The following is a 115,343-nucleotide window of genomic DNA, read 5'->3' as shown; positions in this document are numbered from 1 at the left end:
GCCCGCCCAGTCGGTACGGGGGCGGGGGCCGCCGGTCCGCCGCTGCGGCTCGTGGAGGTGGCGGGCCAGGAGCCAGAGCGCCACCGCGCCGAGCGGCAGGTTGATGAGGAAGATCCAGCGCCAGTCGGCGTACGCCGCGAGGACCCCGCCGAGGGCCGGGCCGGCGACCGCCGAGGTCGCCCAGACCGTGGAGATCTTGGCCTGGATCTTCGGGCGCTCCTTCAGCGGGTAGAGGTCGGCGGCGAGCGTCTGCACCGTGCCCTGGAGGGCGCCGCCGCCCAGGCCCTGCACGATGCGGAAGGCGATGAGGGCCGCCATGTTCCAGGCGAGGGCGCAGAGCAGGGAGCCGAGGAGGAAGAGGACCGTTCCCGCGATCAGTACCGGTTTGCGGCCGAAGGTGTCGGAGATCTTGCCGTAGACGGGGAGGGTGACCGTCACGGCCAGCAGGTAGCCCGAGAAGAGCCACGAGAAGACGGAGAAGCCGCCGAGGTCGCCGACGATCTGGGGGACGGCGGTCGACACGATCGTGGAGTCCAGCGCGGCCAGGCCCATGGCGAGCATGAGCGCGGCGACGACGGCCCCGCGTCTGTCGGTTCCGGTGCGCTCGGCGGTGTCGCGTATCGCGGGTCTGGTCTCGCTGGTCTCGCCCACCGGAATCCTTTCCCTGTGCATCTATCTGCCGGTCACAGCTTGCCACTTGAGGCTCACGCAGCGGGAGGGTGCAAGCTGGGTGGACCGGTGGGTGGATCGGTGGGTGGACCGGACCCCGAGATCCGCTCCACCTGTCGGTGGAGATCCCTTAGGGGTACCTCCGTACTACGGACGGGGGCGGGTTCGTACCGCCGGAGGACGAGACGGGGCAGGGGCCTTCCTTAGCCTGGCTTTACGCCGCTGGGGAGCGGTCGGGGCGTACGGGGGTCGTACGGACCGCAGGTTCGGGGGTGGGGTTTTCCTCAGGGCAAGACGGGGTTCGGCCCCAGCGCGCCGGGGGGCGTTCAGGGGCCAGACTCGTCGGCGTACCGCACACCGGAGACGAGCAAGCCGCGCAGCGGCACTTCGCCGGACATCAGCACTGCGCATTCCAGCACCTCGCATTCCAGCACCACTTCGTTTCCAGCAGCACTCGCGTCGCGCTGCTGACCGACATAGGAGACATACCGTGACATCGGCTGTGACCATCACCAGGCACGGGGGCACTGGAGGGACTACGGCCGTTGCCGCGCGGGCGCGGCAGGTCGTGAAGGCGTACGGGTCCGGCGAGACCCGTGTCGTCGCCCTCGATCACGTCGACGTGGACATCGCCCGCGGTCAGTTCACCGCGATCATGGGCCCCTCGGGGTCCGGCAAGTCCACGCTGATGCACTGCCTCGCCGGACTGGACACCGTGACCAGCGGTCAGATCTACCTGGACGAGACCGAGATCACCGGACTCAAGGACAAGAAGCTCACGAAGCTGCGCCGGGACCGGATCGGGTTCATCTTCCAGGCGTTCAACCTGCTGCCCACGCTGAACGCGCTCGAGAACATCACCCTGCCCATGGACATCGCCGGCCGCAAGCCGGACAAGGCGTGGCTGGGCCGGGTCGTCGACACCGTCGGGCTCTCCGACCGGCTCAAGCACCGGCCCACCCAGCTCTCCGGCGGTCAGCAGCAGCGCGTGGCCGTGGCCCGTGCCCTGGCGGCCCGGCCCGAGATCATCTTCGGTGACGAGCCGACCGGGAACCTGGACTCGAGGGCCGGCGCCGAGGTGCTGGGCTTCCTGCGCCGTTCGGTGGACGAGCTCGGCCAGACCATCGTCATGGTCACGCACGACCCGGTGGCCGCCTCGTACGCGGACCGCGTGCTGTACCTCGCCGACGGCCGGATCGTCGACGAGATGTACAAGCCGACCGCCGAGGCCGTGCTCGACCGCATGAAGGACTTCGACGCCCGGGGGCGCACGTCATGACCGTCATGAAGACCTCCATGCGCAACTTCTTCGCGCACAAGGGACGCATGGCGCTCTCCGCCATCGCCGTCCTGCTGTCGGTGGCCTTCGTCACGGGGACCCTGGTCTTCACCGACACCATGTCCACCACCTTCGACAAGCTCTTCGCGGCCACGGCCTCCGACGTCACCGTCAGCCCCAAGGACGCCTCGGACACCGGGGAAACCCAGTCCGACACCGGCAAGCCGCCGGTGATGCCCGCGTCCGTGCTGGGCCAGGTACGCAAGGCCGACGGCGTGAAGTCGGCCGAGGGCACCGTGTTCTCCACCTCGGTGACCGTCGTCGACGCCGACAAGGACAGCCTCTCGCCCACGAGCGGCGCCCCGACCATCGTCGGCAACTGGAACGCCAACGACGCCCGCACCATGAAGATCTCCTCGGGCAACGCGCCGCGCGGGCCGGACCAGATCATGGTCGACGCGGACACCGCCGACAAGCACCACCTGAAGCTCGGCGACGAGATCGGCGTCATCACGGCCGTCGGCACGCACCGGGCGAAGGTCTCCGGCGTCGCCGAGTTCCAGGTCACCAACCCCGGTGCCGCGATCTTCTACCTGGACACGAAGACCGCCCAGGAGACCCTGCTCGGCGAGACCGGCGTCTACACCAACGTCAACGTCACCGCGGCCTCCGGCCTCAGCGACGCCCAGGTGAAGAAGAACGTCGCCACGGCGCTGGACGGCGGCTACCAGGTCAAGACGGCCAAGGAGGTCGCGGACGCCAACGCCAAGGACGTCGGCGACTTCATGGGCGTGATGAAGTACGCCATGCTGGGCTTCGCCGGGATCGCCTTCCTCGTCGGCATCTTCCTGATCATCAACACCTTCTCGATGCTGGTCGCCCAGCGGACCCGCGAGATCGGCCTGATGCGGGCCATCGGCTCCTCCCGCCGGCAGGTCAACCGGTCCGTGCTCGTCGAGGCGCTGCTGCTCGGTGTCTTCGGCTCGGTGCTCGGCGTCGGCGCGGGCGTGGGTCTGGCCATCGGGCTGATGAAGCTCATGGGCGCCACCGGCATGAACCTGTCCACCGACGACCTCACCGTCGCCTGGACCACCCCGGTGGTCGGCCTGCTGCTCGGCATCGTGGTCACCGTGCTCGCCGCGTACCTGCCCGCTCGACGGGCCGGCAAGGTCTCCCCCATGGCGGCCCTGCGTGACGCGGGCGCTCCGGCCGACGCCAAGTCGGGTGTCGTACGGGCCGTGCTGGGGCTGGTGCTGACGGGCGCGGGGGGTTATGGGCTGTACCTCGCTTCCCAGGCGGACAAGGCGAGTGAGGGCTCGATGTGGCTGGGCGGCGGTGTGGTGCTGTCGCTGATCGGCTTCGTCGTCATCGGTCCGGTGCTCGCGAGCGGCGTGGTGCGCGTGCTCGGCGCCCTGGTGCTGCGGATCTTCGGCCCGGTCGGACGGATGGCCGAGCGCAACGCGCTCCGCAACCCGCGCCGTACGGGGGCGACCGGCGCGGCGCTGATGATCGGCCTGGCGCTGGTGGCGTGCCTGTCGGTCGTGGGCTCCTCGATGGTGGCCTCGGCGACGGACCAGCTGGACAAGACCGTCGGTACGGACTTCATCATCCAGTCGGACAGCGGCCAGCTGATCACTCCGCAGGCCGTGAAGGCGGCGAAGTCCGCCAAGGACCTCACGGGTGTCACCGAGTACAAGTGGACCGAGGCCGACTTCACCACGCCCGACGGCAAGACCCTCAAGGACACCGCGATCACGGCCGCCGACCCGTCGTACGCGACCGACCTGCGCACCGAGACGGTCGCCGGGAACCTCAAGGACGCCTACAAGCCGAACTCGATGTCCGTCCACGACAAGTTCGCCAAGGACCACGGCATCAAGCTCGGCTCCACGATCACGGTCGCGTTCAAGGACGGCGGGGCCCCGGCCAAGCTGACGGTCCGCGCGATCACCAGCAGTGACGTGGTGATCGACCAGGGCGCGATGTACACGTCCATCGACACGATGGCCAAGTACGTCCCGGCGGGCAAGATGCCGCTGGACACGCTGCTCTTCGCTTCGGCGAAGGACGGTCAGGAGGCGGCCGCGTACACGTCGCTCAAGACGGCGCTGCACGACTACCCGCAGTACAAGGTCCGCGACCAGACCGACTACAAGGAAGCGCTCAAGGACCAGATCGGTCAGCTGCTGAACATGATCTACGGTCTGCTGGCCCTCGCGATCATCGTCGCGATCCTGGGTGTGGTGAACACCCTGGCTCTCTCGGTGGTCGAGCGGACGAGGGAGATCGGCCTGATGCGCGCGATCGGTCTCTCCCGCCGCCAGCTGCGCCGCATGATCCGTCTGGAGTCGGTGGTGATCGCCCTCTTCGGCGCCCTGCTGGGCCTCGGCCTCGGCATGGGCTGGGGCGCGACCGCCCAGCAGCTCCTCGCCCTGGAGGGCCTGAAGGTCCTGGAGATCCCGTGGCCGACGATCACGGGGGTGTTCCTGGGGTCCGCGTTCGTGGGGCTCTTCGCGGCGCTGATCCCGGCGTTCAGGGCGGGGCGGATGAACGTCCTGAACGCGATCGCTACGGAGTAGCCGTCGCGGGCGGGGAAAACGGGGGAACGGGGGAGGGCCGGGCCCGGTGGATTTTCCGCCGGGCCCGGCCCTTCGTCGGTCGCCCCTACGGGACGCGCCCGATGTGCAGCACGACGACCACGGTGATCGAGTCGTCCTCGATCTGGTACATGAGCCGGTACGGCCCGACGTGCATACGGCGCAGATCAGGCGACCCAAGGGCGGTGGTCCCCGCAGGGCGGGGGTCCTCGGCGAGCAGGTCGACGGCTACGAAGACCTGGCGCAGCCCGTCCGGGTCCTCCTTGAGGAAGCGGACTGCGGCGTTGGTCGCCTGTTCGTGCCAGATGGTCCGGAAGGTCACTCGCCCTCCAGGCCGAGCATCTTGCGGACCTCTTCATGGGGAACACCGACGAACGTCCCGTTCGTCTTCTCTACTCGGTACCGAGCAAGTGCGAGCTGTTCCTCCAGCTCCAGGACGCGCTCCTCCAGCTCGGCCACCTCCCGGGGATTCATGAGCACGACCGCGGGCCGACCGTGATCCGTAATGGTGATGCGCTCGCGATCGTGGGACGCCCGGCGGACCAGGGAGCCAAACTGTGCGCGGGCCTCAGTGATGGGGTACTCGGCGCTCATGGCTTGAAGCGTGACACTCATGTACAGAACTGTAAAGTTCTGTCCTTCTCGAGTCGATCGCTCAGACGGGTGAGCCCGCCTCGCCCGTCGTACCCTGGGAACCCCCCGCCCCGCCCCGCGTGTCGGGCCCTTCGTGTTGCCCTCTCCTCGGATGGAAGCCCTTCATGAGCCTGCACGGTCTGCTCGACGTCGTCGTCAAGGACACGGCCCTCGCGGAAGCGATCACGGCGGCCACCGACGGCAACCGCACGCACGTCGACCTCGTGGGCCCACCCGCGGCCCGCCCGTTCGCCGTTGCCGCCCTGGCGCGGGACGCCGGCAGACCCGTACTCGCCGTGACGGCGACCGGCCGCGAGGCCGAGGACCTCGCGGCCGCGCTCAGGTCCCTGCTGCCACCGGACGGCGTCGTGGAGTACCCGTCCTGGGAGACCCTCCCGCACGAGCGGCTGAGCCCGCGCAGCGACACCGTGGGGCGGCGCCTCGCCGTACTGCGACGGCTCGCGCACCCGAGCCCCGACGACCCCGAGACCGGCCCGGTCTCCGTGGTCGTCGCGCCCGTACGTTCCGTGCTGCAGCCGCAGGTCAAGGGCCTGGGTGACCTGGAGCCCGTTGCGCTGCGGACGGGCCGGACCGCCGACCTGAACGACGTCGTGGACGCGCTCGCGGCAGCCGCGTACTCCCGGGTCGAGCTCGTCGAGAAGCGCGGAGAGTTCGCCGTACGCGGCGGCATCCTCGACGTGTTCCCGCCCACCGAGGAACACCCCCTCCGGGTGGAGTTCTGGGGGGACGACGTCGAGGAGATCCGGTACTTCAAGGTCGCCGACCAGCGGTCCCTGGAGGTCGCCGAGCACGGCCTGTGGGCGCCGCCCTGCCGTGAGCTGCTGCTGACGGACGACGTACGGCAGCGGGCGGCGGCACTCGCCGAGCAGCACCCCGAGCTGGGCGAGCTGCTGGGCAAGATCGCCGAGGGCATCGCCGTGGAGGGCATGGAGTCCCTCGCGCCCGTGCTCGTCGACGACATGGAGCTGCTGCTGGACGTGCTGCCCAAGGGCGCCATGGCCGTGGTGTGCGACCCGGAGCGCGTACGGACGCGGGCCGCCGACCTGGTGGCCACCAGCCAGGAGTTCCTCCAGGCGTCCTGGGCCGCGACCGCGGGCGGCGGCGAGGCCCCCATCGACGTCGGGGCGGCCTCCCTGTGGTCCATCGCCGACGTGCGCGACCGGGCCCGCGAGCTGGACATGATGTGGTGGTCGGTGTCCCCGTTCGCCGCCGACGAGGAGCTCGACGCGGACACGCTGAAGCTCGGCATGCACGCCCCCGAGACGTACCGCGGTGACACCGCGAAGGCGCTGGCCGACACCAAGGGCTGGCTCGCCGACGGCTGGCGCGCGGTCTTCGTGACGGAGGCGCACGGCCCGGCCGCCCGTACGGTCGAGGTGCTGGGCACGGAGGGCATCGCGGCCCGCCTCCAGGCCGACCTCGACGGGATCAGCCCGTCCGTGGTGCACGTGGCCTGCGGTTCGATCGACTACGGCTTTGTCGATACGCGGCTGAAGCTGGCCGTGCTGACGGAGACCGATCTCACCGGCCAGAAGGCCGCCGGCAAGGACGGCGCCCGCATGCCGGCCCGCCGCCGCAAGACCATCGACCCGCTGACCCTGGAGGCAGGCGACTACATCGTGCACGAGCAGCACGGCGTCGGCCGGTACATCGAGATGGTCCAGCGCACCGTGCAGGGCGCGACCCGCGAGTACCTGGTCGTGGAGTACGCGCCCGCCAAGCGCGGTCAGCCCGGCGACCGCCTCTACATCCCCACCGACCAGCTGGAGCAGATCACCAAGTACGTCGGCGGGGAGGCGCCCACGCTGCACCGGCTGGGCGGCGCCGACTGGACGAAGACCAAGGCGCGCGCGAAGAAGGCCGTCAAGGAGATCGCGGCCGACCTGATCAAGCTGTACAGCGCGCGCATGGCGGCCCCCGGGCACGCCTTCGGAGGCGACACGCCCTGGCAGCGCGAGCTGGAGGACGCCTTCCCCTACGCCGAGACCCCCGACCAGCTGACGACGATCGCCGAGGTCAAGGAGGACATGGAGAAGTCGGTCCCCATGGACCGGCTCATCTGCGGCGACGTCGGCTACGGCAAGACCGAGATCGCGGTCCGGGCCGCCTTCAAGGCCGTACAGGACGGCAAGCAGGTCGCGGTCCTCGTACCGACGACCCTGCTGGTGCAGCAGCACTTCGGGACGTTCGGCGAGCGGTACTCGCAGTTCCCCGTGAACGTACGGGCGCTGTCCCGCTTCCAGACGGACACGGAGGCGAAGGCCACCCTGGAGGGCCTGCGGGAGGGCGCGGTCGACATCGTCATCGGCACGCACCGGCTGTTCTCGTCCGAGACCAAGTTCAAGGACCTCGGGCTCGTCATCGTCGACGAGGAGCAGCGGTTCGGCGTCGAGCACAAGGAACAGCTGAAGAAGCTGCGCGCGAACGTGGACGTGCTGACCATGTCCGCGACGCCGATCCCGAGGACGCTGGAGATGGCGGTGACCGGCATCCGCGAGATGTCCACGATCACCACCCCGCCCGAGGAGCGCCACCCGGTCCTGACGTTCGTCGGTCCGTACGAGGAGAAGCAGATCGGCGCGGCCGTGCGCAGGGAACTGCTGCGCGAGGGCCAGGTCTTCTACATCCACAACCGGGTCGAGTCGATCGACCGGGCGGCGGCCAGGCTGCGGGAGATCATCCCGGAGGCGCGCATCGCGACCGCGCACGGCCAGATGTCGGAGCAGGCGCTGGAGCAGGTGGTCGTCGACTTCTGGGAGAAGAAGTTCGACGTGCTCGTCTCCACGACCATCGTCGAGTCGGGCATCGACATCTCGAACGCGAACACGCTGATCGTGGAGCGCGGCGACAACTTCGGCCTCTCGCAGCTGCACCAGCTGCGCGGGCGGGTCGGGCGCGGCCGTGAGCGCGGGTACGCGTACTTCCTCTACCCGCCGGAGAAGCCGCTGACGGAGACGGCCCACGAGCGGCTCGCCACCATCGCCCAGCACACCGAGATGGGCGCCGGCATGTACGTGGCGATGAAGGACCTGGAGATCCGCGGAGCCGGAAACCTCCTGGGCGGCGAACAGTCCGGCCACATCGCGGGCGTCGGCTTCGACCTGTACGTCCGCATGGTCGGCGAGGCGGTGGCGGACTACCGCGCGTCCCTGGAGGGCGGCGTGGAGGAGGAGCCGCCGCTGGAGGTCAAGATCGAGCTCCCGGTCGACGCCCACGTCCCGCACGACTACGCCCCGGGCGAACGGCTGCGCCTCCAGGCGTACCGCGCCATCGCTTCCGTGAACACCGAGGACGACATCAGGGCGGTACGCGAGGAACTCGTCGACCGCTACGGCAAGTTGCCCGAGCCGGTGGAGAACCTGCTGCTCGTCGCGGGCCTGCGGATGCTCTCGCGCGCGTGCGGTGTCGGCGAGATCGTGCTCCAGGGCAACAACATCCGCTTCGCCCCGGTGGAGTTGAGGGAGTCCCAGGAACTACGCGTCAAGCGCCTCTACCCGGGCGTCGTCATCAAGCCCGCCGTCCACCAGGTCCTGGTCCCCCGCCCGAAGACGGCCAAGGTGGGCGGCAAGCCGCTGGTCGGGCGGGAGTTGCTGGGGTGGACGGGGGAGTTCCTGACGTCGATCCTGGGGTCGTAGGGGTCGTAGGGGTCGTAGGGGCCTTAGCGGTCGGGGACCGGGGCGCGGCCGAACGCCCGGATGCTGCTGTCAGGTTGGTGGGAGCAGCATCATCGGCAGCGCCCGGAGCACCTCTTCCGGGTCGTCCTCCTCGCCCAGAAGGTTGTCCAGGTTGTGGCCGAGGAGGAGCGTGGCGAAGCCGTGGGCGAGGGACCAGACGGCCACGCGGGCGAGGCGGGCCTCGGGGGCGCCGTCGTCGGGTATGGGGATGGCGTCGCGGAGGGCGGCTGCGGAGAGGGCGCGGGCCGCGGTGAGCTCCATGTCGTTCTCACGCAGCAGTTCCCGCGTGAACATCACCTGGAAGTGCGCGGGGTGCTCGCGCGCGAAGCGCACGTAGCGCACGCCCGCGTCCCGTAGGTCGGCCGACTCCCGGGTCGCGGCCGCCAGCAGTCCGAATCCCTCCGCCGCGATCGCCGTGAGCAGACCTGTGCGGTCCTTGAAGTGATGGGCCGGCGCGGCGTGCGAGACGCCCGCGCGGCGCGCCAGGTCGCGCAGACTCAGAGCCGAGGGCCCGTCGGCGGCGATGACGTCGAGAGCGGCACGCAGGATGGCGCGGCGGAGGTCACCGTGGTGGTACGCGGCTTTGGTCGTGCTCGTCACGTGATCAGCGTACGCAGTGAATCTAGCCGTTGACAAGTTCGAGAGGTTGAGGCAATCTAGCCGCTGACAAGTTGGTGGACCGTGAACGCGATCAGGGGGATGCGTCATGTCTGAGCACGTCAGCGGGGCCGTGGGTGAGGGGAGCGGGCACGGAGTGGGGCTCGACCTGGTGCGCCGGATGTGGCACCTGCTGGAGGTCCTGCACTCCGTCCTCTTCTACGCACCGGAGACCTTCGACGAGGCGGCCTCGCTCGGGTACGGGACGAAGGAGCGCTGGCCGAGCTACTTCCCGTTCCGCGCGGCCCCGTTGGGCGCCGTCGGGAGCGAGCGCGTGGCCTCCGCCTTCTACAGCTTCAGCCCGCGCATGGTCGCCGAGTACGTCGAACCAGCCTGGGACATCGCGAGTCCGGAGGCCGTCCTGGCGGCACGCGACCGGGTGATGGACCGGGTGTACGGGGCGATTCTGGGCGACCGCACGCACAGCCCGGAACTCGCCGAGGCCGCCGCACTGGCCCGCCGCGCCGCAGAGGCGGCGAACACCGCGGGCCGCCCGCTGGCCGCCGCCAACGCCGAGTTGCCGTGGCCCGACGCCCCGCACCTCCAGCTGTGGCGGGCGGCGGCGATCCTGCGCGAGCACCGTGGCGACGGCCACCTCGCGGCACTCCTCGTCGCAGGCCTCGACCCCGTGGAGTCTCTGGTCTCGTTCGCGGCGATAGGTGCCGCGCCGGTGGAGGTCTTCGAGAGCCGGGGCTGGCGTCCCGAGGAGTGGGCGGCCGCGCGCGACCGGCTCGTGTCCCGCGGTCTGGTGCGCCCGGACGGTACGGCGACGGAGGCGGGCCGAGACCTCCGCCGGCAGGTCGAGCGCCACACGGACGAACTCGCCGCCGGACCTTGGCGATTCCTCGGCCCGGAGGTCACCGCCCGCCTCGCCGACCTGCTCGGCGACTTCTGGGTCGCGGTTCTCGGTACGGGGCTGATGCCGTCGGGGACGACCCTGGGGATCGGCAAGGTGTGAGGTTCGTCGGAGGGTGAGGGAGTTGAGGCTCGTTCCCCAGCGGTGGACACCTCTTTGCCTTGTCCTGGTGTGCCCGGATCTTGGATTTGCCGAAGATGCTTGGGTGAGGTCTTCCTTCCGGAGGAGGCTTGCAACCGGCGATGCGCCCGGCGTGCACCCGTTGCCCACGGGGCGACGGTAGGGCCGTACCTCCGCCGCGGCTACGGTGAGCAGGGGAAACCGGCAGGGCAGGCAACGGGCATGATTCGAAGCAGCCATGCGGAGCACCCTGCAGAACAGGCATACAGAACCTGCGTGCAGAGCACGCGAGTGGAACAGGCAAGGGAGAGTCGTCGCGTGGTGCGTCTGAGGGGTGGGGTCGCGGTTGCCGCGCTGGTGCTGGTGACCGTCAGCGGCTGCAAGAGTGAGACGGCGGGGGCCTCGAACCCCTCGGGGCCGGCGGAGCCGTCGGGCGGGAGCGGTGCCGCGCTCACCGCCGTCGACTCGCTCACCGTCAAGGGCCGGGCGCCCAAGACGGGGTACGAACGGGACAATTTCGGCACTGCTTGGGCCGATACGGACTCGAACCACTGCGACACACGCGACGACATCCTCAAACGCGACCTGAAGGACGTGAAGTTCAAGGAGGCCGACTGTGAGGTGGCTTCCGGGGTGCTGAACTCCGACCCCTACAGCGGCAAGGAGATCACCTTCAAGCGCGGCCACAGCGAGATCGACATAGACCATCTCGTCCCGCTCTCGGACGCCTGGCAAAAGGGCGCCCAGCAGTGGGACGCGAGCAAGCGCATAGCCCTGGCCAACGACCCGCTCAACCTCCTCGCGGTGGACGCCGGGACCAACCGCAGCAAGGGTGACGGCGACACGGCCACCTGGCTCCCGCCCAACAAGTCCTACCGCTGCACATACGTGGCCGCGCAGGTCGCCGTGAAGAAGAAGTACGGCTTGTGGGTGACGACCGCCGAGAAGGCCGCCATGAAGCGCGTCCTGTCCGGCTGCCCCGACCAGTCCCTCCCGTCCGGCGGCAACCCGACGAAGGCTCCGGCGCGGTTCCACGCGGACTGAGGACATTTTTCAGCCCCTCCGGCGTTTGAGGAGCGGGGTCCGGGGCGGAGCCCCGGCGGGGCCGAAGGGGCGGAGCCCCTGGTGATGGGACGGGCAGGGGCGGCGGGGGCGAGAACGCTCGGGCGTACTTCGTACGGCGCACGGGAAAAAACGCCTCGACCGGACCCGGCCCGGCACCTACCGTCACCCACATGGAGCTGAAGGTCTGGTCACTCGTCGAGCGGCCCGAGATGCGGGAGCGGGTACTCGGGATGGCCGACACCTGGCCCGAGTTCACCCGCCAGGACCCGGTGGGCAACGCGCACTACGGGCGGATCGCCCGGGAGTTGCCGGAGCACGTGCTGTTCACCGAGGACGGGCACGGCGAGGTGGTCGCCCACGCCCACAGCGTGCCCCTCGCGCTCGCCGGCGAGGACGGCACCCCGGGTGAACTCCCCGCGCGGGGCTGGGACGAGATGCTCGTGCGGGCCTTCACCGACCTGCGGTACGGCACCGTTCCTAAAGACTGAGCGGTAGTGAGTCCTGTTGCCAGGATTCATGCTCAGCTGGATGCCCCGAACGGTGTTGGGCGTCCTGGTTGCCCGCTTTCGCTCCGCGTCCGGTGCGCAGGGATCGTGTCCGTGGTCCGGGGATGCGGGGGCGGGTTTCCTCACGCCCCGGGACGCCTGGTCGGGCCTGGACGGTCCGATGCCCCTGCTCATCACTCCGGTGAGCAGGGGGCGGTGCCGTCCGTCGCCGGATCGGGTGTCCCAGGGCGCGCCTTCCGATGGCCACGGCGGCCGCGTCGTGGCGGGTGGTCTTCCTGGTCTTGGTGGTGAGGGGTTTGTGCCAGTGCTGGGCGCCCCAGCGGCTGGTGTAGGCGGGGTCGACGGCGACGATGGTGATGCCGAGTTCGGCCGCCATCGACACCAGCCGGGCCCGCAGTCTGGCGACGGGCATGCCGGAGATCAGCTTGCGGAACTTGCTTCGGCGGCCGTGTTTCTCGCGGGTCTTCTCCGCCTGGAAGTCGAGGTCTTCGATCGCGATGGCGAGGTGGTGACGTGTGGCCCAGTGCAGCAGGCGGATCAGGGCGTGCCGGACTTGGGCGTCGCGATGGCTTGTGGTGCCGGACAGGTCGTAGCCGAAGCGGACAGGTGCGCCGACGGGGTTGCCGTGGGCATCCAAGCGCCAGGCGGCCAGGTGATCGGCGTTGGTGTCGACGCCCACCAGACCGTTCGTGCGGGCCGTGGCCAGGGGCACGGTCTTGACCGGCGGGATCGTCCAGGATGCGGTGAGGTACCAGCGGCCGCGTGTGGTGTCTTCGTGGATGCGGTAGGCGACCGCCCGGTTCGCCTGGATGCGGTCGGCCCACTGCTCGCCCCGGTGCGCGAACGCCACCCGGGCGGCGAGCACATACCGGCCGTGCGGGGCGTTCGCCAGATGTACCAGCGGCTTGGGGAGTTTGAGGGAGACCTCGCCGTCGCAGGTGACGCGGATGGTCTCGTTACCGAACCGCTTCCCGCTCTCGCCGTCGGCCTCAAGGAACCGGCGCCCGGCCCGCCACCTGGTGCGCCACCGCTCCTCGGTGAGCCCGGCGGCGTCGAGGTGGTGGCGGGTGTTCAGCAGCCGCTTCCCGCCCCGCACCACACCCACGACCCCGGCCTCCCAGTCCGCGCGCGCCGCCTGGAGCCGGTCTTCGAGCACCTGCAGACGGCGCGTCTTCGCATGCCACTCCTGCCTGCTCGCGTAGCCGCCCGGAGCCCGCTTGGAGCCCTTCTGGCCGACCGGCAGGGACAGCCGGTGCGCGATCGTGCGCACCCCCGCTTCCAGATGCTGGATGTGCGCGAGCTGCCCGCGCCGGGCCAGCGCCCACTGATCGTGGGTGGCCTTCGTGATCGACCCGGCCCAGCGAGAGGACGACTCCTGCGTGAGGGTCCGCTTGCGCTGCGCCCACTGGTCGTTGTCGTGGTCCAGCCCGGCCGTACACCGCGCTCTCAGGTCCCGGGAAGCGAGCGTGCCCAGATGGTCACCGACCAGACGCAGCACCTTCTCGTCCTGCACCGTCAGGTGCTTGAGCCGGTCGCGGACCGCCACACCGGACGGGCCGAGGGCGACGAACGGCGCCGCCACCTCCCGCAGCCCATCCATCCCTCCCACCCCGTCCCCTACGTCGGCCGAACAACCTTTCACCACGCTCAACGACCACCACGGACAAAGGTCACACATTCGACCAAGGAACCTTCGTTCTCCCCCATGGGGTCGCACATGCCCCAGCGCGGACACTCACTCATGCGCGCCAGAACACGCTTGTACGCAGTCAACCGCCAGCAGTTCACAACCCCGCCCGACACGGTCAGCGCGACCTCCATCGTGGTCGCACCGCACGCGCAGGGCACGGGTCTGTCGGGCCGGATGCTCTCCGCGATGCGGGACAACGCGCGGGCGCGCGGCTTCCGTGAGGTCGTCGCCCCGGTCCGGCCCAGCGCCAAGCACCTGGAGCCGCGTACGCCGATCGAGGAGTACGCGTTCCGCGTGCGGGACGACGGGCTGCCGTACGACCCGTGGCTGCGCGTGCACGTCCGGGCGGGCGCCACGATCGAGGCCGTGGCGCCCGCGTCGATGACCGTGTCCGCCTCGCTCGACGACTGGCGGGCGTGGACCGGGCTGCCCTTCGACACCGAGGGACTCGTGGAGGTGCCGGGCGCGCTGGTGCCGGTGCACTGTGAACCGGAGCGCGGTTACGCCGTGTACGTCGAGCCCAATGTGTGGGTGCGGCATGCGCTGTGAGCGCCCGGAGGCTTCGCCGTTCGGCTGACGGTCAGCCACCCATCGCGTCCAGGTCCAGCACCTTGCCCTTGGGGGCCTCGGCCGGCACCGGCTTGTTGTAGTCGCTGAAGGTGACGTCGCCCGGGTCCTTCGCCGACTTGCTGACGACCCGCAGCAGGTACGGCTTGCCCTCGGTGGCGACGTACGCCGTGTAACGGTCCTTGCCGTCCTTCTCCTCGATCGTGATCGCGGGAGTGCTGTTGACCTTGGTGGTGTCGCCGCGCTCGGCGTTCGAGCGCTCGTCGCCGAACTCGGCGAGCACCGAGTCGAGGTCGCAGAAGCCCGCGATGTCCTTGGCGTCGGCGCCGGTCGCGGCCGTCTTGACCCACTTTCCGGCCATCATGTCCACGACCGCCTGGGTCTCGTCCTTGGAGGACCCCTCGGACTGCGCGCGCAGGAACGCCTCGTCGAACTTCATGTAGACGGTGTCGCCGGTCTTGACCATGTCGGCGCCGCCGCCGTCCATGGACATCGTCCCGGCGCAGTCGCCCTTCTTGTTGAGCGCGATGTCCATCTTGATCGTGCTGCCGCTCTCCTCGTCGGGCACCTCGCCCTTCATCCGCAGCGAGGAGGCGCTCTTCGTGGCGTCGATGGCCCTTTCGGCGATCTCGCCGCCCGTCAGTCCGGCGAACGGCTCCTTCGACTTGCCGGCCGTCTTCTCCGCGGTGCCCGGGTTCTCGGTGCCACAGGCGGTGAGCGTGACGGTTGCCGCGGCGGCGATGCAGAGAGCGGCGAGTGTGGTGCGACGCATGGTTGGTCCCCCCAGAGACGCGTGATCGCCCTGCGCGAAGCAGGGGCTTGTTCGATGAGTCAATAAGAGCATGAGCTGTGAACCCAGTCAACACAATTCACGTCTTATGGTCAGTACACGGCCGTGAAGTGAATTGATGACGCATCCATCGGTATGCTCGGCGTCACACGGGGCCAAGGCACCCCAGTCGATGGCGTTCACAGACCAGGCACCAGGCAGAGGGGAGCCGAGCGCGTGCAGGACAACGGGACAGAGGTGACCGCGGCGGGGATCGCACGGCTCGCCGGAGTCGGTCGCGCCGCCGTCAGCAACTGGCGCCGCCGCCACACCGACTTCCCCAGACCGGTCGGCGGCACCGAGACCAGCCCGTCGTTCGCCCTCGCCGAGATCGAGGCGTGGCTCCGCAAACAGGGCAAGCTCGCCGAGGTACCCCTCAACGAGCGGGTCTGGCAGCAGCTCGCCGGCCACCCCGCGGGACCGGTCACCGCCCTGGTGCACGCGGGCTGTGCCCTCCTGCTGGTCCACGACCGCCACCCCGTCTGGCTGGAGGTGAGCGCGGGCTCCGACCAGCGCCTCGCCGAGCTGCTGCCCAACTCCCTCGACCAGGTCCTCACCCCCCGCTTCGGCATGGTCCGCCGGCCCGCCGTCAAGGCTCCGACGGCCGCCGCGCTGCTGCCCTCGGTGCCGTTGCTGCGCGGCACGGCCGAACTCGCGGCCGAGACGGGTGCCCGGCAGACGTTCGAGTTCCTGCTGGCCCGCCACCTCGACGCCAACCCGCGCCAGTACACGCCGACCCCGGCCGACCTCGCCCGTCTGATGGCCGACCTCGCGGGACAGGCGACCACGGTGCACGACCCCGCCTGCGGCACCGGAGCCCTGCTGCTTGCCGTGGAACCCCGTCCGGACCAGGAGCTGTTCGGCCAGGACAGCGCCCCCGAGCACGCCGCTCTCACCGCACTCCGGCTCGCCCTGCACACCCGGTCCAGCGTCCGCACGGCCACGGCCGACAGCCTGCGCGCGGACACCTACGGCACGCTCAGGGCGGACGCGGTCCTGTGCCACCCGCCGTTCAACGAGCGCAACTGGGGCCATGACGAACTCGCCTACGACCCGCGCTGGGAGTACGGCTTCCCGGCCCGCACGGAGTCCGAACTGGCCTGGGTTCAGCACGCGCTGGCCCGCATGCGGGAAGGCGGCACCGCCGTCCTGCTGATGCCGCCGGGCGCGGCCAGCCGCCGCTCAGGGCGCCGTATCCGCGCCGACCTGCTGCGCCGGGGCGCCCTGCGCGCGGTCATCGCCCTGCCCGCGGGCGCGGCACCCCCGCACAACCTCCCCCTGCACCTGTGGGTGCTGCGCAGACCCGACAAGGCGCCCGCGCAGCCCGAGGTCCTGCTCGTCGACACCGGGCAACTCGTCGACGGGGCCGCCTCCGCGTCCCCGGCCGAACGCGGCCGTGACTCAGGAAGCCGTGACTCCGGCGGCCGGGGCGCGCTCGACCGGGAGGACGTGCGCGCCGCAGTCCTGGAGACCTGGCGGGCCTTCGACCGCGACGGCACCGTGCCGGAACAGCCGGGCGTGAGCCGGTCCGTACCCGTCATCGAACTCCTCGACGACGACGTGGACCTCGCCCCGGCCCGCCATCTGCCGCCCCCCGCCTCGCCCGGCGGTGCCGCGGAGCTGTCGTCGGTACGCGAACGCCTCAGCCGGACCCTGCGGCTGACCGCCGATCTGACACCCCCGTCCGTCGACGAGGCACAGCCCGCGCGCTGGCCCGTGACCACGGTCGGCGAACTCGCGCGCGCGGGAGCCCTGTTGCTGCGGACCGGCGGACAGGGGGCTCACGCGCGCGTGCTCACCGACCACGACGTCCTGTCCGGCACGGCACCCTCAGGGACACTGCCCGAGACCGGGGAGCAGCCCGTCCTCGTCGAGACCGGAGACGTCGTCGTGCCCGTACTGGGCGGTGGCTCCGTCGCGCGCGTGGTCGACGAGGCGACCGCCGGCGCCGCCCTCGGGCGCAACCTCACCCTGTTGCGCCCCGACCCGGGCGCCCTCGACGCGTGGTTCCTCGCCGGCTTCCTGCGCGGCACCGCCAACAACCGCCGGGCCAGCAGCTACGCCTCCACCGCCACCCGGCTCGACGTGCGCCGCCTCCAACTGCCCCGCCTCCCGCTCGACCAGCAGCGCCGCTACGGCGAACGCTTCCGCGCCCTCGCCGAGTTCGAGGACACCCTCCGCCTCGCGGGCCGCCTCGGCGAACGGCTCGTACGCGGCATGTACGACGGCCTGACCGACGGAACGGTCGCACCGGACTAGGACTCTGGCGGACGGTGTCCTTCCGCGCTCCCGCTGCGGTCCTTGGCGATCGGTGGCGCAAAACGGTGGTGTGGAACGGTGTGGCAACGGTTGTCCACAACCCTGGACGGCTTGTCCTTGTCGACCTATACGCTCAACCAAGACATCGCACGTCCGCCTTCACCAGGCCACCAGGAGCAGCCATGCACGGCCCCGGCTACGCGCCGCCACCGCCTCAGAGCCCCTCATCGGGCACACTGGTCACGCTGCGCGTGGTCTTCGTGGCGCTGGCCGTCCTGAGCTGCGGCTTCCTCGCGTGGCCGAGCATGCTGAGGGTCGCCCTCGTGACCCGGAAGACGCTCGACTGGGCCCTGCTCGTCCTCGCGATGGTGCACATCTCCATCGTCACCACGCTGATCGTCCTCGACCCGGGCAAGGACGAGTTCACCTCGACCGGCAACACCGGGATGTGGCTGATGCTCAGCGGCATGGTGATCATCGTCGCGTACTACCTGTACGCGGACATACGCCACTTCAGCGCGTCCAGCGCGATGCAGTACACGCAGACCAGGGGCGCCTACGCCCAGCCGCAGTCGGGATACGGCTACCCGGGCCCCCAGCCCTTCCCGCCCGCCGCGCCGGTCCAGCACCAGCAGCCGCCCGCCCAGCCGCAGCCGCCCGTACCCCCGCAACCGCAGCCGCCGCAGCAGCCGGCGCAGCCCCAGCGTCCGGCGCCCGCGCGCATCGACCAGGTGCGCGCCGAGCTCGACGAGCTCAGTGACTACCTGCGCAAGCACGAGGGCGGCAGGTGAGCGGCGGCACAGGACGCGTCGTCGCGGGCCGCTACGAACTGTCCACGCTCATCGGCCAGGGCGGCATGGGCCAGGTCTGGACGGCCTACGACCAGCGCCTCGACCGGCGCGTGGCCGTGAAGCTGCTGCGCCCGGACAAGGTCGCGGGCCAGGAGGCCGACGAGCTGCGCCGCCGCTTCCTGCGCGAGTGCCGGGTCACCGCACAGGTCGACCACCCCGGCCTGGTCACGGTCCACGACGCGGGCAGTGAGGGCGAGGAGCTGTTCCTCGTCATGCAGTACATCGACGGAGCCGACCTCTCCGACCACCTCGCCGAGCACGACCCGTACCCCTGGCAGTGGACCGTGTCGGTCGCCGCCCAGCTGTGCGCCGTGCTGTCCGCCGTGCACGCCGTCCCGATCGTCCACCGCGACCTGAAGCCGCGGAACGTGATGGTCAAGCAGGACGGCACGGTCACCGTGCTCGACCTGGGCGTCGCCTCGGTGATGGACACGGACACGACCCGCCTGACGCACACCGGGTCCCCCATCGGCAGCCCCGCCTACATGGCCCCCGAGCAGGCGATGGGCGGCGCCGTCGGCCCCTACACGGACCTGTACGCGCTGGGCGTGCTCATGCACGAACTGCTCAGTGGGAACGTCCCGTTCGCGGGCTCCACCGCCCTCGGCGTCCTCCACCGCCACCTCTACGAGCCCCCGGTCCCCGTCCGCCGTATGCGCCCCGAGGTGCCCGAGCCCCTGGAGGCGCTCGTGCTGCGCCTGCTGGCCAAGGACCCGCAGCACCGGCCCGAGTCCGCGCAGGAGACGTACGAGCAGCTCCTCCCGCTGCTCCCCGCGCGCGGGATGCCCACCGGCGCTCCTCTCGACCCCACGCGCCCGTTCCTGCGCCCGCACGCGCCCTGGCCGGACCGCGCCGTCATCCCCGCACCACAGCCCCAGGCCGCGCCCGCCGTCGAGAAGCCCGATGTCGCGGGCGCCGTCGACGAGGTCAAGCGGCTGCTCGGCGAGGGCCGCATCACCCAGGCCGTCGACATCCTCGGCCAGATCCTCCCGGCGGCCGCCGCCCAGCACGGCGAGCACTCACCCGTCGTGCGCACCCTGCGCAAGCAGTACGCGGCGACGCTCATGGACGACGGCCAGTACCGCCGCGCCCTGCCCGAGCTGCGCCGTCTCGCCGACGAGCGGGCCAAGGAGGCGGGTCAGGCCGACCCCCAGTCCCTGCGCTTCCGCTACGACGCCGCCCAGTGCCTGGAGCAGCTCGGCGAGGCGGCCGCCTCGCTCGCCGAGTACCGCTCCCTGCTGCCGTACTACGAGAACCAGTACGTCGCCGGGGACCCCGAGCTCTCCCTGGACGTCCGGCGCCGTATCGGCCACCTTCTCCTCGCCCTCGGCGACCGCGCCGCCGCCCACGACACCCTGGCCCGCCTGCTGCACGACGTGGAACGGCTCAGGGGCCCCGGCCACCCCCTGGCCACGGAGGTACGACGGACACTCCAGTGGCTGGGCCAGGTGCGCGGCTGAGCGTTCGCGGCTGAGTTTTTTTGCGTCCTCTTGGCCGAAGCTTGTGGCGATCAAGGTGCGGGGTTTCCCGAAACCGGAGGGTCGCCGGTTACGTTGCGATGCGTTTGTGAACGTTCCACATCAAGCCATCAAGCCATCAAGCCACAGGCCATCAGGCCACAGGCCGTCAGACGTACCAGGGGTGGGGTCTTGTCCAGCCATCGGCAGTCGAAGAAGCGCAGATACACGGCATGGGCCGCGGCCGGGGCCGCCGTGCTCGCCGGCGCCGGTGTCGCCGCGCAGAACTCCCTCGCCACGACCACGAGCTGGCCGGCCGCCAAGGTCTACACGGGCCGTGCCTTCGACACCTGCGCGGCACCCTCCCTGTCCGCGATGAAGGCCTGGCACACCGGTTTCTACGGCGCGGCGGCCGTCTACGTCGGCGGCAAGAACCGCGGCTGCTCCCAGCCCAACCTCACCGCCTCCTGGGTGAAGTCGGTCAGCTCCGTCGGCTGGAAGCTCGTCCCGCTCTACGTCGGCGCCCAGCCGCCCTGCCAGAGCGGCTCCAGCCCCGAGGTGATCAGCGCCTCCACCGCCGCCTCCCAGGGCTCCGCGGACGGGACCGACGCCGTGACCAAGGCCTCCGCGCTCGGCATGAAGCCCGGCAGCGCGCTCTACCTCGACATGGAGTCGTACGACATCACGAACACGGCCTGCAACGACGCGGTGCTCACGTACATCCGCGCCTGGCAGAAGGCCGTCCACGCCAAGCTGTACCGCACCGGGTTCTACGGCTTCAGCAGCTCCAGCGCCAAGGCGGTCGCCACCGCGACCGACCGCACCAACCTGCCGGGCAACCTCTGGTACGCCAAGTGGGACAAGGTCAACACCACGACCACCGACTGGCCGTTCGCCTCGACGCTGTACACCGGGCACCACCGCGCGCACCAGTACATGGTCAACAGCAAGGAGTCGCGCGGCGGCTACACCATCACGGTGGACCGGGACGCCTGGGACGCACCGGTGGCGGTCACGGGCTGACAGCGGGAGCGACGCAGCGACGGAGCGACCCAACGGCGGAGCGGCGGAGCGACACGCGGCGGTGCCCGAAGGCGCGGTGAATCGTTGGTCCTGGGGCATCTCCCGCACGAAGTGCCGGGGGAAGGCTGGTCTGGAGCACAGTCACTGCCTACCATCGATCACCGCAAGACTTTGTGCACCGTCGCACAATCTCCTCGGGAGGCCCACTTGCACCGCCGCCGTCGTACCGCGCTCGTCCTCTCCGCCGTGATCGTCGCCGCGGCGCCCCTCCTCACCGCCTGCGGGAACGACGCGCATCCCGGCGCGGCGGCCGTCGTCGGCGGCCAGCGGATCACCGTCGCGCAACTGGAGAGCCGGGTGAACGAGGTGCGCGCCGCACAGCGGGCCGCCATCACGGACGAGACCCAGTACGAGCAGACCATCGCCCGCACCGGCGGTCTCACCCGCGACACCCTGCACACCATGGTCCTGGACGAGGTCCTGAAGCGCGCGGCCGAGGACGCCGGCGTCGGCGTCAGCCGCAAGGACGTCCAGGACTTCCGCGCCTCCCTGGAGCAGCAGGCGGGCGGGGCGAAGGCCCTGGAGACGGCCTGGCTGCAGCAGTACGGCGTGGCCCCCAAGCGCCTCGAGGACAGCCTCAGCACCGAGATCCAGGCCCAGAAGCTGGCCGCCGCGCTCGGCGCCGACATGAACACCGACGCGGGCAAGGCCACCTTCTGGAAGGCCCTCTCCGACGCCTCGAAGAAACTCGGCGTCGACCTCAACCCGCGCTACGGCGCCTGGGACGTGCAGAAGAGCAGCCGCGTGGACGCGAAGACGCCCTGGGTACGGGAGATCACGGCGGCGGCCCAGCCGCAGTCGGCGTAGCCGCGGAAGCGGGTCCGCTGCCCGGACGGTGGCCAAACGGTTCACCGGGCGGGACCCGCACCCGGCCGCTCGCCCGCCCGCCCGCACAGCCTGTGGATAACTTCCGGTGCCGACGGTGGCGTGGGTTACGTTCGGTCTGTGAACGCAACCAGCCCAGACGGCGCCACCGGCCGCATCGTCCTGCTCACCACCAGCCACCGCGTAGCACCCGGCCTGCTCTCCTGGCCGGCCTGGCAGGTGCTGCACGGAGCGGACCGCGTCCTGTGCGCGGACGGTGCGCACCCCCAGCTGCCCTACCTCCGTGAGACGGGGATAGCGGTGGAGGAGGCGACCCCGAGCGCCGAGGAGCTGGTCGACGCCTGCGCCGGCGGCCGCACGCTGGTCGTCGTGGCGACCGGCGAGGGCGAGCCGCGCCTCACCGACGGTCTGGCCCGGCTCGCCGGCTCGGGCCGCGTGGCGATGCCCGAGCTGGAGCTGCTCCCCGCTTCCTACGACCTCCCGGGAGCCCGCCTCCTGGACCTCGTCCAGGTCATGGACCGCATCCGCACCGAGTGCCCCTGGTCGTCCCAGCAGACCCACAAGGGCCTCGCGAAGTACGGCATCGAGGAGGCGTACGAGCTGGTGGAGGCGATCGAGGAGGGCGACCGCGACGAGCTCCGCGAGGAACTGGGCGACGTCCTCCTCCAGGTCGTCTTCCACGCCCGCATCGCCGAGGAGGGCCGCCCGGAGGACGGGGACGCCCCCTTCTCCATCGACGACGTCGCGGGCGGCATCGTCAGCAAGCTCATCCACCGCCACCCCCACGTCTTCGGCGACGAGACGGCCACGACCCCGGAGGAGGTCAAGGCGCACTGGCTGCGCACGAAGGCCGTGGAGAAGCGGCGCGAGTCGGTGACGGACGGGATACCCCTGGGCCAGCCGGGCCTGGCCCTCGCCGCCAAGCTCGCCTCGCGGGTACGGACGGCGGGACTGGACGTACCGCTGCCGACGGGGGAGGGCATCGGGTACGCACTGCTGGCGACGGCCGTCGAGGCCGAGGCGGCCGGCGTCGACCCGGAGGCGGCCCTGCGCGTGGCGGCACGGGCCTACCGGGACGCGGTGCGGTCCGCCGAGGGACTGGAGGCCTAGGGTCCGTTCCAGGCGGCCGGACGGCGACGTCCCGTACTGCGGATACCGTCAAGGAGTGACCAACCAGCCCCACCACGCCCCGATCGACACCGCTCCCGAGCTCTTCACCTGGGAGTTCGCCACCGATCCCTACCCCGCCTACGCCTGGCTCCGGGAGCACGCCCCCGTGCACCGGACCCGGCTGCCCAGTGGCGTGGAGGCCTGGCTGGTCACCCGGTACGCCGACGCGAAACAGGCGCTGGCGGACGCGCGGCTGTCCAAGAACCCGGCCCACCACGACGAGCCGGCCCACGCCAAGGGCAAGACCGGCATCCCCGGTGAGCGCAAGGCCGAGCTGATGACGCATCTGCTCAACATCGACCCGCCGGACCACACCCGGCTGCGGCGGCTCGTCAGCAAGGCCTTCACCCCCCGGCGCGTCGCCGAGTTCGCGCCGCGCGTCCAGCAGCTCACCGACCACCTCATCGACCAGTTCGCCGGCCGGGGCCAGGCCGACCTCATCCACGAGTTCGCGTTCCCGCTGCCCATCTACGCCATCTGCGACCTGCTCGGCGTCCCCCGGGAGGACCAGGACGACTTCCGGGACTGGGCGGGGATGATGATCCGACACGGAGGAGGACCCCGGGGCGGGGTCGCGCGGTCCGTCAAGAAGATGCGGGGCTACCTCGCCGACCTCATCCACCGCAAGCGCGAGGCTCTCCCCGACACCCCCGCCCCCGGCGAGGACCTCATCTCGGGTCTCATCCGGGCCTCCGACCACGGCGAGCACCTCAGCGAGAACGAGGCCGCCGCGATGGCGTTCATCCTGCTGTTCGCGGGGTTCGAGACGACCGTCAACCTCATCGGGAACGGGACGTACGCGCTCCTCACCCACCCCGAGCAGCGCATACGGCTCCAGAAGTCCCTCGCCGCCCAGGAGCGGGGACTCCTGGAGACCGGTGTCGAGGAACTCCTGCGGTACGACGGACCCGTCGAACTCGCCACCTGGCGTTTCGCCACCCGGCCGCTGACCATCGGAGGGCAGGACATCGCCCAGGGCGACCCCGTCCTCGTCGTGCTCGCCGCGGCCGACCGGGACCCCGAGCGGTTCGCCGACCCCGATGTCCTCGATCTCGGCCGCCGGGACAACCAGCACCTCGGTTACGGCCACGGCATCCACTACTGCCTCGGCGCGCCCCTCGCCCGCCTGGAGGGGCAGAGCGCGCTCGCGACCCTCCTCACCCGCCTCCCCGACCTCCGACTCGCGGTGGATCCGGCCGATTTGCGCTGGCGCGGCGGGCTCATTATGCGGGGATTGCGCACGCTTCCCGTGGAGTTCACACCTGTTCGGCCGACAGATCGGGCATGACGCCCAGGGGGCCAGGGCGGGGCCGTCAAGGGTTCCCGCTCATACGCCGAACCACTCCCTGAAGTGACACTTTCTCAACTCTGTGATCTTCACGTGATCTGCGCTGCATTAACTTGTGACAACAGTTCGAGTGCGGATACGTTCACGCATCAGCGCGGCGACTCGCCACAGGCGTCGCGCCGGCCCCTGCTGTCGCGTGAAAGGCAACCGCATGCTCTCCGGGAACGGTCGTCACCGTCGCCCCCGTCAGGCTCCGGCCCTCCTCGTCGCGGCCGGAGTGACGGGCTCGGCCATCGCCATCCCGCTCCTCGGCGCGACCGGTGCGAGCGCGGCCAGCGGGACGACCTGGGACAAGGTCGCGGACTGCGAGAGCGGCGGCTCCTGGAGCGCCAACACCGGCAACGGGTACTACGGCGGGCTGCAGTTGTCCCAGGACGACTGGGAGAAGTACGGCGGCCTCGACTACGCGCCCAGCGCCGACCAGGCCAGCCGTTCCCAGCAGATCGCCGTCGCCGAGAAGGTCCTCGACGACGAGGGTGTGGGCGCCTGGCCCACCTGCGGGCTCCTCTCCGGACTCAACAAGGACTCCGGTTCCGCCGACGTGGACACCGGCGTGCTGGGCAAGTTGACCGGCTCGTCCGGTTCATCTGATTCATCCGGTTCGTCCGGTTCTTCGTCCTCCGGCACCTCCGAAGGGTCGGCCAAGGCCGACAGCGGACTGAATGGCTCCAGCGAGAGCACCTCCCGGGACTCCGGCAGCCCGCGCACGGATGCGGCGAAGGGTGATGAATCGGCCAAATCCGGGCAAGAGGGCGGATCTTCGGCGAAGGGTGAATCCGGTTCCGGCTCTGGGTCCGGATCCGAGGACGAGACCTCGGGAACCGGGCGTCACCGTGGCGCGACCGCCGATGAGGGTGCCACTGACGGCCGTACGGGCGCGGACGCCGGCTCCACCGGGCGGCACGCCTCGCAGGGCGGCGACTCGGTCAGGGACGCCGATCTGCCGGAGGACCCGTACGCCCCGTACCTCGCCCGGGCCGAGGGTGACCTCCTGGCCGTCGCCGACTCCCCTGGCCTGCTGGGGGGATGAGGCGAGCTGTGCGCCGGGAGCAGGGATGCGGCCGGTGCTGACCCCGGCCTTATATGCCCCGGTCAGAGGCTGAGCTTCGGTGATGAATCGGGCGAAAAGTAGCGAGAGTTAGCGCCATCTTTCGCCGTGAATGCCCGTTTTGATCTCAGTGGGAGATGAGTCACAGAAGCCCTGATCGTCTTTGTAAATCACCGGATCGCGTGTTTACGGTCGTGATCGCTCGCCACAGCGGGCCCCTGCGGTCGGTACGCCGAATCCTGCCAACGGCCGTACGGGAACAGTCGTCGCGTCAAGCGCCGTAGGCAGGAGCGGGGGACCCAAGGTAGGCGCCGGGCCCGGGAGTTGGGAGACGACCGGGAACGGCTTGGGGTGAAGCCGTGCGGAAGCGGCAGCGGACGTCGTCCGCGGCCGACCGTGCGGCCGGGCAACTCAACCGGCCCGAACCCGACAGCTCACCTCGCAGGCGTCGGTGAGGGGATCACTTCATGTTGTCTTCCTGCAAGGGCAAGCACCGTCGTCCGTCCAAGGCCACCCGCATCGTCGCGATGGCCGGCGTCACCGGTGCCGCCATCGCCGCCCCGCTGCTCGCGACCGGCACCGCCTCCGCAGCCACCTCCTCCGAGTGGGACGCGGTCGCCCAGTGCGAGTCCGGCGGCAACTGGTCGATCAACACGGGCAACGGCTACTACGGCGGTCTGCAGTTCTCCGCCTCCACCTGGGCCGCGTACGGCGGCACGCAGTACGCCTCCACCGCCGACCAGGCCAGCAAGGCCCAGCAGATCGCCGTCGCCGAGAAGGTCCTCGCGGCCCAGGGCAAGGGCGCCTGGCCGAACTGCGGCACGGGTCTGTCCGGCGCCGCGTACGACGGTGGGGCGGCCTCCTCGTCCTCCTCGAACTCGGGCTCGTCCGGCTCCTCCGCGAACTCCGGCTCCTCCGAGCAGAGCACCCAGAGCTCCGGTGCCCAGGAGCAGCGCGCCTCGCGTTCCCAGGAGCGGGCCACCGTCAAGACCCCGACCGGCAAGAAGGTCAAGAAGGGCGACGGCGAGTACAAGGTCGTCAAGGGTGACACCCTCAGCAGCATCGCCGAGAAGAAGAAGGTCAAGGGCGGCTGGCACAAGCTCTTCCAGCTGAACAAGGACATCATCGACGACGCCGACTTCATCTTCCCCGGCCAGCAGCTGCACCTGAGCTGACATCAGGGCGGTTCCCGGCTGAACCACAGGGCCCGCACATCCGTGTCCTCCACAGTGGAGGTCTCGTGAGGGCCGCCCCCCGTCCCCACGGGCTCCCCGCCCCGGTGCGTGTTCCCCCGTACGCACCGGGGCGGGGCTTTTTTGTGCCTCTCGCGGCGCTCCTTGGCAGGGGCTTTTTGTTCAGTTCAGGAACAATTTACTCTCGGTTTGGTCCACGGGGTGGGCGGGAGACTGGCCGATCCCCTGGAGACGGTTAGGCTCATCCCGCAGGGCCACGGCCCGCGTAACCGCGTCACATCCCAGAAGGAGATGCTCGTGCCGTCCATCGACGTCGTCGTAGCCCGGGAAATCCTGGACTCCCGAGGCAACCCCACGGTCGAGGTCGAGGTCGGCCTCGACGACGGCAGCACCGGTCGTGCCGCCGTCCCGTCCGGCGCCTCCACGGGCGCCTTCGAGGCCATCGAGCTCCGCGACGGCGACTCGAACCGCTACCTCGGCAAGGGTGTCGAGAAGGCCGTCCTCGCCGTCATCGAGCAGATCGGCCCGGAGCTCGTCGGCTACGACGCCACCGAGCAGCGCCTGATCGACCAGGCGATGTTCGACCTGGACGCCACCGACAACAAGGGCTCCCTCGGCGCCAACGCCATCCTCGGCGTCTCCCTCGCCGTCGCCCACGCCGCCTCCGAGGCGTCCGACCTCCCCCTCTTCCGCTACCTGGGCGGCCCGAACGCGCACCTGCTGCCGGTGCCGATGATGAACATCCTGAACGGCGGCTCGCACGCCGACTCCAACGTGGACATCCAGGAGTTCATGATCGCCCCGATCGGCGCGGAGACCTTCTCCGAGGCCCTGCGCTGGGGCGCCGAGGTGTACCACACCCTGAAGAAGGTCCTGAAGAGCAAGGGCCTGGCCACCGGCCTCGGCGACGAGGGCGGCTTCGCCCCGAACCTCGGCTCCAACCGCGAGGCCCTCGACCTCATCCTCGAGGCGATCAAGGAGGCCGGCTACACCCCCGGCGAGCAGATCGCCCTCGCGCTCGACGTCGCCGCCTCCGAGTTCTACAAGGACGGCTCCTACACCTTCGAGGGCAAGACGCGCTCCGCCACCGAGATGACGGACTACTACGCGGAGCTGGTCGACGCCTACCCGCTGGTCTCCATCGAGGACCCGCTGTTCGAGGACGACTGGGACGGCTGGAAGACCATCACCGACAAGCTCGGTGACAAGGTCCAGCTCGTCGGCGACGACCTGTTCGTCACCAACCCCGAGCGCCTGGCCCGCGGTATCGACGAGGGCGCGGCCAACGCCCTGCTGGTGAAGGTGAACCAGATCGGCTCGCTCACCGAGACCCTGGACGCCGTCGAGCTGGCCCAGCGCAGCGGCTTCAAGTGCATGATGTCCCACCGCTCCGGTGAGACCGAGGACGTCACCATCGCCGACCTCGCCGTCGCCACCAACTGCGGCCAGATCAAGACCGGCGCCCCGGCCCGCTCCGAGCGCGTCGCCAAGTACAACCAGCTGCTGCGCATCGAGGAGATCCTCGACGACGCGGCGGTGTACGCGGGCCGCTCGGCCTTCCCTCGCTTCAAGGGCTGATCCGTACTGGGTTGTACAGGGTCAAGGCCTAGCCAGTCGTACGTACGTCCCCGTCGCGGTCCCGTACCGTGTGCGGGGACGTACGCGCATAGGAGCCTTCCGGGAAGCACTTCGGGAAGCACTTCGGGAAGCACTTCGGGAAGCACTTCGGGAAGCACGCAGGCAAGCGGAGGCGGAGAGCCAGCATGGCCGTCAAGAACCGTGGCAGCCGGAACAACCGGGACAACCGGGACCGTTTCTCCACCTCGACCCGGCTGCGACTGCTCGGCGAACAGACGGCGGCCCGCGTCTACCGCTCCCAGACCAAGCGCCAGGCCCACCGCTCCCGGCTGACCGGGCGGGCCGCCCTGCTCGCGCTCGTACTCTGCACGCTGATCGTGGCGCTGGCGTACCCGATAAGGCAGTACGTCTCCCAGCGCGCCGAGATCGCCGAGCTGGAGCAGCGGCGGGAGGAGGCCCGCGAGCGGGTCGAGCAGCTGCGCGACCTCAAGGCGCGCTGGCAGGACGACGCCTACGCCGAGCAGCGGATCCGGGAGCGGCTGCACTATGTGATGCCCGGCGAGACCGGCTACACCGTGATCGACCCGGACGCGGCGAAGCAGTCGCGCACGACGCAGGGGGCGGCCGACCGCCCCTGGTACACCAATGTCTGGGACGGCGTCGACAAGGCCGACGCCTCCCACCAGTGAGACTTTGACGAGAGAGACGTAAGCAGCAGGTATGGAAACACCCCCGCCTCCCACTGAGCGCTCCGAGCCGACCGACGCGGACGTCGAGGCCTTCAAGCAGCAGCTCGGCCGGCCGCCGCGCGGGTTGCGCGCGATCGCGCACCGTTGCCCGTGCGGGCAGCCCGACGTGGTCGAGACGGCGCCCCGGCTGCCGGACGGTACGCCGTTCCCGACGACCTACTACCTGACGTGTCCGCGGGCCGCCTCGGCGATCGGCACGCTGGAGGCGAACGGGGTGATGAAGGAGATGACCGACCGTCTGGGGACCGATCCCGAGCTGGCCGCCGCGTACCGCTCCGCGCACGAGGACTACCTTCGGCGCCGTGACGAGATCGAGGAGCTGAAGGGGTTCCCGAGCGCCGGGGGGATGCCGGACCGGGTGAAGTGCCTGCACGTGCTGGTCGCCCACTCGCTGGCCGCGGGGCCCGGGGTGAACCCGCTCGGCGACGAGGCGATCGCCATGCTGCCGGAGTGGTGGAGCAAGGGTCCGTGCGTGGTTCCCGCCACCGAGGGATGATCGCCCCCGCCGCCCCTACCCGTCCCATCCCCGGGGGCGCTGCCCCTTCGACCCCGGCCAAGGGGGCTGCGCCCCCTGGCACTCGCCTTTTGCGGGGCTCCGCCCCGGACCCCGTTCGGGGGCCAGCCCCCGGACCCCCGCCCCTCAAACGCCGGAGGGGCTGAATTTTCCCCGGCCGGGCTGATTTTCGGGAGCTCGGGGAACCGCGCGGGTTTTTCAGGAGCGCGGGGAGCTGCACGGCTTTTAGGGGCGCGGGGAACTGCGCGATCAGCCCCCACCCACCCGCACACAACCAACCCACCCCGAACGCCACGACGAACCCCACTCCGAACACCACGACAGGAGACCAGAGGACGCATGACCAGGGTCGCTGCCATCGACTGTGGCACCAACTCCATCCGCCTGCTCGTCGCGGACGCGGACCCGCACACCGGCGAACTCACCGACCTCGACCGCCGGATGACCATCGTCCGCCTCGGCCAGGGGGTCGACCGCACGGGCCGCCTGGCCCCCGAGGCGCTGGAGCGCACCTTCGCGGCCTGCCGCGAGTACGCGGCGGTCATCAAGGAACACGGCGCGGAGCGCACCCGCTTCGTCGCCACCTCCGCCTCCCGCGACGCCGAGAACCGTGACGAGTTCGTCCGCGGGGTACTGGACATCCTCGGCGTCGAACCGGAGGTCATCAGCGGTGACCAGGAGGCCGAGTTCTCCTTCACGGGAGCGACCAAGGAGCTGATGGGGCGGGAGGACCTGCCGACGCCCTATCTCGTCGTCGACATCGGCGGCGGCTCGACGGAGTTCGTCGTCGGTGACGGGCACGTGCGCGGAGCGCTGTCCGTGGACATCGGCTGCGTACGGATGACCGAGCGCCACCTCGTACGGGACGGCGAGGTCGTCGACCCGCCGGAGCGGCAGCAGATCGAGGCCGTCAGGGCCGACGTCGAGGCCGCGCTGGACCGCGTGGAACGGACCGTCCCACTGCGCGAGGCGCACACCCTCGTCGGGCTCGCCGGGTCCGTGACGACCGTGTCGGCGATCGCGCAGGACCTGCCCGAGTACGACTCCGCGGCGATCCACCACTCCCGGATCACGTACGACCGCGTGCGGGAGATCACCGAGTGGCTGCTCGCCTCCACGCACGCCGAGCGGGCCGCCGTCGCCTCCATGCACCCGGGCCGGGTCGACGTCATCGCCTCGGGCGCGCTCGTGCTGCTGGCGATCATGGAACGGATCGACGCGAGCGAGGTCGTGGTGAGCGAACACGACATCCTGGACGGCATCGCCTGGTCCATCGCCTAGGCAGGAGCTGGGGCAGGAGCCCGGGCCGCGGCCCGGGCCGACGCCCGGACAAGAGGCGCTGTGAGCAAGACTTTGCTACCCATCGGTAGTCTCGGCTGAGCGTCTTGGGTAACGTATGAGCGCGTTCCAGGGGGCCTCGCGGGCCCCTCGTTGACGCGCCGCCGAGAAAGTTCGTGAAGTTCTTCACAAGGAAATCGGCCCAGCTGAGGGACGATATGGCCCTCCCGGGGGCCGTGAAGGGTGGCAGGGGCCCCGGCGGGTGCTCTCCAAGGGATTTCAGGAGAGGAGCGGACGTACCGAACGGGTGAGTGGTTCGGCCGGTCCCGAGGGCCGGAAGGGCAGTTCACGCGGCATTGACAACGGCCGGCCCCACGTGGTGGTTCCCCCGCTGCGCCATGACCTGTGTCACGCGGGCCGCGCAGTGTAGCAGAGGGCCTGCCGGAGCTTGTGAAGGGGCGCACGAGCTACCCCCCAATGGCGGGTACATACTCGATGGCATGAGCACCACGGAGCGTCCCAGGATCCTCGTAGTAGGCGGTGGGTACGTAGGCCTGTACGCAGCTCGGCGTATCCAGAAGAAGATGCGCTACGGAGAGGCGACCGTCACGGTCGTCGACCCCCGGTCGTACATGACCTACCAGCCCTTCCTCCCCGAAGCCGCCGCCGGAAGCATTTCGCCTCGCCACGTCGTCGTCCCGCTGCGACGCGTGCTGCCGAAGGCCGAAGTCCTCACCGGCCGGGTCACCACCATCGACCAGGACCGCAAGGTCGCCACGATCGCCCCGCTGGTCGGCGAGGCGTACGAGCTGCCCTTCGACTACCTGATCATCGCGATGGGCGCGGTCTCCCGCACCTTCCCGATCCCCGGCCTCGCCGAGCAGGGCATCGGCATGAAGGGCATCGAGGAGTCCATCGGTCTGCGCAACCACGTCCTCGAGCAGCTCGACAAGGCCGACTCCACGCAGGACGAGGAGATCCGCCGCAAGGCGCTCACCTTCGTCTTCATCGGCGGCGGTTTCGCCGGTGCGGAGACGATCGGCGAGGTCGAGGACATGGCCCGGGACGCGGCCAAGTACTACACCAACGTGTCGCGTGAGGACATGCGGTTCGTCCTCGTCGACGCCGCCGACAAGATCCTCCCCGAGGTCGGCCCCAAGCTCGGCCAGTACGGCAAGGAGCACCTGGAGAGCCGCGGGGTCGAGGTCTACCTCTCCACCTCCATGGACTCCTGCGTCGACGGCCACGTGGTCCTGAAGAACGGACTCGAGGTCGACTCCAACACCATCGTGTGGACGGCGGGCGTCAAGCCGAACCCGGTGCTCTCCCGCTTCGGCCTGCCCCTCGGCCCGCGCGGCCACGTGGACTGCGAGCCCAGCCTCCAGGTCAAGGGCACGGACTACATCTGGGCCGCCGGCGACAACGCCCAGGTTCCGGACGTCGCCGCCCGCAAGGCCGGTGTGGAGAACGCCTGGTGCCCGCCGAACGCCCAGCACGCGCTGCGCCAGGCCAGGGTCCTCGGCGACAACGTGGTCTCCGGCATGCGGGGCTTCCCGCAGAAGGAGTACAGCCACTCCAACAAGGGCGCGGTGGCCGGTCTCGGCCTCCACAAGGGCGTCGCGATGATCGTCATGGGCAAGATGAAGATCAAGCTCAAGGGCCGTCTCGCCTGGTACATGCACCGCGGCTACCACGGTCTGGCGATGCCGACCTGGAACCGCAAGATCCGGGTCTTCGCCGACTGGACGCTCGCCATGTTCCTCAAGCGCGAGGTCGTCTCGCTCGGTGCCATGGAGAACCCGCGCGAGGAGTTCTACGAGGCCGCCAAGCCGGCGCCGGTCGCCGCCGCGCCGAAGGAGAAGGCCGAGCAGAAGACCGAGGAGAAGGCCAAGGCCTCCTGACCAAGGCCTCCTGGCCAAGGCCTCCTGATCAAGGCCTCCTGACCTCAGGTCACCAGCACGCCCCGAAGGGGCCGCCCGCCATCCGTGGTGCGGGCGGCCCCTTCGGCGTTCGCGGAGCCGGTGGCGAGTCGGTGGCGCGCCGTGGCCTGCGTGCCGTGGCCCGGGTGAACGTTTTGCCCAGTTGTAACGCTGATGGCGGACTGTGCCCGAGGCCATCGGGTGTTTACGTGGTACTGGACATTCCGGGATTCCTCGTCACGGAGGTGTGCGCCATGGCCGACGCCGCGTCGCGGCTGATCAGATTCGCCGAGCAGTTGCTGGGTGACCCGCTCCCGGTGCGTATCCGCGCCTGGGACGGCTCGCAGGCAGGGCCTCCCGGTGCGCCGACGCTCGTCGTACGCAACCGCCGTGCCCTGCGCCGACTGCTGTGGAAACCGGGCGAGCTGGGCCTGGCACGGGCCTGGGTCGCCGGAGACCTGGACATCGAGGGAGATCTCTACGTCACGCTCGACCTGATTGCCGGGAGCGTGTGGGAGCGCGGGGAGGGCACCCGGGGGCTCGGGGAGGCCCTTCGCGACCCGGAGGTGCGCTCCGCCGTGCGGGGCCTCGTCAAGCTCGCCGGGCTGCCACTGCCGCCCGCTCCGCCCCGTGAGGAGGTCCGCAGAGGCCGCCACCTGCACACCAGGCGCACCGACAGACGCGCCATCAGCCACCACTACGACGTGGGCAACGACTTCTACGAGATCGTGCTCGGCCCGTCGATGGTCTACTCGTGCGCCTACTGGGACTCCCCGGACGGCACTCTCGAAGCCGCCCAGGACGACAAGCTCGACCTCATCTGCCGCAAGCTCGGCCTGACGTCCGGCCGGCGCCTCCTCGACGTCGGCTGCGGCTGGGGCTCCATGGCCATCCACGCGGCCCGCGAGTACGGCGTCCAGGTCGTCGGCGTCACCCTCTCCCAGGAGCAGGCCGCGTACGCCCGCAAGCGCGTCGCCGACGAGGGGCTCACCGACCGGGTCGAGATCCGTGTGCAGGACTATCGCGACGTCGCGGACGGCCCCTTCGACGCGATCTCCTCCATCGGCATGGCCGAACACGTCGGCGCCGAGCGGTACCTGGAGTACGCGGATCAGCTGTACCGCCTGCTGAAGCCCGGCGGCCGGCTCCTCAACCACCAGATCGCCCGTCGGCCGCAGCGCGACGAATCGACGTACGAGGTGGACGAGTTCATCGACGCGTACGTCTTCCCGGACGGCGAGCTCGCCCCCGTCGGCACCACCGTCACGCAGCTGGAGCGGGCCGGTTTCGAGGTGCGCGACGTCGAGTCGATCCGCGAGCACTACGCCCTCACCCTGCGCCGGTGGGTCGCCAACCTGGAGGCCGACTGGGCCCGCGCGGTCCGGCTCACCAGTCCCGGCCGCGCCCGCGTCTGGCGCCTCTACATGGCGGCCTCCGCCGTGTCCTTCGAGCGCAACCGGATCGGCGTGAACCAGGTCCTGGCGGTCCGCACCCCGGAGCCGGGCGACTCGGGGATGCCGCTGCGGGCCCGTACGTGGGGGCGTGACGGTACGGACGCGTAGGTGCGTGTGAGTACGGACGTGCGGGTGCATGCGAAGGGGCCCCGTTCCGGTGCGGAACGGGGCCCCTCGCGTACGGCTACTCCGTACGGTACTCCGCTTGGCTACTCCGTCTTGATCGCGGTCAGCATGTTCAGCCGGGCCGCGCGGCGGGCGGGCCACAGGGCCGCCAGCACGCCGACCGTGGCCGCGAGGAGCAGGAAGAGGGCCATCCGGGCCCAGGGCAGGACCAGTTCGTACGTCGCCATCCTGGTGCCCAGCAGCTCACCTGCCGCCCAGCCGAAGAACACGCCGAGGCCGATGCCGAGCACGCCGCCGAAGAGCGAGATCACCAGCGACTCCAGACGGACCATCCGCTTGATGCCCTTGCGGTCGAGGCCGATCGCGCGCAGCATGCCGATCTCCTGGGAGCGCTCGAAGACCGACATGGCCAGGGTGTTGATGACGCCGAGGACGGCGACGAGCACCGCCATGGCGAGCAGGCCGTAGACCATGTTCAGCATCAGCGTGAACATCTGCGCGATGTCGTTGGAGATGTCCTTCTTGTCCTGGACCCGGATGGCCGGGTTGCTGCCGAGCGTCTTCTCCAGCCGGTCCTTCGTGGCGGCGGACGCGCCGTCGGACGTCTTCACCATGACCTGCATGTCGGTGGGATCCGACTGGTGCGGGGAGAGCGTGCCGAGGTCGAGCATGATGCCGCGCATCATCTCGTTGCCCTCGTAGACCCCTGCGACCGTCAGCCGCTGCTTCTCGCCGTCCTCGTAGGAGACGGTGAAGTCCGACCCGGCCTTCCAGCCGTGCTGCTTCGCGGTGTCGCCGTCCACGACGACCCGGGTGCCGCCGACCTCGAAGGCACCGTCGTCGACCTTGAGGTCGGTGAGCTGTCCGATCGTCCCGCCCGTGACACCGGTCAGGTACTCGGTCTCGCCGTCGATGCGGGAGGGAGCGTTGCGCAGGGGGCTGGTGGCGGTGACACCCTCGGTCCCGGTGAGCTTCTTCTCGACGTCGGGCGAAAGGAAGCTGCCGTTCGACATCGACACGACGTAGTCCGCCCTGATCGCGGACGAGGCCATCTTGTCGATCGACGTCTGCAGGCTGCCCGCCATCACCGTCATGCCCGTGATGAGGGTGAGCCCGATCATCAGCGCGGAGGCCGTGGCGGCGGTGCGGCGCGGGTTGCGGACCGAGTTCTGGCGGGCCAGCTTGCCGGAGATCCCGAAGACGCGCAGCACGGGGGCGGCGGCCGCGATGAGGGGGCGGGAGAGGAGGGGCGTGAGCACGAAGATCCCGATGATCAGCAGGACGGCGCCCAGACCCATCGGGGCCTGACCGTCCGAGCCGTCCATGGTCGTCGCGGCCAGGACGACCGCGATGCCCGCGCCGGAGAACAGGGCGCCGATCGTGTTGCGCAGCACCAGCGACTTCGTGGTCGCCTTGGCGTGCACGCTGCTCATCGCGGCGACCGGCGGGATCTTCGCGGCGCGGCGGCCGGGCAGCCAGGCGGCCAGCATCGTGATGAGGACGCCGACGGCGAGCGCGGCGCCGACCGTGCCCGGAGTGACGATCAGCGGGCCGTCCGGGACGGGCGCGTCGAACGAGCCCATGAGGGCACGCAGGCCGGCTCCGATACCGACACCGGCGACGAGACCGGTGACGGCGGCGACCGTGCCGACGACGAAGGCCTCGATGAGCACGGAGCGGGTGACCTGCCGTCGGGAGGCGCCGACGGCGCGCAGCAGCGCGAGCTCCTTGGTGCGCTGCGCGACCAGCATGGTGAAGGTGTTGGCGATGATGAACGTGCCGACGAACAGGGCGATCCCGGCGAAGACGAGGAGCCCCTGCTTCAGGCCGCTCATCTGGTCGGCGATCGTCTTGGCCTGGTCGTCCGCGAGTTGGGTGCCGGTGGTGGTCTCGGTCGTGCCCTTGGGGAGCGCCTTGTCGAGCGCGGTCTTGAGCTGCGCCTGGCTGGTGCCGGCCTCCGCCTTCACGTCGATCTCGTCGTACGTGCCCTTCTTGCCGAAGAAATGCTGGGCGGTGGCGGTGTCGAAGAGGGCGAGGCTGCCGCCCGCGGAGACGTTGCCGTCGTCCGTGGTGAAGATGGCGGTGATCTTCGGGGTGAGCACGGGGCCGTCGACGGAGAGGCGGACCGTGTCACCGACCTTGTAGCCGGCCCGGGCCGCGGTCTCGGAGTCGATGGCGACCTGGTCCTTGCCGGACGGGGCGCGGCCGTCGGTGAGGGGGTACCGCGGGTCCTTGTCGCCCCAGTAGTTGCCGCCCCGGGACTGGAAGCCGGTGCCTACGAGCTTGCCGTCCTTGTCGGCGATGGCGGTGAAGCCGTTGACGACGCCCATGGCCGAAGCGGCGCCCGGGGTCTGCTCGGCCTTGTCGAGGAGGCCCTCGGTGAGCTCGGCGGACTTGCCCACCGTGTCGCCCCTGCCCTCCTGGTACTTGGGCGCGACGGCGACGTCGACCTGGTCGAAGCCCTTCGCCGAACTCTTCTGGTACGCCTCCGAGATGGTGTTCGTGAAGACCAGCGTGCCCGACACGAACGCCACGCCGAGCATCACGGCGAGCACGGTCATGAGCAGCCGGGCCTTGTGCGCGAGCACGTTGCGCAGGGCGGTACGGAACATGTGTTCTCTGTCCAGGGGTTGGGGGTGTGTGGGTGGCTTTCCGCGGTGGGTGGCTTGGGCACCAGGGAGGTTGTTCGTGGGTCGGTGGCGCGCCGGGAGGTCTCCGTCCTCGGTCCGGCGGCCCTGTGGGTGCGTCAGGTGCTCGGTGGCGGACGCCGGCCGCTGCGGGCGGACACCTCCCGGCACACCCCCTTGGGCACGTACGCGGCTGCGGGCCGGTGGGGGCGGGCGTCGGGCAGCGGATCATGGTGCCGGGCGAGTGCAGGCTTTTCACGGGCGCGGGGCGATGACATATGCGGCTCCGCCGCGTGGGCGCGACAAGCCACGACGCACCCGCAGCCGCCCACACACAGAACCCGGCAGACGAGACGCAACCGCCCTAACTGGTGCGCGTCGCGCCATCGAACCGCTTCATCCGGTCCAGCACCGACTCCGCCGTCGGCTCGTACATCTCGTCGACGATCCGCCCGTCGGCGAGGAAGACGACACGATCCGCGTACGCGGCGGCGACCGGATCGTGGGTCACCATGACCACGGTCTGGCCGAGTTCGCGGACCGAGTTGCGCAAGAACCCCAGCACCTCCGCCCCGGAGCGGGAGTCGAGGTTGCCGGTGGGTTCGTCGCCGAAGATGATGTCCGGCTTCGAGGCGAGCGCCCGGGCCACGGCGACGCGCTGCTGCTGCCCGCCGGAGAGCTGGGCGGGACGGTGGGTCAGACGGTCGGAGAGGCCGACCATCCGGATGACGGTGTCGAGCCACTGCTTGTCCGGCTTGCGGCCCGCGATGTCCATCGGGAGCGTGATGTTCTCCAGCGCGGTCAGGGTCGGCAGCAGGTTGAACGCCTGGAAGATGAAGCCGATCTTGTCGCGGCGCAACTTGGTGAGCTGCTTGTCCTTCAGGGAGCCCAACTCGGTGTCCCCGATGCGGACGGAGCCGGAGGAGAACGAGTCCAGTCCCGCCACACAGTGCATCAGCGTGGACTTGCCGGAGCCCGACGGCCCCATGATCGCGGTGAACCGGGCCTGCCCGAAGTCGACACTGACCCGGTCGAGGGCGACCACCTGGGTCTCGCCCTGTCCGTAGACCTTGGAGAGGTCCGTGGCACGGGCGGCCACCGCGGTGGTCCGGTCGGCGAGGGGAGTGGTGGTCACGAAAGGAGCTCCTGTCGGACGACGGCATTCGGGGGACGTGTTCCATCGTCCGAGCCGACGCATGCCATGTAGTCAGCCGCTGTTCCCGTTCCGGGGGCAGTCTGAGGGCGGACGGGCCGACGCCGTGTCATACCTGGGGATGACGGGCGGCCCCTAGGGCGACACGAGTCACCGCGTCAGCACGGCGGCGTTGTGGAGGCCCCTCGTTCGGGCGGTGAAATTCCGTCATTCCGCATACGAGGGGTCAGGTGGCCCGAAAGGCTACTGGCAAGTGCGGATGGCGTGTACCGAGTGCTGATGCACCCTCAGACGTCAATAAAATAAGACAACATCGGTCCGCTCTTCCGCTGTTCGGGGGATGGGTCCCGATAGGCTCGGAACCTCGATGCGGAGCCCATGGCCTGCCCGGATGGTGGAATGCAGACACGGCGAGCTTAAACCTCGCTGCCCCTCGCGGGCGTACCGGTTCAAGTCCGGTTCCGGGCACCACCGACCATCACCGAACAAAAATCCCCAAGGCCCCATCGCGGCCCATCCGGGGGTACGGGTGAGATGTCACGGCATCGGAGGCGGGGTGTCGGAGTCGGCGCGACGGATGACGGCCCTTCTGTCCGCTCGTCCGGTTCGTTGATCTCCGGATGGTTCCGGACCTGTACCGGGTTGGTCATGGATGAGGGCCGCCGATGTGGGGAATCACGCTGACGCGTAGCGTGTTTCGCGTCACGACGAGGGAAAGATCCTCCCCAAGCACTAGGGTCAATCCTTTGCCTACCTATTACTCTTGAGCCCAAGGCCACGCAGGGTGGCCATGGAGGAGTGAAATGAGGAGCAGCAACCCGGTCTTCTCGCGACGGGGGTTCAGCCGCGACAACGGCTACGCGGGCTTCAACACCGCGCCGCAGGCCGGGGGAGCAGCTGTCGGCACCCAGGGCAACCCCTACGCCCAGCAGGGCGGCAACCCCTACGCGACGAACCCTTACGCCCAGCAGGACGCGCAGCACGGCGCCCCGCCGCAGGCCCCGGCCCGCACCGGCGCCATGACGATGGACGACGTCGTCGTCCGCTCGGCCATGACGCTCGGCACGGTCGTCGTCGGCGCCATCCTGGCGTGGGCCCTCCTGCCGGTGTCGCCCGGCAGTTACGGCCTGGCCATCGGCGCCGCGCTCGTCGCGATGGTCCTCGCCCTCGTGCAGAGCTTCAAGCGCAAGGCCTCGCCCGCGCTGATCCTGTCGTACGCCGCCTTCGAGGGTGTCTTCCTCGGCGTGCTCAGCGAGATGTTCAACACGCAGTGGTCCGGCGCGCCCTTCCAGGCGGTGCTCGGCACGATGGCGGTCTCCGGCGCCACCCTGCTGGTCTACAAGGCGGGCTGGATCCGCGTCACCGCGCGGTACGCACGCATCGGCATGACCATCGCCATCGCCTTCGTGCTGGTGATGGCGGTCAACCTGCTGCTGGTCGTGTTCGGCGTCGCCGAGGACGGCGGTCTGCGCAGCATGGGTCCGCTCGGCGCGATCGTCGGCATCTTCGCGATCCTGCTGGGTGCCTTCTTCCTGACCCTCGACTTCAAGCAGATCGAGGACGGCATCGCCTACGGTGCCCCGCGTGAGGAGGCCTGGCTGGCCGCGTTCGGCCTGACCATGACCCTCGTGTGGATCTACATCGAGATGCTGCGGCTGGTCGCCATCTTCAGCGGCGACGACTGATCATCCGCCCCGCAGTGCAGTGCAGCGAAGGGCCCCGGGAGTGGTACTCCCGGGGCCCTTCGTCTTGTCCGGTGCCCGGCACGCTGGTGGAGCGCGCTCAGAGCAGTTTCCGCGCGGCCCTCCTCAGGTCGTACTCGTGGATGATCGCCTTGGCGTGGCCGTACGCGAGGTTGTGCTCGTGCCGGAGCCAGCTGACCTTCTCCTCGAAGTTGAAGAGAGCCGGGCCTTCGTCGACGGCGCGAAGCCAGTCGGTGACTTCACGACCGGTGCAGTGGGGGATGCGGGCGAGCAGATTGCGATGGGTCTCCTCGGAGAAGACTTGGGACATCGGCGCCTCCGGACGCTGGGATGTAAGCCGGTCCTTCAGGTCACGGTGCCTGAGCGTCGGCGTGTTGGCAACACTCCTGTGGGGACGCGTAGTCTCGCGGCGTGCTTGATACGACGCCTCTGACCCGTGCGGTGGACCACTTCGCCGATCGTTTGAGGGCTGCTCCCCAGAGCCGGCTGCAGCGGGGCGCTGCCGCTGAGGCATTGGCGCTGGCCAGGGAATTGGCACTGCGTGCCCAGCGGTTGGATGAGCCGGACTCGCCGCCGCGGGAGATGCCGGACGCGGGGATGTTCGCGGCGGCCGATCAGATCATGGTCGCCGGGAACGATCTCGCGGTTGCGCTGCGAAGTGAGGATGAGCTGGTGGAGGCGGTGGGGCTGGTGGAGGAGGCGCAGAAGCGGGCCGGAGTGTGAGTGGCCGGGGCGCCTGTTCGCCGTAGGGCGCCTGCCGTGTTTGCGGGTGCGGGTTGTCTGTGGTTGCTCGCGCCCACGCGGCGGAGCCGCATGATGTCACAGCCCCGCGCCCCTAAAAAGCACGGGCCGTCCCCGCTGCCCTGGGGCGTGCTCTACAGCGACGCGATGACCCTGTCCGCCAGGATGTAGACGTTCTCCTCGCCGCACTGGAACGTCAGCGTGTAGGCGCCCGAGACGCCCGATCCGCCCAGGAGGACGGGGGTGTGGCCGGTGCGCAGGGCCGAGGCCAAACGCTCGGCGGTCTCGCGGTGGCCCGGGGTCATGCACAGGGTCGTGCCGTCGGCGAAGACGTACACGTCGAGGGTGCCCAGCGGGCCCGGGCGGACGTCGGCCAGTTCGGTGCGGGAGGAGGCGAGCTCCTCCAGGCAGGAAACCGTGCGCTCGTGGTCGTTCACGACCGGCGACGGGGTCGGCACGAAGTCGGGGTGGGAGGGGTGACGGCGGCGGGCCGCGGCCAGCTCCGGGGAGTCGCCCGGGAACTCGTCGCCCTCCATGCTCGGCTCGGGCACCGGCTCCAGGTGCTCCAGGCCCGCGAAGTCCGACTGGCGCGGCATGTATGGCTCGCTGTCGTGGAGGCCCAGCAGGGAGGAGGGTGCGTCGGAGGCGTCACGCGCCTCCTGGGCGGCCCAGAACGCCCTGGCCTCGGCCAGCTCCCGCTCCCGCTCCTCCGCGAGCGCCTCGGCCACGGCAGCGCGTATCTCGTCCGTGTCGGAGGCGGGGCGGGCGGCGGGTACGACGGGCCGCGCGCTCGCGGCACGGCTCTCGACGAGCTCGGTGTGCAGGGCCGCGACCTCTCGGCGCAGGCCCCGCAGGCTGCGCAGCACGACGACGCCCACGGCCGTGGCGGCGGCGGTGGTGAGCAGCAGAGCAATCGGCATGGCGCTCACTGATGTACTCCCGGTTCAAAGTCGACCCCCGACTTCCTACATCAGCTTGAAGGGCGGACTAACCCGCTGTCAGTGCGTAACGTCACGAAACGGACAGGGAGCCTGCTCTGATGTTTGCCTACGAAACGGCTCTGACCTGCTGAATCACTCTTCCGAGGGAGATAGGTCACATCCTGGGGGAGATTGGGTTACAAAATGACCCGGAACCTCGGTGGTGCCGAGGTCCCGGGCCAAAGGCTCACGCTGGGTTCAGCGGGGGTGACCGAGGGGTTCGACCAGGGGGGCCGAACGGGCTCGGCGGGGCGGTCTCAGCTGAGGCGCTCGATGACCATCGCCATGCCCTGGCCGCCGCCGACGCACATCGTCTCCAGGCCGAACTGCTTGTCGTGGAACTGGAGCGAATTGATCAGCGTGCCGGTGATGCGGGCGCCGGTCATGCCGAAGGGGTGGCCGACGGCGATGGCGCCGCCGTTCACGTTCAGCTTGTCCAGCGGGATGTCCAGGTCGCGGTAGGACGGGATCACCTGGGCGGCGAAGGCCTCGTTGATCTCGACCAGGTCGATGTCGCCGATGGTGAGGCCCGCGCGGGACAGGGCCTGCCTGCTGGCCTCGACCGGGCCGTAGCCCATGATCTCGGGGGAGAGGCCCGAGACGCCCGTGGAGACGATCCGGGCGAGCGGGGTCAGGCCGAGCTCGCGCGCCTTCGTGTCGGACATGATCACGAGGGCGGCGGCGCCGTCGTTCAGGGGGCAGCAGTTGCCGGCCGTGACCAGTCCGTCCGGGCGGAAGACCGGCTTGAGGCCCTGGACCGCCTCCAGGGTGACGCCCGGGCGGGGGCCGTCGTCCTTGCTCACCACCGTGCCGTCGGGAAGCGTCACCGGGGTGATCTCGCGCTCCCAGAAGCCCTTCTTGATGGCCTCCTCGGCGAGGTTCTGCGAGCGGACGCCGAACTCGTCCATGTCCTGGCGGGTGACGCCCCAGGAGCGGGCCAGGTTCTCGGCGGTCTGGCCCATCGCGATGTACGGGTCGGGGAGCAGGCCGTCCTCGCGCGGGTCGTGCCAGCCGGCGCCCTCGGACTCGGCGACCTGGGCGGTGCGGGCCTCGGCGTCGGCGAAGAGCGGGTTGTGGGTGTCGGGCATGCCGTCGGAGCTGCCCTTCACGCTGCGGGACACCATCTCGACGCCCGCCGAGATGAAGACGTCGCCCTCGCCCGCCTTGATGGCGTGCAGGGCCATGCGGGACGTCTGGAGCGAGGAGGAACAGTAGCGGGTGATGGTGCAGCCCGGGAGGTGGTCCATGCCCATCTGTACGGCGACGATGCGGCCGAGGTTGTGGCCCTGCTCGCCGCCGGGGAGGCCGCAGCCGAGCATCAGGTCGTCGATGTCCCTCGGGTCCAGAGCGGGGACCTTGTCGAGGGCGGCCTGGATGATCGTGGCGGTGATGTCGTCGGGGCGCAGGTCCTTCAGGGAGCCCTTGAAAGCGCGGCCGATGGGGGAGCGGGCGGCTGAGACGATGACGGCTTCGGGCATCACGGCTCCATTGGCATTCGTATGTACGGGGCAGGGCTGTTGGGGAAGTTACCCGTACGTATGGTCGGGGTCACGGGCATCGCCGTGTGACTCCGGCCGCATTTTTCTAAGCGCTTGCTTTCCTCGCCCCCGCCGCCCCTACTCCCGCATTCGGGGGCCAGCCCCCGAACCCCCGCTCCTCGAACGCCGGAGGGGCCGATGTGGGGGCGCAGCCCCCTCGGAGGGGCGCGAGGAACTGCGCGACCAGCCCAAGACGGCCAGCGGCCGCCGTACGACGCCAAGGGGCTATTCGTACGGCAGCCACGCGTGGAGCGCTACGTGGACGGCTCCGCAGTCGGCGCCGGCACCGGATCCGTGGCGGGCACGCGCCGCCGGCGGCGGCGCTTGAGCAGGGCCCACGGACCCCGCGGACCGGTGGGCATCGCCGCCGCGACCTCCGTGCCCGGCTCCGACGCGGCCTCCGCCGCGGCCCGGGCCACGGGCAGGAACCCCTCGCGGCGGAACGCGTCCGGCCGCTCCTCCTCCGACGGCCACAGGCCCAGCGTGGCACACACCGTGGGCAGGACGGCCATCGCCGCCGTCGCGTAGCCCTCGGCGGAGGGGTGGTAGTTGTCGGGGCCGAAGAGCTCGCGCGGGTTCGCCGCGAACTCCGGTCCCAGCAGGTCGCCCAGCGAAACGGTTCGCCCGCCCTGCTCGACCGTGCCGATCGTCTGGGCGGCGGCCAGTTGACGGGAGGCCCTGCGTGCCAGCCAGCGCAACGGCTGCTGGACCGGCTCGATCGTGCCCAGGTCGGGACAGGTGCCCACGACCACCTCCGCGCCCGCCGTGCGCAGGCGCCGGACGGCGCTCGAGAGATGGCGGACCGAGCGGGTCGGCGGCATCCGGTGGGTGACGTCGTTCGCGCCGATCATGATGACGCAGACGTCGGGGACCTGGTCCGACTCCGTCAGGACCAGCGACACCTGGCGGTCCAGGTCGTCCGACTGGGCGCCGGGCAGGGCCACGTTCCGCAACCGCACCGGCCGTTCCGCGACCGCCGCCAGCCCCGAGGCCAGCAGGGCACCCGGAGTCTGACGTGCCCGGTGCACGCCCTGTCCGGCCGCCGTGGAATCACCGAGCATGGTGAGGAGGATCGGCGGATCGTCAGGGGTTTCGTACGCGCGTCCGTACAGCCCCTCCGCGCTGGGCGGGTGCGGACTGTGGCCGTTGCCCACGATCCGCTTGGCCATCTGCGCCTCGGCCACCAGTACCCCCACGGTCGCCGCGCCCAGCAGCCCGATCCCACCGCCGCCGTACGCCGCGCCCGCGGCGATGCGCCGGGCCACTCGCGCCCTCGACATGCTCGTCATGCGTCGACGCCACCTCCTCCTAGCCGTACACCCCCTCCATGCCCCGTACAGGGCGTGGGCCAATCTCAACAGCGCGTTAACGGACGCCTGGGGGGCTTACGCTGGCGGAACCATACAACCTGTCCTTATTTGCAGCTCCGGAGACAACGGTGCAATTTCACGACTCGATGATCAGTCTCGTCGGCAACACCCCGCTGGTGAGGCTCAACAGCGTGACCACGGGCATCCAGGCGACCGTCCTGGCCAAGGTGGAGTACTTCAATCCCGGCGGTTCCGTGAAGGACCGCATCGCCCTGCGCATGATCGAGGCGGCGGAGAAGAGCGGCGAGCTGAAGCCGGGCGGCACGATCGTCGAGCCGACCAGCGGGAACACCGGTGTGGGGCTGGCCATCGTGGCGCAGCAGAAGGGGTACAAGTGCATCTTCGTGTGCCCCGACAAGGTGAGCACCGACAAGATCAACGTGCTGCGGGCCTACGGCGCCGAGGTCGTCGTGTGCCCGACGGCCGTGGACCCCGAGCACCCCGACTCGTACTACAACGTCTCGGACCGGCTGGTGCGCGAGACGCCGGGCGCGTGGAAGCCCGACCAGTACTCCAACCCCCACAACCCGCTCTCCCACTACCACTCCACGGGCCCCGAGCTGTGGGAGCAGACGGAGGGGAGGATCACGCACTTCGTGGCGGGGGTCGGCACCGGCGGGACCATCTCCGGCACCGGGCGGTACCTGAAGGACGTCAGTGACGGCACGGTGCGGGTCGTCGGCGCCGACCCCGAGGGGTCCGTGTACTCCGGCGGGTCCGGGCGGCCGTATCTCGTGGAGGGCGTCGGCGAGGACTTCTGGCCGACCGCGTACGACCGGACCGTCGCCGACGAGATCGTCGCCGTGTCCGACAAGGACTCCTTCCAGATGACCCGGCGGCTCGCCAAGGAGGAGGGCCTGCTGGTGGGTGGTTCGTGCGGCATGGCCGTCGTCGCCGCGCTGCACGTCGCCGAGCGGCTCGGCCCGGACGACGTCGTGGTCGTGCTGCTGCCCGACAGCGGGCGCGGGTACCTCAGCAAGATCTTCAACGACGAGTGGATGGCCGACTACGGGTTCCTGGAGGACGAGGGCCCGAGCGCGCGCGTCGGTGACGTCCTGGACGACAAGGAGGGCGGTTCCATCCCCTCGCTCGTCCACATGCACCCGGACGAGACGGTCGGTCAGGCCATCGACGTGCTCCGGGAGTACGGCGTCTCGCAGATGCCGATCGTGAAGCCGGGAGCCGGTCACCCGGACGTGATGGCCGCGGAGGTCGTGGGGTCCGTGGTCGAGCGGGAACTGCTCGACGCGCTGTTCACCAAGCGGGCGTCACTCGACGACCCGTTGGAGAAGCACATGTCGGCGCCGCTGCCGCAGGTCGGTTCCGGTGAGCCGGTGGCGGACCTGATGTCGGTGCTGGGCGGTGCCGACGCGGCGATCGTCCTCGTCGAGGGCAAGCCGACCGGGGTCGTGAGCCGGCAGGACCTGCTGGCGTTCCTCGCCAAGGGGGGCGTCAAGCCGTAGGGGCCGTGGCTGACGGTTCATCCGGTTCGCCCGGGTGAGGGCTGGTCTGTCCGCGTGTCAAGTGTCTGCCCGCGTAGAACTTCGCGGAAGTGGTACGAGCGCGACACGTTCGCGCAGCACACGCTTAACACGGGTCCGGCACATTAGGGGTGTCGGCAGGGCGGGAGCGGCTCCCCGCCCCGGCCGACGCCCAAACGGCGCCAAGGACCTCCGGAGCGGCTCCCGGACCTCCATGGACGCCACGGACGCGCAAGCCCGGCCCTGACCCGGCCCGCGTCCCTCGCGGGGACCGCCGTCGTCCCGCCCCCCGTCAACGGGGGTGCGGCGGTCCCCGCGCACAGCTACTCCGCCCAGTCCGAGTCCGCCGACTTCTTCCCCCGGCGGCCGAACCCAGGGCTGTTGCGGAAGGCCCAGGCTCCGTTGACGCCGACGATGCCCGCCCAGGCCACCAGCAGGCCCGGCAGGTGAGCCACGCCGCCGCCGATGGCCGACAGCGGGATCGCCAGGACGAGGGAGACGATCCCGAAGCCGAAGCGCTCACCCCAGGAGTCGGTGGACTGCTGCGGTGAACGGGCGCCGCGGGCCACGACCATCTGCTGTTCGGCCAACTGGCGCCGCACCCGGCGCTCCACCACGCCGTCGAGGCGCTGGTCGACCTTCTCGAGGAACGAGTCGACCAGCGCCGAGTCGTACTCCTCACCGAGTTCCCTGCGGGCCTGCAGGGTGGCGTTGAGTTCCTTCTTCAGGTCGGCGTCCCGAGTGTCCATGGTGGTCTCCCATCCCGTCATGGACTCCACGTTAGGGAGCCGGTGGGCCCGCCGCACTGGGGTTAGCCCCCGTGTGGGACGGGAGGGAGCCACCGGGAACCCCGTCAGGAGCCCCACCGGGATCCGTCGGGCTCACTTCGTGAGTCCCTTGTCCTTCGCGTACGCGTTCGCCACGTCCTCCGGGTCCTTCTTGTCCTTGTCCACCTGGCGGTTGAGCTCGGTGAGGTCCTTCGTGGTCAGGACGTTGCCGAGTTCGGCGAGGGCCCTGCGGACCCGGGTGTCGGCCTTGCGGTCGGCGATCAGGGGGACGACGTGCTGGCCGGGGATGAGGTTCTTCGGGTCGGCGAGGACCACCCAGTCGTTGGACTGGATGTCGGTGTCGGTGGTGAAGAGGTTCGCCACGTCCACGTCGCCCTTCTTCAGGGCGCCCTTGACCAGAGGACCGGAGGAGTCGAGCGACTTGAACTCCTTGAACTCCACCCCGTACACCTCCTTGAGGCCGACCACACCGACCTGGCGGGTCTTCACCTCGGCCGCCGCGCCGAGGACCAGCTTGCCGTTCTGCTTGGCGAGGTCGGCGAGCGTCCTCAAGCCGTACTTGTCCGCGGTCTCCTGGGTGACGACGAAGGCGTCGGAGTCCTCCGCCATGCCGTACGGCAGCACCTGGAGGCCGGCGGGGAGCACGATGGTGAGGGCGTTCTGCATCTCGCCCTCCTCCGTGGCCGTCGACTTCGGGTCGAGGTAGTGGAGCAGGGCGCCCTGGTACTCGGGGAGCAGGTCGATGTCGCCGCCCTTGAGCGCGGGGATGAGGATCTCGCGGGTGCCGAGGTTGGGGCGGACGGTGGTCTTCACGCCGGCCGCTTCCAGGACGGCCGCGTAGAGGTAGCCGAGGACCTGGTTCTCGGTGAAGTTGGCGGTGCCGATGGTGACGCCGCCCTTGCTGGAGCCGGAGCCGCCGCCGACGTTGCCCTGGCCTTCGAGGGACGTTATGCCGCTGCTGCACGCGGAGAGGGCGGGCACGGAGGCGGCGGCGAGGAGGCCGCCGAGGAGCGTACGACGATTCATGTCTCGGTTCCCTAGGCAGTGCGGTGGCGGAAGAGGAAGCGCTGGAGGCCGGAGAGGGCCAGGTCGAGGACCACGGCGACCACGGCCACGAGGACCGCGCCGCCGAGCACCTGCACGAGGTCGCGCTGGGCCAGGCCGTCGAAGACGTAGCGGCCCAGGCCGCCGAAGGAGACGTACGCGGCGATCGTGGCCGTGGCCACCACCTGGATCAGGGCCAGGCGCAGGCCCGTCATGATCAGGGGCAGGGCGAGGGGGAGTTCGACCTGGAGGAGGACCTGGTGGGCGCGCATGCCCTGGCCGCGGGCCGCGTCCTTCACGTCCGGGTCGACCGCGGTCATGCCCGCGTAGGTGTTGGTGACGATCGCGGGGACCGCCAGGGCGACCAGGGCGACGTAGACCGGCCACATCGACAGGCCGCTGGCCAGGAACACCAGGACGACCAGGCCGACGGTCGGCAGGGCACGGCCGAACGAGGCGAGGTTGATGGCGAGGAAGGCGCCCTTGCCGGTGTGGCCGATGAGCAGGCCGAGCGGGAGACCGATGGCCGCCGCGATGAGGGTCGCGAGGAGCGAGTACTGGAGGTGTTCGGCCAGGCGATGGGCGATGCCGTCGGGGCCGGACCACTGCGCGCCGCTGGTCAGCCACGTACCGAGGTTCTTGAAGAGTTCGAACACGGTGTCAGGCACCCCGCTTCCGGGTCCACGGAGTGAGGACGTACTGGATGGCGACCAGAGCTGCGTCGGCCACCAGGGCCAGCAGGAGCGTGAGGACCACGCCGGCGATCACCGGGGTCGGGAAGTCGCGCTGGAAGCCGTCGGTGAAGAGCTGGCCGAGTCCGCCGTCGCCGATGTACGTGGCGACCGAGACCAGCGAGATCGACATGACCGTCGCGATCCGTACGCCCGCCATGATCACCGGGAGGGCGAGGGGCAGTTCGACGGTGAGGAGGGTGCGCAGGGGTCGGGTGCCCATGGCCTTCGCGGCCTCCTTCGTCTTCGCGGGCACGGAGTCGAGGCCCTCGACCGTGTTCCGGAGCAGGACGACCAGGGTGTAGATCGTCAGGCCGATGACGGTCGTGGTGCGGGTCAGTCCGCTCACCGGCAGGAGCAGCACGAAGATCGCGATCGACGGGATCGTGAAGAGGACGTTGGACAGGCCGAGGAGCAGTCCGCGCAACGGGCGGATCCGGTGTGCGATCACGGCCAGGGGGAGCGAGATCAGCAGCCCGAAGAGGACGGCGGTCAGGGCGGCCTGGAGGTGGGAGACGGAGAGGGTCGTCAGGTCGTCGGTGTGGTCGCCGATCCACGACCAGTCGATGGTCATGAGGTGAGCTCCGTGGCGGTGGCCGTGACGGTGGCCGCGGCGGGAACAGAGTCGGCGGAACCGGCCGCGGTGTGTGCGGCGCTCGCGCGGGCGTGGATCTCCTCGCGGGCGGTGAGGCCGGTGACCGCGCCGTCCGCGTCGACGCGGACGACGAACCCGCTCGGCGAGGCGATGGTCTCGCCCAGCGCGGACAGGAGCGAGTCGGTGTCGGCCAGGGCCCGGACGGGACGCAGGGGCGCCTCACCGGTGGTGCCGCCGGCGGGCAGGGCGTCCGTGTCGAGCCAGCCCAGCGGCCCGCCCTCGGCCGAGGTGACCAGCCGCCAGCGGCCGTCGGAGCGGGACACGGCGGAGACCGGCTCGTCGGCGCGCAGGGGCGCGGCGGGCGTCTGCGGTACGTCCTCGATCGGGGTCAGCGACAGCAGCTTGAGCTCCCGTTCGGAGCCGAGGAAGTCCCTGACGAAATCGTCCGCCGGGCGGGCGAGGAGCTCGGCCGGGGGTGCGCACTGGACGAGGTGGCCGCCTGTGCGGAAGATCGCGATCCGGTCGCCGAGGCGGACTGCCTCGTCGACGTCGTGGGTGACGAAGACGATGGTCTTGTTCAGCTCCTTCTGCAGCCGCAGGAGTTCGTCCTGGAGCTGGGTGCGGACGACGGGGTCGACGGCGCCGAAGGGTTCGTCCATGAGGAGGACGGGCGGGTCGGCGGCGAGTGCCCGGGCCACGCCGACGCGCTGCTGCTGGCCGCCGGAGAGCTGGTGCGGGTACCGCTTGCCCGTGTCCGCGGCCAGGCCGACGGTTTCGAGGAGCTCGGCCGCGCGCGCCCTGGCCTTGCGGCGGCCCCAGCCCAGCAGCAGCGGCACGGTGGCGATGTTGTCCAGGACCGTGCGGTGCGGGAAGAGGCCCGACTGCTGGATGACGTAACCGATGGAGCGGCGCAGTTCGGCGGCGTCCTGCCGCAGGACGTCCTTGCCGCCGACCCGGACGGTGCCCGAGGTCGGCTCGACCATACGGTTCACCATGCGGAGGGTGGTCGTCTTGCCGCAGCCCGAAGACCCGACGAGGACGGTCACGCCGCCTTCGGGCATCTCCAGGGAGAGGTCGTGGACCGCTGTCGTGCCGTTCGGGAAGCGCTTGTGGACCGCGTCGAACTGGATCATGAGGTGTCCCTTGCCCGGCCTGTATAACGTCATGCAGAGTTCTAGGTGTGTGAATAGGTTGTCAACGCCTCGGCGTTAATCGCTGGTTACATGTGATCGCCAAGTGAGATCATCTGTCCGATTTAAGGGGTGTTTGCGAGTGATGTCGTCTCGAATCGTGGACGCTCCGGGGTCCGTGTCGGCCCGCATCGTGGTCCTGGACGGCAGTCGCGCCGGTGTCGAGGACGTCGTACGGCTCGCCGACGGGGCCGCCCGGCCCGTGCCCGACGCGGAAGCGATGAAGCGCGTGGAGGAGTCCTGGGACGCGGCCCGGCAGATCGCGGCGACCGGCAGGGTGTACGGCCGCTCCACCGGCGTGGGCGCCAACCGGACCGAGGACGTCCCGACCGAGACCGCCGCCGGGCACGGGCTGCGGCTGCTGCGCAGCCACGCGGGGGCGATCGGGGCGGAGCTGCCCGCGCGGGAGGTGCGGAGCATGCTCGCCGTACGGGCCAACCAGCTGCTCGCCGGCGGCGCCGGGCTGCGGCCCAGCGTGGTCACGGCGCTGTGCGAGGCGCTGGAGAGCGGCGCGTACCCCGTGGTCAACGAGTTCGGTTCGGTGGGCACCGGCGACATCGCCGCACTCGCCCAGATGGGGCTCGCCCTGGCGGGGGAGCACCCCTGGCGGGGAGACGACGCCCCCCAACCGCAGCCGCTCGACAACAACGACGCGCTCGCCCTGATCAGCAGCAACGCCCTCACCCTCGGTCAGTCCGCGCTGGCCCTGCACGAGTTGCGCCGGCTGCTCGCCGCCACACAGGTCGTCGCCGCGCTCTCGCTGGTCGCCGTCGACGGCTCGCACGAGGCGTACGCGGCCCCCGTGCACGCCGCCCGTCCACACCCGGGATCACGCGAAGTGGCCCGGCGCATGCGGACGTTGATCGGCGCCGAGGACCGGCCGACACCACCTCTGGGGCGTCTTCAGGACCCGTACGGCTTCCGCTGCCTGCCGCAGATCCACGGGCCGGCGCTCGACGCGGCGGACGCGCTGGAACGCGTGCTGCAGGTGGAGATCAACGCCGCCGCCGAGAACCCCCTGATCTGCCCCGAAGACATGGCCGCGTACCACCACGGCGGCTTCTACCAGGCCCAACTGGCCGTGGAACTGGACCACTTCAGGCTCGCCGTCATGCAGGTGGCGCTGCTGTCGACGTCCCGGCTCTCCACCCTGAACGAGCCCGCCCACACCCGGCTGCGCCCCTTCCTCGCCGATCACGAGCCCGCCTCCTCGGGCGTGATGATCCTGGAGTACGCCGCCGCGGCCGCCCTCGGAGATCTGCGGGCCTTCGCGGCGCCCGCGTCGCTCGGCCACGCTGTACTCTCCCGAGGCGTCGAGGAACAGGCCAGCTTCGCCTCGCTGGCCGCACGGCAGACGCTGCGGTCGTGCGATGCGTACCGTCTCGTCGTCGGCTGCGAACTCGTCGCCGCCGTGCGGGCCCTGCGCCAGCGCGACCTGCGGCCCGATCCCGGGGTGCCGGCCGGGCGGGCGCTGGAGCTGGCCGAGGCGGTGCTCGACGCGGACCAGGCCGACCGGCCGCTCACGGACGACGTGGGCGCGGCGGCCGCACTGCTGGACCGGTTCACGGACATCGGGACGGATGCCGCCGATGCTCGAGGCGTCCGTCGGGACTTTGGGAGGGGAAGCTCGTCATGAGCGTGACCGACAGCCCTGCGGCGCGCCTTCAGGCGCTCTTCGAGGGGCACCGGCTGACGCCGACACAGCGGCGCATCGCGCACAGCATGGTGCGGCGTGCCGTGGACGTGCCGTTCCTGTCCAGCGTGGAGCTGGCCGAGCTGGCCGGGGTCAGCCAGCCGTCCGTCACCCGGTTCGCGGTGGCCCTCGGCTTCGACGGCTACCCGGCGCTGCGGCGGCACCTGCGCGAGGTCACGCCCGCGGAGCCGGCCGCCGACACGGCGTCGTACAACGAGTACCAGCAGGCCGTCGAGGCCGAGATCGAGAACCTGCGGCACCTGGCGGAACTGCTGGCGGACCCGGGGCCGGTGGAGCGGGCGGGGCGGCTGCTGGCGGCCTCGCGCCCGCTGCCGGTGCTCGGGCTGCGGGCCGCCGCGGCCCAGGCGTACGGGTTCTCGTACTTCGCGGCGAAGGTCCATCCGGACGTACGGCTGCTGAACGAGGGCGGCACCATGCTGCACGACCGGATCGACGCCGCCGTGTCGGCCGGGGCGAGCGCGCTGCTGTGCTTCGCGCTGCCGCGGCACCCGCGGGAGGTCGTGGACGGGCTGACGTACGCGAAACAGTCCGGGCTCACGGTGGTGACGGTGGCCGACTCGGCCTTCGCGCCCGTGGCCAAGGTGTCGGACCTGCTGCTGCCCGCCGCCGTGGGAACGGGCCTCGCCTTCGACACCGCGTGCTCGCCGATGCTGCTGGGGCGGGTGTTGCTGGAGGCGATGTGTGACGACCTGCCGGGCGCGCAGGCGCGCTTGGAGGAGTTCGACGCGCGGGCCGCCGCCCGGGGGCTGTTCGTGGAGTGAGCGGTGCCGGCGGTGTGAGCGGTTCTCAGGGAGGTCTCACGTTCGCTGGCTAGCGTGCCCCGCGTAGCCGTACACCTTCACAAGCCGAGGAGGCGGAACGTGACGCGCGGAGGGCAGGGACTGGCACGGGTGGCCGTCGTGGTGCGAGCGGGGGCCACGCCGTTGTGGTGGCTCGGGGTGCTCGCGGCGGGCATCGGCGTGCTCGTGCCGGGACTGACGGGTCGGCGCATCGGGGTCATGGCCGGGGCGGCCCTGTTCCTGGTGGCGGTGGCCGTGGTGTCCGGCGCGCGGCGGAACCGGTACCGGACGCTGGCCCGGGGGGCCTCCCGGGCGGGCAAGCACGACGTGCTCCAGGACCGGTGGGTGGCGGTACGGAACTGGCGGCGCGGGCACCGGTGGTGGCTGGTGCTGAGCTTCCTGGCCGCACTGGGGAGCGCGTTCGTCGTGCCGGCGGCCGGTGGCATGCTGGTCGCCGGTGTGGGGGCGGGGCTGCGGCTGAAGGCGATGTGGATCGGGCGGATCGAGCGGTCCGGGGACGCGCTGCTGTGGGTACGGGTCGACTGGCTGTCGGGGCGCGGCGGGGCGCCTGCGGGCACGCGGGTGAAGGGGTACCGGGCGACCGGGGTGGCCGCGGGGGACGCGGCGCCCGGAGGTGCGCGGCGGGTGGTGGCCGGGCGGGTTTAGGGGGGCGCCCCGGCCCCCAACTCCTCGAACGCCGGAAGGGCTGGGAGGTGCCGGGGAGCCGCGCTGGATGGCGTCTACGGCCTCCTCAGCAGTCCCCTCTCCATGGCCACCACCACCGCCCGCGTCCGGTCGTTCACGTCCAGCTTGGCGAACAGGCGCAGCAGGTGGGTCTTGACCGTGGCCTCGGTGATGACGAGACGTTTTCCGATCTCGGCGTTGGTGAGGCCGTCGGCGACCGCGTTGAGAACGTCGGTCTCGCGGGCGGTCAGCGGGTCCTGGGCCGGGCGCCGCATCCGCGCGATCAGTTTCTCGGCCACCCGGGGCGCGAGGACGGTCTCGCCGCGCGCCGCCGACCGGATCGCGTCGGCGAGCTGCTCGCGGGTGGTGTCCTTGAGCAGATAGCCGATGGCGCCGGCCTCCACCCCGCGCTCGATGTCCTGGTCGGTGTCGTACGTCGTGAGGATCAGGACCCGGGTGCGCGGGTGCCGGGCGACGATCTCGGCGGTCGTCCCCACCCCGTCGAGCACCGGCATCCGCAGGTCGACCAGCGCGACATCGGGGTCGTGGAGTTCGACGATCTCGAGGGCGGCCCTGCCGTCCCCCGCCTCCCCGACGATCTCGATGCCGTCCTCACCGGCGAGCAGGGCGACCACTCCCGCCCGCATCACCGTGTGGTCGTCCACGACGACGACGCGGATCCGTCCGCTGGTCATCTCTCCCTCTCCTTCCCCGTGGGGCCGGGCGTCTCCAGCGGGATCACCGCCAGGACGCGCGTGCCGTCGCCGACCGAGCTGGTGACCGTCAGCCTGCCGCCCAGTTCCGCCAGACGTCTGCGCATCCCTTCGAGGCCGAAGCCCGTCGACTCCTCCGGATCGAAACCGGTGCCGTCGTCGGTGATCTCCAGCTCCACCACCCCGTACGGCCGGAGGGTCAGGATCACCCCGACCGTGGACGCGTGGGCGTGTTTGCGGACGTTGGCCAGCGACTCCTGGGTGCAGCGCAGCAGCGCGATCCGGGTCTGCTGGTCGCACGCCACCTCCGCCAGGTCGGCGTCCACGGTGGACCCCGTGTCCTCCGCGAAGCGGTCGAGGACGCGGCGCAGTGTCCCAGCCACGGACCCGGCCGCCGCGTCGCCCTGCCGCTGTGCCGAGCCCACCAGCTCCCGTGCCTCGGCGAGGTTCTCGCGGGCCGTCGACTCGATCGAGCGCAGCTGTCGTTCGCTGCGTGCCGGATCGGAGGCGAGTCCCGCCCGGGCCGCCTCCGCCAGCACGACGATCGACGCGAACCCCTGCGCGAGGGTGTCGTGGATGTCCCGGGCGATCCGCTCCCGTTCGTCCGCCGCGCCCTGACGCTGGTGCGCCTGGGAAAGCTCGGCCTGGATCCGCTCCAACTCGACGATCAGCCGGGCCCGTTCGGTGCTCTGCGCGACCACCGAGTGCGCCCACAGCCCGATCAGGACCCCCACGGCGACGACGATCAGGGTGGACACCAGCGTCTCGCTGAAGAACTCCCGCGACCAGCCCTGCCGGATCGAGGTCCCCGCCAGGGTCGCCGCCGCCGCAAGGCCCAGGAACCCCATCGACGTCCTGGGGGTGCGCCCGAACATCCAGTAGTGCGGCAGCGTCACCATGAACAGCGCCGCGTAGCTGCTGCCCAGAAGCGCCAGCCCGCCCAGCGCGAGCACCAGGACGCAGAGGTAGACGTGCGGCCGTACGACGGGGTTGTCCGGGAAGCGGTCGAGGAGCGCGTAGCAGAGCACGACGCAGCCGAGCAGCGCGAGCGCCCCGTACCTGCTCCCGTCGGGCTGGTCCATGGCGGCGAGCCCGACGGCCATCGCGGCGAACAGCACCCAGCACACCGCGTTCCAGCGGCGCAGGGACGTGGCCCAGAAGGCGTCGGCGGAGGGCCCGGCGAGAGCGGTCATACCGATCAACGTACGTCGACCACCGGCGAGTTGTGGTCCGCCCGGCCCGGCGCGGCCGGTGCCCGTCGCGTCGCACGTGACGGCCACCAGGTCGCGTCACCGAGCAGGAGCAGGGCCGACGGCAGGATCATGATCCGGACGACGAAGGCGTCGAGCAGGACGGCCGCCGCGAGGACGAAGCCGATCTGCTTCATCTCGATGATGTGCAGGAAGACGAAGCTGACGAAGACGGTCGTCATCACGACCGCGGCACTGGTGACCACGCTCGCCGACGTGCGGATCCCGTCGAGCACCGCCTGCCGTGTGGGGACCCCGTCGAGCACCGCCTCCCTGATCCGGCTGACCACGAACACCTGGTAGTCCATGGACAGCCCGAAGAGGATCACGAAGAGGAAGAGCGGGACACGCGATCCGATCGAGCCGGTGGAGTGGAAGCCCAGCAGCCCCTCCGCCCAGGTCCCCTGGAAGACGAGGACGAGCAGTCCGAGCGCGGCCGCGGCCGACAGCAGGTTCAGTACGACGCCGATCAGGCCGAGCACCACGGAACGGAAGGCGTACACGGTCATCGCGAACGTCACCAGGAGCAACGCCCCGAGGACGAGGGGCAGTTTGCCGTTCTGGTGGGCCGGATAGTCGGCGTAGCGGGCGACGTCGCCGCTGACGCCGTACTCCGCGCCCCGGACCCGGCCGACGGTGGCGGGCAGGTAGTCGTCGCGCAGGTGGTCGAGGGAGTCGTACGCCTGATCGGAGTTGCCGAGGTGCGGGACCTTCAGCCGTAGGACGCTGATCCGGTGGTCGTCGGACGTCCTGATCAGTGAGTAGTCCGTGAACAGCGGGTCGGCGTCGGCGAGTTCAGCGGTCCTGCGCAGTGCCCGGGTGACCTCCTCGGCGCGTGAGGCGTCGGCGCGTACGACGACCTCGTGCTGGACGCGCTGCTCGGGAAACGCCTCGTTGAGGCGGTCGTAGACCCGCATCGCGGGGATCTCGCGGGAGTGCGTGTCCCGGCTCATCTCGGTGATCTTCAGCCCGGCAAGGGGAAGGACGAGGGCGAGGAGGGCGAGGACCGAGACGCAGAGCGTGGCGAGGGGGTGCCGGGCTGCGGGCCGCAGCAGTGCCGTCCAGACGCGGCCGCCACCGCTCTCGCGCCCCTCGCGGAGCCCCTCGCGGAGCCCTTCACGGTGCCCCTCGTGGCGCGTGCGCCGGGTCGGCTTGCCGCGCTCCGCCCGGCGCCGTGCCCTGCGTTCCGCCCGCTTCCCGAGGGCGGCCAGCAGCGCGGGCAGCGCCGTCAGGGAGCTGGCCACGGCGACCAGGACGACCACGATCGTGCCGGTGGCGAGCGAGGAGAAGATCACGTCGGAGGCCAGGTACAGGGTCGCGGTGGAGGCGACGACCGCCAGGCCCGAGACCACGACCGCCCGGCCCGACGTGGCCGCCGCCAGCTCCACCAGCGCCTCGGTGCTCAGCCGGCCGTCGGCGCGGGCCCGCTCCTCGCGCTCCCGTTTCAGGTAGAAGAGCGTGTAGTCGACGCCCACCGCCAGGCCGATCATCAGGATGACGTTCGTACCGACGCCGGCGTCCGGGGAGACGTGCGAGACCACCATCGACAGGCCCACCGCCGCCGCGATCGACGACAGGGCGAGCAGCAGCGGCACCGCGGCCATGACGACCGAACCGAACACGACGAGCAGCGTCACCAGGGTGACCGGCAGCGTGATCATCTCCGACAGCGCCAGATCGTCGCCGCGCTGCTGGTCCACTCCCTTGCTGATGGAGGGCGATCCGGTCTCCTCCAGCAGCAGTCGCGGGTGGGACTTCTGGACGGCGGCGGTCTGGGCGGTCAGCGCGTCGACCTTGTCCTTGGCGTCCCGCTCCTCGCCCTTCAGTGCCACCTCGACCATGAGGATCCGGCCGTCGCCGGACCACAGCGGGGCGGCCACGTCCGCGACCTCGGGCAGGGACCTCATCCGGGCGGTGAGGTCCCCCGCGGCCGCCTCGGCGTCCTGTTCGTGCTTCCTGTTCTGTCTGTTGACGGTGTCCGACCGGGCGGAGATCAGCACCTGCTCGGTGGACCGGCGTTCCAGGTGGTCCTCGGCCGCCATGGCCTCGGCGCGGCCCGCCTCGCCGACGCGGTAGTCCGCCGTTCTGGCGCTGTTGGTGCCGACCGCCCCGCCCACGACCAGGCACAGCACCACGAACACCAGCCAGCCGGCGACCGCGCGCCAGGGGTGCCGCGCGCTCCATCGGGCCACGCGCACAGTGTGTGAGTTCATGCCCAAAAGCCTTGCTGGCCAGGGCAGTTGACGGACAGAGGTGTCAGGTTGAACTTGCCGTCAACCGATCGGCGGACCCGGAGGGTGAGGCAAACCCCCGGGTCGCCGCCGAGGGGGCCTCAGGACTCGCCGCGCGCCTTGAGAACCAGCTTGTTCACCGCCCACAGGCCGATGCCGATGGCCACGAGAACGCCTGCCCGGATGTAGACGTCGGCCGGACGGTCGGCGAGAGGGCTGGCGAGGATCAGGGCCGTGATGGCGCCCAGGACCGGCAGGACCGTGGGAGTGCGGAAGTGCGCGTGGTCCACCCGGTCGCGGCGCAGGACCAGGACCGAGATGTTGACCACCGCGAAGACACAGAGCAGGAGGAAGGCGGTGGTGTCGCCGAGGCCCTCGATCTCTCCCGTGGACACCAGACCGATGGCCAGCAGGGTGACGAAGACGATGCCGACGACCGGCGTGCGGCGATGGGGCAGGACGCGGGCCATGCCACGGGGCAGGATGCGCTCGTTGGCCATGCCGTAGCAGAGACGGGAGGCCATCATGATGTTGATGAGCGCCGAGTTGGTCACCGCGAAGAGCGCGATCAGCGCGAAGAGCTTGTGCGGGAACTCCACGCCGCCCGCCTTCACGACCTCCAGCAGGGGCCCGCTCGAGCCCTCCAGCGTCTTGTAGTCGACGAGGAGGGACGAGACCAGCGCGACCAGGACGTAGATCGTGCCCGTGACCGCCACGCCGATGAAGATGGCCCGCGGGAAGGTCCTGACCGGGTCCTTCGTCTCCTCCGCCATGTTCACCGAGTCCTCGAAGCCCACGAACGCGAAGAAACCGAGGGCCGTGGCGCCCAGAACGCCCGTGATCAGGGCGTACCCCGTGCCGCTCGCCTCGAACTCGGTCAGACGGGACGGCTCCCCGTCGCCCGTGATGACGGCCCACGCGCCGATCGTGAGGATGATCAGCAGGCCGGTGAGCTCGACGAGGGTCAGGACGACGTTCGCCTTGACCGACTCCGCGACGCCCCGCAGGTTCAGGGCGGCGAGGAGGACGATGAAGAGGATCGCGATCAGGGTGGGAGGCAGCGCGTCGTTCGTCAGCTCGCCCAGGTAGTCACCGCTGAACGCGCGAGCCGCGGCGCTCGCGGACGACAGGCCCGAGCACATCACCATGAACGCGACGATGAAGGTGAGGAACGGCAGCTTGAAGGCCTTCTGGGTGTAGAGGGCCGCGCCCGCCGCCTTCGGATACTTGCCGACCAGTTCCACGTACGAGGCCGCCGTCAGGATCGCCACGACGAACCCGATGACGAACGGCAGCCAGAGCGCGCCCCCGACCTTCCCGGCGACCTTGCCGGTGGTCGCGTAGATGCCGGTGCCGAGGATGTCGCCGATCACGAAGAGGATCAGCAGCTTGGGGCCGAGGACGCGCTTGAGGCCCGACTCCTCGGCGGGCGTCGACGCCCCGGTAGTGGTTTCGGTGGTGGACAAGAGAACCTCCCCCGATCGGTGACCCGTCCGGGGATGTTCTGCCCGGCCGTGCGCCATGGAAGCGTGTCCCAGGCATTCTCAGAGCTTCACCGGAGGTTTCCGGCCGGGACACGCCCTGACGTGGCTGGGCGGCGCGTCCCCGGGTGGGGGCGCGCCGCCGCGTCGTCGTGCCTTTCGTGTTCTCGGTCCGCTGGACCTCCGGGTCTGTCAGACCTCCAGGTCGGCCTCGATCCTCTTCAACTGGTGCCGGGCCATCGCCAGGTTGGCCCGCTTGGCGTCGAGCACCAGGTAGAGGAACAGTCCGTTGCCGCCGCGGCCGGTGAGCAGGCGGATCAGGTGGTACTGGTCGCTCAGGCTGATCAGGATGTCCTCGATGTCGCCCTTGAGCCCCAGGTGCTCCATGGTGCGCAGCTTGGCGCGTACGACATCGGTGTTGCCGGCCGCCGCGACGTTCAGGTCGAAGCCCTTGCTGCCGCCGATCGTGCCCAGCGCCATGCCGCTGGTGTAGTCGACGAGGGCGGCTCCGGTCGCGCCCTCGATGGAAGCGAGGGCCTCTTTCAGCGCGGTCTCGGTGTTGGCCATGGTGTGGTGGGTCCTTTCAACTCTCGCTGGTGGTTGCGGTGTTCGGAGTCGGGCGGGCGGTGGCCCGCACGGTCCGGGTGGTGCGCGTCCGGGTGGGGGCCGGGCCCGCGGTGGTCTTGGGTGTGTCCTTGGACGCGGTCTTGGGCGTGGTCTTCAGCGGCGGTTCGGCTGCGCGGGCCGCCGCGGCGTCGACCAGTTCGCCGATACGGGTGCCTGCGCGGCGGCCCTCCAGGTGCAGTCGGCCGACGTTGACCCGGTCCTGGGCCAGCAGCGTCAGCACGGTGGAGGAGCCCGCCGCGTACGTCGCCACGTAGCCGTGCTCGCCGCGGACGAGCAGTTCACGGAAGTCGCCCTGGCCGGTGGCGTCCGTCATCCGTACGGCCACGCCGAGGACGGCCGCGGTGAGCGCGGCCACGCCCTCCGGTTCCACGCCGGGGGTGTCCTGGGCGAGGACCAGGCCGTCGACGCTGGCCGCGAGCGCGCCGGTCAGCTGGGGCACACGGGCCCGCAACCGACGGAGTTCGTCGAGGACTTCGGCCTCCGCCGCCATGAGCAGTCTCCTCTCGGCACGCTGTCGAAGCGCGCGGATCACAGGGCCTCCAGGGCGTCTCGGAGCCGACGCAACAGGGCGACATCGGGGTCCGCCGCGGGGATGGCGAGCAGGGCGGACACGGGGTCGGGAGTGGTGCGGGGAAGGGGTGGTGGCGCGTCGGGGGAGGTGGTGGTCGGGTGGCGCTGGTCCGGGGTGGGGTTCTGTGTGGGCTCTGCGTGGTGCGGGTGGTGCGGGTGCTTCGGGGGTTCCGCTTGGGCGGGGTGTTCTGCGGGGTCTGTGGGGTCTATGGGGTCTGTGGGGTCTGCGTGTTCGGTGTGCTCCGGGGGTGCGCCGGGCTCGTCGGCCGGGTGTGGTGTCAGGTGCGGTGCCGGGTGTGCCGTCGGCACCGGCACCGGCACCGGGGCCGCGGCGTGCCGGCCGGGGAGGAGCGGCGCCGTGGTGACGATTCCGGCGGCGGCGAGTCTGCGCAGGTCGACCAGGGTGTGGAACGCCGGGCGGCCCAAAGTCCGGGCTATGTCCGCGGCCGTGCGTACCCCGTCCACCTTGTCCAGCACGGCCTCCTGGCGGGCCGGGACCGGTGGCTCGGCCTTGCGCCCCGCCCGTATCAGCGGCGCGCTGTCCGTCGCCGGGTCGGGCCAGATGCGGTGCAGCAGCTCGCGGCGGCGCACGGTCTCGCGCTCCAGCGCGGCCACCGGTACGGGGCGCACCTTGCCGAGCCAGTGCGCCGCCCCGTACTGGAAGCGGGCGGGCGCGCTGGACGGGCCGAGCACGAAGTACGCCGCGTCGAACAGCGCCCCCGTGTGGCACAGCTCCAGCGCGCCCTCGGTGACCCGGCCGCTGTCGACCAGATACCGGCCGACCCGCTGCCGCGCCCCCGCCTGAGCGACCGCCTCCCGCCACCCCTCGGCGTCCAGGACACCGCCGGTGGCGAGGAGCACGTCGAGGCCCGGGGTCTCGGGGCTCTCGGCGTGCACGACCTGGCCGTCGCAGAGGTAGAGCGTGCCGCGCTCGCGGAGCAGGACGCCGGTGGCGCGCTCGGCGGCGAGACGGTGGAGCATGGGCGACAGGGCGGGGCCGCCGACAGGCCGCGGGCGTACGGGCAGCGCGGGCGGAGGTGTGTGCGGTGTGCGCGGTGTGCTGACCACGGTCATCCCAGCACCAGCCGTCCGGCCATCTCGCCCAGGCGGATGCGGGCGAGCGCGAGGTTGCCGTCGGCGCGGGCGAGCCAGAGGTGGAGGAAGACGCTGCTGTCGAAGGTCGTCCGGACGAAGCGCAGGACGTGGTAGGTGTCCCGGTTGCTGACGATGAGGTCCTCGACAGGTGGGTCCTCGCCGTCCCAGCCGGCGCCGCCCTCGGGCGCGAACGCGCGGTGTTCGGCGGCGAGCCGGGCCAGCTCCGCCGCTTCGGCCGCGGTCGTCTCGTGGTCACCGCCCGGTGCGTCACCGACCGTGCCCAGCGCCAGGCCGCTGGTCCAGTCGACCACCGCGGCGCCCAGGGCACCGGGCAGCCTCATGGCTTCCACCAGACACTCGTCGATTCCGGGCACCGTGGCTCCCCTCCCGCCTCGGGTACGGCTCAGTGACCACGAAGCTACGCAACGTGTGCGCGAGGAGTGAGTGTTCTGGCATTTTCCAGTGGAACATGCGCCGAGTGACTAAGGTGGGTCAACTGTCCCCGTTTCGGGGGACGTTGGCGCCTGTGCGGGGGTAGGTGCGCTGAACTGCGGTGATGGGGCCGGCTGGCCGTCCCCGTACCCGGTGCGGGAGGTCAAGCCGGCGCCCGCGGGCGCACGTGTTGAAGCACGGGGCGCCGTGTGCGCCCGTGCGGCGTGCGCCGGTGGTGCGTGTGTCAGTGCCGCGTGCGCCCCTGCCGTGCGGCTGGGGCGGCGGTGCCTACAGGGCCAGGAGGGCCTTCGGGTGGTCGCCGCCCGACTCGGCCACGATCTCGGCCGGAGTCTGCGCCTTCCGCACGAGGGCGAAGCGGATCTCTCCCTGCCCGGCCGGCGCGAAGCCGTGGATCGCGGGACGGGGGAGGGAGTTGTAGGCGTAGTGGTGGGCGAAGTAGTACGCGCCCGTGTCCAGGGCGGCCGCGTAGTCGCCCTGGTCGAGCAGCGGCAGGGACTGGCCCTCGGCGAGCAGGTCGCCGGAGAAGCAGGCGGGGCCGGCGATGTCCTGGACGACGGCGGGCCCCTCCTTGGGGCGCCCCTTCGGGTCGTACGCGGCGATGCGCAGGGGCCAGGAGGCCGGCGCGTAGACCGTACGGGTCGCCACCTGGACCCCGGCGTGGGTGACCGCGATGGGGCGGCCGCCCGCGTGCTTGGCGTACTCCACCCGTGCGACCACCGTGCCGTGCTTCGCGAGCAGCGACCGGCCGAACTCGGTGACCAGGCCGTACCGCCCGTCGAACAGTCCCGGCACGGCCTCGGACAGCAGACGGGCGTACTGCGTGAACGTCGGGGTCGTGGCGTCCGAGCCGAAGTTGACCGGCAGACCGCCGCCGATGTCGATCGTGTCGATCTGGCGCCGCCCCAGGCGGTGGTTGATCTCCTCCGCGAGCACGTACGTCTCCTCCAGGCCCCGCGCCATCAGGGAGAGCGGAACGCCCTGGGAGCCGGCGTGCGCGTGCAGCCGGGTGAGCCACGGGCGCTCCGCGTAGGCGCGGACGACCCACTCCCGGGCGCCCTCGTCCTGGAGGGCCACTCCGAACTTCGACGTGGACGTGGCGGTGGACGTCGCGTCGATGGTGCCGCCGCCGACCTGCGGGTTGACCCGGATGCCGATGGGGGAGCGGGTCGGCGCCGAGCGGACCAGGGTGTCGATGCGATCGAGTTCCTGGGGGTTGTCCGCGTTGACCGCGATGCCGAGTGCCAGCGCCTCGCGCAGCTCGGCCGGGGTCTTGGCCGGGGAGTCGAGCACCGTCCGGGCCGGGGTGATGCCCGCCGCCCGCGCGAGCGCCAGCTCTCCCGGGCTGGCCACCTCCGCGCCGATGCCCGCCTCGTGCAGCAGGCGCAGCACGGGCACGAGGGGTGTCGCCTTCACCGCGAACGCGTGCAGGACCGGGGTGCCCGGCGCGGTCACCGCGTCGAACGCCGCCCGCAGCGCCGCCGCCGACGCCCTGATGCCCGCGACGTCGAGGAGCCCGATGACGGGGCTGCCCGGCCCCACCAGCCCCTGCTCCACGGCGGCGCGGACCGCCTCGTCCCGCCGCGCGGAGCGCTCGGCATCATGCTCGGCATCGTGCTCCGCGCCGTGCTCCATGTCGCGCTCCGTGCCGGGCTTCATGCTGATGGTCTCGGCCTCTTGTGCGGTGCGCCTCTCGTCGGCACCGCCTGCGAATCCGTGCTCCATGTTCCCCATCGTGTCCCCCGTCGGCGTGTTTCTTGCCGTGCGTCTTGCCGTCTGTCCTGGCGTGTGCCGTGGCGTGTGTCCGGTGTCTGTCCAGTGTCCCGTGTGCCCAGCCAAACACCCGCCGCGCGTCCCCGCTGGCGTGAAGTCGTATTGACTAGTTCTATTCAGCGGTTCAGGATGTGAATAGGCAGTGCAACAGCCCGTAGCCCGCCAGAGCGCCGTGCCGGCCATACCGCCAGGAGGCAGACCGTGTCAGGACCACGCCCCGTACGAGCCCCCCGCGGTACGGAAACGAGCGCCCTGGGATGGCAGCAGGAAGCCGCGCTGCGCATGCTGCAGAACAACCTCGACCCCGAGGTCGCCGAGCACCCCGACAAACTCGTCGTCTATGGCGGCACCGGGAAGGCAGCCCGTGACTGGCGCTCCTTCGACGCGATGGTGCGCACCCTGCGGACCCTGAAGCAGGACGAGACCATGCTCGTGCAGTCGGGCCGTCCCGTCGGTGTCATGCAGACCCACGAGTGGGCGCCGCGCGTGCTGATCGCCAACTCCAACCTGGTGGGCGACTGGGCCAACTGGGAGGAGTTCCGGAGGCTGGAACAGCTCGGCCTCACCATGTACGGGCAGATGACCGCCGGTTCGTGGATCTACATCGGCACCCAGGGCATCCTGCAGGGCACGTACGAGACCTTCGCCGCCGTCGCCGCCAAGCGCTTCGGCGGGTCGCTCGCCGGGACGATCACGCTGACGGCCGGGCTCGGCGGGATGGGCGGCGCCCAGCCGCTCGCCGTGACGATGAACGACGGCGTCGCGATCTGCATCGACTGCGACCCGCGCGCGATCGAGCGCCGCATCGAGCACCGCTACCTGGACGTGCGGGCCGACTCCCTGGAGCACGCCCTCCAGCTCGCCGTCGAGGCCCGAGACGCCCGCCGGCCGCTGTCCATCGGGCTGCTCGGCAACGCGGCGGAGCTGCTGCCGCGCATGCTCGCCGAGGGCGCGCCCGTGGACATCGTCACCGACCAGACCTCGGCGCACGACCCGCTGGCGTACCTTCCGCTGGGCGTCGACTTCGACGACATGGCCTCCTACGCGGCCAAGGACCCCGCCGGCTTCACGGTTCGCGCGCGGGAGTCGATGGCCCGGCACGTCGAGGCCATGGTCGGCTTCATGGACGCTGGCGTGGAGGTCTTCGACTACGGCAACTCGATCCGTGGTGAGGCCCAACTCGCCGGGTACGAGCGGGCGTTCGCTTTCCCCGGCTTCGTGCCCGCCTACATCCGCCCGCTGTTCTGCGAGGGCAAGGGCCCCTTCCGCTGGGCGGCCCTGTCCGGTGAGGCGTCGGACATCGCGAAGACCGACAAGGCGATCCTGGACCTCTTCCCGGAGAACGAGTCCCTCGCCCGCTGGATCAAGATGGCCGGGGAGCGGGTCCACTTCCAGGGCCTTCCCGCGCGCATCTGCTGGCTGGGGTACGGGGAGCGGGACCGTGCCGGTGAGCGCTTCAACGACATGGTGGCGAGCGGTGAGCTGGCCGCGCCGCTGGCCATCGGGCGGGACCACCTCGACTGCGGCTCGGTGGCCTCGCCCTACCGCGAGACCGAGGCCATGCTCGACGGCTCCGACGCGATCGCCGACTGGCCGCTGCTCAACGCCATGGTCAACGTGGCCTCGGGCGCGTCGTGGGTGTCCCTTCACCACGGAGGTGGGGTCGGGATGGGGCGGTCCATCCACGCGGGGCAGGTGACGGTGGCCGACGGGACGAAGCTCGGTGGGGAGAAGATCCGGCGGGTGCTGACGAACGACCCGGGCATGGGGGTCATCCGGCATGTGGATGCCGGGTACGACGTCGCGGAAACGGTTGCCGGCGAGCGGGGTGTGCGGGTGCCGATGCGCGAAGGTGACGACGCGTGACCCAGAACGAAGGCGGGGGTAACGGCAACGCTCCGGTGAGGGCCGAGGTCTCGTCGCCGTCTGCGGGTCCGGCTGTGCCCACCGGTTCCGCTCCGCGGAACGACTGCCCACAGCCTGTGCGGGGCGACGGTCCACAGCCTGTGCGGAGCGACGGTCCGCAGCCTGTGCGGGGCGAAGGCGGGCAGCCTGTGCGGGGCGAAGGCGGGCAGCCTGTACGGGGCGATGGCTCGCAGCCTGTACAGCCCGTGCGCGGCAGTTCCTTCCACGAGATGTGGCGTGAGCTGGCCCCCATCGGGCGGCACCACGCATCGGGCGGCTACCGCCGTTTCGCCTGGACCGGGGCCGATGCCGAGTGCCGGGCGTGGTTCCGGGAGCAGGCCGAGGCGCGTGGGCTGAGCTACGAGGTCGACCGGAACGGCAACCAGTGGGCCTGGCTGGGGGATCCCGCGGCCGGGGGCGCCGTCGTCACCGGGTCTCATCTCGACTCCGTGCCCGACGGCGGGGCCTTCGACGGGCCCCTCGGGGTCGTGTCGTCCTTCGCCGCCCTCGACGAACTGCGGAGCAGGAACGCGCGGTTCACCAAGCCCCTCGCCATCGTCAACTTCGGCGACGAGGAGGGCGCCCGGTTCGGGCTCGCCTGTGTCGGGTCGCGGCTCGCCGCCGGGCAGCTCGGCGTCGAGCAGGCGCATCGGCTCACCGACGGGGGCGGGGTCAGTCTGCCGAAGGCCATGGAGGCCGCCGGCTACGACCCCGAGGGCATCGGGGCCGACCCCGAGCGTCTCGCCCGCATCGGCGCCTTCGTCGAGCTGCACGTCGAGCAGGGCCGGGCACTGGACCTGTCCGGCGACCCGGTCGGCATCGCCAGCGCCATCTGGCCGCACGGGCGGTGGCGGTTCGACTTCCGGGGCGAGGCCAACCACGCGGGGACCACCCGGCTGGTCGACCGGCGGGACCCGATGCTGTCGTACGCCGAGACCGTGCTCGCCGCCCGCCGCGAGGCCGAACTCGCCGGTGCCGTGGCCACCTTCGGAAAGATCTCCGTCGAACCGAACGGCGTCAACGCCGTCCCCTCCCTGGTCCGCGGCTGGCTCGACTCCCGCGCCGAGGACCAGGCCACCCTCGACACCGTCGTCGGCGGCATCGAGAAGGCCGCCCGCGAGTACGCCGAGGCACAGGGCATCGACCTCGACGTCGTCCGGGAGTCCTTCACCCCGGTCGTCGAGTTCGACCACGCCCTGCGGGACGAGCTCGCCCGCATCCTCGGCAAGGACACCGACATCACCGTCCCCGTCCTGGGTACCGGAGCCGGACACGACGCCGGGATCCTGTCCGGGAGCATCCCGACCGCCATGCTGTTCGTGCGCAACCCCACGGGTGTCTCGCACTCCCCGGCCGAGCACGCCGCCGAGGACGACTGCGTGGCCGGGGTGACCGCACTCGCCGACGTACTGGAAGGGCTGGCCTGCAGGTGACACCGAAGACCTACTGGCTGGAGCACGCATGGCTCGGCACCCACGTCGAGCCGGGAGTCGCCGTCGAGGTCGCGGACGGCCGTATCACCGCCGTTCGGACCAGTGAGGAAGCCCCGCCCCCGGGTGCCGAGATCCTCCGCGGACTGACGCTCCCGGGGCTGGCGAACGCCCACTCGCACGCCTTCCACCGCGCCCTGCGCGGCACCGTCCAGGTCGGCTCCGGCACCTTCTGGACCTGGCGCGAGGTCATGTACGCCACCGCCGACCGGCTCACCCCGGACACCTACCACGCCCTTGCCCGCGCCGTGTACGCCGAGATGGCGCTGGCGGGCATCACATCGGTCGGGGAGTTCCACTACGTCCACCACGCCCCCGGCGGCACCCCCTACTCCGACCCCAACGCCATGGGCGAGGCCCTCATCGCGGCCGCCGCCGAAGCCGGTATCCGCATCACCCTCCTCGACACCGCCTACCTCTCCTCCGGCTTCGGACAACAGCCCAACACCCACCAGCGCCGCTTCTCCGACGGCGACGCGGACGCGTGGGCCGATCGCTGTTCAGTTCTCAAGGAACGGGATCACGCGCGGATCGGAGCGGCCATCCACTCCGTACGGGCCGTGCCCGCCGACCAGTTGGAGACCGTGGCCCGCTGGGCCGAGGAGCGGCGGGCCCCGCTGCATGTGCACCTGTCCGAGCAGACCGCCGAGAACGATGCCTGCCTGGAGGCCCACGGGTGCACGCCGACGCAGCTGCTCGCCGTGCACGGCGTCCTCGGACCGCGCACGACCGGCGTCCACAACACCCACCTCACCGCCGAGGACATCTCCCTCATCGGCGGCAGCGGCACCGGCACCTGCATGTGCCCCACCACCGAGCGCGACCTGGCCGACGGCATCGGTCCCGCGTCCGCCCTGCAGAACGAGGGCTCCCCGCTCTCCCTCGGCTCCGACAGCCACGCCGTCATCGACCTGCTCGAAGAGGCCCGCGCGATGGAGCTGAACGAGCGCCTGCGCACCCGCGCGCGAGGTCACTGGACGGCGGCGGCCCTCCTGCGGGCGGCCTCGGCCGACGGCCACGCGGCCCTCGGCTGGGAGGGCGCGGGCACCATCGAGCCCGGCGCGCTCGCCGACCTCACGACGGTCGCGCTCGACTCGGTCAGAACAGCGGGGCCACTGCCGCGGCTCGGCGCCGAGACGGCCGTATTCGCCGCGACGGCAGCGGACGTACGGCACACGGTCGTCGCGGGGCGGCACGTCGTGCGCGACGGGGTCCACGCGCTCGTACCGGATGTGCCGCAAGCCCTCGCGCGGGCAGTCGAAGCCCTCCGCGCCTGACGACCACCCACGAGGACGCCATGAGCAGCAGCAACGGCACGACCACCGTCATCACCAACATCGCCACGCTGGTCACCAACGACCCCTCCCTCGGTGACAACTCTCCCCTCGGTCTGATCCAGGACGCGGCCGTCGTCATCGACGGCGACCGCGTCGCGTGGACCGGTGAATCAAGCAAAGCACCCGCCACTGACAACCGGGTCGACGCCGAGGGCCGCGCGGTGATCCCGGGCTTCGTGGACTCCCACTCCCACCTGGTCTTCGCTGGCGACCGCACGCAGGAGTTCAACGCCCGGATGTCCGGCCGCAGCTACAGCGCGGGCGGCATCCGTACGACGGTCGCGGCCACCCGCGCGGCGACGGACGCCGAGTTGGAGGCGAACCTCACCCGCTACCTCGCCGAGGCCCTCCGCCAGGGCACGACCACCTTCGAGACCAAGTCCGGCTACGGCCTCACCGTCGAGGACGAGGCCCGCGCCCTGCGTATCGCCGCCGCCCACACCGACGAGGTCACCTACCTCGGCGCGCACATCGTGTCGCCCGACTACGCCGAGGACCCGGCCGGCTACGTCGCCCTGGTCACCGGCGAGATGCTCGACGCCTGCGCCCCGTACGCCCGCTGGATCGACGTCTTCTGCGAGAAGGGCGCCTTCGACGGCGACCAGGCGCGCGCGATCCTCACGGCCGGCAAGGCGAAGGGCCTGCACCCACGCGTCCACGCCAACCAGCTCACCTACGGCCCGGGCGTCCGGCTCGCCGTCGAACTGGACGCCGCCAGCGCCGACCACTGCACCCACCTGACGGACGACGACGTCGACGCCCTCGCGCACAGCGACACGGTCGCCACCCTGCTCCCCGGCGCCGAGTTCTCCACCCGCGCCGAGTGGCCGAACGCCCGCCGCCTCCTCGACGCGGGTGTCACGGTCGCCCTGTCCACCGACTGCAACCCGGGCTCGTCCTTCACCTCGTCCGTCCCGTTCTGCGTCGCCCTCGCCGTACGGGACATGGGGATGACGCCGGACGAGGCGGTGTGGTCGGCCACGGCGGGCGGCGCGGCGGCCCTGCGCCGCACGGACGTCGGTCGCCTCACCCCCGGCGCCCACGCCGACCTGGCCCTCCTCGACGCCCCGAGCCACGTCCACCTGGCCTACCGCCCGGGAGTGCCCCTGGTGTCGAAGGTGTGGCGGCGCGGGGTGCCCGTCACATAGCGCACATAGGGCCCGTGCGGAGGCCGGTCATCCGGCCTTCGCTCCCGCCCGCCACCGCTGCTCCGCGCGCCCCTGGTCCGGGAGCAGGAACAGCGTGTCGGAGCCGAGCGGGGTGACCGCGTGGCCGGGGGCGACGGCCGGGGCGATGGTGCCGTCGGCGTCGACCGTGAAGCGGAGGTTGCGGCCGTTGGGGCCCTCGACCGAGACGCACTCCCAGATGCCGACGCCCCGGGACGTGGAGCCGCGGCTGTCGAGGCAGTAGTCGGGGTCGGCGAAGGACCGCAGGACGTCGCGGCCGGTGTCGACGCGCCAGAACTGGGTGCGGGAGGACGAACAGCGGGCCGTGACGACGTCGGTGCCCTTCTCCAGCTCGCCGCCGCGGATGTCCAGGCACAGGCCGGTGGAGACGTTCACGACCTGGGCGTAGGTGCCGCTCGGCGGGCCGGGCTCGTCCTTCGTCGGGGTCGGCTTCGGGGCCGGTCTCGGCTTCGTGGCGGTCGGGGTGGGCGTGGGGCTGGGGGACTTCGACGGGCGTGGGCTCCTCGTCGGAGTCGGCGACTCGCCGGCGGGGGTGGCGCTGGGAGCGGGCGTCGGTGTCGAGGTTGCGGGCGGACGCGTCGACGGCTGTGCGGCGGCGGCCTGTTGCTGGTCCGCGCCGCCCGAAGTGAGCAGGTACACCAGCAGCGGTGCCACCGCGACACCCAGCGCGGCGGAGGCGAGCGCGAGGCGGCGCACGGGCAGCCGTGCGGGCCACCGGGTGCCGGCGGACGCCGTACCTGCCGTACCGCCACCCCCATCCGTACGCGCGCCCGCGATACGCGCCCCCGCCGGACCCGCCGGACCCGCCGGACCCGCCGGACCCGCCGGACCCGCCGGACCCGCCGGACCCGCCGGACCCGCCGGACCCGCCGGACCCGCCGGACCGCCCAGGCCATACGCCGGGCCGCCCCCTGCGTACGCCGTGCCGCCCCACGCCAGCAACCCCTCCGCGAGCGCCGTGCGCGGGGTGTCGCGCAGGGCGGACAGCTCCCGGAACGCGCCCGCGCAGTGCCCGCACGTCGCCATGTGGTCCTGGAGGTCGGGGCTGTGGCGGGGGTTGTCGGGGCGGGCCGCCTCCTCGATGAGGCGCCGGAAGTCCTGGCAGTCCGGGTCGGCCGAGCGGGCCAGGAGCGCGCCGAGCACGGCGTGGCGCAGGGCCTGGAACGCCCCTTCCGCGCCGTACGTCACGTCCTCGCGCGTACAGCCCAGGAACCTGGCGGTGCGTTCGTCGGGCTCCTCGTCCACGACGCCGTACCAGACCAGGCCCTGGACCCGCGTCGGCAGCGCCTGGAAGGCGGCGAGGAGCCGTGGCTCGGTGGTGGAGCCGGGGGCGGGTTCGGGTTCGGGTTCGGGTTCGCTCAGATGGGACAGCAGACCCGGGGTGAGATGTACGGCGCGGTCGTCCGACGCCCAGGAGGCGGCCACCCGGGCCGTGAGGAGCAGCAGGTGGTGGCGCCACGGGCTCTTCGGGTCGAGTCCGCGCAGTGTCTCGTGGGCGGCCGACACGAAGGCCTGGTCGGTGAGCCGGCGGGCGGCCGGTTCGTCGGCCGTGTAGAGCCGGGCGTATGCCAGGACCGCGGCGCGGTGGCGGGCCCGGAGTTCCTCCAGAGCGTGCTGTGCGACCGCGGTGTCGCCGCGGAGGAGGTCGGTGAGACGGTCGTCGGGCATCGCGGCGTGGACGCCGTACTCGTCACCGCCCCTTGCCTGGGCGCCTCCTGCGTGGGCACCTCTTGCGTGGTCGCCTGCTCGGTCCGCTGCCCGATCCCCCGTATGGTCCCCGGCCAGATCCTCTGCCCGATCCCCGGCCTGATCCCCTGCCGAGTCCCCCGACCCGGCGCCACCGTCGTACCGTTCGCCGCGCGCCATTCCCCCTGCCTCCCAGCCCCCCGTGGGCTTCCTCGCCACCGTGCCGGCGTACCGGCGGGCGTGCGGGCCCATAGTGATGGAAGGAGACCAGTGGGAAAAGGGGTGTCTCTGAGTAACAGCACCCGGGGGCAGGGCGGTTGCGCGCCGGACCAGGCTTTACGGCACCGCACGCACGGCAGAACTTTTTCGCACCCACCGATCGGGGCCCCCGGTACGGCGAACGCCCGGGCCCCGGCCGAAGCCGGAACACCGGGCGTGCGAACTCACGTGGGTGGAGGGTCACTCCTCGACGGTCAGACCCCTGCGCAGTCGTACGAGCGTTCGTGACAGGAGCCGGGACACGTGCATCTGGGAGATGCCGAGCTCGTCCCCGATCTCGGACTGCGTCATGTTGGCGACGAACCGCAGCGACAGGATCTTCCGGTCGCGCGGCGGGAGTTCGGCGATCAGCGGCTTCAACGACTCGACGTACTCGATGCCTTCGAGCCCGTGGTCCTCGTAACCGATCCGGTCCGCCAGCGCGCCCTCGGAGTCGTCCTCCTCCGGCTGTGCGTCCAGCGACGAGGCGGTGTACGCGTTCGACGCCGCCATGCCCTCGACGACCTCTTCGTTGGAGAGGCTCAAGCGCTCCGCCAGCTCTCCCACTGTCGGAGCACGATCGAGCTTCTGGGCGAGTTCGTCGCCGGCCTTCGCCAGGTCCAGGCGCAGCTCCTGCAGTCTCCGCGGGACGCGCACCGACCAGCTCGTGTCACGGAAGAAGCGCTTGATCTCGCCGATGATGGTCGGCATCGCGAAGGTGGGGAACTCGACGCCACGGCTGAGTTCGAAGCGGTCGATCGCCTTGATCAGGCCGATCGTGCCGACCTGGATGATGTCCTCCATCGGTTCGCTGCGGGAACGGAACCGGGAGGCGGCGAACTTCACGAGCGCGAGGTTCAGTTCGACGAGGGTGTTGCGCACGTACGAGTACTCGTACGTGCCCTCCTCGAGGGATTCGAGCCGCTCGAAGAGAGTCTTGGACAGGGCCCGTGCGTCTACCGGCCCCACCTCGTCGTACGGGGGTATCTCCGGAAGTCCCTCGAGCCCGTCGGTCAGTTCGTGGGCGAGCTCGTCCTGAGTTTCTTCCAGAGGGGGTGTCGACGTCGCCCTCTGGGTATGCGATGCGTCGAGCCGGGGTGACATGTGTCCTCCATCGTTCTCGGCATATGGCCGCCGATGCCTATACGTGCACTGCGGTGTGCGGCGCCTCCAAAGCCGGCCGTGTTGGTTGTGTCCCTACTAGCCCTACCCGTTTTCGCGACTCCACCGCAAGTGCGGTCTATAGCGAAATGTCCACCTCTGGGCGATTGTTCGACTGTCGAAGAGCGTGAGGAAGGCGTAGTGTTCGATGTCGAGTCAACAGCCACGACGGTCGGGAGAGGGACGGCATGGACCGCGGGACGCTCGGCAGCGCACAGTCGGGCCGGCTTCTTGTCGAAGTGCGGGAAGAGGGCGCCAGCGCCGTCGTGATCCCCGCGGGTGAGCTGGATCACCACACCGCCGATCTGTTGCGTGAACCACTCGACGAATGCCTCGACAAAGGGTTCACGCGTCTGGTTGTCGACTGCTCGCGCCTGGAGTTCTGTGATTCCACCGGGCTCAATGTCCTGCTGGGGACCCGTCTGAAGGCCGAAGCGGCCGGCGGCGGGGTTCATCTCGCGGGCATGCAACCGGTGGTGGCCAGGGTGTTCGAGATCACTGGGGCAGACGCCGTCTTCACCGTCCACGAGACGCTCGAAGCCGCGCTGGGCGGCTAGACCCGTCGCTCGCCTCCCGGCCGGGCGCACCCGCCGGACCGGCCGGACCGCTCGCGACGGCGACCCGTCTGCCCTTGCGTGAGCGGCGCGTTACTCCTGTCACACCGACCGTGCCGAATAAGTGGGTGTTCGGACGGTTCGGTCGGGCAGGAGACATCCTGAATATGTCGGCAGCCAAAACGGCGGGTGCGCCGCGGGGATCCGGGGGGATCTCCGGATCCACGTACTGAGTCTTGATTCGTGAACTGGTGAATCGGTGAGGTGAAGCGCTGATGAGCACCACCCGGCCTTACTCGCCGGGCGACCGCGGCCCGGAACCGGGCGCCGGCGGCGCTTCCGGGGCGTCCGGAGGGGGCGCGTCCCGAGAGGGTGCGATCGCGGAAGGCGTGCCCGAGGGCGCGCCCGCCTCCGCGCCTGTCTCCGCGCCCGCCGTCGGGGGGCAGACCCGCAGGATGAGTTTCGAGGGTGAGAGCGGGGTCGTACCGCTCGCCCGTGACTTCACCCGCCAGGCGTTGTACGCGTGGGGCTGGTTGCCCGCCGACAACGCCGACCAGCGGGCCGCGGCGGAGGACGTCCTGCTGGTCGTCTCCGAGCTGGTCACCAACGCCTGTCTGCACGCCGAGGGGCCCGACGAGCTGTGGATCGCCTGCGACAACAAGGTGCTTCGCATCGAGGTCTCCGACCGGGGGTCGGGGCAGCCCGCGCCCCGTACTCCGCATCGTGCGGGGCGGCCGGGGGGGCACGGGATGTTCATCGTGCAGCGGCTGTGTCTGGACTGGGGGGTCATACGTAAGCCCGGGGTCGCGGGGAAGACGGTGTGGGCGGAGGTCGGAGGGCCGGGTGCTCCGCAGGGTTGACCTGGGCTGACTGGCGGTTGCTTGGTGGGGTGCGGGTCTGGTGGGGGCGGGTCGTGCGGGTCGCCGTGCCCATGGGTTGGTCCGGGGTGTCTTTCGGTTGCGGGTTCGTCGTGGCTGGTCGCGCAGTTCCCCGCGCCCCTGACGGGGCTGAGGTCGCCTTGTGTCTGCGGGCCCGTCGGTGGCTGGTCGCGCAGTTCCCCGCGCCCCTGGCGGGCGCACTTCCGCGCTCCTGACGGGCGCACTTCCGCGCTCCTGACGGGCGCACCCCCGCGCTCCTGACGGGCGTACCCCCGCCCCTGACAGGGCGCACTTCCGCGCCCCGATGAGACCCCGCCCGTCACCATGAAACCGGCACACACTTTGTCTTCCCTCTCCAAGGGGCTGGGCGTACCTTGAGGCGCCAATCTGATGTTCCGTCAGAATGTGGGGTCCCGAGGTGTCGTACCGGACGTACCAGAAACGAACCGCCGCGCTCGCGTTCGCCGCGGCACTGGCCGGCTCGGCGGTGCTGATGGCCGCCCCCGCGGCCCAGGCCGACGTCGTGGAGGTGAAGTACAACTGCAAGACGCCGATCGGTGACAAGTCCGCCGTCTCGCCGATCGACGTCAAGGGCGTCAAGAGCGGCAGCGGCTACAAGATCACCATGTCGTGGCAGAAGGGTGTCTCGTCCAGCCCGGTGGAGCTGGGCAAGGGCTCGATGAACCCGAGCGCCACCATCAAGCTGGGCGGCGCCGAGAGCGGCACGCTCAACGTGAGTGGTCCCGCCAACGCGGAGGCCATCCCCGCCAACACACCCATCAAGATCAGCGATCTGAGCGGCACGTACACCCCGAAGAAGACCGGCAAGGTCACCTTCACGCCGGGTGTGCTCACCATCAAGGCGCTCGGTACGACCACGACCTGCACGCCCGGCAACAACCCCGGACCGGCGCTCACTCTCGACGTCACCGCGGCCGGCGGGGGTTCGGGGTCGTCGAGCGGGAGCCAGGGCGTCTCCGCGTCGGTCGGTTCCGGCGGGTCTGCGGGCTCCGGTGGCTCCGGCAGCTCCAGCGGGTCGGGGAGCGAACTCCCGCAGACCGGTCCCGAGGACTCCGCCGTCGCGCTCGGCACCCTCGGCGGCACCGTCCTGCTCGCGGGTGCGGCGGGCGTGCTGTGGCTGACCCGCAGGAACCAGACCGTACGCCGCTGACCGGCACGCGGAGCCGTACGACCCGTACCGCTGGAGCCGCCCATGCGTGTCCTGTTTCTCGCCGCCCTCCTGCTGGCCGCCACGGCGCCCGTTGCCGTGGCCGACGACGGGTGGTCCGTCGTGCCGTCGGGCGGCGGGCGGCCGTCCTTCTACGCGGAGGGCGCTCCCGGAGCGGTCCTCCAGGACACGGTGTCGGTGCGCAATCCGTCGGCCGAGCCAGTCAGAGTACGGCTCACAGGCGGCGACTGGGTGGTCTTCGCGCGTGCGGGCGCTCCGGCGCGTGCGCTGTCCGTCGACGTGCCCGCCCGTACGCGTGCGGAGGTGCCGTTCACGGTCAACGTCCCGGCCGGCGCCGCTCCGGGCGACCACGCCGACACCCTCACCGCCCGCTCCTCGGACGGCCGGTCACGGACCGTACGGCTCCGGCTCCGGGTCGGCGGGCCGAAGGTGCCCGCACTCACCGTCGAGCGCGTCACGGTCCGCGGCGAGCGCATCTCGTACGAGCTGGTCAATCGCGGTACCACGACCCTGACTCCGAACCTGGCGGTGCGCGCCGAGGGTCTCTTCGGGCGGCGCCACCTCGACCGGGCGCCCCGCACCCTGCCGGTCGAACTGGCACCGGGGCGTCGCGTGCGGCTCAGCGAACCGTGGCCCGGCCGGCCCGTGCTGGACGCGGTGGACGTACGGCTGACGGTCACGGCGGACGGCGGCGCGGTACGCGACGAGGGCGCGACGGCCGTGCGGTTCGTGCCCTGGGGCGCGGTGTCCGGAGTCTCGGTCGGGGCCGCGGCAGTGGGCGCCTTCCTCGTCGTACGGCGGTCGAGGCGTCGTGGGGCACGGGCGCCGGTGGAGGAACCGCCGTGCGGAGAAAGCGAGTTGACGGGAGCGGTGACGTGAGGCGGATCTCGGTGCTGGTGGCGGTGCTCGCGCTCGTCCTGGTCCCGATGGCGGCGGTGGGGGTCGTGGGGACGGGAACGGCCGCGTGGGCGGCGGACAAACCGGCCGTCAAACTGTCCACGTCGCAGGCGGGCACGGGCGGTTCGATCACCGTGAGCGGAAGCGGATGGCGGTCCAGGGCCCTGTTGATGCTGCTGATCTGCGGCCGGGCCACACCGTCCCGCGGGGTGATCGGCGGCACCAACTCCTGTGCCAACGCCGACGGCCGGGCCGTCACCACCGACACGAAGGGCTCCTTCGGCAAGAAACTGCCGGTGGTCGAGCCGCCCGTGCCGTGCCCGTGCGTCGTCCACGTCGCGACGGTGACCGGAGAGAAGGCGGAGGCGGACGCGGTCCTCCAGGTGGCCGGGCACGCGGTGGAGCCGCTGCCAGAGGAGACCGCCGGAGGGCGGCTCTCCGTCCTCACGGACACGCGGCTGGACGGATCGAGCGGGTTGCTGACCTGGTTCGGAGCGCCGCCGCAGCGCCGGCTCGTCTTCACCGTCGGCAACGTGGGCACGTCCCCGGTCAAGGACCCCGTCTTCCAAGTCGGCACCTCCCACGGGGTGTTCGCCCCTCAGTGGGAGGAGCAGCAGTGGCGCGGCACGCTCCGGCCGGGCAAGAAGGCGCGGATCGCGTTGCCGGTCGAACTGGCCTCCGGGGCGCACGGGTCCTACACCGTCTCGCTCAAGTACGGCGGCAAGGTGCTCGCCGAACAGCCCTGGGGCGTGGGCCGGCCCTGGGGCGTGACCCTCTTCTGGATCCTGCTCGCCGTCGTCGTGCCGGCCGCGGTGTTCCGCATCGGGATGGCCGTGGTCGACCGGGTCCGGCCGGGTGCCCGGGTGTCGCGGCGCCACCGGGGGCTGCGGCTGCCCGACCTGCGTGGACGGCTGCTGGGGTCGGTGCCGGGACGCGCGTCCACCGACTCCGGGCCGACCGCGCCGCGGGCCCGGCCGTCCAGGTCCGCCGCGGCCCCCTCCATGAGCACGACGTCTCGTACGACCCCGACCCCGACCCTGCCGTGGTTCACGCCGGACACCGAGCCGGGGACGGCGGCGGCCGGACAGCTCTCCGCACCGAAAGAGAACGGATCGACGACTCCGACCAGGAAGGGAAACACGTGAGCGCGCAACGGAGAGTTCTCACGGTACGGCGTGGGAGAGCAGGGCGGTCCCGGGGGAGCGCGGCCGGGGTCGCGCTGATGCTGGGCGGGGCCGGGCTCCTGCTCGGCGTGGCCGCGGTCCCGGCGCAGGCGGCGGAGGTGAGTTACGCGACGAAGTGCGTGCCGCCCGCCGTCTCGCAGCTGCCGCCCGTCAACGGCACCACCAAGGTGCAGGTGACCGCGCCCGCCACCGCGAAGGTGGGGGACGAGGTCGAGGTGGTCTGGAAGTTCGTCCAGGCGGCGTCCAAGAACCCCGACCTCATCGACCTGCCCGCCAACTCCGTCCAGCCGAGCGGCACCCTGAAGGCCGCCGGGGCCCAGGCCGCCGACATCGCGATGCAGGGGCCGCGAGAGAACCCCGCCATTCCCAAGGGCGGTGCCATGGTGCTGTCCGACATGAAGGGCAAGCTGAAACTGACGAAGGCCGGTCAGGTGACGCTGACGCCGGACGCGTACGCGATCAACGTCATGTCGACGGACACCAAGTGCGCGCCGACGGAGACCGTGACGTCGGCCGCCACCATCAACGTGACCGAGGGCGGCGGGAGCACGCCGCCCCCCACGCAGACACCGCCACAGACACCGCCACAGACCACGACGCCGCCCCCGTCCTCCGGTGCGGACGGAGGCGGCGACGGCGGGCAGACCGACTTCACCGGCAAGGAGGTCCAGGTCCCCTACAAGTGCAAGACGCCGATCGGCGACAAGGACGCCACCTCGCCCGTGCAGATCAACGCCAAGAAGAACGGCGGGAGTTACGACCTCACGGTGAAGTTCAAGAAGTCGGTGATGGACAGTCCGGCGGACATCCCCAAGGACTCCGTCAAGCCGTCGATGGAGGTGGCCCTCGGCGGTGCCGACAAGGGCACCGTGCATGTGGAGGGGCCGACGAACTCCGAGGCGATCAAGTCCGGCGACCCGATCGAGGTCCCCGACCTGACGGGCACGTACAAGCCCGGGGCCTCCGGCGAGTCGACGCTCTCGCCGGGTGTGCTGACGGTCAAGGCGCTGGGCACCACGACGACGTGCACACCGTCCAAGAGCGAGGTCTCGCTGACCCTCGACACGACGGGGCAGCCCGGCGGTGCCTCGGGCGGCGATTCGGCGGGCGGTACGACCGGGGGCTCGGCGGGAGGCTCGTCGTCCGGCTCCGGCGGCACGTCGGGCGGCCTGGCCGAGACGGGCGCCGAGGACCACGGCTCGCTCAAGGCGCTGGGCCTGGTCGCGGGGACGGTGACGCTGCTCGGTGGCGCCGTCTTCACGTTCCTGCCGCGTCGCCGGGTGCGCTGACGTTCTCCTGACAGCCGGGACAGCCGGGGCAGCCGCAACAGCCCAAGGGGCCCGGAACAGCCGAAGGGGCCCGGAACAGCCGAAGGGACCCGGAACAGCCGAAGGGACCCGGAACAGCCGAAGGGCCGCTCCACCGCGTGCGACGGTGGAGCGGCCCTTCACACGTGGTACACGTGGTGCGTCAGCGCACGTCGCCCATCAGCTGCTTCACCTTGTTGCGGTACATCCACACCGCGACACCGGCGACGACCGCGAGCGTGGCCTCCAGGGCGACGACGCCCGTGCCGTTCAGGCCGACGCCCGCGATGGACAGCAGACCCGTGGTCGCGTCGCCGGCGGTGACGGCCAGGAACCAGACGCCCATCATCTGGGAGGCGTACTTCATCGGCGCCATCTTCGTCGTGACGGACAGGCCGACCGGGGAGAGCATCAGCTCGCCGACGGTCTGGACGAAGTAGATGCCCACCAGCCACATCGCGGCCGCCTTGTGACCGCCCTCGGCGATCGTCAGCGGGGCGAGGAACAGGAAGAAGGACGCGCCGACCAGGACCAGACCCGAGGCGAACTTCACGATCGTGCTCGGCTCCTTGCCGCGCCGGTTCAGCGCGAGCCAGAACCACGCGAACACCGGGGCCAGGGCCATGATCAGGACCGGGTTGACGGACTGGTACCAGGAGACCGGGAACGACCAGCCGAGGACGCTGTTCTCGGCCGAGGAGTCGGCGAAGATCGACAGGGTCGAGCCGCCCTGGTCGTAGATCATCCAGAAGACGGCGGCGGCGACGAAGAACCAGATGTACGCGGACATCTTCGACTGCTCGGGGCCATCGAGGTCCTTGTCGCGCTTGATGCGGACCAGCACCATCGTCGGGATGACCACACCGAGGATGGTCAGCGGGACGAGGATCCAGTTCAGCGTGTAGTGGCCGGAGAAGCCGACGATCGCGTAGAAGACGACGGCGATGCCCGCCCAGATCGCGGCCTTGCGCAGCGTCGAGGTCTTCTCCTCGGCGGACAGCGGCGTCGGGACGACGCTGGAGCGCGCGGCGAGGTGCCGGCTGCCGATCAGGAACTGGGCGAGGCCCAGCGCCATACCGAGCGCGGCGAGCGCGAAGCCGAGGTGCCAGTTGACGTTCTCACCGATGGTGCCGATGACCAGCGGCGCGGCGAAGGCGCCGAGGTTGATGCCCATGTAGAAGACGGTGAAGCCGCCGTCGCGGCGCGGGTCGTCCGGGCCGTCGTAGAGGTGGCCGACCATCGTCGAGATGTTGGCCTTCAGCAGACCCGAACCGATCGCGACGAGGCCGAGGCCCGCGTAGAACGTGCCGGAGGACGGCAGGGCCAGCGTGAGGTGGCCGAGCATGATGACGCCGCCCGCGACGGCGACGGTCTTGCGGGGACCCCAGACCCGGTCGCCGAACCAGCCGCCCGGCATGGCGAGCAGGTACACCAGCGACACGTACACCGAGTAGATCGCGGTCGCGGTCGCCGCGCTCAGGTGCAGGCCGCCGGGGGCGACGAGGTACAGCGGGAGCAGGGCCCTCATGCCGTAGTAGGAGAACCTCTCCCACATCTCGGTCATGAAGAGGGTGGCCAGCCCGCGGGGCTGGCCGAAGAAGGTCCTCTCGGAACCGGGGGTGCCCGGGGAGACCGAGTCCTTCGTCAGGCTGGACGCCATGATCGTTCCTTGCTGGTCAGGGCGCGGGAGTGGGGGATCCGTGTCATGGATCATTCCCGCACACAAAAGAGACCTTCGGCGTCAATGCCGCCGAAGGTCCCCGTGTGGTGCTAGGTGTGTTCCTTCACCATACGTCAGAGTAACAACGGTTCGGGAAGTGCTTGAGACGCGAATCACAGGTAAGAAAGGAACTGTGATCTCTCATTTGAAGGTCGCACACGGGGTCGTATCGCATAGCCGCAGGAGCTCATCCCGGAGGTGTCACTGTGAGTCACGATGACGGAGGGATGGTTCGATCCGGTGACGACGGGCGAGCCGGGAGATCACCGGAGGGCCGCCGGGTGGCCGCCCGGAAGGCCGCCGGGTGACCGCCCGGGAGATCGTCGGGGACGAAGGTAAGAGGTTCGCAGCGTGAAGGTGTGAGTCACGGTTGCCGATCACCCTCCCTGCGGTGGTCAAAGGCGGTCTACCATCACCCCATGACCCGAGTACTGCTCGCCGAGGACGACTCGGCCATCTCGGAGCCGCTGGCCCGCGCACTGCGCCGGGAGGGCTACGAGGTCGAGGTGCGCCAGGACGGTCCCACCGCGTTGGACGCCGGGCTGCAGGGGGGCGTCGACCTGGTCGTCCTGGACCTGGGGCTGCCCGGCATGGACGGCCTGGAGGTGGCCCGCAGGCTCCGCGCCGAGGGCCACACCGTCCCCGTCCTCATCCTGACCGCGCGCGCCGACGAGGTGGACACCGTCGTCGGTCTCGACGCGGGCGCCGACGACTACGTCACCAAGCCGTTCCGGCTCGCCGAGCTGCTCGCCCGCGTGCGGGCCCTACTGCGGCGCGGCGCCTCGGAGCCCCAGCAGCCGCCCGCCACCCATGGCGTCCGCATCGACGTCGAGTCCCACCGGGCGTGGATGGGCGACGAGGAGCTCCAGCTCACGGCGAAGGAGTTCGACCTGCTGCGGGTGCTCGTGCGGGACGCGGGGCGGGTCGTCACCCGGGACCAGCTCATGCGGGAGGTCTGGGACACGACGTGGTGGTCGTCGACCAAGACGCTCGACATGCACATCTCGTGGTTGCGGAAGAAGCTCGGGGACGATGCCGCCAATCCGCGATACATCGCCACGGTTCGGGGTGTCGGGTTCCGTTTCGAGAAGAGCTGAGCTGTTGTCTCGTTGATCGCGGTGCCGCCGTTGTGTCCGCGGTGCGTTCTGCGGGTGCGGGTTGTCCGTGGTCGCTCGCGCAGTTCCCCGCGCCCCTTGGGGCGCGCCCACCCTGACCGGGGTCGCGCAGTACTCCGAGGCACACTGGTCCACGTAAACCTGCTGCTCGGAGGGCCCCGTGCGTCGTCGTCTCATTCAGTCCACGCTTGCCGTGGTTCTCGTGGTGATAGCGGTCTTCGGGGTCTCCCTGGTGATCGTCGAGACGCGCACGATCACCAACAGCGCCCAGGAGCGCGTCGACTCCGAGGCGGTGCGGCTGGTGAGCATCGTGGACAGCCGGATCATGGGGGACGAGCGGGTCGGCGCCGACGTGCTCAGGGACCAGGTCGCCGACGGGCGGTACGCGCTCATCGACATCCCCGGCCGGGAACAGATCGAGATCGGCCGGCGGCCCACGGGTGACGTCATCCACTCCGAGGAGGAGGGTGACCAGGGCGAGACGGTCACCGTCGAGGAACCGCGGTCGTCCGTGACCCGGGAGGTCGGCCGTACGCTGCTGATCATCGCCGCGGTCGCGCTGCTCGCCGTCATCGCGGCAGTCCTCCTCGCCGTACGCCAGGCCAACCGCCTCGCGTCCCCCCTCACCGATCTCGCGGAGACCGCGGAGCGCCTCGGCTCGGGCGACCCGAGACCGCGCCACAAGCGGTACGGAGTCCCGGAGCTCGACCGGGTCGCGGACGTCCTCGACGCCTCCGCCGAGCGCATCGCCCGTATGCTCACCGCCGAGCGGCGCCTGGCCGCCGACGCGTCCCACCAGCTCCGTACGCCGCTGACGGCGCTCTCCATGCGGCTGGAGGAGATCACCCTCACCGACGATCCGGACACGGTGAAGGAGGAGGCGACCATCGCGCTGACGCAGGTCGAGCGCCTCACGGACGTGGTGGAGCGGCTGCTGACGAACTCCCGCGATCCGCGCACCGGCTCCGCCGTCTCCTTCGATCTCGACGAGGTGATCAAGCAGCAGCTGGAGGAGTGGCGGCCGGCCTACCGCAGCGCGGGCCGCGCGATCGTCAGTTCGGGCAAGCGGCACCTGCGGGCCGTGGGGACGCCGGGGGCGGTGGCCCAGGTGCTGGCCGCGCTCATCGAGAACTCGCTCATGCACGGGGGCGGGACCGTGGCGCTGCGGACGCGCGTGACCGGCAACCAGGCGGTGATCGAGGTGACCGACGAGGGGCCCGGCATCCCCGCCGACCTCGGGGCGCGGATCTTCGAGCGGGCGATCAGCGGGCGGAACTCGACGGGGATCGGGCTGGCCGTGGCCCGCGATCTCGCCGAGGCGGACGGGGGGCGCCTGGAGATGCTCCAGCTTCAGCCGCCGGTGTTCGGGCTGTTCCTGTCGCGGACGCCCCTGAAGCCGGTTCCCTCCGGGGGTGAGGGGCGGACGGTTCGGTGAGGTGACGGTTCGTTTTCGGCTGCCGCGTTGTCTGTGGTTGCTCGCGCAGTTCCCCGCGCCCCTTTGGGGCGCGCCCCCTACTGGTGGCGGTTCCTCTGGCTGTACGCCGTGCTGCCCGACAGTGCCGGCCTGCGGCGTCGTCCCTCCTCCAGGAACGATTCCGCGCTCGCCACCGCCTCCTTCGCCGGGAGGGCGCGGAAGACCCAGGTGCGGTAGGACCAGAAGCGGAACAGAGTGGCGATGCCGATGCCGAGGAACTTGAAGACGTTGCTCTGAAGGGGGCTGTCCCAGCCGAAGCCGTAGGTCGCGGCGTACAGGACGCCGTTCTCGATGACGAGGCCGACCGCGCTGAAGAGCAGGAAGAGCGTCAGCTCCTTCGTCCGGCCGCTCTTGTCGCGGTCGCGGTACGTGAAGTAGCGGAAGCCGATGTAGTTGAACGCGATCGCGACGATCGTGGCGATGACACTGGCCCGCACCACCTGCAGGTCCGTGACGTGCCGGACCAGGTTGAACACACCGAGGTTGACCAGCAGCCCCGCCCCGCCGACCGCGCCGAACTTGGCGACCTCGCCCGCGAACTGGTCGAGCCGGCGGCGCAGGACACCGCGTGCGGGACCCGCTTTCGGCCCCGAGGTGGTACTGCCCATCGTCTGCCGGCCCCCGTCACAATCGGATTCGTCGGTCGGATCGTTCGTCGGTCTGATCGTCGGTAGGGTGCGCCGACTCAGCCATGCTAACCAGGACCCCTTGGGGATGCCTGTGTACGAGCTCACAGGCTTCGTCAAGCGTGTGGCAAAGGCTGTGGAAACCGGCCGTCGGAAGGCCGGCCGCGGTGGCCGATACCCTGTGGGTGTGACGTTCCCGGTAGTCGGCATGGTCGGCGGTGGCCAGCTCGCTCGTATGACACACGAGGCGGGCATCCCGTTGGGCATCAGGTTCAAGCTCCTCAGTGACACTCCTCAGGATTCCGCGGCGCAGGTCGTCAGCGATGTCGTCATAGGCGACTATCGCGACCTCGGCACGCTGCGCGACTTCGCACGCGGCTGTGACGTGATCACCTTCGATCACGAGCACGTGCCCACCGAGCATCTGCGCGCGCTGGAGGCGGACGGTATACCCGTACGCCCCGGTCCGGACGCGCTCGTGCACGCCCAGGACAAGGGCGTGATGCGGGCGAAGCTGGACGCCATCGGCGTGCCGTGCCCGCGGCACCGGATCGTGACCGATCCGGACGACGTGGTCGCCTTCGCGGAGGAACTCGAAAGGGACGGGCACGAAGTGCCCTCCGGCAAGGGCGGTGGTGGGCGACGGGCGGGCGGTTTTCCGGTCGTCCTCAAGACCGTGCGCGGCGGCTACGACGGCAAGGGTGTGTGGGTCGTCGACTCCGCCGAGGAGGCCGCCGACCCGTTCAGGGCCGGGGTCCCCGTGCTCGCCGAGGAGAAGGTCGACTTCCTGCGCGAGCTCGCCGCCAACGTCGTACGCTCCCCGCACGGCCAGGCCGTCGCCTACCCGGTCGTGGAGTCCCGTCAGGTGAACGGCGTGTGCGACACGGTGATCGCCCCCGCGCCGGACCTCGACGAGACCCTCGCCCTGCGGGCCGAGGAGCTGGCGCTGCGGATCGCGAAGGAACTCGGTGTCGTCGGCCACCTCGCCGTCGAGCTGTTCCAGACCCGCGACGGCCGCATCCTCGTCAACGAGCTCGCCATGCGCCCCCACAACTCCGGCCACTGGACGCAGGACGGAGCCATCACCTCGCAGTTCGCCAACCACGTCCGGGCCGTCCTCGACCTGCCCCTCGGCGACCCGCGCCCCCGCGCCACGTGGACGGTCATGGTCAACGTCCTCGGCGGCGACTTCCCGGACATGTACTCCGCGTACCTGCACTGCATGGCCCGCGACCCGAAGCTCAAGATCCACATGTACGGCAAGGACGTGAAGCCCGGCCGCAAGGTGGGCCACGTCAACACCTACGGCGACGACCTCGACGACGTGCTGGAGCGCGCGCGTCACGCAGCCGGCTACCTGAGAGGGACGATCACCGAATGAGCCCAGTCGTAGGCATCGTCATGGGGTCGGACTCCGACTGGCCCGTCATGGAGGCCGCCGCGCAGGCCCTCGACGAGTTCGAGATCGCGTACGAGGTCGACGTCGTCTCCGCGCACCGCATGCCCCGCGAGATGATCGCGTACGGCGAGGAGGCCGCCGAGCGCGGGCTGAAGGTGATCATCGCGGGCGCCGGGGGAGCGGCCCACCTGCCCGGCATGCTCGCCTCGGTGACCCCGTTGCCCGTCATCGGCGTGCCCGTCCCGCTGAAGTACCTGGACGGCATGGACAGCCTGCTGTCGATCGTGCAGATGCCCGCGGGCGTGCCGGTCGCCACCGTCTCCGTCGCCGGCGCGCGCAACGCCGGTCTGCTGGCCGCCCGTATCCTCGCCGCGCACGACGAGGAACTCCTCGGCCGTATGCGGGAGTTCCAGCAGGAACTGAACGACCAGGCCACCGAGAAGGGCAAGCGCCTGCGCTCCAAGGTCGACGGCTCGGCGGGTGGTTTCGGGTTCGGTACGGGTAAGTGACCGGTATGACGTCACTGGGGGAAGCACGGGAACTCCTCGCCGGGTTCCCGGTCGTCGACGGCCACAACGACCTGCCGTGGGCACTGCGTGAACAGGTCCGCTACGACCTGGGTGCCCGCGACATCGCCACCGACCAGAGCGCCCATCTGCACACCGACCTGGCGCGGCTGCGCGCGGGCGGTGTCGGGGCACAGTTCTGGTCGGTGTACGTGCGCTCGGACCTGCCGGGCGCGGTGACCGCCACGCTCGAACAGATCGACTGCGTACGGCAGTTGATCGACCGCTATCCGCAGGACCTGCGGGCCGCGCGCACGGCCGCGGACATGGAGACGGCGCGATCGGAAGGCCGTATCGCGTCACTGATGGGCGCCGAGGGCGGCCACTCCATCGACAACTCCCTGGCCACCCTGCGCGGGCTGTACGCGCTCGGCGTCCGCTACATGACGCTCACCCACAACGACAACAACGACTGGGCGGACTCGGCGACCGACGAGCCGAACGTCGGCGGGCTGTCGGCCTTCGGCCGAGAGGTCGTACGGGAGATGAACCGGCTCGGCATGCTCGTGGACCTCTCCCACGTGGCGGCGACGACCATGCGGGACGCGCTGGACACGTCGGCCGCGCCCGTGATCTTCAGCCACTCCTCCTCGCGCGCTGTGTGCGACCACCCGCGCAACATCCCGGACGACGTACTGGAGCGACTGCCCGGCAACGGCGGAGTGGCGATGGTGACGTTCGTGCCGAAGTTCGTGCTCCAGGCGGCGGTCGACTGGACGGTGGCCGCCGACGAGAACATGCGCGCGCACGGCTTCCACCACCTCGACACCACCCCCGAGGCGATGAAGGTCCACCGCGCCTTCGAGGAGGCCCACCCGCGCCCGGTCGCCACCGTGTCCACGGTCGCCGACCACCTGGACCACATGCGCGAGGTCGCCGGCATCGACCACCTCGGCATCGGCGGCGACTACGACGGCACGGCCTTCACCCCGGACGGCCTCAGCGACGTCTCCGGCTACCCGAACCTGATCGCCGAACTCCTCGACCGCGGCTGGTCGACCACCGACCTCGCCAAGCTGACCTGGCAGAACGCGGTACGGGTGCTGGGCGCCGCCGAGGACGTGTCACGGGACCTGCTCCCGCGCACGGCTCCCTCGAACGCCACGCCCGCGGAGCTGGACGGCTGACACCGTGCGCGGGCGCCCCGACCCGGGGTGCCCGCGCACGGCCGTACCCCCGAACGCCCCACCCACCAGGAAGCCCCCGTGGCTCCGTGAAACGGTGACCGTACTGCGATCGCCGTCCACGAGGGAGTCGCGCCATGGCAGGCCTGCAGGACGAACGGAACACCACGGTCGACGAGGGTCCCCCCGGTTCCAGCGCGGTCGGGAGAGAGGGCCCGGCGGGCCTGCCCGAACCCGAGCCCCTCCCGGTGCGGCCGGCTCCCGAGCCGCCTGCGGTCGAACGCATAGCCGGGGCGGGGAGCGCCGGGGCGGGGAGCGCCGAGGCCTCCGACGCCCCCCTGACTCCCGACGACCTCCTGGAGCGGGCGCACGCGATCCTCGCCGAGCACCCCGTCGCCGACGGCTACAGCGGACTGCCCTGGGCACTGCGCCACTTCCCCTGGTACGACCTGGAACTCGGCGAGAAGGCCGTGGACACCGATGTGCCGCGGATGCGCCGGGGCCACGTGGCCGCGCTGTTCTGTTCGCTGCACCTGCCGGACAGGCTCAGCGGTGACCAGGCCGTCGGCGCCACCCTGGAGCAGCTGGACCTGGTCAGGGCCGTGGTGGACGCCCACCCCGAGGGACTGCGCCTCACCCGCAGCGCCGGGGAGACCACCGACGCCCGCCACTGCGGCCGGGTCGCCGTCCTCCTCGGCCCCGCCGGCGCCTCCGCCCTCGGCGACTCGCTGGGCGTCCTGCGCTGCCTGCACACGCTCGGCGTGAAGGTGTTCACGCTCTCCGGCGTGAGCTGGGCGGGCGAGGCGGGGCTGACCCGGTTCGGCGAGGAGGTCGTCCGGGAGATGAACCGCCTCGGGGTGCTCGTCGACCTCTCCGGGGCCTCAGACGCCACGATCCGGCGCACCTTCGACCTCTCCCGCGCCCCGGTGCTGTTCGCCCGCTCCGCCGCACGGGCCCTGCGCCCCCACCCGGCCAACCTCCCCGACGAGGTCCTGGCGGAACTCGGCACCGCCCAAGGGCTGTGCCTCGTGCCGCTCACCGCCGAGCAGACCGGCCCCTCCGTGCGGGACGTCGCGGACCATCTCGACCACGTGCGCGCCGTCGCCGGCCCGGAGTGCGTCGGCCTGTCCGGGACGTACGACTCGGGGACCGCCCACCCGCAGGAACTCGCCGACGCCTCCTGCTACCCGCACCTCGTCGCCGAACTCCTCACCCGCGGCTGGACCGGGGAACAGCTCGCGCTGCTCACCTGGGGCAACGTCCAGCGCGTCCTGCGCGCCGCCGACTTCACGGCCAAGGCGATCCAGGAACGGCGCGAGCCGTCCACGGCGAGGATCACGGAGCTGGACGGGTAGCTGCCAGGGAACTGGATGTGTGGTTACTCCGACTCGATCCGGCACAGGCAGAACGGGTGCCCGGCCGGGTCGGCGTACACCAGGAAGTCCTTCTTCTCCCGGTCCTCCAGATCCAGCGGCCGCGCGCCCAGCGCCAGCACCTTCTCGTGGGCCGCGTCGACCTCCTCCCAGGTGCTCCCGGCGTCGAAGTCGATGTGGAACTGCTGCGAGTCGTGGTCGGCCCGCGGCCACTGGGGCGGCTGGTACCCGGGCGCCCGCTGGAAGGAGAGGCGCGGACCGTCGGGGATGTCCAGGACGACCCAGTCGTCGTCCTCGGCCCGGGGAGTCCCACCGCCGACCTTCGCGTAGAAGGCGGCGAGCGCGTGCGGGTCGGGGCAGTCCAGCACGACGGAACGGAAACGAGCGACGGCCGGCATCGGACCTCCGGGGGCAGCGGGGACGGATCAGCAGGCGCAGAGGCAGAACGGGTGCCCCGCCGGGTCCGCGTAAACCCGCCAGCTCCGCGACCGGTCCTCCGTGTCCAGGGCCTTCGCCCCCAGCGCGAGCACCTCCCGCTCGGCGCCGTCCATGTCGTCCACGGTCAGGTCCAGGTGGAACTGCTGCGAGGCGTCGGGCGCGGGCCACGCCGGCGGTACGTGCCCGGGCACCGCCTGGAAGGCCATCGACTGACCGCCGGGCACCTTCAGGTCCACCCAGTCGCCGTCGCCCTCGACGGTGCCGCCCAGCACCCCGGCGTAGAAACCGGCGAGTGCGCGAGGGTCGGGACAGTCCAGGACGACGACGCCCAGCTTGGCGAGAGCCATGACTTCCTCCTTGAAGCGATGGTCGAAGTGACGGTTACCGCTAGAAGCGGTCAACAGGTAACCGTTACTGCATGCTGCCGTACATGAGGTAACGCTGCAAGGGAAAAACGCCGACACGGGGAACACCGCGATCGGAGGTACCGTCGCTGGCATGAGTGAGAGAGCGCCCGCACCCGACGGCCTGGCCCTGGTGGAGGCCCTGGTGAACACCGTCGACCTGGAGTCGGGCGCCGACGACCTGGACACCGCCGAGGGCCGGGACCGCTTCGGCATCGCGGAACGGGACCTCGCGGACGTAAGGGAACTGAGGGAGTCGCTGCGCGCCGTCTGCCTGGCCCACGCGGGCCACCCGCCGCACCGTGAGGTGACACCTCTGGGAGAGCTGCTGGCACGGGCACCGCTGTACGTCGCGGTCGACGCGCGGGACGGCTCGGCGACCCTCGCCCCGGCCGACGAGGGCCCGCTGTTCTCCCGTGTCGCGGCGGCCGTGGCCCAGGCGCTCACCGCCGGCACCTGGCTCCGCCTCAAGGCCTGCGAACTGCCCGAGTGTCACTGGGCGTACTACGACCGCAGCCCGGCGGGCCGCGGTCGGTGGTGCTCGATGTCGGTGTGCGGGGCACGCGCGAAGATGCGCCGCTACCGCGCGAAGGCCTGACTCGGGTCTCAGGTCCTGTCGGACAGGCCCTGGATCTCCTCTCCCTCCCGCGAGGCCGCCGCCCGCGAGCCCACCAGCAGCAGGCACAGCACGGCGACGCCCGCGACCAGTCCGGCCAGCACGAGCAGCGGATCCAGGGGGCGGGCCGCCGACACGGTCTGCTGGGTCTGCGGTGCCGTGGTCGTGGGCGGGGAGTCCACGGGCGCCGGAGAGGCCATGGACATGCTGGGGGACGGCGACGGCGAGCGGGCCGTACGGGTCGCCGGTGCCCGGGTGCTCGGTGCCGCCGTCGTCGCGGCCCGCCCCGGCACCGTGGCGTGGCGGCCGGAGGCGGTCCCGGTGTGGTCGTGGGTGGCGGGCGCCGCCGGGGTCGCGGGTGCCGCCGCGCGGACCACGATCCGGGCCGTCATGTCCGGGTGGACGGTGCAGTAGTAGCCGTACGAGCCGGCCCGGGTGAAGGTGAAGCTCCAGCTCTGGCCCTTGTTCAGCATGGGGGAGTGGATCGCGACCGGGCCCGAAGTGGTCTTCACGTCGTGCGGAGCCGTGTCCTGGTTGGTCCACGTCACGGTGGAGCCGACGTCGACCGTCAGGGCCCCAGGAGCGAAGGCGTACCCCTTCATCACCACCCGGTACGAGGCGGCCGCCGCCCGCTCCGGAGCCGCGAACGGCGGGAACAGCAGGAAGGAGAGCGTGAGTACGGCGAGTACGGCACCCAGGGCCGTCCGCCGCGCCGCCCTCACGCGAACTCCGCGGCGACCAGCAGCCGCAGCCGCGTCGCCGGGCACAGCCGGCCGAGCCGGAATCCGGTGGCCCGGCGCAGCAGGCGGTACGGCAGCCGTGCGGTGCCCACCACGAGCAGCCGGTCGTCGGCGCGCTCGACGACGCGCAGCCACAGCAGCACGGGGAAGAGCACGCCGCCCAGTTCGAGGTCGGCGAGCAGCCGCAGTCGCAGCCGCTGGCCGTCGTCGAAGGGCTCGACGTGCTGGGAGACGAGGGCCGCCCGGGACGAGGTGAGCGCGGACGGCGGCCCGAGACCGGTCAACTCGAAGCGGAACACGGGCTGTTCGGAAGGGCTGGAGGTTACGGCGCCGGACTCGCCCGTGCCGGGGACGCCGGGCTCCGGCACGGTCAGTGAGGCCCCGGTGAGGGTGACGCGGCGGCGACGGGTGGGCAACGGGCCGTACCAGCCGGTGAGTTCGACGAGCGAGCGGCCGGGCGCCACGGCGTACCGGCCGGGCCGAGGCAGCCGGCCGACCCCGCCGGGCGACTCCGGCGGTGGGGTGACGGTGGGCAGGGTGACGGTTGTCATCCCGGATCTCCTTGGAAAGCGGTTCCCGAGGTGTGGGGAGGATGTGGAGAATGGGGTGGGCGCCGGTCCGGCCGACTGAGCCTCGGCCGGACCGGCGTCCACCCCGCGGTAGCTGATAGCGGCTCCGCCGCGGGCAAGGGCGCGTCAGCAGCTGTCGGTGAGGAAGTCCTCGGTGGGGGCGAGCAGTTGCCCGGCCCAGACCGTGTGCATCTTCACGTAGCCGTCCACGTTCAGCAGATCGCTTACCTGCTGCCCGGGCGACTCCTCCAGGTGCGCCTTGTTGATGTGGTTCAGCAGCGTGCTGAGCGTGTCGTCGGCGACCGTTCCGCCACCTTCGACGGCCGGTGTGAGGATGGTCTCGATCCATACCGTGTGCATCTTGACGTACGAGTCGAGTGCCAGCGCGTCCTGCACCTGCTGCCCGGGCGACCGCTCCAGGTGCGCGGTGTCGAGGTGCCGCAGGATCGGAAGCAGGACGTCCTTGACGCTCGCGCAACTCTCGTCGTCACCGGAGCCGCCACCGCCCGTACCACCGGAGGTGCCGCCGGTGCCGCCACCGGACGTACCGCCGGTCGAGCCGCCCGAGCCACCGCCGGACGTACCGCCCGAGGTGCCACCCGTGGAACCTCCGGTGGATCCACCGGAGGACCCGCCACCGGTTCCACCGCCGGTCCCACCGCCGGCTCCGCCACCGGACCCGCCCGTCGACCCGCTGTCGTCGTCGACGACCTTCACGGACCCGACCATGTCCGGGTGCACGGCGCAGTAGTACTCGTACGTCCCGGCCTTGGTGAAGGTGTACGACCAGGAGTCGCCCTGCTTCAGTGTGCCGGAGTCGAAGTCCTTCGGACCCTTGGTCGTGGTGACCGTGTGCGGCGCGCTGTCGTGGTTGGTCCACCGCACCGTCTCGCCCACCTTGACGACGAGCTGCTTACCGTCGCCGAACTGGTAGTTCATGATGTCGACCTGGTGGTCCGGCGCGGCAGCGGCGGCGGGCTGCGCCTCGGCGGCGGCGGGCGCCTGAGCCGCGCCCGCGGTCCGCTCGGAGCCGGCCGCCGAGGTGCCCGAGGCCGCCTGCAGGAGCCCGAGACTGAGCACGGCCGCGAGGGCCGCCCCGAGCCCGGCCAGCAGCAGGGCCCGATTCCCGGCGGGCGGCCTGCGCCGCCGCTCCCGCTCACCGGTTTCGTTGGTGCGTTTCACAACAACTCCTTTGTATATCTGGGGAGTTCACCGGCCGGGATCGGCGGTGACGAGCAGACTCGTGACGGCCAGGACGACGAGGACGAGCCCCGTCTCGGCCGCGACCGAGTAACCGAAGGGCCGCACGGACGCGGCGTCGCCGCGCAGCAGCACGGCGAGATCCAGACGGGTGCGCACCCACTGACGGCTGAACCAGGCCGCCACCATCACCGCGGCGAGGACCCCGGTCTTCAGCAACAGCAGATGCCCGTACGAGGTGTGCAGCAGGGCGTCGTACGACCCCACGACCTGCCAGGCGAGCACCAGGCCGGCCACCGCCAGGGCCAGCACGCTCGCGGCGGCGAGCCGCGAGTACCCGGGCACCACGGCGGCCAGCTCACCCGGCTCGCGACGCGGCAGCACGGCCACCACGAGCATGACGAGCCCCCCGACCCACAGCGAGGCACCCAGCAGATGCACCAGATCGGCGACGGCACCCCAAGCAGGCTCGCTCCCCTCGGAGTTGTGGCCCGCCATACTGGTCGTCCGCAGCAGCCCGAGCGTCACGGCGAGGGCACCCACACGCCACCCGGGCGAGCGCGCCGCCCGCCCGCCGCCCTGCAGGAGTCCGGCCAGCACCACGGCCGCGAGCACCCACAGCAGCCCACGGGCGGCGAGCACGATCCCGGGTTCGGTGGTCAGGACGTCGACATACGTCGCCGCCCGCACGACGTCCCGCAGCCCGCCGAACGACACGTACGCGCCCTGAAGCCCGAGCCCGGCGACGGTCGAGAGGAGCCCTCCGGCCCACGCCGACGCGAGCAATAGCCGGGCCCGCCGCTCCCGCCCACCTCGCGGCCACAGCAGCGCGACGAAGCCGAGCCCGCCCACGAAGAGCGCCAGCGACACGTATCCGGTCCACCGGGCGGCGACGAGGCCCTCACGCACCGCCGACGAGGGTGACGGCGCGGCACTGTCGTCGCGGTCGCGCTGTGCGCCCGCGTTCGTCCCGATCCCGAAGGAGATCCGCCCGGAGGAGGCATGCCCGTCCTCCTCGTCGACGACGGACCAGGTGACGGCGAACTCCCCGTTTCCCGGCGCGCCGAGAGCGACCCGCACGCTCCTGTCCCCGGCACGTGTCACGGGAAGCCGGTCCCCGTCCGGCCTCATCACACGTACGTCTCCGTAATCGACGGGTTCGTCGAAGACGAGTGTGAGGTGATCGGGCGCCTTCGCGAGTTCCGCTCCGTTCCTCGGAGCCGAGCGAGCCAATTCGGTGTGGGCGGCTGCGGGCTGGGCCCCCATCGAGCCGCAGAAGAAGACGACGAGGAGCGACAGCAGGACGATCCGCGAACGGGAACGAGGAGCACGGCGGACGATCACGGGGTGACCTCCGGCAGCGGTGAGGGGGAAATCCCGAGAAGCCCGTCGACCGGTGCGAGTCCGACACACGGTGAGGCCTCGGGCGAGGGTGTCTCGCCCGTTCCATTGACGACTTCGAACAGTGGCCGTGTGAGCCCGGTGAGGAGCGGCGTCACGAGCCGCACCTCACCGTCCTCGCACGTGTCGCCGCCCGCCGGGGGCTCTCCGCCCGGAGATCCGGACGGCGAGGGAGACGGCGAACTCCCGGGCGCGGTAGCGGATCCGCCCCCGGACCCGTGCCCCGCGTGCCCCTCGTCCGCGCCGCTCCCGTGCCCGGTGCGTTCCCCGGTCCCGCCGCCCAGCACGGGCAACTCCCCAGCTCCCCCCGGCACTTGGCCCACCGGAACCTGCGCCTCGGGCTCCGCCGGGGCAGGTGCGGGGTGCACGGGTGCCATGGCCGCGGGCGGTGACGCGGGTGGGGCGGCGGTCTTGTCCGCGCCCGAGGCCGAGGGGGCGCCGATGCCCGACGCGTAGCCGAGCACGATCACCACGGCACCGACGAGCGCTCCCGCGACCACCTCGTCGCGGTGGTCTCTCGGCCAGTCCGCCCTGCGCAACAGGGGCATGCTCACTCCTGGCATGGTCCGATCATTCCGGTCAGTGAATGCGGACCAGTGGAGTGCGGTGCGGATTCCGCGTGACTACGCGGCAGTTAAACGCTTGTTGCCTGCCTCTCTTTCGGGGGTCCCCCTGTTGTGAGAACGGGCGACATCGGCGCCATTCCGTGCAATGCGACTGTGGAGAAAGCGAGTAGAGGGGCCGTCAATTCCCTCACAGTGCTCGAATGGGGCTCATTCTTTCGGGGATTTCAGGGAAGGAGTGTTCGCGATTTCACCACACCTCGGCCATTGAATCTCGTCTGCCGAGTTCTGTCGGTGGGTTGCTGCGGGTCCGTTGTGGCTTGTCGCGCCCACGCGGCGGAGCCGCATATTCCACACAGCCCCGCGCCCCTTAAAAGCCGCGGACGCGCCCGGAGCAGAGTGCGCAGGCAACACCTGCCCTCACCGGCCCGCGCCCGCGTACGCACGGAAGGCGGTGTGCCGGGAGGCGTCCGCCCGCAGCGGCCGGCGTCCGCCGCCGAACACCTCACACACTCACATCAGCCGCCGGACCGAGGACGGAGACCTCCCGGCGCGCCTCCGACCCACGAACAAACGGCAGGCGCCCGGGCGCGAGGCGGAACGGCATGTCGTCCTGTCGGGGCCACCCAGGCTTTTCAGGGGCGCGGGGCAGTATCGATATGCGGCTCCGCCGCGTGGGCGCGACAAGCCACAAGCAACCCGCAGCCGCCCACAAACCTCAGGCACCCAAGCCAAGGCGAGACGCTCAAGCCGCCCACGAACCCCCGGCACCCACAACCCAAACCGCCCCAACCGCCGAAGGCCTCACGCCGCAGGCCGCCCCATCGCCCGGTACGTCCACCCCGCCCGACGCCACAGCTCCGGGTCCAGCGCGTTGCGCCCGTCGAGCACGAGACGGCTCGCCGCCACCTCACCCAGCGCCGCCGGGTCCAGCTCCCGGAACTCCTGCCACTCCGTCAGATGCAGCACGACGTCGGCCGCGCGCACCGCCTCGATCGCGGAATCGGCGTACCCGAGCGTCGGGAAGACGCGCCGGGCGTTCTCCATACCCTTCGGGTCGTACACCGTGACCTGCCCGCCCTGGAGATGGATCTGCCCGGCGACGTTCAGCGCCGGCGAGTCCCGTACGTCGTCCGAGTCCGGCTTGAACGTGGCGCCCAGCACCGCGACCCGCTTGCCCAGGAACGATCCACCGCCCAGTGCCTGTCGCGCCAGCTCCACCATCTGTCCGCGCTGACGCATGTTGATGGAGTCGATCTCGCGCAGGAACGTCAGCGCCTGGTCGGCCCCCAGCTCACCGGCCCGCGCCATGAAGGCCCGGATGTCCTTGGGCAGACAGCCGCCCCCGAACCCGATCCCGGCCCGCAGGAACTTCTTCCCGATCCGGTCGTCGTACCCGATGGCCTCCGCCAGCTTGGCCACGTCACCGCCGGACGCCTCGCACATCTCCGCCATCGCGTTGATGAAGGAGATCTTGGTGGCCAGGAACGAGTTCGCCGAGGTCTTCACGAGCTCGGAGGTCGGGAAGTCCGTCACGATGAACGGCGTCCCCGCGGCGATCGGCGTCGCGTACACCTCACGCAGCAGCTTCTCGGCCCGCTCGCTGCGCACACCCACCACGATCCGGTCGGGCCGCAGCGTGTCCCGCACGGCGAAGCCCTCCCTCAGGAACTCGGGGTTCCAGGCCAGCTCCGCGTCCACCCCCGCGGGCGCGTGCTCGGCTAGGTACGTGGCCAGCCGGTCCGCCGAGCCGACGGGCACGGTGGACTTGCCCACGACCAGCGCGGCCTCGGTCAGGTGCGGCGCGAGCGAGGCGATCGCGGAGTCGACGTACGACATGTCACAGGCGTACTCACCGTGCCGCTGCGGGGTGTTGACGCACACGAAGTGGACGTCACCGAACTCCGCGACCTCCGCGTAGTCGGTGGTGAACCTGAGCCGCCCGCTGGAGCCCTCGAACCCCGCCACGTGCTTGCGCAGCAGCTCGTCGAGCCCGGGCTCGTACATCGGGGCCTCGCCCCGCTCCAGCTTCTCGATCTTCTCGGGCACCACGTCGAGCCCCAGCACCTCGAACCCCAGCTCGGCCATGGCCGCGGCGTGCGTGGCGCCGAGATAGCCGGTGCCGATCACAGTGATCCTGAGGGCCATGGGTACTCCAGAGGTGTACGTCCGCGGGGTGGCGTAGCTGCGCTGCCTGAGCATAGTCGGGGCGTGCCCGCGCCCTTCACCGGGCAGTTTCCCCTTGTCGCCAAGCTCACGTACACGTCGCGCTGGTGGCCCCTTAAAATTCGGGTTACTTAACGGTAATTAGCGTCAGCATCACAGCGTCTTTGGAGCGTGAGAGACCGTGGCCGGATCGGCTGACTTCGACCTGTACCGCCCGTCCGAGGAGCACGACATGCTCCGCGACGCGATCCGCGCGCTCGCCGAGGCGAAGATCGCGCCGTACGCCGCCGCCGTGGACGAGGAGGCCCGCTTCCCACAGGAGGCTCTCGACGCGCTGGTCGCCAACGACCTGCACGCCGTGCACGTACCCGAGGAGTACGGCGGCGCGGGCGCGGACGCGCTCGCCACGGTGATCGTGATCGAGGAGGTGGCGCGTGCCTGCGTGTCGTCCTCCCTCATCCCCGCCGTGAACAAGCTCGGCTCCCTGCCCGTGATCCTCTCCGGCTCGGAGGACCTGAAGAAGAAGTACCTGGCGCCCCTGGCCAAGGGCGACGCGATGTTCTCGTACTGTCTGTCCGAGCCGGACGCGGGCTCCGACGCGGCCGGTATGAAGACGAAGGCGGTCCGCGACGGCGACCACTACGTCCTGAACGGCGTGAAGCGCTGGATCACGAACGCCGGGGTCTCCGAGTACTACACGGTGATGGCGGTCACCGACCCCACCAAGCGCTCGAAGGGCATATCGGCCTTCGTCGTCGAGAAGTCGGACGAGGGCGTGTCCTTCGGCGCCCCCGAGAAGAAGCTCGGCATCAAGGGCTCCCCGACCCGTGAGGTCTACCTGGACAACGTCCGCATCCCGGCCGACCGCATGATCGGTGAGGAGGGCACGGGCTTCGCGACGGCGATGAAGACGCTGGACCACACCCGCATCACGATCGCCGCCCAGGCTCTCGGCGTCGCCCAGGGCGCCCTTGACTACGCCAAGGGCTACGTCCAGGAGCGCAAGCAGTTCGGCAAGCCGATCGCCGACTTCCAGGGCATCCAGTTCATGCTCGCCGACATGGCCATGAAGATCGAGGCCGCCCGCGCCCTGACCTACCAGGCGGCGGCGAAGTCCGAGCGCGGCGACAGGGACCTCACCTTCCAGGGCGCGGCCGCCAAGTGCTTCGCCTCGGACGTGGCCATGGAGGTCACCACCGACGCCGTCCAGCTCCTCGGCGGCTACGGCTACACCCGTGACTACCCGGTCGAGCGCATGATGCGCGACGCCAAGATCACGCAGATTTATGAGGGCACGAACCAGGTGCAGCGGATCGTGATGGCGAGGAACCTGCCGTAGGGCGCACCGCCCCAGGACGGGAACGAGCCCCTCTCCACCAGGAGAGGGGCTCAACTCGTCTCGTCACCCAGCTGCCTGACGGCCGCTCAGTTCTCTGACGACCGCTCAGCTCTCCGCCAGTACCGCCGGCCGCCGCGAAGCGATCACCCGCTTCGCCAGCGCCCGCGGGCTCGTCAGGAAGCCGAAGCCCCAGGACATGTGCATGGTGGCGAGGGCGACGGGGATCTGGAGCCGTGCCTTCAGCGGCAGGCCCTTGCCCGCGGGCAGCGACCCCGCCGTTATCGCCGCGAGGTAGCCGCCGGGGACGACGAACGCCCACGGCGTCAGCGCCGCACCCACCACGATCCCCGCGGCGATCGCGCACAGCGCGGTCGGCGGGGCGAGGTAGCGCAGGTTGATGGAGCCCTCGTGGTAGCGGGCCACGACGTGGCGCCAACGCCCGTAGTCCTTGTACTGCTTGGCCAGCGCCCTGACCGACGGCCGGGGGCGGTACGACACCCTCAGCTCGGGCGAGAACCAGATCAGCCCGCCCGCCTCACGGATGCGGAAGTTCAGCTCCCAGTCCTGGGCGCGGATGAACTCCTCGTTGTAGCCGCCCTGTTGTTCGAGGGCCGCGCGCCGGAAGACGCCCAGGTAGACCGTCTCGGCGGCACCCGCCTCGCCGCCCGTGTGGAAGGCCGCGTTGCCGACGCCGATCTTCGAGGTCATCGCGGCCGCGACCGCGTGCTCCCAGTCGTTCTCGCCCTCGGCGTGCATGATGCCGCCGACGTTCTGCGCGCCGGTCTCCTCGAGGAGCCGTACGGCCGTGGCGATGTAGTTCGGCGACAGGATGCCGTGCCCGTCGACGCGTACCACGATCGGATGGCGTGACGCCTTGATCGCGGCGTTCAGCGCGGCCGGGGTGCGGCCCGTGGGGTTCGGGACGGTGTGCACGCGGGGGTCCTCGCGGACCAGCTCGGCGGCGATCTCGTCCGTGCGGTCCGCGGAGGGGCCGAGGGCGATCACGACCTCCATCTCGCCGGCGTACTCCTGGGCGAGGATCGCGTGGACGGCACCGCGCAGATGCCGCTCCTCGTTGAGGACGGGCATGATGACGGACACGGCGGGGAGCTGCACGTCGGGCTTGGCGTTCATAGACGGCTCACGTTACCGCGAACGGGGGACACCGACGCGCGCCGCCCGGTCGCTGGGCCGGTCCGCAGATCGTATGGGCCTACGGTGCTCACGGATCCCACGCCCAGCTCTCGCGGAGGTGTCCCCCGTGCCCGCACCGCCCCGCCGCCCCGCCCGGCCGAGGCCGTTCCGTTCCCGACGGCCGCGTGTACGGCGCAGCCGGTCGGGCTGGGCCGTGCGGGCGGTGACCACGCTCTCCGTGATGGTGCTCGCCTCCGCGGGCATCGGTCACGCGATGCTCACCAGCCTCAGCAAGGACATCGCCCGCGTCGACCCCTTCAAGGACATGAAGAGCCGCCCGAAGCCGGGGCACGGCATGAACATCCTGCTCGTCGGCACGGACGGGCGCGACCAGGTCACGGCGGACGAGCGGCGCCGATACCGGCTCGGCGGCGCCCCCTGTCACTGCACGGACACGATGATGATCGTGCACATCTCCGAGGACCGGGAGCGCGCCAGTGTGGTGAGCCTGCCGCGCGACTCGTACGCCGAGACGCCCGCACACACCGACCGCGTCACCGGCGAGCGGCACGACTCGCACCCGATCAAGCTGAACGCGGCGTACGCGGAGGGCGGTCCGCAGCTGACCGTGCGCACGGTCGAACACATGACGAAGGTCAAGATCGACCACTATCTGGAGGTCGACTTCATCAGCTTCATGAAGACCGTGGACGTGCTCGGCGGCGTCGAGATCTGCACCGTCCACCCGCTGAAGGACCCGTACACCGGCCTCGACCTCCCCGCGGGCGCGCACCGGCTGAACGGCGGCCAGGCCCTGCAGTACGTCCGCTCCCGTCACGCCGACAGCTCCTCCGACCTGGGCCGGATGCAGCGCCAGCAGCGCTTCCTCGCCTCGCTCGTCGAGTACGCCACGTCCTCCGGAGTGCTGCTGAACCCGATGAAGTTCCGTGACGTCACCGGAGCCGTACTGGGTTCGGTGCGCGCGGACGAGGGCTTCGGCACCCGGGAACTGCTCGACCTCGGGCGGGCGATGCGCACCTTCTCGCCCGCCTCGTCCGAGTTCACCACGGTCCCCATCGAACAGATGGGGTACGCCGTGAAGGGCGTCGGCTCCACGCTGAAGTGGGACGAGACCAGGTCGGCCCGCCTTTTCCAGGCCCTGCGCGACGACGAACCGCTGGCCTCGCACAGGACGCGACGGAGCAGGGCCGTCCGCGTCGAGGTGGCCCCGGAGCAGATCCACGTCCAGGTGGAGAACGGCACGACCGTGGACGGGCTCGGCAAGCGGGTGGACGACCTGCTGGCGGCCGTCGGGTTCCGTACGACCGGGGTACCCGTGAACGCGAGCTCCCCGGCCGTGGAGCGCACGACCGTCGTGTACGACCCGCGCTGGGACCGCTCCGCCCGTTCCCTCGCGGCCGCGCTGCCGGGGGCCGAGCTGCGGGAGGCGCCGGGACAGGGGCCGGTGCTCAGAGTGGTCGCCGGGACGGACTTCAAGTCGGTGCGCAAGGTCAGGGCCGCCGACGAGGGGGAGCTCTCGGTGGTGACCGGCGACGAGGTCTCCTGCCCCTAGAGGTGCTCCTAGAGGTGCCCCTGGCGGTGCCCCTGCCCGCCGGCCGTCACAGGGAGTTCATCAGCTCCGCCTCGGCCCGGGAGACGGTGTGGGAGCCGTCGTCGAAGACCGTCTGGAAGGCCTGCTCCAGCGCGTCGAACCGCGCGGCCTCCGAGACGGTCATGGTGAAGACCAACAGCGCCCGGGCCGTCGAGGCCTCGTCGGCGTCGTCCCGCAGCGCCGTGAACGACCTCGTCATCAGCCGTTCGTCGATCACCAGGCCGGCCCGGCTTCTGCCGCCGACCCGCTCCAGGTCGTCGTAACCGCCTCCGAAGCGCAGCTCGTCGGGGGCGTCGCCGCTCTCCGTGCCCCGGAAGCAGAAGAAGCTGTCGTGGCCCTGTGCCGTCGTGAGCCGGTAGCCGACGACGGCCAGGTCCCGCGCCCTGACGAGCAGGCTGACGAGCGGCGCCCGCGATGTCCGCGATGTTCGCGATGCCCGCGGTGTCCGGGGGGTCTCGCCGGCCCGTAGGCCGACGGCGAAGACGTGCTCGGCCCGCGGCCCCGAGTCCCGCAGTGCCTCGTCCCGCAACGCCTCGTTCTCCGGCACCTGCCCCGCGGCCGCCTGTTCGCGTACGGACGTGATCATCGCCCGGTACGCCGTGAGGCCGCCGTTGACGTCCCAGGTGATGTCCCGGCCGTTGCCGACGGCGCCCGCCTTCTCGTGGGACTGCGGGGCCACCAGGACGGCTGCGGCGAGCAGTCCGGAGATGAGGAGGTACAGCGCCAGGAACTTCCCGGACAGCCGGCGGGCGCGGTGCTTGTGGCCGGGGCCGTGGGCCGGGGGCTCGGGTGTCGCGACGTGCAGGTGCATGCGGAGGCTCCTTCTCGCGCTGCGGGGAACGCGGGATCGTTCTCGGATCCCCTTGGTGCGCGAGTCTGTGGGGGTACCTCAGAGGCAACCAGAGGCAGATGTCCCAACCGGCCAGTACCGACAGGTTTCCTGGCGGTTGACTCGTGTGACGTGTCGAACGGCACACGCGCCCCGCCCCGGTCTGCGGGACGCCGGGATCGGCTTGCCCGGAATATCAGATTCCGGGTCGGAGGCCTGGTCTGTCATGGCCCCCCACCTTATGCCGCTCTGACATTTGTGCGATTTGTGTCAGCTTCGCAACAGCACTGCCTCCGTTTTTCTTCGACCCTTGTGAAGGGCATGGCTGTGCACTGCACACTGGGCCCATGAATGACTGGCCCGAGGGATGGTCCGACAGCAGCCGTGGCGGTGGGTACGGCCACGGTGGTGCGAGCGCACAGCCCGAGGGCGCGCGCGTGATGCGACAGGTGAGGCGCGGCCCGTCCGGGGCGCCCCCGCGAGGCGGGGTGCCGCCACAGCCGACGTACGACAACGGGTACGGCGACGGATACGGCACGCCGGAGCCGTACGACAGCGGCTACAACACCGGACAGGTGTACAGCGGCAGTGGCCGCGGCGGCAGCGGCTTCGTGCCCAACGACAACGACCCGGACCCGGAGATGCAGCGGTACCGGCCGCGGCCGAACTACCGCCGGCGCGTCAAGTGGACCGCGATCACGGTGGTGACCGTGCTGGTCGCGTGGGGCGTCGGCACGTACTTCTGGGCCGACTCCAAGCTGAACCGCGACGTCGACCTCTCCAAGGTGATCGACCGGCCGGCGACGGGCGAGGGCACGAACTACCTGATCGTCGGCTCCGACAGCCGTGCCGGCCTGTCCGACGAGCAGAAGAAGGAACTCCACACCGGGTCCGCCGAGGGCAAGCGCACGGACTCGATGATGATCCTCCACACCGGCAGCAACGGCCCCACGCTCGTCTCGCTGCCCCGCGACTCGAACGTGACGATCCCCACGTACAAGGGATCCGAGTCCGGCAAGACCTTCCCGGGCACCGGCCGCCAGACGAAACTGAACGCGGCGTACGCGGAGGACGGCCCCACGCTGCTGGTCCGCACCGTCGAGGCCAACACGGGCCTGCACATCGACCACTACGTGGAGATCGGCTTCGCGGGCTTCGCGAACATCGTCGACGCGGTCGGCGGCGTGGAGATCGACATCCCCAAGGGCGGCATGAAGGACACCAAGTCCGGCGCCGACTTCAAGGCGGGCAAGCAGACCCTGAACGGCGATCAGGCCCTCGCCTTCGTCCGCACCCGGTACGCCCTCGCGGGCAGTGACCTGGACCGCACGAAGAACCAGCAGAAGTTCCTCTCGGCCCTCGCCAGCCAGACGGCGACGCCGAGCACGATCCTCAACCCGTTCAAGCTCTACCCGACGATGAGCGCGGGTCTCGGCACCCTGATCGTTGACAAGGACATGAGCCTGTGGGACCTGGGCGACATGTTCTGGGCCATGAAGGGCGTCACGGGCGGCGACGGCAAGTCCATGAACATGCCGATCTCGGGCAACTCCCCGAACGGCAACCTCCAGTGGAACACCACGAAGGTCAAGCAGCTGGTCAGCGAACTCAAGGACGACGAGAAGGTCACGGTCTCGGGCAACTGAGGCACAAGCCATCGACATGGAGAAGCGGCGGCCCCGTGGAGCACGGGGCCGCCGCTTCCGTCTTACCAGGTGAAGTTCGGGTTCACCTGCATGCACGCCTTCTTGTTGGCGCCGTTCAGGGCGTCGGCGGACTCGGGCGTCCTGTCGTTCTCCTTCTTCGCCTTGTACGCCGTCCCCTCGCGCCAGTCCGCGCCCACGACGAGCGTGACCCCGCTGACATTGGTCGACTTCTCCACCTGGCTCAGCGGGATGCCCAGGGCCTTGGCGACCGCCTGGGCGTCGCCCTCCAGCTCGGCGCTCGGGTAGCGCACGACGGTCTCGTCCTCGGACACCGCCGAGGTCTGGTCGGCCGTGGTCTTGGTGAAGCCCTCCCGTACGAGCAGCTGGGTCACCGTGCTCGCGCGCCCGCTGACCGGGGCGAGCGTCGAGGTCCTCGTGCCGTTCTCGACGAGCACACCGATCTCGTCCTCGGCCGCGGCCGGATCGTCGGAGGCCTGCTCCGCCGTCGCCTTCTTCTTGCCCTTGCCGTCCAGCGCGATGTCCTCACGCACCAGACGGAACAGCTTCTCGGCGTCGCCCTCCTTGGGGACCACACGGGCGCCGACGTAGGTGTACGGCATCGTCGTCATCGTGATCCGCTTGGGCGCGACCTTGCGCAGCTCGGTGCTGAGGTCGTACAGCTTCGCGACCGTGCCCAGGCCGTCGTCGACGGTCAGGGAGTCCGTGGCCTCCTCGGCCAGCTTGCGCAGCTTGTTCGGGTTGGTGATCGTGGCGTTCTCGCGCAGCTCACGGACCATCGCGTTCATGTACTGGTGCTGTGCCTTGGCGCGCGCGATGTCGCTGCCGTCCTCGAAGCCGTACCGGGTGCGCAGCCACTGCAGGGCCTGCTTGCCCTTGATGTACGTCGTGCCCTCTTTCAACTTCAGGCCCGAGCCGTGGCCCTGGCTGTCCTTGGAGTAGATGTTGGCGGTGACGCACACCGGTACGCCGCCGATCGCGTCGGCCATCGACACCACACCCGAGAAGTCCACCATCATGAAGTGGTCGATGTGGATCCCGGTCAGTTCCTGCCAGGTCGCGACCGTGCAGCCGGGGCCGCCGCGGCCCAGCGACTGGTTGGTCATCACCCGGCCGTTGGACGCCTGGTACACCTTGCCGTCGTCCGGGTCCGTGCACTTGGGGATCTGCAGCAGCGTGTCGCGGGGCATGCTGATCACCGACATGTTGGAGCGGTCGGCGGACAGGTGCACCAGCATCTGCACGTCCGCGAGCGGGGTGCCGCCGAAGGTCTCCTTGGCACCGCCCAGCTGCTGGTTCTCCTTGGTGTCCCGCGCGTCCGAGCCGATGACCAGGATGTTCAGCGGGGTCTGGCCGGCCGCGTTCGGCGTCGGCTTGGCGATCTCCTTGTCGCCGAGGTTCAGGTCGTCCTTCTTGATGTTGCCGTTGAGGTGCTCGTAGTAGAGGTAACCGGCGCCTGCCGTGCCGAGTATCAGAACCGCCAGGACGGTCGCCGACCAGCGCAGGACGCGACGTCTGCGGCGCGGGCGCCCGGGAGCGCTCCCGCGGCCGCGACCGCCGCCGCCGTGCCGTCCGTGCCCCTGAGGCTCGGCCACCGGAGCGTTGTCCCCCTCGTCCGCCCCCGGGCCGCTCTCCGCGCCGTGCGGGCCGTCGGCCCAGCCCTTACCGCCCTCACCGGCCCCGCGTACCCCTGGCCGACTTCGATCCCCCCGCACACCGCTGCGCACCATCTCCCTGCCCCTCCCCACCCTGCCTGCCGAACGGGACCTTTCCCGCTTCCGGTTGGACCTTCGAAAGCCCAACTCGGATGTACTGATGTACTCGTGAATGGTTGAACGCATCACTCGGCCGATCCGTATGACACGTTCGTACGCACCTGTCCTGGGCGCGCCGTTGCGCCTGCCCCGGACCTCGGCACGAGTCCGGCTCGGCTCCCGTCGTACGCCGACCCGGCCGACCCGGACACCACGAAGTACGCCAGGGCCGGACACGCGCACGCCCGCTCGGGGACGCGCCGCCGTGTCCGGCCCGGACACACCTCGCGCTCTGTTAGACGCGGAATGACCCCGTCAGGTCATCACCCGGCGCACGTTTCCTTGTCCGCCGTGTTCTTCTGGACGTCCAGATCGGCCGCCGACGTGCTCTGCGATCCGGCGCCCTTGAAGTCCTTGCCGAGGGTGAGGACGATCGCGGGCAACCCCTGGTCGTTGGTCTCGCTGTTGCCCTCACCGGGCTGCAGCGCCGACGCGGGCAGACCCAGGATGTCGGCCAGCTTGCGTGCCTGGTCGGCCTGGTCGGGATCGTACGCGAGGGTCGTCTTGGCCAGGGTCTTGTCGGCGTTGCCGAGCTGACTGGACTTGGTCACGCCCTCATCGTTCTGCAGGTACGTGAGAGTTTCCTGTGCGCTGCCGGCGGGGGCGCCGCCGTTGTAGATGTCGACCCGGACGTCGGAGGCCTTCGCCCGCGAGCCCTTGAGCTTCGCGGCCTCCTTCTCCTTCTGCTGCTTCTTCACCTCGGACAGCGACACGTCGTCCTTGATGGTGTCGAAGAGCTCCTGGGCCTTGACAGGGGTGGGCAGCACGGTCGCGCCGTCGGTGTTGTCGATCACGGGGACGGTCGTGAAGGTCAGGTTCTTGGTCTTGACCTTGCCGATCTCCTGGCCGAGCGCGGCGAGCTTGCGCAGGTCCGCGATCTTCGAGTCGACGGTGAGCGCCTTGGTACCCGCCTCGGCCAGCTTCAGCATCTTCGACGGGCTGGTCAGCGTGTCGTTCGACGACAGCTTGCGCATCAGCGAGCTGAGGAACTGCTGCTGGAGCTTGATCCGGTCCAGGTCGCTGCCGAAGCCGACGGCGTGCCGGGTGCGCACGAACGCGAGGGCCTGCTCGCCCTCGATGTTGTGCTTGCCCGCGGACAGTTTCAGCTTCGACTTCGGGTCGTCGAGGTTCTTGTTCAGACAGACCTCGACCCCGCCGACCGCCGAGGTCAGCGTCTTCACCGCGTTGAAGTCGGCCACCAGGAAGTGGTCGGGAGTGATCCCGGTGAGCTCCTTGACCGTCCGCATCGTGCAGCTCGGGGTGCGGTCGGCCTGGCCGAGGCTCACGTTGAAACGGGTCTTGGGCGTGCCCGGGATGTCCTTCTCGGTGCCGTCCGCGAACGTGGTCGGGCAGTCCGGGATGTCCACGATCATGTCCCGCGGGATGCTCATCGCGGTCGCGTTCGTACGGTCCTTGGAGACGTGCAGCAGGATCGTGGTGTCCGCGTGGCCGACGCTGCCGGCGTCGCCGTACCCCTTGTTGCCCTTGCCGTCGCGCTTGTCGGTGCCGATGATCAGCACGTTGATCGCGCGGTCCTTGCTGAAGCCGCCGGTGCTCGCGCCGTCGTCGGAGACGGACGTGATGTTGTTGTTGAGGTGCTCGTAGTAGAGGTAGCCCGCCGCGCTCGCGGCGACGAGGACGAAGGCGAGCGTGCCGCCCGTCCAGACGAGGATCTTCTTGCCCTTCGACTTCTGGGGCTTCGTCCGGCGGCGTCCCGGCGGCGGCTCGGCCGGCGCACCACGACGACGGCGCTGTCCCGGCACCACCTCGGGCATCTGGCGGGTGCCCGTTCCCGCCGTCATGGTTCCCGCCCCCGCCCCGGCGGGTCCTGCCCCCGCCGCCCCGGCACCGGTCCTCCGGGGCCTCGGCACAGTCGCTGACTGCGGTGCGGAAGGAGTCAGTCGCAGCTCGTATTCACCGGTGTTCGGGTTGAGTACCCACTGGTCTGCGGGGTCGATGTCATCCGCCCGCCCACGGCCTTGCGCGTCCACGGTTGTCCATTCCTCCGTTGGGGCCACGCAGCGTCTTCCCCCTCAAAAGACGCTCGGGTTCTCGTGCAAGTGGTGCGCGGCCGAAGAAGGCCCGACACACCGGATCGCTCACACTATCCGCCCGATTAGGCGTCAAGCGACGACGGTGACAAATTCCACGTCCATACACCTGGGCAATCCGCCCGTTTCTTAGCGCATTTGTTCCCTGTGTTGACGTGCGCTTTACCTGCAGTCGTCCACGACGGCGGTGCTGCCGCGGAAAGTGGGAGTCGGGTCGGACTCATGGGAGCCCTCCTCGCGCGTGTCCTCGAAGGACTCGCTGTAGTCGTGCGGGTGCGCGTTCGACTCCCTGTACGGATTCCGTGCGGCTCGGTGTTCATCCCGGTCCCCGACTTCCGGCGCCGCATTGCGGCTTTTTGAGTCGGATTCCTCCGTATTCTGCGTGACCACCGTCACCGGCCTGTCCGCACGCAGCCGCGCGAAGAGTCTGCCGGCCGCGGGTTCCACGAGTTGGTCGCGATTGGTGTCGTAGGGGTACGACCGGCGGGGCACGGTCAGGAATTGCACCTTTCCCGTAGGGATCGTGCGCAAGCCTCGTACAAGGTCGTACAAACCGCGCAAACTGGCCAGTGCGGGGTCCGTCATGAGTGCCGAAGTGGCCGCGTCGAGCACGGGGTAGAGCTTCACCGGGTTCAGCAGGACGCCATTGCTCTTCACCTTGCTGACCAACGCGGCGAGGAACCGCTGCTGGCGGCCCATCCGCTCGGTGTCACTGCCGTCGCCGAGGGACTTGCGGGCGCGTACGTAACCGAGGGCCTGTTCGCCGTTGAGCCGCACCTTGCCCGCGGGCAGCCGCAGCTTGGCCGCCGTGTCGTTGATCGGCTCCGCCAGGCAGACCGAGACCCCGTCGAGAGCGTCGACCAGCTTCTTGAAGCCACGGAAGTCCACCACGACGTGGTGGTCCACACGGATGTCCGTCAGCTTCTCGACCGTACGGATCGTGCAGGCCGACCCGCCCATCTGGAAGGCGCGGTTGAACATGGTGAACTGGGGTTCGGTGCGCGTGCCGTTCCCCTTGCGGCAACGGGGCACGTTCACCATCAGGTCGCGGGGCAGGGAGACGGCGGTGGCGCTGCCGCGGTCGGCCGCGAGGTGCAGCAGGATCGTGGTGTCGGAGCGCTCGGTGCCGGAGTCCCGCCCGTACGTGCGGTTGCCCGCGCCCGACCGTGTGTCCGACCCGATCAGCAGGATGTTCTGCGCGCCGCGCACCAGCGCGGTCGGGCGCTCCTTCTCGTACCGGGCGAGCTCTCTCGCCGCCTCGGTGTCGGACGTGATGTTCCCGTCCAGCTTCTCGTACGCCGCCCACCCGACCCCGACGGCCCCGACCACGAGCACGGCCAGCCCGACCGCACCCCACTTCACCCACCCCCGCCGCCGACGCCCGCCTCCGGGATCACCCTCGGCACCTCTCACCTCAGGGTCACCCCCTCGCGTCGTACGACTGTGACGTGCTCCTACGACGATGCCTCGGGGGGAGGGGAACGGCGGCCGGGGTGAGCCGAACGAGGGAGAACGCTCTCTAGAGGGAGGGCTCAGATGGGGCGAGGGGGGCTGGGTGTTGTCAGGGGCGAAGGGGACTGGGCGTTCTTTGGGGGCGAAGGGGACTGGGCGTTCTTTGGGGGCGCGGGGAACGGGGCGTTCTTTGGGGGGCGCGGGGAACGGCGCGGTTTTCAGGGGCGCGGGGAACGGCGCGACAAGCCACGGACGGCCCGCAGGCACCACACGGCAGGCACCCCATCAGGGGCGCGGGGAACCGCGCGACAAGCCACCGACGGCCCGCAGACAACACACGACGGGCACCCACAAGACGACCCCCCACCGCCGGAGGCAACCGTCAACGAGCCGTAACCGTCACCCGCTCACTCTCGACCCGCTTGGCCAGCGCCTCCTCCCCGAGCCGATCGAGATGCCGGCACAACACCACGGACCCGCCCGTCGCGAGCGGCGCGTACAACCCGGCGTTGAGCCCCTCCCACGTGTCGTACGGCAACCCGGACAACAACCGCGACCCGGGCCCGGTCAAGCCCAGCGCGGGCGCCTCCGCCCGAGCCCGCTCCACGACCTCCGCACCGCTGAACTCCCGCCCGGCCACGATCAGCGCGGGCTCCTCCGGGTCGACGGGCGCGTACGGCACGAACCGGTCCCCCTGGCTCGGGACCTCAACGGCGTAGTCGACGAACCCCTCCGGCGGCTGCGGGAAGCGCCCGCCGAGCGGCCGAAGCGCCAGCGCCACGCGCTCCCCCGAGCAGGCGCGGGCCGTGTCCAGCGTGTCGGGCCCGCTGACCACGATGTCGGCCGCCGCCGGGGCGCCGGCATCGGCCACGTCCGCGACCACGCCCACCGACGAGCACGCCAGCAGCCACACGGCCGTCTGCCAGTGCGCGGGCAGCAGGAGCGCGACCCGGTCGCCGGGCTCGGCGGAGAGCTCGTCCTGGAGCAGGTTCGCGGTCTTGGCCACCCAGTTGGCGAAGGTGGCCACGGACAGTTCGACCCGTTCGCCCGTGGCGTCGTCGTAGAAGGTCACCAGGGGGCGCGCGGGATCCGCGGCGAGCGCGGATCGCAGCAGGTCGGCAGGGGTGCGGTCGGTGGCGTTCACGCGGCAAGCGTACGCGGGGCCCCACCGGGGCGGGCCGCCCGGTCGAGCGGCCGGACCACCGGTTCGGGGGAATCCCGCCGACGCTCCGTCAAATCCTGGAAGTGCATACAAGCATGACTATGCGCAATATCTGGCGTATGCGTAGATTCCTGGCATCCTCGATCGGCGTCACCTGCGCCGCGGTCCTGTCCGTCCCCCTGGCCCTGTCCGCGTCCCCGGCCTCGGCCGCGCCGGGCGACCTCCCGTCCGACGAGTCCCTGCCGGGCAGCACCCAGTCGATCCCCCTCGCCCCCCTCGGCGGCGACCGGGCGACCGCGTCAGCCACTTCAGCCACTTCAGCCATTTCAGCCGCTCCAGCCGCTCCAGCCGTTCCGGACCAGGGCGTCACCCGCCGAGGCGTACGGACGTTCTCACTGGTCGGCGTGGTCTGGGACGACCCGGAAACCGAGCTCCGCGGCCGCGTCCAGGTCCGTGCCCGGGCCACGGGCACCGCCCACTGGTCCGGCTGGCAGGACATCGAGACGCACAACCAGGAGCACGCGGCCGACCCCGACACCGCCGAGCGCGTCTCCGGACGCGTACGCGGTTCGACGGCACCGCTCTGGGTGGGGTCCTCGGACGGGGTCGAGCTACGGGTGCGCGCGGAGATCGAGCACCGCACGGGCGTCCCCGGAGACCAGACGCTCCCGTCGGGGATGCGCCTCGAGCTCGTCGACCCGGGCGTCGGCAACGAGCCTCCACCGGGCGGCTCCCCCGTGGACGCCTCGGGTCTCGGACCGCTGACCGCAGGGGCGGCCGCCGCGTCCGCCGTGAACGCGGACCTCGCGCCCCTCGGTGCCTTCGAGATCCCGGCGTCCACGCGGGACGTCGAGGAGGAGGGCGCCCCGCGTCCCTCCATCGTCACGCGCCGAGGATGGGGCGCCGACGAGCAACTGAGGGAGCGTGAGTTCCTCTACACGAAGCGGGTCGACGCGGCCTTCGTGCACCACACGGCGTCGGGCAACAACTACACCTGCGCGCAGGCCCCTTCGCTCATCCGTGGTATCTACCGCTACCACGTCGTCAGCAGCGGCTGGCGCGACATCGGCTACAACTTCCTCATCGACAAGTGCGGAACCGTCTACGAGGGCCGCGCGGGCGGTGTCGCCAAGCCCGTCATGGGCGCCCACACCCTTGGATTCAACTCGAACACCATGGGTGTCGCCGTGCTCGGTAGCTTCGGCACCGTGAAGCCGCCCGCCGCCGCGATCACTGGCATCGCAAAGCTCAGCGCCTGGAAACTCGGACTTTACGGGGCGGACGCCAACGGCAAGACATATCTGACGTCGGGGGGTGGCAATCTCTACCCCAAGGGCAAGAAGGTGCGACTGAACACGATCTCCGGTCACCGGGACGGCTTCGCCACCGAGTGCCCCGGCCGCAGCCTGTACAGCATGCTCGGCACGGTCCGCTCGCAGGCGGCGCGGTACCAGGGCAAGTAGGCAAGCCATCGAAGGACACCCCCGCACTGCCATCGAAGGCGCATCGAACGGTCTGCATACACTGGCCGGCCGAAAAAGCAGTTCGGCCGGTCCCGGCAGGAAGCAGAGACGACAGGTGACAGAAGCGATTCTCCTGGTCGGCGGCAGAGGTACCCGGCTGCGTCCGCTCACGGTGCACACCCCGAAGCCGATGGTTCCGGCGGCGGGCGTCCCCTTCCTCACCCACCAGTTGGCACGGGCGAGGGCGGCGGGCGTCGACCACATCATCCTGGCGACCTCGTACCTGGCCGAGGTCTTCGAGCCGCACTTCGGCGACGGTTCCGCGCTCGGCCTCCACCTGGAGTACGTCACCGAGGAGGAACCCCTCGGTACCGGCGGCGCGATACGCAACGTGGCCTCGCGTCTGCACTCGGAGCCCGACGACCCGGTCCTGGTCTTCAACGGCGACATCCTCACCGGCCTGAACATCAGAGCCCTGGTGGCAACCCATCAGTCGACGGGCGCGGACGTCTCCCTGCACCTGACCCAGGTCACGGACCCGCGCGCCTACGGCCTGGTCCCCACGGACGCGACCGGCCGGGTGACGGCCTTCCTGGAGAAGCCGCAGACCCCCGAGGAAATCGTGACGGACCAGATCAACGCGGGGGCGTACGTCTTCCGCCGCGCGGTCATCGACACGATCCCCACGGGCCGTCCGGTCTCGGTCGAACGCGAGACGTTCCCGGACCTGCTGGCGGCGGGAGCCCACCTCCAGGGCATGGTCGACTCGACCTACTGGCTGGACCTCGGCACCCCGGCGGCCTTCGTCCGCGGCTCCGCCGACCTGGTCCTCGGCCGGGCCCCGTCCCCCGCCGTCCCCGGCAACTGCGGCGACCGCCTGATCCTCCCCACGGCCCAGGTCGCCGGCGACGCCAAACTGACCGGCGGCACGGTGGTCGGCGAGGGCGCCTTCGTCGGCGAGGGCGCGCGCGTCTTCGGCAGCACGGTCCTCGCGGGCGCCGTGGTGGAACCCGGCGCCGTCATCACCGACTCCCTGATCGGCGCCAGGGCCCGCATCGGCGAACGCTCGATCCTCACCGGCGCGGTCATCGGCGACGGCGCGGTCATAGGCGCGGACAACGAACTCCGAGACGGCGTACGGGTCTGGTGCGACGCGAGAATCCCCACAGCGTCGGTGCGCTTCTCCTCGGACGAGTAGCGGGAGGGCTCGGCCTGCCTACTGGCGCTTGTAGGCCCGGCCCCGCACCAACCAGCCCGTCCGGCGCTTGAGGACGAGGCCGTTCAGGCCGACGAACAACCCATTCACCCGCACTGAACCCACCCACCCAGCCCCCTGCCCACCGCGGGGGTCTGGGGGCGCAGCCCCCAGGGATGGGACGGGTAGGGGCGGCGGGGGCGACAACACCCCGTACCTACAACCGCCCGATGTCCCCCCGAGGCATCTTCGGCACACGCCGAGGCGGCACACGCCCCGACAACAGAATCAACCGAGCCGCCCGATGCCGCTGCCCCGCATACGGCTCCAGCAGCGACAACATCACCGAGTCATCCGCATCCCGGTCACCCGCCAGCGCATACCCCACGATCCCCGGCAGATGCAGATCCCCCACGGTCACCGCGTCCGCCGCCCCATGACTGCGCTGCACGGTCTCCGCCGAGGTCCACGGCCCGACCCCCGGCACGAGCTCCAGCCGCCGCCGCGCCTCCTCCGGCGCCATCCCGACGCCCTCCTCCAGTCGGGCGGCAACCCGGACGGCCCGCAGGATCGTCGACGCCCGCTTGTTGTCGACCCCGGCCCGATGCCACTCCCACGAGGGAATCAAGGCCCACGTCCGCGCCGCCGGCATCACATGCATCCGCCCCGGCTCTGGCCCCGGCGCCGGCTCCCCGTACGTCCGCACGAGCAGCCGCCACGCCCGGTACGCCTCATCCGTCGTGACCTTCTGCTCCAGGATCGACGGGATCAGCGACTCCATCACCAGCCCGGTCCGCGTCAGCCGCAGCCCCGGCCGCCGGTGCCGCGTCAGCGCGACCAGCCGGTGCCGCGGCTCGAAGGCGTCGGGATCGTCGTACGCCCCCAGCAGTGCGGGGAGCCGGTCGAGCAACCACTCACTCCCCGGCCCCCACGCCTCGCCCTCCGCCACCCCGCCCCGCAAGGCGACCCGCAGCGTGCCGGGCCCGGCCGGCGTACGACAGGCCCGCCACACGGACCCGTCCGGAGTCGCCCGGAACGTCGGATCGGCGGGCCCGCGCCGCAGCGGCCCGAGCACCAGCCCCAGATCGAGCGGCCCCTCGGGCAGCCACCTCCGCGTCCGGCCCGCGGCAGGACCGGTCGCCGCACCCCTGGGTCCGGGCACGGCGACATGCCCACCGCGCACGGTCGTCCGCGTGGGCCGCGGTGCGAAACGTCCTGACAAGGGTGAGGTCCTAGAGGCTCAGGGGGCTACCGAAGAGAGAAGAGACCGCCGGTCCAGTCCACCACGTTCACCGCACCTCGATGAAGGCCCCCGCGTCCCGCTCCGGCCGCGCCCTCGGTTCCTCCGCCGCATGCCCCACCGCCACGGCCCCCATCGGGTCCCAGCCCTCCGGCAGCCCCAGCACCTCCCGCACGACATCCCGGCAGAACATCGTCGACGACACCCAGGCGGAGCCCAGCCGCTCCCCGGCCAGCGCCACCAGGAAGTTCTGCACCCCGGCCCCGGTGGCGACCACGAACATCTCCCGCTCGGCCCCGTCCCGCCGCGCGTCCCCGTACGTGTGCGAACCGTCCATCACCAGACAAGGCACGACCAGGTACGGCGCGTTGCGCAGCACGTCACCCCGCCGCACCCGCTTGGCGATGGACTCCTCGCTCTTGCCGTCCCGCCGCAGATCCTCGATCCACGCGTCCCGCATGGCGTCCAGCAGTCCGGTGCGCGACTCCTCGGACTCCAGCAGCACGAACCGCCACGGAGTGGTGTGGTGCGGCGCCGGCGCGGTGACGGCCGCGGCCACGGCACGCCGTACGGCACCGGGGTCGACGGGCTCGTCGGTGAACGCCCGCACGGTGCGCCGCTGGGTCACCGCCTCCCGTACGGCCTCCGACGTGCCGAGCCGGAACATGTCGTCCCGCGCGCCGCGCACCATCACCCGGGCTCCGTCGCCGTCGCCGTCGCCGTCGTCGCCGCCGTCGGCCAGCACGTGCGCCAGCCCGCGCACCACGGCGACGGGCAGCCCCTCGGCCTTGCCCTTCACCAGGTCCCCGGCGGCGGCCAGCTCGTCGGCGGTCGCGACGACGGTCGCGCTGAGCGGGTTGCCGTGGGCGTCGGTCCCGCCCCGCAGATCGTCGAGTACGCGCACGCCCGCGGCGCCGATGGCGACGTCCGTCAGCCCCATGCGCCACGGTCGCCCGAACGTGTCGGTGACGAGGACCCCCACATCGACGCCGAGTGCCTCCCGCAACCCCTCCCGCAGGACCCGCGCGGACGCGTCCGGGTCCTCGGGCAGCAACAGCACGGTCCCGGACGGGGTGTTGGAGGCGTCGACGCCGGCGGCGGCCATGATCAGACCCTGCCGGTTCTCGACGATCCTCAGGGGCCCGCGGCGCGCCACGACCCGTACGGTCTCGGCGTCGATCGCGGCCTCGCGGTCGGTGGCCTCGACGACCCGGCCCTCGGCCTTGGACACGATCTTCGAGGTGACGAGGAGGATGTCCCCGTCGGCGAGCCCCGGTTCGGCGGCGGCGATCAGCTTGGCGAGATCGTCGCCCTGCTGTATCTCGGGCAGCCCGGGAAGGGCCCACACGCGGTAACCGGGAGCGGCGTCCGTCATGTCGCTGCCGGTGCCTCTCGGTGACTCGCCGCTCAAGCGTCCCGCACCTCCTCCGCCAACGTCAGCGCCTCGCGGGCCATCTGTGCCGTCGCGTCGAGGTCCGTCATCATCAGCGGCACGGCCCGGCACCGGATCCCGGCTTCCTCGACCCGGTCCACCGCACCGGCGTCCACCGTGTCGACCAGCCAGCCGTCCAGCAGCCCCGAACCGTAGTGCTCGGCGACGGCCGCCGCCGTGGACTCGACGCCGACGGCGGCCAGCACCTTGTCGGCCATGCCCCGCACGGGCGCGTCCCCGACGATGGGGGAGAGGCCGACGACCGGCACACCGGCTTCGGCGATCCCCTCGCGGATGCCGGGCACGGAGAGGATCGTGCCGATGGACACGACCGGGTTGGACGGCGGGAAGAGCACCACGTCCGACTCGGAAATGGCCTCCAGGACACCGGGGGCGGGCTTGGCCTGCTCCGCGCCCACCGGCACGATCGCCTCGGCCGGGACGGAGGCCCGCAGCCGCACCCAGTACTCCTGGAAGTGGACCGCCTTGCGCTCGCCGGGGTCCGGGGTGGCCCCGCTGTCGGGCAGCGTGACCGCGACATGGGTCTCGATGCGGTCGTCGGACATCGGGATGAGCCGCACACCGGGCTTCCACCGGTCGCACAGCGCCTCGGTGACGGCGCTCAGCGGATAGCCGGCGGACAGCATCTGCGTGCGCACGATGTGCGTGGCGAAGTCCCGGTCCCCGAGCCCGAACCAGTCCGGCCCCACCCCGTAGGCCGCGAGCTCCTCCTTGAGATGGAAGGTCTCGTCGGCCCGGCCCCAGCCCTGTTCCTCGTTGATACCGCCGCCCAGCGTGTACATCACCGTGTCGAGGTCCGGGCAGACCTTCAGCCCGAAGAGGTGGATGTCGTCCCCGGTGTTGCCGATGACGGTGATGTCCGCGTCCGGCGCGGCCCGCTTCAGACCACGCAGGAACCGGGCACCACCGATGCCGCCTGCCAGAACCACAATGCGCATGAGGGCCAGTCTTGCAGGCGGATAGGACACCGTGGCCCCATACCCCCGACGCCCGACGCCCGACGCCCGACGCCCGACGCCCGACGCCCGACGCCCGACGCCCGACGCCCGACGCCCGACGCCCGACGCCCGACGCCCGACGCCCGT

95 protein-coding genes, 1 tRNA gene, 3 pseudogenes and 1 riboswitch (1 of these 100 running past the window's edge) are annotated in these 115,343 nt (G+C 70.9%); of the genes and pseudogenes, 51 read left to right on the top strand and 48 right to left on the bottom strand.

Going from position 1 to position 115,343, the window contains the following annotated elements; genetic code table 11:
- Together AB0959_RS28340 and AB0959_RS28335 are read right to left on the bottom strand one after the other, a co-directional pair.
- A protein-coding gene (locus tag AB0959_RS28340; protein ID WP_366829415.1) for an MFS transporter crosses the window boundary here: on the bottom strand, positions 1–651 show its beginning. The gene continues 855 nt to the left of window position 1, outside the view; 651 of the gene's 1,506 nt are visible here — the first part of the coding sequence; it begins with the start codon at positions 649–651; its stop codon lies off the left edge, out of view.
- A 344-nt stretch (positions 652–995) separates the two neighbouring features.
- Positions 996–1,166 (bottom strand): hypothetical protein, encoded by a 171-nt coding sequence (locus AB0959_RS28335; protein WP_366829414.1) that lies wholly within the window; start codon positions 1,164–1,166, stop codon positions 996–998.
- Between AB0959_RS28335 and AB0959_RS28330 the strand changes: the two genes are divergently transcribed.
- Positions 1,160–1,948, top strand: coding sequence for an ABC transporter ATP-binding protein (locus AB0959_RS28330; RefSeq protein WP_366829413.1), 789 nt, complete (start codon positions 1,160–1,162; stop codon positions 1,946–1,948). The genes AB0959_RS28335 and AB0959_RS28330 overlap by 7 nt on opposite strands.
- The gene (locus AB0959_RS28325; protein ID WP_366829411.1) at positions 1,945–4,527 is read left to right on the top strand and encodes an FtsX-like permease family protein; all 2,583 of its coding nucleotides are present in this window, start codon (positions 1,945–1,947) and stop codon (positions 4,525–4,527) included. Before AB0959_RS28330 ends, AB0959_RS28325 begins: the two co-directional genes overlap by 4 nt.
- Positions 4,528–4,612: 85 nt before the next feature.
- Here the strand turns inward: AB0959_RS28325 and AB0959_RS28320 are convergent, their stop codons facing one another.
- The gene (locus AB0959_RS28320) at positions 4,613–4,867 is read right to left on the bottom strand and encodes a type II toxin-antitoxin system RelE/ParE family toxin (RefSeq protein ID WP_366829410.1); all 255 of its coding nucleotides are present in this window, start codon (positions 4,865–4,867) and stop codon (positions 4,613–4,615) included.
- On the bottom strand, positions 4,864–5,139 hold the full coding sequence (locus tag AB0959_RS28315) for a type II toxin-antitoxin system Phd/YefM family antitoxin (protein ID WP_366829443.1): 276 nt from the start codon (positions 5,137–5,139) through the stop codon (positions 4,864–4,866). The genes AB0959_RS28320 and AB0959_RS28315 overlap by 4 nt, the downstream gene beginning before the upstream one ends.
- A 164-nt stretch (positions 5,140–5,303) precedes the next feature.
- Here AB0959_RS28315 and mfd point away from each other — a divergent pair, with 164 nt between their 5' ends.
- Positions 5,304–8,834: a transcription-repair coupling factor gene (gene mfd, locus AB0959_RS28310; RefSeq protein ID WP_366829409.1), complete on the top strand. Its 3,531-nt coding sequence runs from the start codon at positions 5,304–5,306 to the stop codon at positions 8,832–8,834.
- Between the two features lie 69 nt (positions 8,835–8,903).
- On the opposite strand, the gene AB0959_RS28305 is transcribed toward mfd, so the two are convergent.
- The gene (locus AB0959_RS28305) at positions 8,904–9,473 is read right to left on the bottom strand and encodes a TetR/AcrR family transcriptional regulator (protein ID WP_366829408.1); all 570 of its coding nucleotides are present in this window, start codon (positions 9,471–9,473) and stop codon (positions 8,904–8,906) included.
- 106 nt (positions 9,474–9,579) lie between these two features.
- Here AB0959_RS28305 and AB0959_RS28300 point away from each other — a divergent pair, with 106 nt between their 5' ends.
- The 3 genes from AB0959_RS28300 to AB0959_RS28290 all read left to right on the top strand — a co-directional run bounded on the left by AB0959_RS28300 (position 9,580) and on the right by AB0959_RS28290 (position 12,059).
- On the top strand, positions 9,580–10,488 hold the full coding sequence (locus AB0959_RS28300) for a hypothetical protein (protein WP_366829407.1): 909 nt from the start codon (positions 9,580–9,582) through the stop codon (positions 10,486–10,488).
- Positions 10,489–10,824: 336 nt separating this feature from the next.
- Positions 10,825–11,550 carry an HNH endonuclease family protein gene (locus AB0959_RS28295; protein ID WP_366829406.1) on the top strand — a complete coding sequence of 242 codons (726 nt, stop codon included), beginning with the start codon at positions 10,825–10,827 and terminating at the stop codon, positions 11,548–11,550.
- Between the two features lie 191 nt (positions 11,551–11,741).
- Entirely contained in the window at positions 11,742–12,059 is a 318-nt protein-coding gene (locus AB0959_RS28290) for a hypothetical protein (protein ID WP_366829405.1), read from the top strand.
- Here AB0959_RS28290 and AB0959_RS28285 read toward each other — a convergent pair.
- Entirely contained in the window at positions 12,049–13,677 is a 1,629-nt protein-coding gene (locus AB0959_RS28285; RefSeq protein ID WP_366829404.1) for an IS200/IS605 family accessory protein TnpB-related protein, read from the bottom strand. The genes AB0959_RS28290 and AB0959_RS28285 overlap by 11 nt on opposite strands.
- 195 nt (positions 13,678–13,872) lie before the next feature.
- On the opposite strand from AB0959_RS28285, the pseudogene AB0959_RS28280 reads away from it, so the two are divergent.
- A pseudogene (locus AB0959_RS28280) lies at positions 13,873–14,316 on the top strand (N-acetyltransferase); the annotation flags it as partial.
- Positions 14,317–14,347: 31 nt separating this feature from the next.
- Here AB0959_RS28280 and AB0959_RS28275 read toward each other — a convergent pair.
- Entirely contained in the window at positions 14,348–15,106 is a 759-nt protein-coding gene (locus AB0959_RS28275) for a hypothetical protein (RefSeq protein WP_366829403.1), read from the bottom strand.
- 234 nt (positions 15,107–15,340) lie between these two features.
- Here AB0959_RS28275 and AB0959_RS28270 point away from each other — a divergent pair, with 234 nt between their 5' ends.
- The 15 genes and pseudogenes from AB0959_RS28270 to AB0959_RS28200 all read left to right on the top strand — a co-directional run bounded on the left by AB0959_RS28270 (position 15,341) and on the right by AB0959_RS28200 (position 33,997).
- Positions 15,341–17,422: an N-6 DNA methylase gene (locus AB0959_RS28270; RefSeq protein WP_366829402.1), complete on the top strand. Its 2,082-nt coding sequence runs from the start codon at positions 15,341–15,343 to the stop codon at positions 17,420–17,422.
- A gap of 182 nt (positions 17,423–17,604) precedes the next feature.
- Positions 17,605–18,213: a hypothetical protein gene (locus AB0959_RS28265; RefSeq protein ID WP_366829401.1), complete on the top strand. Its 609-nt coding sequence runs from the start codon at positions 17,605–17,607 to the stop codon at positions 18,211–18,213.
- A gap of 38 nt (positions 18,214–18,251) precedes the next feature.
- Positions 18,252–19,733 (top strand): protein kinase, encoded by a 1,482-nt coding sequence (locus tag AB0959_RS28260; protein ID WP_366829442.1) that lies wholly within the window; start codon positions 18,252–18,254, stop codon positions 19,731–19,733.
- A 189-nt stretch (positions 19,734–19,922) separates the two neighbouring features.
- Entirely contained in the window at positions 19,923–20,753 is an 831-nt protein-coding gene (locus AB0959_RS28255; RefSeq protein WP_366829400.1) for a glycoside hydrolase domain-containing protein, read from the top strand.
- A gap of 207 nt (positions 20,754–20,960) precedes the next feature.
- The gene (locus AB0959_RS28250) at positions 20,961–21,620 is read left to right on the top strand and encodes a SurA N-terminal domain-containing protein (RefSeq protein WP_366829399.1); all 660 of its coding nucleotides are present in this window, start codon (positions 20,961–20,963) and stop codon (positions 21,618–21,620) included.
- Positions 21,621–21,758: 138 nt separating this feature from the next.
- Positions 21,759–22,748 carry a nucleoside triphosphate pyrophosphohydrolase gene (locus AB0959_RS28245; RefSeq protein WP_366829398.1) on the top strand — a complete coding sequence of 330 codons (990 nt, stop codon included), beginning with the start codon at positions 21,759–21,761 and terminating at the stop codon, positions 22,746–22,748.
- A gap of 55 nt (positions 22,749–22,803) precedes the next feature.
- Entirely contained in the window at positions 22,804–24,096 is a 1,293-nt protein-coding gene (locus AB0959_RS28240) for a cytochrome P450 (RefSeq protein WP_366829397.1), read from the top strand.
- 211 nt (positions 24,097–24,307) lie between these two features.
- Positions 24,308–25,288: pseudogene (locus AB0959_RS28235) on the top strand (transglycosylase family protein).
- Positions 25,289–25,470: 182 nt separating this feature from the next.
- A riboswitch (cyclic di-AMP (ydaO/yuaA leader) is annotated at positions 25,471–25,667 on the top strand.
- A 4-nt stretch (positions 25,668–25,671) separates the two neighbouring features.
- Positions 25,672–26,379: a transglycosylase family protein gene (locus AB0959_RS28230; protein WP_366829396.1), complete on the top strand. Its 708-nt coding sequence runs from the start codon at positions 25,672–25,674 to the stop codon at positions 26,377–26,379.
- Positions 26,380–26,694: 315 nt separating this feature from the next.
- Complete coding sequence (eno, locus tag AB0959_RS28225; protein ID WP_366829395.1) at positions 26,695–27,975, top strand: phosphopyruvate hydratase; 1,281 nt, start codon at positions 26,695–26,697, stop codon at positions 27,973–27,975.
- 185 nt (positions 27,976–28,160) lie between these two features.
- On the top strand, positions 28,161–28,664 hold the full coding sequence (locus tag AB0959_RS28220; RefSeq protein ID WP_366829394.1) for a septum formation initiator family protein: 504 nt from the start codon (positions 28,161–28,163) through the stop codon (positions 28,662–28,664).
- 31 nt (positions 28,665–28,695) lie between these two features.
- Positions 28,696–29,220, top strand: coding sequence for a DUF501 domain-containing protein (locus AB0959_RS28215; RefSeq protein ID WP_366829393.1), 525 nt, complete (start codon positions 28,696–28,698; stop codon positions 29,218–29,220).
- Between the two features lie 357 nt (positions 29,221–29,577).
- Positions 29,578–30,519, top strand: a complete 942-nt coding sequence (locus AB0959_RS28210) for a Ppx/GppA phosphatase family protein (RefSeq protein WP_366829392.1) — start codon at positions 29,578–29,580, stop codon at positions 30,517–30,519.
- Positions 30,520–31,016: 497 nt separating this feature from the next.
- On the top strand, positions 31,017–32,417 hold the full coding sequence (locus tag AB0959_RS28205; RefSeq protein ID WP_366829391.1) for an NAD(P)/FAD-dependent oxidoreductase: 1,401 nt from the start codon (positions 31,017–31,019) through the stop codon (positions 32,415–32,417).
- A 272-nt stretch (positions 32,418–32,689) separates the two neighbouring features.
- Complete coding sequence (locus tag AB0959_RS28200; protein WP_366829390.1) at positions 32,690–33,997, top strand: cyclopropane-fatty-acyl-phospholipid synthase family protein; 1,308 nt, start codon at positions 32,690–32,692, stop codon at positions 33,995–33,997.
- 101 nt (positions 33,998–34,098) lie between these two features.
- Here the strand turns inward: AB0959_RS28200 and AB0959_RS28195 are convergent, their stop codons facing one another.
- Both AB0959_RS28195 and AB0959_RS28190 read right to left on the bottom strand, forming a co-directional pair.
- Positions 34,099–36,627, bottom strand: a complete 2,529-nt coding sequence (locus tag AB0959_RS28195; RefSeq protein ID WP_366829389.1) for an ABC transporter permease — start codon at positions 36,625–36,627, stop codon at positions 34,099–34,101.
- A 379-nt stretch (positions 36,628–37,006) separates the two neighbouring features.
- Positions 37,007–37,777 (bottom strand): ABC transporter ATP-binding protein, encoded by a 771-nt coding sequence (locus AB0959_RS28190; RefSeq protein ID WP_366829388.1) that lies wholly within the window; start codon positions 37,775–37,777, stop codon positions 37,007–37,009.
- Between the two features lie 403 nt (positions 37,778–38,180).
- Between AB0959_RS28190 and AB0959_RS28185 the strand changes: the two genes are divergently transcribed.
- Together AB0959_RS28185 and AB0959_RS28180 are read left to right on the top strand one after the other, a co-directional pair.
- Positions 38,181–38,266, top strand: a tRNA-Leu gene (locus AB0959_RS28185).
- Between the two features lie 332 nt (positions 38,267–38,598).
- Positions 38,599–39,480, top strand: coding sequence for a Bax inhibitor-1/YccA family protein (locus AB0959_RS28180; protein ID WP_366829387.1), 882 nt, complete (start codon positions 38,599–38,601; stop codon positions 39,478–39,480).
- A gap of 97 nt (positions 39,481–39,577) precedes the next feature.
- On the opposite strand, the gene AB0959_RS28175 is transcribed toward AB0959_RS28180, so the two are convergent.
- Positions 39,578–39,808, bottom strand: a complete 231-nt coding sequence (locus tag AB0959_RS28175) for a DUF4287 domain-containing protein (RefSeq protein WP_189312492.1) — start codon at positions 39,806–39,808, stop codon at positions 39,578–39,580.
- A gap of 131 nt (positions 39,809–39,939) precedes the next feature.
- Between AB0959_RS28175 and AB0959_RS28170 the strand changes: the two genes are divergently transcribed.
- Positions 39,940–40,221 carry a hypothetical protein gene (locus AB0959_RS28170; RefSeq protein ID WP_366829441.1) on the top strand — a complete coding sequence of 94 codons (282 nt, stop codon included), beginning with the start codon at positions 39,940–39,942 and terminating at the stop codon, positions 40,219–40,221.
- A 152-nt stretch (positions 40,222–40,373) separates the two neighbouring features.
- Here the strand turns inward: AB0959_RS28170 and AB0959_RS28165 are convergent, their stop codons facing one another.
- The 3 genes from AB0959_RS28165 to AB0959_RS28155 form a co-directional block, all read right to left on the bottom strand.
- A complete protein-coding gene (locus AB0959_RS28165; protein ID WP_366829386.1) occupies positions 40,374–41,159 on the bottom strand; it encodes a hypothetical protein in 786 nt (261 codons plus the stop codon).
- A 317-nt stretch (positions 41,160–41,476) separates the two neighbouring features.
- Positions 41,477–42,697, bottom strand: coding sequence for an acetyl-CoA C-acetyltransferase (locus tag AB0959_RS28160; protein WP_366829385.1), 1,221 nt, complete (start codon positions 42,695–42,697; stop codon positions 41,477–41,479).
- Between the two features lie 314 nt (positions 42,698–43,011).
- A complete protein-coding gene (locus AB0959_RS28155; RefSeq protein WP_366829384.1) occupies positions 43,012–44,046 on the bottom strand; it encodes an SGNH/GDSL hydrolase family protein in 1,035 nt (344 codons plus the stop codon).
- 149 nt (positions 44,047–44,195) lie between these two features.
- On the opposite strand from AB0959_RS28155, the gene AB0959_RS28150 reads away from it, so the two are divergent.
- The gene (locus AB0959_RS28150) at positions 44,196–45,590 is read left to right on the top strand and encodes a cystathionine beta-synthase (RefSeq protein ID WP_366829383.1); all 1,395 of its coding nucleotides are present in this window, start codon (positions 44,196–44,198) and stop codon (positions 45,588–45,590) included.
- Between the two features lie 341 nt (positions 45,591–45,931).
- On the opposite strand, the gene AB0959_RS28145 is transcribed toward AB0959_RS28150, so the two are convergent.
- The 5 genes from AB0959_RS28145 to AB0959_RS28125 form a co-directional block, all read right to left on the bottom strand.
- Positions 45,932–46,357: a hypothetical protein gene (locus AB0959_RS28145; protein ID WP_366829440.1), complete on the bottom strand. Its 426-nt coding sequence runs from the start codon at positions 46,355–46,357 to the stop codon at positions 45,932–45,934.
- 132 nt (positions 46,358–46,489) lie between these two features.
- Entirely contained in the window at positions 46,490–47,422 is a 933-nt protein-coding gene (locus AB0959_RS28140; RefSeq protein WP_366829382.1) for an ABC transporter substrate-binding protein, read from the bottom strand.
- Positions 47,423–47,433: 11 nt separating this feature from the next.
- Positions 47,434–48,096, bottom strand: coding sequence for an ABC transporter permease (locus AB0959_RS28135; protein WP_366829439.1), 663 nt, complete (start codon positions 48,094–48,096; stop codon positions 47,434–47,436).
- Between the two features lie 4 nt (positions 48,097–48,100).
- Positions 48,101–48,745, bottom strand: coding sequence for an ABC transporter permease (locus AB0959_RS28130; RefSeq protein WP_366829381.1), 645 nt, complete (start codon positions 48,743–48,745; stop codon positions 48,101–48,103).
- Complete coding sequence (locus AB0959_RS28125) at positions 48,742–49,899, bottom strand: ABC transporter ATP-binding protein (RefSeq protein ID WP_366829380.1); 1,158 nt, start codon at positions 49,897–49,899, stop codon at positions 48,742–48,744. The genes AB0959_RS28130 and AB0959_RS28125 overlap by 4 nt, the downstream gene beginning before the upstream one ends.
- A 142-nt stretch (positions 49,900–50,041) precedes the next feature.
- Between AB0959_RS28125 and AB0959_RS28120 the strand changes: the two genes are divergently transcribed.
- The 3 genes from AB0959_RS28120 (at position 50,042) to AB0959_RS28110 (ending at position 53,115) form a co-directional block, all read left to right on the top strand.
- Positions 50,042–51,592: an aromatic amino acid ammonia-lyase gene (locus AB0959_RS28120; RefSeq protein WP_366829379.1), complete on the top strand. Its 1,551-nt coding sequence runs from the start codon at positions 50,042–50,044 to the stop codon at positions 51,590–51,592.
- Positions 51,589–52,431, top strand: coding sequence for a MurR/RpiR family transcriptional regulator (locus AB0959_RS28115; protein WP_366829378.1), 843 nt, complete (start codon positions 51,589–51,591; stop codon positions 52,429–52,431). The genes AB0959_RS28120 and AB0959_RS28115 overlap by 4 nt, the downstream gene beginning before the upstream one ends.
- 99 nt (positions 52,432–52,530) lie before the next feature.
- Positions 52,531–53,115, top strand: a complete 585-nt coding sequence (locus tag AB0959_RS28110) for a hypothetical protein (protein ID WP_366829377.1) — start codon at positions 52,531–52,533, stop codon at positions 53,113–53,115.
- Positions 53,116–53,189: 74 nt separating this feature from the next.
- Here AB0959_RS28110 and AB0959_RS28105 read toward each other — a convergent pair whose 3' ends face one another.
- The 9 genes and pseudogenes from AB0959_RS28105 to AB0959_RS28065 all read right to left on the bottom strand — a co-directional run bounded on the left by AB0959_RS28105 (position 53,190) and on the right by AB0959_RS28065 (position 63,185).
- Complete coding sequence (locus AB0959_RS28105) at positions 53,190–53,828, bottom strand: response regulator transcription factor (RefSeq protein WP_366829376.1); 639 nt, start codon at positions 53,826–53,828, stop codon at positions 53,190–53,192.
- The gene (locus tag AB0959_RS28100; protein WP_366829375.1) at positions 53,825–55,039 is read right to left on the bottom strand and encodes a sensor histidine kinase; all 1,215 of its coding nucleotides are present in this window, start codon (positions 55,037–55,039) and stop codon (positions 53,825–53,827) included. The genes AB0959_RS28105 and AB0959_RS28100 overlap by 4 nt, the downstream gene beginning before the upstream one ends.
- Positions 55,040–55,044: 5 nt before the next feature.
- Positions 55,045–57,309, bottom strand: coding sequence for an MMPL family transporter (locus AB0959_RS28095; protein ID WP_366829373.1), 2,265 nt, complete (start codon positions 57,307–57,309; stop codon positions 55,045–55,047).
- Between the two features lie 119 nt (positions 57,310–57,428).
- Positions 57,429–58,793, bottom strand: a complete 1,365-nt coding sequence (locus AB0959_RS28090; RefSeq protein WP_366829372.1) for an APC family permease — start codon at positions 58,791–58,793, stop codon at positions 57,429–57,431.
- A gap of 207 nt (positions 58,794–59,000) precedes the next feature.
- On the bottom strand, positions 59,001–59,375 hold the full coding sequence (locus AB0959_RS28085; RefSeq protein ID WP_366829371.1) for a hypothetical protein: 375 nt from the start codon (positions 59,373–59,375) through the stop codon (positions 59,001–59,003).
- 16 nt (positions 59,376–59,391) lie between these two features.
- A complete protein-coding gene (locus AB0959_RS28080; RefSeq protein ID WP_366829370.1) occupies positions 59,392–59,925 on the bottom strand; it encodes a roadblock/LC7 domain-containing protein in 534 nt (177 codons plus the stop codon).
- Positions 59,926–60,368: 443 nt separating this feature from the next.
- Positions 60,369–60,986: pseudogene (locus AB0959_RS28075) on the bottom strand (hypothetical protein); the annotation flags it as partial.
- 89 nt (positions 60,987–61,075) lie between these two features.
- Positions 61,076–61,474, bottom strand: coding sequence for a hypothetical protein (locus tag AB0959_RS28070; RefSeq protein ID WP_366829369.1), 399 nt, complete (start codon positions 61,472–61,474; stop codon positions 61,076–61,078).
- Positions 61,475–61,820: 346 nt separating this feature from the next.
- A complete protein-coding gene (locus AB0959_RS28065; RefSeq protein ID WP_366829438.1) occupies positions 61,821–63,185 on the bottom strand; it encodes a diaminopimelate decarboxylase in 1,365 nt (454 codons plus the stop codon).
- Positions 63,186–63,524: 339 nt separating this feature from the next.
- Here AB0959_RS28065 and hutU point away from each other — a divergent pair, with 339 nt between their 5' ends.
- From hutU to hutI, 4 genes are all read left to right on the top strand, one after another.
- A complete protein-coding gene (gene hutU / locus AB0959_RS28060) occupies positions 63,525–65,189 on the top strand; it encodes a urocanate hydratase (protein ID WP_366829368.1) in 1,665 nt (554 codons plus the stop codon).
- Positions 65,190–65,458: 269 nt separating this feature from the next.
- Entirely contained in the window at positions 65,459–66,661 is a 1,203-nt protein-coding gene (locus AB0959_RS28055) for an allantoate amidohydrolase (RefSeq protein ID WP_366829437.1), read from the top strand.
- Positions 66,652–67,995 carry a formimidoylglutamate deiminase gene (locus AB0959_RS28050; protein ID WP_366829436.1) on the top strand — a complete coding sequence of 448 codons (1,344 nt, stop codon included), beginning with the start codon at positions 66,652–66,654 and terminating at the stop codon, positions 67,993–67,995. The genes AB0959_RS28055 and AB0959_RS28050 overlap by 10 nt, the downstream gene beginning before the upstream one ends.
- Before the next feature lie 20 nt (positions 67,996–68,015).
- The gene (gene hutI, locus AB0959_RS28045; RefSeq protein ID WP_366829367.1) at positions 68,016–69,203 is read left to right on the top strand and encodes an imidazolonepropionase; all 1,188 of its coding nucleotides are present in this window, start codon (positions 68,016–68,018) and stop codon (positions 69,201–69,203) included.
- A gap of 27 nt (positions 69,204–69,230) precedes the next feature.
- Here the strand turns inward: hutI and AB0959_RS28040 are convergent, their stop codons facing one another.
- Positions 69,231–70,910, bottom strand: a complete 1,680-nt coding sequence (locus AB0959_RS28040; protein ID WP_366829366.1) for an RICIN domain-containing protein — start codon at positions 70,908–70,910, stop codon at positions 69,231–69,233.
- 477 nt (positions 70,911–71,387) lie between these two features.
- On the bottom strand, positions 71,388–72,290 hold the full coding sequence (locus AB0959_RS28035; protein WP_366829365.1) for an RNA polymerase sigma factor SigF: 903 nt from the start codon (positions 72,288–72,290) through the stop codon (positions 71,388–71,390).
- Positions 72,291–72,535: 245 nt separating this feature from the next.
- On the opposite strand from AB0959_RS28035, the gene AB0959_RS28030 reads away from it, so the two are divergent.
- From AB0959_RS28030 to AB0959_RS28005, 6 genes are all read left to right on the top strand, one after another.
- Positions 72,536–72,904 carry an STAS domain-containing protein gene (locus tag AB0959_RS28030; protein ID WP_366829364.1) on the top strand — a complete coding sequence of 123 codons (369 nt, stop codon included), beginning with the start codon at positions 72,536–72,538 and terminating at the stop codon, positions 72,902–72,904.
- Positions 72,905–73,176: 272 nt separating this feature from the next.
- On the top strand, positions 73,177–73,761 hold the full coding sequence (locus tag AB0959_RS28025; RefSeq protein ID WP_366829363.1) for an ATP-binding protein: 585 nt from the start codon (positions 73,177–73,179) through the stop codon (positions 73,759–73,761).
- A gap of 421 nt (positions 73,762–74,182) precedes the next feature.
- Positions 74,183–74,950 (top strand): LPXTG cell wall anchor domain-containing protein, encoded by a 768-nt coding sequence (locus tag AB0959_RS28020; protein ID WP_366829362.1) that lies wholly within the window; start codon positions 74,183–74,185, stop codon positions 74,948–74,950.
- A gap of 42 nt (positions 74,951–74,992) precedes the next feature.
- A complete protein-coding gene (locus AB0959_RS28015; protein ID WP_366829361.1) occupies positions 74,993–75,847 on the top strand; it encodes a hypothetical protein in 855 nt (284 codons plus the stop codon).
- A 47-nt stretch (positions 75,848–75,894) separates the two neighbouring features.
- The gene (locus tag AB0959_RS28010) at positions 75,895–77,010 is read left to right on the top strand and encodes a hypothetical protein (RefSeq protein WP_366829435.1); all 1,116 of its coding nucleotides are present in this window, start codon (positions 75,895–75,897) and stop codon (positions 77,008–77,010) included.
- Positions 77,011–77,087: 77 nt separating this feature from the next.
- Positions 77,088–78,338, top strand: a complete 1,251-nt coding sequence (locus AB0959_RS28005) for a hypothetical protein (RefSeq protein ID WP_366829434.1) — start codon at positions 77,088–77,090, stop codon at positions 78,336–78,338.
- 181 nt (positions 78,339–78,519) lie between these two features.
- On the opposite strand, the gene AB0959_RS28000 is transcribed toward AB0959_RS28005, so the two are convergent.
- The gene (locus AB0959_RS28000) at positions 78,520–80,016 is read right to left on the bottom strand and encodes an oligopeptide:H+ symporter (RefSeq protein WP_366829360.1); all 1,497 of its coding nucleotides are present in this window, start codon (positions 80,014–80,016) and stop codon (positions 78,520–78,522) included.
- Positions 80,017–80,495: 479 nt separating this feature from the next.
- Here AB0959_RS28000 and AB0959_RS27995 point away from each other — a divergent pair, with 479 nt between their 5' ends.
- The gene (locus AB0959_RS27995; protein WP_366829359.1) at positions 80,496–81,173 is read left to right on the top strand and encodes a response regulator transcription factor; all 678 of its coding nucleotides are present in this window, start codon (positions 80,496–80,498) and stop codon (positions 81,171–81,173) included.
- 178 nt (positions 81,174–81,351) lie between these two features.
- Complete coding sequence (locus AB0959_RS27990) at positions 81,352–82,626, top strand: ATP-binding protein (protein ID WP_366829358.1); 1,275 nt, start codon at positions 81,352–81,354, stop codon at positions 82,624–82,626.
- 77 nt (positions 82,627–82,703) lie between these two features.
- Here the strand turns inward: AB0959_RS27990 and AB0959_RS27985 are convergent, their stop codons facing one another.
- The gene (locus AB0959_RS27985) at positions 82,704–83,273 is read right to left on the bottom strand and encodes a GtrA family protein (RefSeq protein WP_366829357.1); all 570 of its coding nucleotides are present in this window, start codon (positions 83,271–83,273) and stop codon (positions 82,704–82,706) included.
- Positions 83,274–83,427: 154 nt separating this feature from the next.
- Here AB0959_RS27985 and AB0959_RS27980 point away from each other — a divergent pair, with 154 nt between their 5' ends.
- From AB0959_RS27980 to AB0959_RS27965, 4 genes are all read left to right on the top strand, one after another.
- Entirely contained in the window at positions 83,428–84,672 is a 1,245-nt protein-coding gene (locus AB0959_RS27980; RefSeq protein ID WP_366829433.1) for a 5-(carboxyamino)imidazole ribonucleotide synthase, read from the top strand.
- The gene (gene purE / locus AB0959_RS27975; RefSeq protein ID WP_366829356.1) at positions 84,669–85,199 is read left to right on the top strand and encodes a 5-(carboxyamino)imidazole ribonucleotide mutase; all 531 of its coding nucleotides are present in this window, start codon (positions 84,669–84,671) and stop codon (positions 85,197–85,199) included. Before AB0959_RS27980 ends, purE begins: the two co-directional genes overlap by 4 nt.
- 5 nt (positions 85,200–85,204) lie before the next feature.
- The gene (locus tag AB0959_RS27970; protein ID WP_366829355.1) at positions 85,205–86,383 is read left to right on the top strand and encodes a dipeptidase; all 1,179 of its coding nucleotides are present in this window, start codon (positions 85,205–85,207) and stop codon (positions 86,381–86,383) included.
- Between the two features lie 134 nt (positions 86,384–86,517).
- Complete coding sequence (locus AB0959_RS27965; protein WP_366829354.1) at positions 86,518–87,735, top strand: dipeptidase; 1,218 nt, start codon at positions 86,518–86,520, stop codon at positions 87,733–87,735.
- A 23-nt stretch (positions 87,736–87,758) separates the two neighbouring features.
- Here AB0959_RS27965 and AB0959_RS27960 read toward each other — a convergent pair whose 3' ends face one another.
- Entirely contained in the window at positions 87,759–88,151 is a 393-nt protein-coding gene (locus AB0959_RS27960) for a VOC family protein (protein ID WP_366829353.1), read from the bottom strand.
- A 27-nt stretch (positions 88,152–88,178) separates the two neighbouring features.
- Positions 88,179–88,538 (bottom strand): VOC family protein, encoded by a 360-nt coding sequence (locus AB0959_RS27955; RefSeq protein WP_366829352.1) that lies wholly within the window; start codon positions 88,536–88,538, stop codon positions 88,179–88,181.
- 151 nt (positions 88,539–88,689) lie between these two features.
- Here AB0959_RS27955 and AB0959_RS27950 point away from each other — a divergent pair, with 151 nt between their 5' ends.
- Entirely contained in the window at positions 88,690–89,193 is a 504-nt protein-coding gene (locus tag AB0959_RS27950) for a CGNR zinc finger domain-containing protein (protein ID WP_366829351.1), read from the top strand.
- An 8-nt stretch (positions 89,194–89,201) separates the two neighbouring features.
- Here the strand turns inward: AB0959_RS27950 and AB0959_RS27945 are convergent, their stop codons facing one another.
- The 6 genes from AB0959_RS27945 to AB0959_RS27920 form a co-directional block, all read right to left on the bottom strand.
- Complete coding sequence (locus AB0959_RS27945; RefSeq protein WP_366829350.1) at positions 89,202–89,933, bottom strand: cupredoxin family copper-binding protein; 732 nt, start codon at positions 89,931–89,933, stop codon at positions 89,202–89,204.
- Positions 89,930–90,502: a hypothetical protein gene (locus AB0959_RS27940; RefSeq protein WP_366829349.1), complete on the bottom strand. Its 573-nt coding sequence runs from the start codon at positions 90,500–90,502 to the stop codon at positions 89,930–89,932. Before AB0959_RS27940 ends, AB0959_RS27945 begins: the two co-directional genes overlap by 4 nt.
- 144 nt (positions 90,503–90,646) lie before the next feature.
- The gene (locus AB0959_RS27935) at positions 90,647–91,702 is read right to left on the bottom strand and encodes a cupredoxin family copper-binding protein (protein ID WP_366829348.1); all 1,056 of its coding nucleotides are present in this window, start codon (positions 91,700–91,702) and stop codon (positions 90,647–90,649) included.
- 27 nt (positions 91,703–91,729) lie between these two features.
- Positions 91,730–93,064: a copper resistance protein CopC gene (locus tag AB0959_RS27930; RefSeq protein ID WP_366829347.1), complete on the bottom strand. Its 1,335-nt coding sequence runs from the start codon at positions 93,062–93,064 to the stop codon at positions 91,730–91,732.
- Complete coding sequence (locus AB0959_RS27925) at positions 93,061–93,669, bottom strand: hypothetical protein (RefSeq protein WP_366829345.1); 609 nt, start codon at positions 93,667–93,669, stop codon at positions 93,061–93,063. The genes AB0959_RS27930 and AB0959_RS27925 overlap by 4 nt, the downstream gene beginning before the upstream one ends.
- An 819-nt stretch (positions 93,670–94,488) precedes the next feature.
- The gene (locus tag AB0959_RS27920) at positions 94,489–95,832 is read right to left on the bottom strand and encodes a UDP-glucose/GDP-mannose dehydrogenase family protein (RefSeq protein ID WP_366829344.1); all 1,344 of its coding nucleotides are present in this window, start codon (positions 95,830–95,832) and stop codon (positions 94,489–94,491) included.
- Positions 95,833–96,031: 199 nt separating this feature from the next.
- Between AB0959_RS27920 and AB0959_RS27915 the strand changes: the two genes are divergently transcribed.
- A complete protein-coding gene (locus AB0959_RS27915) occupies positions 96,032–97,189 on the top strand; it encodes an acyl-CoA dehydrogenase (RefSeq protein WP_366829342.1) in 1,158 nt (385 codons plus the stop codon).
- Between the two features lie 105 nt (positions 97,190–97,294).
- Here AB0959_RS27915 and AB0959_RS27910 read toward each other — a convergent pair whose 3' ends face one another.
- Positions 97,295–98,323 (bottom strand): glycosyltransferase family 2 protein, encoded by a 1,029-nt coding sequence (locus AB0959_RS27910; RefSeq protein WP_366829341.1) that lies wholly within the window; start codon positions 98,321–98,323, stop codon positions 97,295–97,297.
- A gap of 127 nt (positions 98,324–98,450) precedes the next feature.
- Between AB0959_RS27910 and AB0959_RS27905 the strand changes: the two genes are divergently transcribed.
- On the top strand, positions 98,451–99,896 hold the full coding sequence (locus AB0959_RS27905) for an LCP family protein (protein WP_366829340.1): 1,446 nt from the start codon (positions 98,451–98,453) through the stop codon (positions 99,894–99,896).
- Between the two features lie 46 nt (positions 99,897–99,942).
- Here the strand turns inward: AB0959_RS27905 and AB0959_RS27900 are convergent, their stop codons facing one another.
- On the bottom strand, positions 99,943–100,746 hold the full coding sequence (locus AB0959_RS27900) for a ribosome-inactivating family protein (RefSeq protein ID WP_366829339.1): 804 nt from the start codon (positions 100,744–100,746) through the stop codon (positions 99,943–99,945).
- Positions 100,747–101,111: 365 nt separating this feature from the next.
- Between AB0959_RS27900 and AB0959_RS27895 the strand changes: the two genes are divergently transcribed.
- Positions 101,112–102,410 carry an LCP family protein gene (locus AB0959_RS27895; RefSeq protein ID WP_366829338.1) on the top strand — a complete coding sequence of 433 codons (1,299 nt, stop codon included), beginning with the start codon at positions 101,112–101,114 and terminating at the stop codon, positions 102,408–102,410.
- Positions 102,411–102,472: 62 nt separating this feature from the next.
- Here the strand turns inward: AB0959_RS27895 and AB0959_RS27890 are convergent, their stop codons facing one another.
- The 4 genes from AB0959_RS27890 to AB0959_RS27875 form a co-directional block, all read right to left on the bottom strand.
- Positions 102,473–104,158: an LCP family protein gene (locus tag AB0959_RS27890; RefSeq protein ID WP_366829337.1), complete on the bottom strand. Its 1,686-nt coding sequence runs from the start codon at positions 104,156–104,158 to the stop codon at positions 102,473–102,475.
- Positions 104,159–104,505: 347 nt separating this feature from the next.
- Positions 104,506–106,233: an LCP family protein gene (locus AB0959_RS27885; protein ID WP_366829336.1), complete on the bottom strand. Its 1,728-nt coding sequence runs from the start codon at positions 106,231–106,233 to the stop codon at positions 104,506–104,508.
- 222 nt (positions 106,234–106,455) lie between these two features.
- A complete protein-coding gene (locus AB0959_RS27880; protein ID WP_366829335.1) occupies positions 106,456–107,706 on the bottom strand; it encodes an LCP family protein in 1,251 nt (416 codons plus the stop codon).
- 421 nt (positions 107,707–108,127) lie between these two features.
- Positions 108,128–108,889, bottom strand: a complete 762-nt coding sequence (locus AB0959_RS27875; RefSeq protein WP_366829334.1) for a TIGR03089 family protein — start codon at positions 108,887–108,889, stop codon at positions 108,128–108,130.
- Positions 108,890–109,026: 137 nt separating this feature from the next.
- Between AB0959_RS27875 and AB0959_RS27870 the strand changes: the two genes are divergently transcribed.
- Both AB0959_RS27870 and AB0959_RS27865 read left to right on the top strand, forming a co-directional pair.
- Positions 109,027–110,370, top strand: a complete 1,344-nt coding sequence (locus tag AB0959_RS27870) for a peptidoglycan recognition protein (protein ID WP_366829333.1) — start codon at positions 109,027–109,029, stop codon at positions 110,368–110,370.
- Positions 110,371–110,485: 115 nt separating this feature from the next.
- On the top strand, positions 110,486–111,568 hold the full coding sequence (locus AB0959_RS27865; protein ID WP_366829332.1) for an NDP-sugar synthase: 1,083 nt from the start codon (positions 110,486–110,488) through the stop codon (positions 111,566–111,568).
- 214 nt (positions 111,569–111,782) lie between these two features.
- Here AB0959_RS27865 and AB0959_RS27860 read toward each other — a convergent pair whose 3' ends face one another.
- The 3 genes from AB0959_RS27860 to cofD form a co-directional block, all read right to left on the bottom strand.
- The gene (locus tag AB0959_RS27860) at positions 111,783–112,787 is read right to left on the bottom strand and encodes a DNA-3-methyladenine glycosylase 2 family protein (RefSeq protein WP_366829331.1); all 1,005 of its coding nucleotides are present in this window, start codon (positions 112,785–112,787) and stop codon (positions 111,783–111,785) included.
- Between the two features lie 67 nt (positions 112,788–112,854).
- A complete protein-coding gene (locus tag AB0959_RS27855) occupies positions 112,855–114,180 on the bottom strand; it encodes a coenzyme F420-0:L-glutamate ligase (protein ID WP_366829432.1) in 1,326 nt (441 codons plus the stop codon).
- Between the two features lie 32 nt (positions 114,181–114,212).
- Positions 114,213–115,196, bottom strand: a complete 984-nt coding sequence (cofD, locus tag AB0959_RS27850) for a 2-phospho-L-lactate transferase (protein WP_366829330.1) — start codon at positions 115,194–115,196, stop codon at positions 114,213–114,215.
- Positions 115,197–115,343: the final 147 nt, after the last annotated feature.

This window comes from Streptomyces sp. NPDC046862 (assembly GCF_040704615.1).
Lineage (GTDB): Bacteria > Actinomycetota > Actinomycetes > Streptomycetales > Streptomycetaceae > Streptomyces.
The sequence above is the reverse complement of the archived record's forward strand: the minus strand, read 5'-3'. Positions and strand labels throughout refer to the sequence as shown.

Bases quoted from the DNA above. Each gene is read 5' to 3' on its own strand.
- AB0959_RS28335 (WP_366829414.1), bottom strand. From the start codon at position 1,166: ATGTCACGGTATGTCTCCTATGTCGGTCAGCAGCGCGACGCGAGTGCT.
- AB0959_RS28325 (WP_366829411.1), top strand. From the start codon at position 1,945: ATGACCGTCATGAAGACCTCCATGCGCAACTTCTTCGCGCACAAGGGA.
- AB0959_RS28315 (WP_366829443.1), bottom strand. From the start codon at position 5,139: ATGAGCGCCGAGTACCCCATCACTGAGGCCCGCGCACAGTTTGGCTCC.
- mfd (WP_366829409.1), top strand. From the start codon at position 5,304: ATGAGCCTGCACGGTCTGCTCGACGTCGTCGTCAAGGACACGGCCCTC.
- AB0959_RS28300 (WP_366829407.1), top strand. From the start codon at position 9,580: ATGTCTGAGCACGTCAGCGGGGCCGTGGGTGAGGGGAGCGGGCACGGA.
- AB0959_RS28290 (WP_366829405.1), top strand. From the start codon at position 11,742: ATGGAGCTGAAGGTCTGGTCACTCGTCGAGCGGCCCGAGATGCGGGAG.
- AB0959_RS28285 (WP_366829404.1), bottom strand. From the start codon at position 13,677: ATGGATGGGCTGCGGGAGGTGGCGGCGCCGTTCGTCGCCCTCGGCCCG.
- AB0959_RS28275 (WP_366829403.1), bottom strand. From the start codon at position 15,106: ATGCGTCGCACCACACTCGCCGCTCTCTGCATCGCCGCCGCGGCAACC.
- AB0959_RS28265 (WP_366829401.1), top strand. From the start codon at position 17,605: ATGCACGGCCCCGGCTACGCGCCGCCACCGCCTCAGAGCCCCTCATCG.
- AB0959_RS28230 (WP_366829396.1), top strand. From the start codon at position 25,672: ATGTTGTCTTCCTGCAAGGGCAAGCACCGTCGTCCGTCCAAGGCCACC.
- AB0959_RS28220 (WP_366829394.1), top strand. From the start codon at position 28,161: ATGGCCGTCAAGAACCGTGGCAGCCGGAACAACCGGGACAACCGGGAC.
- AB0959_RS28215 (WP_366829393.1), top strand. From the start codon at position 28,696: ATGGAAACACCCCCGCCTCCCACTGAGCGCTCCGAGCCGACCGACGCG.
- AB0959_RS28210 (WP_366829392.1), top strand. From the start codon at position 29,578: ATGACCAGGGTCGCTGCCATCGACTGTGGCACCAACTCCATCCGCCTG.
- AB0959_RS28205 (WP_366829391.1), top strand. From the start codon at position 31,017: ATGAGCACCACGGAGCGTCCCAGGATCCTCGTAGTAGGCGGTGGGTAC.
- AB0959_RS28200 (WP_366829390.1), top strand. From the start codon at position 32,690: ATGGCCGACGCCGCGTCGCGGCTGATCAGATTCGCCGAGCAGTTGCTG.
- AB0959_RS28195 (WP_366829389.1), bottom strand. From the start codon at position 36,627: ATGTTCCGTACCGCCCTGCGCAACGTGCTCGCGCACAAGGCCCGGCTG.
- AB0959_RS28180 (WP_366829387.1), top strand. From the start codon at position 38,599: ATGAGGAGCAGCAACCCGGTCTTCTCGCGACGGGGGTTCAGCCGCGAC.
- AB0959_RS28175 (WP_189312492.1), bottom strand. From the start codon at position 39,808: ATGTCCCAAGTCTTCTCCGAGGAGACCCATCGCAATCTGCTCGCCCGC.
- AB0959_RS28165 (WP_366829386.1), bottom strand. From the start codon at position 41,159: ATGCCGATTGCTCTGCTGCTCACCACCGCCGCCGCCACGGCCGTGGGC.
- AB0959_RS28160 (WP_366829385.1), bottom strand. From the start codon at position 42,697: ATGCCCGAAGCCGTCATCGTCTCAGCCGCCCGCTCCCCCATCGGCCGC.
- AB0959_RS28155 (WP_366829384.1), bottom strand. From the start codon at position 44,046: ATGACGAGCATGTCGAGGGCGCGAGTGGCCCGGCGCATCGCCGCGGGC.
- AB0959_RS28145 (WP_366829440.1), bottom strand. From the start codon at position 46,357: ATGGACACTCGGGACGCCGACCTGAAGAAGGAACTCAACGCCACCCTG.
- AB0959_RS28140 (WP_366829382.1), bottom strand. From the start codon at position 47,422: ATGAATCGTCGTACGCTCCTCGGCGGCCTCCTCGCCGCCGCCTCCGTG.
- AB0959_RS28130 (WP_366829381.1), bottom strand. From the start codon at position 48,745: ATGACCATCGACTGGTCGTGGATCGGCGACCACACCGACGACCTGACG.
- AB0959_RS28125 (WP_366829380.1), bottom strand. From the start codon at position 49,899: ATGATCCAGTTCGACGCGGTCCACAAGCGCTTCCCGAACGGCACGACA.
- AB0959_RS28120 (WP_366829379.1), top strand. From the start codon at position 50,042: ATGTCGTCTCGAATCGTGGACGCTCCGGGGTCCGTGTCGGCCCGCATC.
- AB0959_RS28115 (WP_366829378.1), top strand. From the start codon at position 51,589: ATGAGCGTGACCGACAGCCCTGCGGCGCGCCTTCAGGCGCTCTTCGAG.
- AB0959_RS28105 (WP_366829376.1), bottom strand. From the start codon at position 53,828: ATGACCAGCGGACGGATCCGCGTCGTCGTCGTGGACGACCACACGGTG.
- AB0959_RS28100 (WP_366829375.1), bottom strand. From the start codon at position 55,039: ATGACCGCTCTCGCCGGGCCCTCCGCCGACGCCTTCTGGGCCACGTCC.
- AB0959_RS28095 (WP_366829373.1), bottom strand. From the start codon at position 57,309: ATGAACTCACACACTGTGCGCGTGGCCCGATGGAGCGCGCGGCACCCC.
- AB0959_RS28085 (WP_366829371.1), bottom strand. From the start codon at position 59,375: ATGGCCAACACCGAGACCGCGCTGAAAGAGGCCCTCGCTTCCATCGAG.
- AB0959_RS28080 (WP_366829370.1), bottom strand. From the start codon at position 59,925: ATGGCGGCGGAGGCCGAAGTCCTCGACGAACTCCGTCGGTTGCGGGCC.
- AB0959_RS28065 (WP_366829438.1), bottom strand. From the start codon at position 63,185: ATGGAGCACGGCGCGGAGCACGATGCCGAGCATGATGCCGAGCGCTCC.
- AB0959_RS28055 (WP_366829437.1), top strand. From the start codon at position 65,459: ATGTGGCGTGAGCTGGCCCCCATCGGGCGGCACCACGCATCGGGCGGC.
- hutI (WP_366829367.1), top strand. From the start codon at position 68,016: ATGAGCAGCAGCAACGGCACGACCACCGTCATCACCAACATCGCCACG.
- AB0959_RS28040 (WP_366829366.1), bottom strand. From the start codon at position 70,910: ATGCCCGACGACCGTCTCACCGACCTCCTCCGCGGCGACACCGCGGTC.
- AB0959_RS28035 (WP_366829365.1), bottom strand. From the start codon at position 72,290: ATGTCACCCCGGCTCGACGCATCGCATACCCAGAGGGCGACGTCGACA.
- AB0959_RS28030 (WP_366829364.1), top strand. From the start codon at position 72,536: ATGGACCGCGGGACGCTCGGCAGCGCACAGTCGGGCCGGCTTCTTGTC.
- AB0959_RS28025 (WP_366829363.1), top strand. From the start codon at position 73,177: ATGAGCACCACCCGGCCTTACTCGCCGGGCGACCGCGGCCCGGAACCG.
- AB0959_RS28020 (WP_366829362.1), top strand. From the start codon at position 74,183: ATGTGGGGTCCCGAGGTGTCGTACCGGACGTACCAGAAACGAACCGCC.
- AB0959_RS28015 (WP_366829361.1), top strand. From the start codon at position 74,993: ATGCGTGTCCTGTTTCTCGCCGCCCTCCTGCTGGCCGCCACGGCGCCC.
- AB0959_RS28010 (WP_366829435.1), top strand. From the start codon at position 75,895: ATGGCGGCGGTGGGGGTCGTGGGGACGGGAACGGCCGCGTGGGCGGCG.
- AB0959_RS28005 (WP_366829434.1), top strand. From the start codon at position 77,088: ATGCTGGGCGGGGCCGGGCTCCTGCTCGGCGTGGCCGCGGTCCCGGCG.
- AB0959_RS28000 (WP_366829360.1), bottom strand. From the start codon at position 80,016: ATGGCGTCCAGCCTGACGAAGGACTCGGTCTCCCCGGGCACCCCCGGT.
- AB0959_RS27995 (WP_366829359.1), top strand. From the start codon at position 80,496: ATGACCCGAGTACTGCTCGCCGAGGACGACTCGGCCATCTCGGAGCCG.
- AB0959_RS27985 (WP_366829357.1), bottom strand. From the start codon at position 83,273: ATGGGCAGTACCACCTCGGGGCCGAAAGCGGGTCCCGCACGCGGTGTC.
- purE (WP_366829356.1), top strand. From the start codon at position 84,669: ATGAGCCCAGTCGTAGGCATCGTCATGGGGTCGGACTCCGACTGGCCC.
- AB0959_RS27970 (WP_366829355.1), top strand. From the start codon at position 85,205: ATGACGTCACTGGGGGAAGCACGGGAACTCCTCGCCGGGTTCCCGGTC.
- AB0959_RS27965 (WP_366829354.1), top strand. From the start codon at position 86,518: ATGGCAGGCCTGCAGGACGAACGGAACACCACGGTCGACGAGGGTCCC.
- AB0959_RS27960 (WP_366829353.1), bottom strand. From the start codon at position 88,151: ATGCCGGCCGTCGCTCGTTTCCGTTCCGTCGTGCTGGACTGCCCCGAC.
- AB0959_RS27955 (WP_366829352.1), bottom strand. From the start codon at position 88,538: ATGGCTCTCGCCAAGCTGGGCGTCGTCGTCCTGGACTGTCCCGACCCT.
- AB0959_RS27950 (WP_366829351.1), top strand. From the start codon at position 88,690: ATGAGTGAGAGAGCGCCCGCACCCGACGGCCTGGCCCTGGTGGAGGCC.
- AB0959_RS27940 (WP_366829349.1), bottom strand. From the start codon at position 90,502: ATGACAACCGTCACCCTGCCCACCGTCACCCCACCGCCGGAGTCGCCC.
- AB0959_RS27925 (WP_366829345.1), bottom strand. From the start codon at position 93,669: ATGCCCCTGTTGCGCAGGGCGGACTGGCCGAGAGACCACCGCGACGAG.
- AB0959_RS27920 (WP_366829344.1), bottom strand. From the start codon at position 95,832: ATGGCCCTCAGGATCACTGTGATCGGCACCGGCTATCTCGGCGCCACG.
- AB0959_RS27910 (WP_366829341.1), bottom strand. From the start codon at position 98,323: ATGAACGCCAAGCCCGACGTGCAGCTCCCCGCCGTGTCCGTCATCATG.
- AB0959_RS27900 (WP_366829339.1), bottom strand. From the start codon at position 100,746: ATGCACCTGCACGTCGCGACACCCGAGCCCCCGGCCCACGGCCCCGGC.
- AB0959_RS27895 (WP_366829338.1), top strand. From the start codon at position 101,112: ATGAATGACTGGCCCGAGGGATGGTCCGACAGCAGCCGTGGCGGTGGG.
- AB0959_RS27890 (WP_366829337.1), bottom strand. From the start codon at position 104,158: ATGGTGCGCAGCGGTGTGCGGGGGGATCGAAGTCGGCCAGGGGTACGC.
- AB0959_RS27870 (WP_366829333.1), top strand. From the start codon at position 109,027: ATGCGTAGATTCCTGGCATCCTCGATCGGCGTCACCTGCGCCGCGGTC.
- AB0959_RS27855 (WP_366829432.1), bottom strand. From the start codon at position 114,180: ATGACGGACGCCGCTCCCGGTTACCGCGTGTGGGCCCTTCCCGGGCTG.
- cofD (WP_366829330.1), bottom strand. From the start codon at position 115,196: ATGCGCATTGTGGTTCTGGCAGGCGGCATCGGTGGTGCCCGGTTCCTG.